Here is a 114,039-nt window from a genome sequence, read left to right as displayed (position 1 = left end):
GCGGCCGACCTTCTCGGGAAAGAGCTCGGCGTAGGTCGCTCCGAGGTAGGTGCCGTAGGAGAAACCGAGATAATTTAGGTGGGTGTCGCCGAGCACCGCGCGCAGCAGGTCTAGGTCGCGGGCGGCGCTCTGGGTGTCGACCGTACCGAGCAGCGGCCCGGTCTGCTCAGCGCAGGCCGCCGCGAACGCCTCGGAGGACGCCGCCAGTTCGGCGATCCAGGCATCCGTTCCGCGTTCTGCGGTCGTCAGTCCGTAGAGGTATTCGTCCATGTCGGCCGAGTCGTAGCAGGAGACCGCCGTGGAGCGGCCCACACCACGGGGGTCGAACCCGACGACGTCGAAGCTTGCCTGCAGGGTGGCATCGGTGGCGTAGTCGAGGGAATCCTTGATGAAATCGTAACCGGAACCGCCCGGTCCGCCCGGATTCACCAGCAACGATCCGATCCGGTCACCGGTGGCGACGTGGCGAACCAGGGCGAGTGACACGTCACCGGAAGCCGGGTCGGAGTAGTCCAGCGGGGCGGTGGCGTCGGTGCACTGCAGGCCGTCGCCGCAGTCTTCCCACTGCAGCACCTGGCTGTAGAACGGGGCGAGCTCGTTGCGTACCTGTTCGTTGGTGGGGGTGGACTGGGCGGGGCCGGCGTCCTGCGAAAAGAGGGAGGCGCATCCGCTGAGAGCGAGAGTGAGTGCCAGGGCTGCGGCCGTGGCACTGGTAGCGCGGGTCTTGCGGTTCAACGGGTTCCTCTTTCATGGCGAGCGGATGCTGCGGTTCAGGCTACCGACGGTGGCTGGGAGTCTCTGCGTTTGTTGTCACTTCGGGCGGCGGATCGCCGAGACGAGCATCGCCTCGAGGGCGAGGGCCGGAGCAACGTTGCCCTGGATGCGCTGGCGGGCCACCGCGATGGCATCCATCGTGGCGACCGTCGCTGCGGGGGCGCTGGCCGTGCTCGCGGTGCGCAGTTCGGCGAGCAGTTCGAGGTTGATCACGGCCTGGTCGCGGCCCAGCTGCACCATCATGACATCGCGATAGAGCGAAGCCAGGTCAACCAGGATACGGTCAATGCCGTCGCGGAGGCTGCGCACCGCTCGACGTTTCTGGTCGTCTTCGAGCGCCTTGATCTGGCTGCGCAGCCCCGGAGGAACGGATTGGCCGGCCTCGACCCCGAGCGAGCGCAACATGCCATCGCGCTCGGCGGCATCCAGCTCGAGCGTGATCGCCTTGGCGTCGTCACCGGCGATTGCGAGCAGCCGCGCCGCCGCGTTGACGGCCGCCGACACCGAGCGGATGCCCAGCGCGGTGCGCAGCGTCTCCTCGCGTCGCGCCCGCGCGTCGGCGTTGGTCGCCAGACGCCGGGCCATGCCGATGTGGCTCTGGGCGAGGCGGGCGCTGAGTTCGGCGATGACCGGGTCGACGCCATTGCGCCGCACGAGCAGGTCGGCAACATCGGCCACGCTCGGTACGCGCAGGCGTACGGTGCGCACCCGGGAGCGGATGGTGGGGAGCAGGTCGGCTTCGCTCGGTGCGCAGAGAATCCACACGGTGCGTTCGGGCGGCTCTTCAAGGGCTTTCAGCAGCACGTTCGAGGTGCGTTCGACCATGCGGTCGGCGTCTTCGACGACGACGACGCGATAGCGACCGACCGAGGGCGAGTATTGCGAGCGGGCGACGGCCTCCTTGACCGATTCCATCTTGATGATGACGCCCTCGGTGGTGAGCACGCTGAGGTCGGGGTGGGTTCGCGCGTCGACCTGGCGGGCGGCCGCGAGGTCTTCGGCGGGCGTGCCCGGGCTGAGCAGCGCCGCCGCAAACGCGAAGGCGAGATTCGAGCGGCCGGAGCCGGGCGGGCCGGTGATGAGCCAGGCGTGCGTCATGGAGGTGGACTCGGCGGTGGTGACGGTGCCACCGGCGTCCGCTGCCCCATGCGTTGCTGAGGAAGGTACCCGCTCGGCGGCCGCCCGGAAGATGGCGATTGCGTCGGCCTGTCCCGTTAGGTTGTCCCACACTGCCATGAGTCAAGGGTAACCCGCCCCGCCGACAGGCCGTGTCCTCGGTGCGCCTTCTCCCAACCGGGCCCGGAAGGTTAGAGGAGGGGGACCACCCGGGCGCGGATGGTGGCGGCGATCTCGGCGATGGGAGCGGCAGCATCCACTACCAGGAACCGGTCGGGCTCGGCGTCGGCCAAGTCGAGGAACGCCGCCCGCACGCGGGAATGAAAGTCGTCTTTTTCCGCCTCGAGCCGGTCGAAGACCTTATCGTCGGCATCCAGCCGGGCCCGGGCGGCCTGCGAGTCGAGGTCGAGCAGCACGGTCAGGTCGGGCAGCAGCCCCTCGGCGGCCCAGAGGGACAGGTCGCGCACCTCGGTGGCGCCGAGCACGCGCCCGGCACCCTGGTACGCGACCGAGGAATCCAGGTAGCGATCCTGCACGATCACGTCGCCGCGGGCGAGCGCGGGCCGCAGCTTGGTGCCAACGTGTTGAGCCCGGTCCGCGGCATAGAGCAGCGCCTCGGCGCGCGGGTCGACCTCACCACGATGGTGCAGCACGATCTGCCGAATCTCGACGCCGACATCCGTTCCGCCGGGCTCGCGGGTGCGCACAACCGTGCGCCCCCGCTCTTCGAGCCATTCGGTGAGCAGCTGCGCCTGGGTGGTCTTACCCGACCCGTCCCCGCCCTCGAGGGTGATGAACAGACCGGTCACGGCGCGATCGTCGTCGTGGCGGCGGAGTCAGCCGCCGAGCTGGCCGTCTTCTTCGCTGCGGGCTTCCTGACGGCGGGCTTCTTCACGGCCGCCTTCTTGACCGCTGCCTTCTTCACCGGCAGGGGCGTGCCGGCCAACGCTGCCTTGGCTGCCGCGTTCGCGGCCCGGGTCGCGGCCGCTTTTTTTGCGGTGGCCGCTTTCGCAGCGGCGGTCGGAGCCTTTTTGACGGCGGGCTTCTTAACGGCCGCCTTCTTGGCCGGCGCCTTCTTACGGGGCGCAGCCGGGCCCTTGGCCCGCTTGTCCGCGAGCAACTGCACGGCCCGATCGAAGTCGATCTCCTCGATGTCCTCCGACTTGGGAATCGTCGCGTTGGTGACCCCGTCGGTCACATAGGCACCGAATCGGCCGTCCTTGATCTTGATCGCCTTGCCGCTTTCGGGGTCGGGTGCCTCGAATTCCTTGAGGGCACTCGACGCCCGACGGGCGCCGTACTTCGGCTGCGCGTACAACTCGATCGCACCCGGCAGGTCGATGTCGAAGATCTGGTCTTCGCTCGTGAGCGACCGGGTGTCGATGCCCTTCTTCAGGTACGGGCCGAATTTACCGTTCTGGGCCAGAATCTCGGTGCCGGTCTCCGGGTCGAGGCCGACGACGCGCGGCAGGGCGAGCAGGCGCAGCGCCGTTTCGAGGTCCACGGTGGCCAGGTCCATTGACTTGAAAATGGATGCTGTGCGCGGCTTGTCCGCAGCGGCCACCTTCTTCACGGCCGGCTTGCGCTTCGGCTTGGCCAACGCTGCGGGAGAACTGGTGACCTCGCCGGTCGCGGGGTCGATCGTTTCTACCGCGGCGGACGCCACGACCGGAATGACGGGTTCAGTCGGGGCCGAGGCGAGCTCGGTGACGTACGGCCCAAACCGACCGTCTTTCGCCACGATCTCCTTGCCGTTCTCCGGGTTGACGCCGATCACGCGGTCGGTGACGACCGGGGCATCGATGAGTTCCCTGGCCTTGGCCGCGGTCAGTTCATCGGGCGCGAGTTCCGGCGGAATGTTCACGCGGCGGGGCGGGGCATCCGCTGCCGCGTCGGGGTCGTTGACCTCGAGGTAGGGGCCATACTTGCCGATGCGCAGTGTGATGTCGTCGCTGATCGCGACCGAATTGATGACGCGCGGGTCGATCTCGCCGAGGTTGTCGATGACCTGGCGCAGCCCGCGGTGCTTGTCGCTGCCGAAGTAGAAGCTGTTGAGCCAGTCCAGACGGTTGGCTTCACCGCCGGCGATGCGGTCGAGGTCGTCCTCCATCTCGGCGGTGAAGTCGTATTCAACCAGGTCGCCGAAGAACTCTTCGAGCAGGCGCACGACCGAGAAGGCGATCCAGTTGGGCACGAGCGACTGACCGCGCGGCGTGACGTAGCCGCGCTCGGTGATGGTGGAGATGATCGATGCGAAGGTTGAGGGGCGGCCGATGCCGAGCTCTTCGAGCTTCTTGACCAGGCTGGCCTCGGTGTAGCGGGCCGCCGGAGTGGTCTCGTGGCCCTTGGCTTCGAGGTCCAGCAGAGCCAGGCTCTGCCCCTCCTCGAGCGGCGGCAGCTTCGACTCGGTCGCGTCCGTTGACGCGTTGCGCTCCTCATCCTTGGACTCTTCGTAGGCGAGCATGAAACCGCGAAAGGTGATGACCGTTCCACTGGCCGAGAATTCGGCGAGCGCGCCCGACGCCGACGCGTGCTCGGACGTGCCGGTCGGACCGGCCGCGATGGTCACGGAGGCGGTCGAACCGGTGGCGTCCTTCATCTGTGAGGCGACGGTGCGCTTCCAGATCAGGTCGTAGAGCTTGAAATCATTGCCGCGCAGGCTCGACGCGAGCGAAGCCGGGGTGCGGAAGGTGTCGCCGGACGGGCGGATGGCCTCGTGAGCTTCCTGCGCATTCTTGCTCTTGCCCTTGTAGGCGCGCGGGGCATCCGGAACCGTCTCGGCGCCGTACAGCGCTGCTGCCTGCGTGCGGGCAGCGGTCAGGGCCTGCTGCCCGAGCGACGGCGAGTCGGTACGCATATAGGTGATGTAGCCGTTTTCGTAAAGCGACTGGGCCACGCTCATGGTCTGGCGGGCGGTGAAGCGCAGCTTGCGCGCCGCTTCCTGCTGCAGGGTCGACGTGGTGAAGGGTGCGGCAGGGCTGCGACGGTACGGCTTGGAGGTGACTTTGGTGACCTTGAGCTTCACGCCGGGGCTCTGCAGCGCGGTCGTCAGGGCGTGCGCGGCGGCGGCGTCGAGGGTGACGGCCTTCACGGTCGGCTTGAGCGCACCGGAATCGTCGAAGTCGCCACCGGTGGCGATGCGCTCACCGTTCAGGCGCACGAGTTTCGCGTCGAACGCCTGGTCGGTTTCTGCAGCGGATGCCGCCAGTCGCGCCAGCAGATCCCAATAGCCGGCGGAGACGAACGCGAGGCGCTCCTTCTCCCGGTCGACAACCAGGCGGGTCGCAGCGCTCTGCACGCGGCCAGCGGACAGGCCCGGGCCGACCTTGCGCCACAAGACCGGAGAGATTTCATAGCCGTAGATGCGGTCGAGGATACGCCGGGTCTCCTGCGCGTCGACGAGAGCGGTGTCGAGCTCTCGCGTGTTGTCCTTGGCGGCGAGGATGGCGTCTTTGGTGATCTCGTGGAACACCATGCGCTTGACCGGAACCTTGGGCTGCAAGACCTGCAGCAGGTGCCAGGCAATGGCCTCGCCCTCGCGGTCCTCATCAGTTGCGAGCAGGAGTTCGTTCGCATTCTTCAGGGCCCGCTTGAGTTCGCTGACAGTCTTCTTCTTGGCGTCGCTCACCACGTAGTACGGCTCAAAACCGTTGTCGACATCGACCGAGAACCGGCCGAGCGCACCCTTCTTGAGCTCGGGCGGCAGGTTTTTCGGCTCGATCAGATCGCGAATGTGACCGACCGAAGACAAAACTTCATAGCCGTCGCCGAGATACGCGGCAATCGACTTCATCTTGGTCGGTGATTCAACAATGACCAGCTTCTTAGTGCCTGGCACCAGACTCCTCTTTATACGTAGTGGCCACATGATGGGCCAAGGCACACCATACACACCGGAATGGAATGCGCGCCTATCGACAGGTTCTCCTCGGCGCGTCCCGGCGGCGCACACGGCGCTCCCAGCCATCGCCCAGTTCGCTCAGAGCATGCACGACAACAATCCCAAGCCCTTGCTGTTTGCCCGCCCAAGTGCAGAATAGACCCATGGGTACAACGACGGCCACATACACCGCGAAGTTGACGGATGGGCCCCTTCAGGGCAAGACAATCACGACAACCTTCCTCGACTCGGGCGATCCGCAACCCCGCATCGAGATTCCGGCCGACTCCGGCAAGCGCTACCTGTACGCGCGCGGCGCTGGCCTCGAGTTTGAGGGTTCCGACTCGCCCGGCCGCCCGACCGCGGTCGAGTACCGCTACCTCGAGGTTCTCCTCTCCTAGTTCGCCCCACTAGTCCATCCGATTGCTTCAGCCGGTCGGTTCATCAGCGCGCTCATCCGGACTGCTTCATTCAGCTGGTACGTCCGGCGGCGGCCCGGCCCTGGCGCTCGCGGTGATGTCGATGCCGTTCACCCGACGCCGCACCGAAACGGATGCGATCAGCCCCGTCACCGCACAGCGCGTGACGGCCGTCTCGTTCAGGGCGGCCGCGGCATCCGCTGCCGCGCAGGGGTAGCCCGCGATCGCACCGGAAGCGGTGTCGGCGGCAGCCAGAGCGGCCGCGTCGGCCGCGCTCGCGACGGATCGACCGACGGCCAGCAGCCCGAGGATCGACACGACCAGGGTGGTCAGCAGCACGGTGCCCGCGAGCACCGCGAGGGCGAGGATCGAGCCCGCTCCGCGCTCGGCAGGCGGGACCTCGGCCGTACCGGCCGTCGAGCGGTGGTCTTTCTCACTCATAAGCCGCCGGCCAGGGCGCAGGATTGCGCTTCGAGGGTTAGGACCGCGAATATTCCCGGCAACCCCTGCGCCCTGACGCGGGCACAGACGAACTCCCCGCGACGATCCGACGACAGTCTCGCCCCGGTGACCGCACTCTGCACGAGGCCGGAAGCCCGCCCCGCACTCTCACCTCGGGCGAGCGCGCGCGCTGCGCTGGCGGCCGCATCCGTCAACCGCACCTGCACGCCCACCACCTGAACGGCGCCGAGACAACAGGCCAGAACGAGCACGATCGCCGGCAAGGCGGTGGCGAATTCGGCCGTCGTGCTGCCCCGAGCAGCGCGAAGCCCGACAATATCCGGATGGCCCCACAGTTCCCGAAGCCTTCGAGGACCCCGGCTACCCGATGCTGAGAGCACGACGCACCAGATCGGTGAGCATTCCCCGCACCTCATCGCTGCGCAGAATGACAATAAGCAGCCCGGCAAATCCGACCGCGGCCATCGTGGCCACAACGTATTCCGCGGTGGCGGCTCCGGCCTCGTCGGCCAGACGCCTCAGCGCAGTGCGGCCGGTGACAGCGGATGCAGCGGGCACAGCGGGCACGGCGGGTGCAGCCATCTTTGTATACACAGACTCGTCTCCTTCGGCGTCCATCGACGCGGGTTGGGCGGCACGAGCACGATCACTCTGCTCCGGTGTGCTCGCCGGCGCCGCGGCAGTTGCTCATCTGTGGAAAACTTCAGAACGTCGTGAGGGTGGAGGACAGCACGCTGATCAGCAGCGGCACCACCCCAACGAGCATGAACGCGGGCAGCACGCACAGGCCGAGTGGCAGCATCAGCGTCACCGAGAGCGTCGCGGCCCGGCGCGCTCCAGCACTGCGGGCATCACGACGCAGCTGTTCGGCCTCGCTGCGCAGCAATTCCGCGGCGGGAACCCCCGCGCGCATCGACAGGGCGAGCACCCGCTCAATCGGATCGACATCGCTCGCGGAGGTGATGCCGTAGCGCCGTGCTGCGGCATGCACGAGCGCGCGCGAACGGTCCACCGACCCGCCGCCGGACATGGCAATCGCCATGAGCTCGAGGCGCAGCCCGGGGGTCAGCTCCGTCGGAGCCGCCCGGCCCACGAGCGCGCGGCTCCAACTCGCAGCAGCGAGCATCAACAGTGCGCCACCACCGAGGCAGACCAGCCCCGGCACAGTCGCAAACAGGGTGTGCAGGGAGTCGAACCCCATCAGACTGCCGAACAGAACGCCAATCACCGGCAGCACCATGACCAGCCGGGCCGTCGCTCGCGGTGCAGCCAGAGCCACCTCCAGGTCGCGCTGCACCTGAGCGAGGTCGCGCAGCGACGCGGCGAGCTCGCGCAGGCATCCGGCGAGCGGGGCGCCCGTCTGGGTCGCCACCTGCCACGCCGCGGCGAGTCCGAGCCACGCGCGCTCAGTCTGCCCGGGCGCTTCGCCCCTTCGCCCGGTGCGGGCCGACCGTGGCGCCCGCCGCCCGCCGCCGGACGACGGGCGCTCTCTCGCTTGGCGGCGCGCCTGGCCGGCGATCGCGTCGGCCACACTATCGCCGCGGGACGCCGCCCTGGCTGCAGCCCGCAGGATGCCCGTGGTCGTCGAATCAGTTGGGCTCGGCGGTGAGGCGCCCCTCCGCGTGGGCGTGATCGGCTCGGCCCCCGGACCCGCCGTCTTCTCCCGAACCGGCATGAGATACCCCCAGGCCGACACCGGAGAGACACCGGCCGACAGCAACACCGCGAGCCGCTGGGTGACCGCCGCGACTTCTTCGAGTGGCCGCACGGCCTCCACCGGCATCAGGCCGCCTCGATCGACAGCCGGTCTCGGCCGTTGAGGGTGAACCGACCGACCGCTTCGAGCCTTCGCTCCCCGTCGACACGCTCCAGATGCAGCACCAATCCGATCGCGCTCACCGTCTGCCGGGCTACGGCCGCGGCGCTCATCCCGGCAAGAGAACCGAGCGCTTCCAACCGGGCCGGAACATCTTCGAGCGAATTCGCGTGCAGAGTGCCGGCTCCCCCGTCGTGCCCGGTGTTGAGGGCGGCGAGCAACTCCCGAATCTCCGATCCGCGGCACTCGCCCAGCACGAGACGATCCGGCCGCATGCGCAGCGCTTCGCGCAACAGCGCCTCGAGGCCGATGCGCCCGGCTCCCTCCAAATTAGCCTGCCGGGCCTCCAACGCGACCACGTGCGGATGCCGGATGCGCAGCTCGGCCACATCTTCGATCGCGACGATGCGTTCGTGGGCCGGCGCTTCGCCGAGCAGTGCGGCGAGCAGGGTAGTCTTCCCGCTCCCGGCTGCACCGGTGATGAGAATATTCTGGCGATCCCGTACCGCTTTGAGCAGTCGGTTCAACTGCGCAGCGGATGCCTCCCCCACGCCGAACAAACCAGCATCAGCGAGCGCAGCGAGGCTCCGGTCGGCGGCGTGCGGCAGCCGAATGGAGAGCAGCGTTCCCGTACTCGACACCGGCGGCAGCACGGCATGCACGCGGATGCCGTCGGCCAGACGCACGTCGACGCACGGGCTCGCCTCGTCGATGTGCCGGCCGCCGAGCGCGATCAGCCGCACAGCCAACTCCCGCACCGCGGCCTCGCCGAACTGCCACGCGGGCGCGAACGAGAGACCGCGCCCGGCATCGATCCACAGTCCCGAGTCGCCGTTGACGAACAGGTCGGTCGTGTCGGGGTGTGCGGCGTAGCTGGCGAGGGGTCCGAGTGCGCGCACATTCATGCGCTCGTTGCCGGCTGCGGCCGGTTCAGGCCTTGACGGTTCAGGCGCGGTCGGTTCAGGCGCGGTCGGATCGACCACGCTCGCTTCAACGTGAAGCGTGGTCGCCGTGCGATGTCGAGCGGTGTTCGCGGGCGGTAGTGCAGCAGGGGGCGCACCGGTCGACGGCGGCGTGCCAGGATCTGACCGCGGCGACTCGACCGGGACGGCGTAGGAGGGAACGGCGACGAAGGGCTGGCCCATGCTTCGACGCTACGGCCAGGCGGCCACGCCTCTGCTGCCGCCGCAGAATTTGTGCAGAACCCGCCCGCCAGCAGGCCTGGGGAGGAGCCCAATTAAAAAGAAGGGGCGGCACCTATTGGGGGGAACAGGTGCCGCCTAGCACCACGCAGATTGGGGGGAACCGTACGCGGTGCTGGTCAAAACTTTCGTTCAGACGTGTTTCAGTTTACGCAGCTGCGACCAAATTGCAAGTCCAATGTCCTCATTTGGGAGGACACTCGCCTGGGGGGTAGAAAATGTCCCTGAAACGGGGGCCCATTTCTCAGTATTTCGTTTGTGTATACAGAAAATGACCCGGACCGGTAGGGTTCAGGTGAGCTGGCAATGTCCTGCATGCACGTACCGCAAAGGAGCGAATTACACATATGACGGTTAAAATTGACACCCTCCTGCACGAATCGCGTCGATTCGCGCCCACTCCCGAATTCGCCGCACAGACAGCAGCGACACCCGACCTGTACACCGACGCACAGAAAGATCCGGCCACATTTTGGGCTGATCAGGCCAGAAATCTGCTGCACTGGCACAAGCCATTCACCAAGACCCTCGACTGGACGAATCCCCCGTTCGCAAAGTGGTTCGAAGACGGCGAACTCAACGTCGCCTACAACTGCCTCGACCGCCACGTTCTGGCCGGCAACGGCGACCGCGTCGCGCTCTACTTCGAGGGGGAGCCCGGCGATTCGCGCAGCTATACCTACGCCGAACTGACCACCGAGGTCAAAAAAGCCGCCAACGTACTGCTCGGGCTCGGCGTCACGGCCGGTGACCGCGTGGCTGTCTACCTGCCGATGATTCCCGAAGCCGTCATCTCCATGCTCGCCGTGGCCCGCATCGGCGCCGTGCACTCGGTCATCTTCGGCGGGTTCAGCGCGGAGAGCCTGCGCTCACGCATCGACGACGCCAACGCCGTGCTCGTCATCACCGCCGATGGCGGCTACCGCAAGGGTAAGATCAGTGCCCTGAAGCCGGCCGTGGACGCTGCCCTGCAGAGCAACGACTCGTCGGTGAAGAACGTGCTCGTGGTCAAGCGCACCGGCCAGGACGTGCAGTGGAACGACCGCGACGTGTGGTGGTCCGACGCCATGGAAACAGCGTCTCCCGAGCACGAAGCTGAATCCTTCCCGGCCGAGAACCCGCTCTTTATTCTGTATACATCGGGCACGACCGGTGCGCCCAAGGGAATTCTGCACACCAGCGGCGGCTACCTGACGCAGAACGCGTTCACCCACCAGAACGTCTTCGACCTCAAGCCTGAAACGGATGTGTACTGGTGCACCGCCGACGTCGGCTGGATCACCGGACACAGCTACGTGGTCTACGGACCGCTCGCCAACGGTGCCACCCAGGTGCTCTACGAGGGCACTCCCGATTCCCCGCACACCGGCCGCTGGTGGGAAATCATCGAAAAGTACAAGGTCTCGATTCTGTATACAGCGCCGACCGCCATCCGCACGTTCATGAAACTCGGCCGCCAGATTCCGCAGAAGTTCGACCTGTCAAGCCTGCGCGTGCTCGGCTCGGTGGGTGAGCCCATCAACCCCGAGGCCTGGATGTGGTACCGCGAGGTCATCGGCAGCAATCTCACTCCCATCGTCGACACCTGGTGGCAGACCGAGACCGGATCAATCATGGTCTCGGCCCTCGCCGGGCTCACCGAGACGAAGCCGGGCGCCGCCCAGGTTCCGGTGCCGGGCATCACCATCGACGTGCTCGACGATGACGGCCAGCACGTTGGCCACGGCAACGGCGGACTCCTCGTGGTCACCCAGCCCTGGCCGGCCATGCTCCGCGGCATCTGGGGCGACCCCGAACGCTTCAAGGAGACCTACTGGGACAAGTTCGAGGGCACCACGGGCGCGAAGGACGGCCCGCTGTACTTCGCCGGCGACGGCGCTCGGCTCGACCACGACGGTGACATCTGGCTGCTCGGCCGCGTCGACGACGTCATGAACGTGTCGGGTCACCGCCTGTCCACCGCCGAGATCGAGTCGTCCCTCGTGGCGCACTCCCTCACGGCCGAAGCCGCCGTGGTCGGCGCCGCCGATGAGACCACCGGTCAGGCGGTCGTCGCGTTCGTGGTGATCAAGTTCAGCCAGGCTGAGATCGCCTCGCACGAGGACATCGTGGGCATTCTGCGAGCGCACGTGGCCCAGCAGATCGGTGCCATCGCCCGCCCGCGCGACATCTACATCGTCGACGAGCTGCCGAAGACCCGCTCGGGCAAGATCATGCGGCGTCTGCTGCGCGACGCGGCCGAAGGGCGCGACGTCGGCGACGTGACGACCCTCGCCGACACCATGGTGATGAACACCATCACGTCGCAGATGAAGAAGTAGCAAGCCAGATACCAGTTGAGGCCGCTCTCCGAAAGGGAGCGGCCTCAACTGTTTCTTCACGCCGGTGCGCATAACTCCTGCAATTCGTGGCCTGGCTCAGCGAGAGCCTTGATTTTCAGTGGATGCTCCGCGCGGCCGTCCCGAATTGCAGGAGTTACGAACGGGTTACGCGAAGGCGACGACGAACTCGATTTCGACCGGGGCGTCAAGCGGCAGCACGGCAACCCCGACGGCGGACCGTGCGTGACGGCCGATGTCGCCGAAGATGTCGACAAGCACGTCGGAGGCGCCGTTGACGACGGTCGGCTGGCCGGTGAACGACGGGTCGGAGGCGACGAAGCCGGTAACCTTGACCACCTGGGTGATGCGGTCGAGCGACCCGATCACGCTCTTGATCGCGGCGAGACCGTTGAGTGCGCAGGTACGGGCGTACTCCTGGGCGTCGGCGGCGGGAACGAGGCCGTGGCCATCACCGACCTTGCCGGCGGCGGGCAGTGCGCCCGACACCATCGGCAGCTGCCCGGCGGTGTAGACGAATCCGTTGCTGATCACGGCGGGCAGGTACGCCGCGACCGGCGGAACGACATTGGGCAGCTCAAGGCCCAGTTCGGCCAGGCGGGCTTCGATCTTTGACACGGTTATGCGTCTTCCTTGGCGGCGAGCGGGCGTTTCAGGTAGGCAACGAGGCCACCTTCGGGGCCGGGTACCACCTGCACGAGTTCCCACCCGTCAGTGCCCCAGTTGTTCAAAATGGCGGCCGTATTGTGGATCATCAACGGCGTTGTGAGGTATTCCCAGGCGGGCATGTGACTCCTATCGAGGCGGGCATTCAGATTTGTCGCTTACGCTCAAGTGTATGTCTGCCAAAAATCGAACCGTGAGCGGGGCTCTGGGGGGTTTCCTGGGTCTCGTCGGAATGAGTGCCGTCGCCGGCATTCTCGTGACCGCCGCCGTCGCCCCAGCCGTTGCCCTGTCGGGAATGGCCGCCACGAACACCATCAACGTGTTCGACAGCCTGCCCGAGTACCTGTCCATTGATCGTCTCTCCCAGAAGAGCAACATCTACGCGTCGACCGACGCCGCCGACCCGGTGGGCACCCGCGTACTCCTCGCCTCGTTCTACGAGCAGAACCGGGTCGACGTCGCGTCCGACGCCATCAGTCAGTTCGCCAAGGACGCCGCGATTGCCGGTGAAGACCCGCGTTTCATGGAACACGGCGGCGTCGACATCCAGTCGAGCTTCAACGGCGCTGTGCAGACCCTGGCCGGCGGTGAAACCCGCGGTGGTTCCTCGATTACCCAGCAGTACGTGAAGAACGTACTCATTCAAAAGTGCGAGGTCATGACAGACGCCGACGCAGCCGAGGCTTGCTACGCCGACGCGACCAAGCCGACGGCTGACCGTAAGCTGCGCGAGATGCGCCTCGCCATCGGCATCGAGAAGAAGTACGAAAAAGCAGACATTCTTCGCGGCTACCTCAACATCGCCGGCTACGGCGGAACGGTGTATGGCATCGAAGCCGCCGCCAACTATTACTTCAACACCACGGCGCTGGCCCTGACCCTGCCGCAGGCGGCGAGTCTCGTGGCGATCGTGAACAACCCTGTGAAGTTTCAGCTCGACCGCCCCGACAGCGAAACCAACGGTGCCGCCAATGGCTACGCCGACAATAAGTTTCGTCGCGACTATATTCTTCAGGAGATGTTGAAGTACGACAAGATCGCCCAGGCCGACTACGACGCCGCAGTGGCCGCGCCGGTCGAGCCCGTCATCACCGTGCCGAGCACCGGCTGCCAGACCGCCGGAGACAGTGCCTTCTTCTGCGACTACGTGACCAGAGTACTTAAGAACGATGTGACCTTCGGGGCGACCGAAGAGGAGCGCCTGGCCAACTTCAGCCAGGGCGGGTTCGACGTTTATACGACCCTCGACCTCGACCTCCAGGCAACCTCGGTTGCTGCACTGAACGCGAACGTTCCCAAGGTCGTTAACGATTGGAACGTCGGCGGCGTCGTGTCGAGCGTCAGGGTCGGCACCGGAGCCATTCTCGTCATGGCCCAGAACAAGGACTACAGCCAGGATCCGGACGTTCAGGCCACCGGTGCCAACTACACGAGCATCAACTACAACACCGACTTCGCCTTTGGCGGTTCGCGCGGATTCCAGCCCGGGTCAACATACAAGGTGTTCACCCTGGCCGAGTGGCTCAAGGAAGGCCACGCGCTCACCGAGCGCGTCGACTCCCGCCGCAAGTCGAACTGGGGCAACTTTCAGGACAGCTGCCTCGGCGTGCAAAACTATGACTCCGACACGCCGCCTTTCAACCCTCGAAACGACGGCGGCAGCAGCGAATCGAACCCAAACTATTCCGCCCTCCAGTCCACGACCAACTCCATCAACACCGGCTTCATCGGCATGGCCAAGAAGCTCGACCTCTGCGGAATTCGCAAGACCGCGGAGAACTTCGGCGTGCACCGCGCCGACGGCGGCGAGCTCGGCCAGAACGCCGCATCGGTGATCGGCACCAACGAAATCGCACCGCTCACGATGGCGGCGGCCTTTGCCGGCATCGCCAACAATGGCATGACATGTACCCCCGTCGCCATCTCCAAGATGATCCGCTCTGACGGTACCGAAATGCCGATTCCGAAGTCGACCTGCACCCAATCGGTCGAACCCGCGGTGGCCGCCGGCATGCAGCACGCGATGCAAACAGTTATGACCGGCGGAACGGCCCGCTTATCCAACGGCAATACCTCACCCCGGCTGCCCATGATCGGTAAGACTGGAACCACCGACTCCGCCAAAGACACCTGGATGAGTGGCGCCACGACCCAGGTCGCCACCGTCGTCGGCGTGGTCAACGTCGGCGGCTTGAACTGGAAGAATCAGCGCACCTACAGTGGCCGGCTGTTCGGCAAGGATGGCTCCACGGCGCGCCACCGCATCTGGCCGGTCGTCATGTCAGCCGCCAACGCGAAGTACGGCGGGGACGATTTCCCTGAAGCCTCGTCCAACGTGATCAATGCAGTGTCCGTTCCGGTGCCCGACGTGCGCGGCAAGTCCATGGCCGAGGCCAAGACCACTCTCGAGGCGGCCGGGTTCCTGTTCGTCGACGGCGGCGCGACCACCTCCGAAATGCCCGCCGGCACCGTGGCAAACACGGACCCGGCGGGCGGTTCGGCTTCCACTCGCGGTGCCACCATCACGGCCTTCTCAAGCGACGGTACCGGCGTTGTCATTCCCAAGGGAATCATCGGCAAGTCCGAAGCGGATGCCCGAACGGCGCTCACCGGCGCCCCCTATGGTTTCACCGTGGCCAAGACCGAAGAGCCGACCCTCGACGAGGCGCAGAACGGCAAGGTTGTCGCCGTTCAGCCGGGCGAGGGCACGGCTGGCCGCCCCGGCGACGCCGTGACCATCGTCATCGGCAAATACACGGCGCCCGCAGCAACCGATACGAAACCCAAAGAGTGACCGCGCTTCGCCGGCCCGGCGAGGGCGGCCGGCTCGTCGGCACGATGCTCGCGGCGGCGGGCGCGCTCGGCCTCGCCGCCTTTGCCTGGGGCACTCTCGTGGAGCGCACCCGGTTCACGCTGCGTGAGGTGAGCGTTCCGGTGCTCGCGCCGGACTCAGCATCCATTCGCGTGCTGCACCTGTCCGACCTGCACATGGCACCGTGGCAGAAGAACAAGCAGGAGTGGGTGCGCAGCCTCGCCGCGCTGAAACCCGACCTCGTCGTGAACACCGGCGACAACCTCGGGCACGAAGACGGCGTCAGGGGCATCGAGTATGCCCTCGCACCGTTCCGCGGTATTCCCGGCGTGTTCGTCAACGGATCCAACGACTACGTCGGACCACAACTGAAGAACCCGTTCACCTACTTCGGCGGCCCGTCCAGCCGGCGCACAATTCGCCCGGAGGAGCTCGACACCGACGCCCTCCGCCAGGTGTTCGCCGATCTGGGGTGGACCGACATCAACAATGCGGCCGAGGCGCTCGATCTGAAGGACACCCACGTGGAGTTCTTCGGTGTCGACGACCCACACATCGGGCGGGACCGGCTCGACCTGATCACGCGCGCGATCGATGACCTGCGGGCGAACGATCCGCTCGGCGACGACGTCTGGCCCGACCCGGAACAAGCCGCGGCGCCGCGCTCCACGCTTACCGTCGGCGTCGCGCATGCCCCGTATCAGCGGGTGTTGAACTCTTTCGTGAATCATGGCGCCCAGCTGATCCTGGCCGGGCACACCCACGGCGGTCAGGTCTGCGTGCCAGGTTTCGGCGCGCTTGTGACCAACTGCGATATTCCGCGCCGCCAGGTGAAAGGGTTGAGCCTCTGGAACCACGGCCTGCGCACGGCATTTCTGAACGTCTCGGCCGGCCTCGGTACTTCCATTTATGCGCCGGTACGCTTCGCCTGCCCGCCCGAAGCGACCCTGCTCACGCTGACCGCGGCCTAACTGCCCGCTCAATTCGTTGTGAGGGACGTTGAGCGCCTATACTGATTGAGGCCCACGGGCCATCGGGGTATGGCGCAGCTTGGTAGCGCGCGTCGTTCGGGACGACGAGGTCGCAGGTTCAAATCCTGTTACCCCGACAGCAGTAGCAGCACGACAATGAAACCCTCACTCAAGCCGAGTGGGGGTTTCGTTGTAGGATCTCCTGTGACTTCTACGCCCGCCACCCCCACCGCACCGCTCGTTCCGCGCCGGGCGTGGCAGGCCCTGATCGTGCTGCTCTCGGGCATGTTCATGGCGCTGCTCGATACGACCATCGTGAATGTGGCGCTGCCGAGTATTCGCACGAGTCTCGACGCCAGCGAGGCCACCCTGTCGTGGATCATCTCCGGCTACGCCCTCGCCTTCGGCCTCGCGCTCATTCCGGCGGGCCGCGTCGGCGACCGCGTCGGTCACAAATGGGTCTTTTTCACGGGACTGGCCTTGTTCACAATGGCGAGCCTGGCCTGTGGGCTCGCGCAGAACGACCTGCAGCTCATCGTGGCCCGCGTGGTTCAGGGACTGGCCGGCGGCATGTTCGTGCCGGCCGTGACCGCCGTGATCCAGCTGATGTTCCCGCCCGCGGCCCGCGGTAAGGCTTTCGCGATCATGGGATCGGTCATCGGAGTCTCCACCGCCCTCGGCCCCATCGTCGGCGGGCTCATCATCGAGGCCTTCGGCGCCGCGGACGGTTGGCGGCTGGTGTTCTGGGTGAACCTGCCGATCGGTATTCTGGCCCTCATCGCCACGGTTTTTCTCCTGCCCGCCGGTGCAGCTCTCCCCCGGAAAGCACAGATCTCCCGGGCGAACATCGACTGGCTCGGCCTCGTCCTCATCTCTGCCGGTCTGGTAGCACTGCTGGTGCCGCTCATCGAGGGCGAAGACCAGGGCTGGCCGCTGTGGACCTTCCTCACCCTCGCAGCCGGTGCGCTGCTCGTGGTGGCTTTCGGCGCCTGGGAAGTGAGTGTCGCCAAACGTGACGGCAGCCCGCTCGTGCCACCGCACCTGTTCTCCCACCCGGCCTTCACCGGTGGCGTCATTCTCGCGCTGGTCTACTTTGCCGCTTTCACCAGCATCTTCTTTACCATCTCGATTCTCTGGCAGGCCGGGTTGGGGCACAGCGCTCTCGAGTCTGGACTCGTCTCGATTCCCTTCGCCATCGGCACCATACTCGGGGCCTCCCAGAGCGACCGGCTGGCCAAACAGCTCGGGCGCTCGGTGCTCCTGGTCGGCGTGACCCTCGTGACGATCGGCCTGATCTGGATCTGGCTGGTCATGCTCTTGACCACTCCGGGCGACCTGACCAACTGGCACCTCCTGCCGCCGTTGTTCATCGCCGGCCTCGGCAGCGGACTCTTCATCGCCCCGAACGTGTCGTTCATCGTCGCGACCGTCGACCGCTCTGAGGCCGGCGGCGCGAGCGGTGTGGTGGGCGTCATGCAGCGCGTCGGCAGCGCCGTCGGTATCGCCGTGATCGGCAGCGTCTTTTTCGGCTCGCTGACGGTGACCGGCCCCGGAGCGGATGCCCTAGCTGTCGCGTTCACGCACAGCGCCACCCTGGCAATGGCGGTCAGCGCCGGGTTCGCCGTGATCGCTCTCGTGCTGGTGTTCGCGCTGCCCAAGCGCGTCGTCGGCAACGGCCCGGCCGCCGCCGACGGGTAGGCCGAGTTGACCGCGATTCGTCGACGTCGGCACGGACTGCTGCGCCGGGCCGCTCTCTGGCTCGCGCTGGCTTACGTTGTGGCCCTGAATGCGATCGCCTTCTGGCCGACGCCCGTCGATCGCGGCGTGCACGGGTCGATTTCGACGCTCGTACTCTGGCTGCACGCTCACGGTATTCCGGCGTGGCTGGACTATCCGTCCATTGAATTCACGGCGAACATCGCGCTGTTCATTCCGGTGGGCCTGCTCGTCGTCGTGCTCGCTGGAGCTCGCCGCTGGTGGCTCGGCCCGGTGGGCGGCGCGCTGGTGAGTACTGTGATCGAACTCGCCCAGCACTTTTTTCTGCCGGAGCGGTTTGCCACGGTCAACGACGTTGTCGCCAACAGCCTCGGCGCGCTGCTCGGTGCCGGCCTCGCGGTCGGGGTACTTTGGCTGGCCCTGGGACCGCGGCTGGCACCGCACGAAGCCTAGCTGCGCAAGAACCGGGTTGGACCTCTGTGATCGACTCTGCTACCTTCGGCAGAATGAAGCGTCGAGAGTTTCTCACATTGTCATCTGCTGGTGCAGCCACGCTCGGTTTTGGTGCGCTCGGCGCACCGGCCGCTTTCGCTGCCACCGCTCCGAAGCTGCCCGGAGAGGTGTCGCGCGTGTCGAACGTACTCACCCAGAAGGGTAGGAAGCTCTACGACAACATCGAGGTGGACATCGGCGGTGATCGGGCCCGCCTGTTCATTCCGCAGACGATCTCTCGCAACACCACCGCTTCGGTGGGCGCGGTGTGGTTCTACCACGCGGCCTCCAGCTCGCACAACGCCCTCAACGGCGGCTTCAAGTATCCCGGTGAACTCGTCGTCGACCAGAACACCATCGCCATCTGCATCAATGCCGGCGGCACCCAATACACCAATTCCATCGCCACCACCGCCCAGAAGAATGCCTGGACCTACCTAAACTCGCTCTACACCGTGCGCCGCAATTTTTTGCGGGCCACGTCATTCGGCGGATCCCTCGCCTGCTACACCTACGGCAAGAAACTGATCCCCTACATTCGCGGCCTGTACATGGTCAACGCCCTGTACGACAACGAGTGGCTCTACGCCTACGACACCAAGAACCAAGCCCACGTCGGCGATGCCTACGACAACAACCAAACCCTGATCAAGGGCACCAACCCGGCTCGCATCAGCGCAACGCCGTGGACCAACAGTCGGGTCAAGGTGCTCGTCTCGGACGACGCCCACCCCGACAATGTGGTCATTCCGAGCAAGAACGGACTCGCCCTGATCAATAAGATCAAGCCGGTCGCCGCCGACGCCCAGGTCATGTACCACACCCTCGCCCATGAGACACCGGGCTTCGCCCACACGGACATGATGAAGACCTTTGCGCAGTGGTCTGCATAGTGCAGTGGTCCGGGTAGGGAACCAGACGCGGGTCGACTGGGTTGATGGCGCCAAAGGCATCGCCATCCTGCTGGTCGCCCTCGCGCACGCGGTGCAGTGGACCGTGCTCAGCGGCCTGGCCCCCGAGCTGTGGAACAAGATCAACCTCGTGTTCATCGTGTTTCGCATGCCGTTGTTCTTTCTCGCCTCCGGACTGTTCGCAGCCTCGGTCGTCCGGCGCAGCTGGCCCGACCTGTGGCGCACCCGGCTGAGCCTGCTGGTCTGGGCTTTGCTGGTCTGGACGGTCATCCGCTTCGGGTATTTCTCCCTGCTACCCAACCCGGCCGGTTTCGACGAAACCAACCCGATCGATCTGCTGCTCGCCCCGGTGCGCCCCAGTAACGGCCTGTGGTTTCTCTACGCGCTCGCCCTGTTCTTCGTGGCCGCCAAGCTCATGCGTGGCCGCATCGACTGGCGGGTGCAGATCGGCGGCGCCGCCGTGCTGTCGGTGTTGTTCTTCGCCCGCGCCGACACCGGCAACATCGCCTGGAACGGCATCGGCCGCTACTTTCTGTTCTTTCTGCTCGGCTGCTATCTGCGCGAATGGATCCTCGCCTTCGTGAACCGCCCCAGCCGCTTCGGAACCCTCTGGCTGGGCCTCGGTTTCGGTGCGGCCTTCCTCGCGCTGGCCGGCGTCATTCTCACCGTGGATGCGCGGGTGCCGTTCATCACGGGAACCCTCGTGCTGGTCAGCCTGCTCGCCCTCGGCGCCGGCCTTCTCGTGGCCCGGTTCCTGGTCGGCTTTCGCGCCATGAACTGGCTGGCCTACGTCGGTCGCAACACCCTGCCGATCTACGTTGTGCACGTTCTGTTCGTCTCAGCCTTCACCAGCCTGCTGCTGCTGTACCGCGGTGAGGCCTGGCTCGACCGCCTCGGGCCGGCACTGCCCGTGCTCGTCGCCGGCGGGGCTGTCGCCGCCTCGCTGCTGCTCTGGCGCCTCGTACGCGACCTGCCGGTGCTTCGTTACGGGTTCACAGTTCCAACCTGGTTCGCCGGGCGCGCGCCGGAGGTGGCAGCGGCCGCATCGACACACCCGGCAGAGCGGATGCTGCCGCGCAACGAGTGAGCAGGTCGCGCCCCCGACAGCGCGCGCTCACGGTACTCACCGGTCTGCTGCTATTGGCCGTGGGCCTGCTGGCTGTTACGACCCGAACGGTGATGTTTCCGCGTGAAGACCCGCCCCGGCCTGCCGACGCGATTGTCGTGCTCGGTGGCCTGGGCAGCGCCGCCGTGGTGGCAAAGGCAGTCGACCTTGCCACAGCGGGCTATAGCGGGCGCATCCTCATCTCGGATGCGTTCGGCGGCGACACCCGCCCGGCGAATCTGTGCGCTCGCCCGGTGCCCGTGCCGGGCACCACGATCGAGGTTGACTGTTTCGACCCCCACCCGACCACGACCCGCGGTGAAGCCGAGGCGATTGCCGTGTTTGCGACCGCGCGAGGCTGGAATCGAGTGATCGTGGTCACCTCGAGCTACCACGTGAGCCGGGCCCGGGTACAGATCAGCCGGTGTTACGCCGGGTCGCTCGCCGTGATCGGCGCCCGACAGCCGATGGATCCGCTGAAGTGGGCCTACCAGTTCGGCTACCAGAGCGCCGGGTTCATCAAGGCCGTGGCCACGCCCGCATGTTGACCAGAAACCCCTCGGCGATCGAGTCGACCCGCTCACGGTAGGTCGCGCCGACCATGTCGGCCTCAGCCGGCCAGGCGGCGAGCGCCGCATGAAACTCGGGCCATTCCTTGATCGGCCGCGCCGGAACGCCGGCCACGATGGTGCCGTCCGGAATCGATGCGGTGACCACCGACCCAGCTCCGACGACGCACCGGTCCCCGATTCGAACGCCCGGCAGCACGGTAACGCCGGCACCGATGAAGACGTCGGAGCCCACCCGAATCGGCGCAAACCGATAACGGCGACCGCGCTCGTCCCGGTAAAGCCAGCCGGAACCGTCGTGGGTGATAAACGTCACCCCGGAGCTGATGGTCACTCGATCGCCGACCGAGATAAGCCACGGCTCGGTCGTGGCGATATCACTCAGAATGCGGCAGCCGTCACCGATGCGAACGCCCAGGGTGCGCATGGCGTACACCCGGCCTCGGGAACGACGCAGGAGCTTGTAGGTCAGGCGGGACAATTTCACCGGAGAACTTCCCTTCGTTGATGGTTCGGGCCTTCAGCGACCCGCCCAAAGTATCGGTTTTCACGCCGGTTCGGTGGCGCTGAGGAAAAGTCACGTGTTATCGTTGCGCCTGTTGCACCAACAGTGCTGCGGCCAGATCTCGTGCTCCCCTGCGCGACTCCATTCCCTGCGCGACCTCCCCCGAAGGCGGCCGATGTTCGATTTCACCACCCTGCGCCAGCGCCGCACGCCGATTATCCTCGTCGCACTCGCCGGCCTGTTCGTGATCGTGGCCAGCCTGGTGCTGCCGCGCTTCGTCACCGATCTCGGCATCATCGTCCTCCCACTGACCCTGCTGGCCTTCATCGCTGTGGTCACATTGTTTCTGGTGCCGGCCCACATTCTTCCTGCCGTTGCGCTGGCCACCTTTGCACTCATTCCGGCCCGCGTCCTTCCGCAGGACGGCCCGATCGGCGCTCTGCCGCTGACCACCATGATCATCGTTGTCTGGGCGGTGCGTCGCCTGCTGCCTGCGAAAGCGGATGCCCGCCCCGCGGCCCCGGCGGCACCGTTCCGGTCAGCCACCCGCTACTTCGCCCTGCTGTTTTTGGTCTGGACGCTGTTCACCCTCGTGCGTTCAACCGACCTGCAGGCGAGCCTCGGCTGGATGATCAGCTTCAGCGCTGCGGTGCTGCTGCCGCTGTGCATCGGCACCAGCACCCGTGAGGCCTATTGGATTCGCCGAACCTGGCTGCTGCTCGGCGCCTGCCTCGGCGCCTATGCGCTCGTCGAAGGGGTTCTGCGCTTCAACCCGCTCTGGGGCACCCTGTTCTCGATGCTCGGGCTGACCGACCACCAGCATTGGTCGGTATATCGGGCCGACGCATCGTTCGGGCATCCGCTCTTCGCCGGCTTGTTCTTTGCCGTCGCCTGCGCCCTCGCTATCGGCGTCTGGCTGCGCGAGAATTCCAAGCCGGCCCTCGTTGCCGCGGTGTTCAGCGGGCTCGGCCTCGTCGCCACCGTTTCTCGCGGCGCGATCCTCTCGGCGGCCATCGCCATCGCCTTCGCCTACGCGGTATCGCTCGTCATGCGCGGTGAGAAGCGCTGGGGCAAATTTGCTCTGCTCGCGGCCCTGATGATCGTCGCGGTGATCGCACTGTTCCAGTTCGACGCCTTCACCGCCCGCAACAGTTCGATCGAAGCCGAACTGTCGTCGCAGGCCCGCGACCTCGGCGTCTGGGTGTCACTGCAGGCCGCGAACTTCACCGGCTGGATCGGGTCGGGGCCGGGCACCTCGGGCATCACCGGGCGCCTGTTCAACGAGGTGACCATTGAGAACTCGCTGTTGCAACTGCTCATCAGCATCGGCCTGCCCGGACTCGCCCTGTTCTTGCTCATGATCGGTTCGGCCGTCGCTCACGCGCTCTCCCGGAGAATGGTCGGAGCCGCGGCGGCCCTGGTGGCCTACACGGTATGCATCGCCGGTTTCAACGCGATCGATGCCCTGCGCCCCATGCACCTGCTGCTCGGATGTCTGCTCATTCTGGCGTTGAATCCGACGCGAGCGGATGCCGCTCCCCCGCTCGACCCCCGCCAGGGCCGGGTGAAGGTACACCCCAAACGGGGGTATGCGCGGCTCTAACGTGCTCGTAGCGCGCACGCTACGCTAAACCGACAGATTCTCAACTTAGCCGGACTTCACCGGCCTGTGAGGGGTATGGGCGTGATGAATACAGGCACGACACACATCACCGTGTTGCAGTCGCTGAGCCCGCCCGACGGCACCACCCGGTACGTCAACCAGGTGGTCGAGGGCGCACCGGACGCGGTGACCATGCGTTTCTTCTCCTGGCGTACCGCGCTGCTCGGCCGCTATGACGTTTTTCACGTGCACTGGCCGGAGCTGCTCGTTCGTGCGCCGCGCCCGCTGAAGGCCCGACTGCGCCGCCTTGCGCTGTACGCGCTGCTGCTGCGCGCCCGACTGCAGCACATTCCCATCGTACGCACCATGCACAACCTGAGCCCGCACGAAGCCGGCCACGGCGCCGAGACCCGGGCCCTCGCCGCGCTCGACGCCCGCACGGCTCTCGTCATCCGCCTGAATCCGACGACGCCGGTACAACCCGAATCCCGGGCGGTCACCATCCTGCACGGCCACTATCGTGACCGTTTCAGCGGCATGCCGCGGCTCGAGTCGGTGAGCGGGCGCATCTTATATTTTGGGCTCATTCGCCCGTATAAGGGCGTCGAAACCCTGTTACAGGTGTTTCGGGCACTACCAAGCCCTGACCTGACGCTGCGCATTGTGGGTCGGCCGTCGAGCGGTCTCGGCGAGATCATCACGGCCGAGGCCGCTCAGGATGCCCGCATCAGCTCGGTGCTGCGCTTCGTCTCCGACGAGGAACTGGTGGTCGAGGTCGGGGGGGCCGAGCTGGTCGTGCTGCCGTACCGCGAAATGCACAATTCGGGCGTGCTGCTCGTGACGCTCTCCCTTGATCGACCCGTGCTGGTGCCGTCGACACCGTCGAACCAGGCTCTGGCCGCCGAGGTCGGGCCGGATTGGATCTACCTCTACGACGGCGAGCTCACGCCCGAGATTCTGCAGGGCACCCTCGAACGGATGCGCGCGGCCGGTCAACACCCGCGCCCGCGGCTCGACGGTCGGGATTGGAAAACCCTCGGCGAACAGAGCTATCGCACCTATCTGCGGGCCCTGGAGCTGGCCGGGCGGAGCATCCGTTGACCGCGACCCTGCCGCCCGACGCGCCCAAAACGCCCGGAAGTCCTGAAACGCCCGTCAAGCCCGCCTCGACAGCCGGCCTGGGTCGCACTGCAGGGCGCGGCGCGTCGACCACCCTGGTCGGTCAGCTCATTCGCATCGGCGTGCAGCTCGGCGGCATCGTCGTGCTCGGCCGCCTGCTCGACCCGAGCGACTATGGCCTGGTCGCGTCGGTCGCCGCGATCATCGGCGTCGGCGAGGTGCTGCGTAACTTCGGGTTGTCGTCGGCCGCGATTCAGGTGCGCGACCTGAGCCGGCACCAGAAAGACAACCTGTTCTGGATCAACAGCCTGATCGGGCTGGCACTCATGCTGCTCGCTGTGCTGTGCAGCCCGCTGATCGCCACCCTGTACGGCGACGAGCGACTCGTATTGCTCACCCAGGTGCTCGCCGGAACGTTTCTGCTCAACGGCCTGGCCACCCAGTTTCGGGCCGACCTCAACCGCAACTTCCACTTCAAAGCCCTCGCCGGGTCGGAGATCGGAGCCCAGGTTGGCGGCCTGACCGTTGGCGTTGTTATGGCGCTGAACGGTTTCGGCTACTGGGCCCTGGCCGGGCAGCAGATCAGCCAGGGCATCCTGACCCTTCTTATTCTGGTTTCGATTACCCGCTGGTTTCCCGGCTGGTATCACCGCCGAGCGCCGATGCGCCACCTGATGATGTTCGGATCGAACCTCGCCGGCACGCAACTGCTCGGCTACGCCAGCCGCAACACCGACTCGATCGTGATCGGTGCCACGCTCGGCGCAGGCCCGCTCGGCCTCTACAACCGGGCCTTTCAGCTGCTGCTGCTGCCACTGAACCAGATCAACGGCCCGTCCACCCGGGTGGCCCTGCCAGTGCTTGCCCGACTGCAGGACGACCCGCCCAAGTACGACCGGTTCATTCTGCTCGGGCAGACCATCATGCTGCACGCCGTCACCATCGTTCTCGCCTTCTCCTGCGCCCAGGCCCTGCCCATCATCAGCATCGCGCTCGGCAGCAACTGGCTGGGCTCCGCCCCGATCTTTCAGATTCTCGCCATTGCCGGGTTCTTCGAAGCGGCCGCCTATGCGACCTACTGGGTCTTCTTATCGAAGGGCGTCACCAAACAGAACCTGTATTTCGCCCTGTGCACCCGGCCGCTGCTCGTCGCGTTCGTGCTGCTCGGCTCGTTCTGGGGCGTCTACGGCGTCGCCGCCGGCTACTCGCTCGGCGTCGCCCTGATCTGGCCGATCGGCCTGTGGTGGATCAGCCGGGTCACCAACGCCCCGACGCGCGCCATGTTCCTGGCCGGAGTACGCGCCATTCTCGGTTACGGTTTCGCAACCGGAGTGAGCTGGGCTGCGGTGCAGTGGATCCCGATCGAGTTGCCGTTCGCGCGCATCGCGCTCGGCGGGGTCGCCCTGCTCGCGGCGATCGGCGTGGTCATGCTGATCTGGCCGATCTTTCGCCGGGATGTGCGCTCGATCACCCAGGCGCGCAGCTTTCTGCGCTCGGCTAAGTCGCCCAAGTCCGGCGGCCCGAAGGCCGACCAGCTAGCGCCAGCCCGCACCTCCACCGCGAGCCGCACGGCCAGCCGCACCTGGCTGCGCATCGTCCGTCGGCTGGATCGGGTGCTGCACGGGCTCGCCGCGGCATCCGCTCTGCCCTACCTGCGCGATCGCGCCGCGCTGAAACGCGCGACCGGCCGGCTGCTCCCGTTCGACGTGCACACCGAGCGATGGCACGTACTCGTCGCCCCGCCGGGCGAGGGCAATATCGGCGACCAGGCCATGGTCGAGGCCTTCCTCGAGAACGTGTCGGGCCCGGTGCAGGTTCTGGTGCGTCGGCCGGCCGACGTGCACATTCCGTCGCAACACGCCTGGCGGGCCCGGCTCGTGCCCATTCCGCACCTGATTTACGGCACCGCTCGGGTGCACCGGCGGGCCATGACGGCGTTGGCCCCCGTGCTCAATGGCGCCCTGTCGCTGACCGTTGTCGGCGCCGACATCATGGACGGCGCCTACAGCGTGCGCGCCTCCGCGCGGCGAGCGGACGTTGCCAGCCTCGCCCGCAGCGTCGGTGTCGGCGCGCGCATCCTCGGTTTCAGCTGGAATGGCCGCGCCAATATGGGGGTGCGACGCTCGCTCGCCCGGGCCGGCCGGCTGGGCACCCGACTGCAGTTGCGCGACCCGATCTCGAGTGCCCGCGCCCGCGCCAATCGCTTCAGCAACGTGGTCGATGTCGCCGACTGCGTGTTCGCAGCCCAGACCAGCTCCGCCCGCGCCGCCACGGAATATCTCGGGGCTACGCCGGCACCCTACGCCGTCGTGAATGCCAGCGCACTGGTCGGGCGCAGCTTCGACCAGACCACGGAGTACGCCCGCATCGTCACCGCACTGCTGCAGGCGGGGCTCCGGGTAGTGCTGCTGCCACACGTCGTGCGGTCGAGCGGCGACGACGCCGCAGCCTGCCGGGCCGTGTTCGACCGCCTGCCCGGAGCTGACGGTGTCGTTCTGGTGAATCGGCTGCTCACCCCGGGCGAGGTGCGCGGGCTGTGCGCCGGGGCCGAGATTGTACTGACCGGGCGCATGCACCTCGCCGTGCAGTCCATTTTCAACGAGGTGCCGGCGGTTACACTGTCGACCCAGGGCAAGGTCGCCGGCCTGATGCGGCTTTTCGACACACAGGAACTCTGTGTCGAGCCGGGCATCGGACTGGCCGAGCGCATGATTCCGGTCGCCCTCGGGGTGCTGGCCGATCGGCAGCGTTATCGCGACCGTCTGGCCGAACGGCTGCCCGAGGTGCAGCGTCTGGCCGCCCGCAACTTCGCCGCCCTGCCGAGCAGCACGCCGTCCCGTCCCACCGCCGCGCACCCGAGCGCCCAGGCCCCGACTCCCCACAGACAAGGTCCAGCATGACATCCTCTTCACACACCCCGCCCGACTACGCGCGCGGGCATCCTGCACTCCGGCGCATCCTGTTCGTGATTCCCTCGCTGCACGGTGGCGGGGCAGAATTCGTCGCCCGCACCTGGATGGGCTGGCTCGCCGATCAGGACTACGCGGTGGGCGTCGTGCTCACCGCCGCGGAGGTGAAGCCGGGGTACCTGCCCGACGGGGTGGAGGCCTTCTCCCTCGCCGGCCAGCGCGGGCACCTGAAGAAGGCCGCCGCCCTGCGTCGCCGCCTCCTCGACTGGCAGCCCGACGTGGCGATCTCCCTGCAGGCGCATCCGAACCTGGTACTGCTGACCGCGGCTCGACTGATGCCGGCGCGTCTGCGCCCCCGCGTGCTCGTCAGCGAGCGCAACCTGGTGTCGCTCGGACTGCCCGGATCGGATCTGGCCCACCGGGTGAAAATCTGGTTCGCCAAGCGCCTGTATCGGTGGGCGGATCACGTGATCGCCATCTCGCATCCGGTCGCCGCCGAAATGGTCGCCGCTTTCGGGGTGCGCGGCGATCGCATCACGGTCGTCGCCAACCCGGCAACGGCGAAACTGCGAGGAACGCCCCGCGGGCCGGGCACGACCACAGCTCACGCGCAGGTCGGTGGTGATGAGGCAGGCGGCGTCGACACGATTGTGGCGCGATCGGAACGCCGGCCCGGATCGGCCCGGGGCATTCAGATTGTGTTGGCCTGTCGTCTGGTGGCACAGAAGCGTCCGCTGCTCGCGATCGCGGCGGCCGCCGAGCTGGCCCGCCGCGGCGTGCCCGTTGAGGTCGTCTCGTTCGGCGGCGGTCCGCTGCTGGAGGACGTGCAGGCAGCGGCCAGGCAGGAAAACGTGGTCTTCCACCACCGCGGCTGGGTCGAGAACTGGTTCGACCATTTCGGCGATAATGCCGTGGCCCTGCTGACGTCGAGTCGGGAGGGCTTCGGCAACGTGCTGGTCGAGGCGGCCGCGGCCGGGTATCCCTCGGTCGCCGTCTCGGGGGCGCTCGGCGTAGCGGATGCGATTGTGCCCGGCATCACGGGCGAGCTCGCGCTGTCCGCGCACCCGGTTGACCTCGCCGATGCCATTCTGCGGGCCGCCGAGCTGCCGCTGGACAACATCGAACCGTGGCTGGCGCGCTTCTCCGAGGAAGCGAGCGGCGGAGACCTGGAACGGGTGCTGCTGCGGGTTGTGGAGCGCGCATGAGAATCTTCGCCTCGGCCATGGGCCAGATCGACAATGTCGGCGACACGGTACTACGGCGGGCCTTTCTGAACGCCTTGCGGGACGCCGGCGAACTGCAGGTGTTCGTCGGCGCCCGGTCGGATGCCTATCTGAGCGGGCTCGGCCTGCACGACACAGATCGGGTCTACCGCACGAGCGCCGAGTGGCGACGCGAGATTTCGCGGTCGACGCTGCGGGAGGCATCCGTTTATGCCTTCAACGCCGGGGAAATGGAGCTGCAGCGCGCCTACGCTCTGCGTTATCTGCGTCTGGCTCCGCACCTCGCACTCAACCGGCTGCGCGGCGGGCACGCCGTGCACGCCGGGTTCGGGGTGCGGCAGAAGACCGGTTGGCGCATTCCGGTGGCGGCGACGCTGCGCCTGTGCGACCTCGTGGCCTGGCGCGACGCGTACAGCCGCGCAGCAATGGGGCTCGGTCGCGTCGCACCGGACTGGGCTTTCGCCACCGGGGCAGCGGATGTCGACCTGCTCGCGTCGACGCCTGACCGCCCGCTTCTCGCCGTCTCGGTGCGTTACAACGGGCGACGTCCAGACGCAGCCTGGCTGAGCGCCCTGCGGAACCTGGCCGACACCCTCGAACTCGAGATCGTGGCCGTGGCGCAGATCGAACGGGACGGCCCACTCGCCGAAGAACTCGCCGCGTCGCTCGGCGGTACCGCGTTGGTCTGGGGTGGTCCGGACCATGCCGAGCAGGAGCTTCGACTGCGGGAGGTCTACCAACGGTCGCTGCTCGTGGTGACCGACCGGCTGCACGCCGCCGTGATCGGGCTGACCGAGGGCGCGCTGCCGCTCGTGATCGCTGACGGCGGCCCGTCGAAGGCAGCGCGCACCCTCGACGCGGTCGGCATCAAGGGCGCCACGATCGGTTGGACACTGCCAGACCCGGCGGGACTCGAGCGTCGGGCTCGCGACGTCATCAGCCGCAGAGAGCCGATTCTGCGCCACGTCGTCGAGGCGCGCGCCGCCCTGCGCGAGTTGACCGGCTGCATTCGAAAGCTCACCGCGTGACCGGGGCGCACGCGGCGGGGCGGCCGATGGTGACCGTCATCGTGCCGGCCTACAACGCCGCCGAATTTCTGGCCGGCGCGATCGATCGGCTGCTGCAGCAGACCCTGGCCACATCGGTGGGGGCCGTCGAGATCGTCGTGGTCGACGACGGGTCAACGGATGCGACGGCCACGATCGGTGCGCGGGCGGCCGCAGCACACGCATCCGTTCGCTACTTTCGACTGGAGCAGAACGGCGGGGTCGCTCGTGCCAGGGCCCGCGCGGTAGCGGAGAGTCGAGGGGAGTTTCTCTGGTTCGTCGACTGTGACGACGATTGGGCTCTGTCGGCACTCGAGAAGCTCGTGGCGGCGGCGCGGTCCACTCACGCCGACGTGGTGGTCTGCGGAGCAGAGTATGTCTACCCCGGCCAGCGGCGCCCGCTCGCGGCACCTCGTCTGAGCGTTCCGATCAGCGGGGCCGCAGCCTTCAACCTGCTGCTCGACGGCGAACTCACCGGACATCTGTGGAACAAGCTGTTCCGGCGTTCCCTTGCCGGCGAGATCGAGTTCACACCGGCCCGGGTGCACTCCGACCTGGCCATGGTCGCCCAGCTGCTCGCCGCGGCCGATCGGGTGGCTTTCATCGACGATGTGCTGTACTCCTATGTCGTGCGGGGCGGGTCGATCATCCGCTCGGGGTCGCGCCGGGCGGAGTCGCTGCTGCTGGTCGAGCAGGCCGTCACGACGGCGGCGATCACGCTCGATACCCGCATCATCGGTTCGAATTCCTACGGCTACTTTCGGCTGCGCTATGTGCTGCTGTCGGGACTGAAAGATGCCCTGACCGGTCCCTATGACGCCGAGGAACGCGCCGAGATCGTCGCTGAGCTGCGCTCTCGCCTAACCTGGCGCCTCGTGCTGCTCGCCGCCGCCCGCCGGGACTGGAAGCGCCTGGCGCTCGCCGGGACGGCCAAGCTGAGCGTGCCCCTGCACCGTCGCCTGCTGCGCCTGGCTGCTGAGCAGGGAGCTGCCTAGGCCGGGTTGGCGTCCGCTGGCCGAGTCGGAACACTCACGGCTCGGCGTCGTCTGCGCCCACGATGGTACGGAGGAACGCGACGTGGCCCGTGAAGGCCTCACGACCAGCATCGGTGAGCTGCACCCGGGTGCGCGGGCGACTGGCAACGATTCCCTTGAGAATATCGACATAGCCGGCCGCTTCGAGAATTCTCAGGTGCTTACTGAGGGTCGGGTCGCTCACCTCGAGGCTATTGCGCAGCAGCCGGAACTCGGTCGTTCCAAGCTGCTGCAGCATGGCACACACCCGCAGCCGCACGGCGCCGTGGACGATCTCGTTGAACCGGACGGCTGATTGCGGGTCAGGCACCCTGGGCGACCGACCGTGCGAAGGCCCGCTCCATCCTGGCACCCAACACGAGCTTGAGGACGAGAACGACGGCAGCGGTCACAACCAGGACCCACAGAAGGTCGAACTGCCGATGGGCGAGAATACCAGCCGCCAGGACGGGCACAATAATTGCGAACTGCACCAGCCCACCACGCCACGTGCGGGCGTCGGACCACGGCTCTGCCGTCGTGCGCGTGAAGACGCGACGTAAGAGGCCGAGCGCAATGTAGGTGAAACCGACAGCATTGGCACCAAGGTAGAAGGTCGGATCGTCGAGGGCGAAGCACATCACGAACGCAGCAAGAAGCAGTCCTTCAATCAGCTGGTACCACCACGGTGCCGTCACACGTGCGGCCACTCGGCCACGATCGGCGCCAAGCTGATCGAGCGCTCGACGGGCTTCAGCGGCGGTGACATCTGGAGTTTCCATACCGGCAACTATACACTTGCCAACCCGGCAACCATTTAGCAACTGTACGGCTTCCCGCCCGAACGACCTGCTTGACGCCGTTTGTATTGGTGCGAGCGCAGGGTTAGGTGCGCCAGGGTGTTTCGGGGCTGGGGGTGTTGGCGCGGTGGGTGTGGGCGGGTCGCCAGGTTTGGGTGGGGTCCCAGAGCAGTGGGCCGCGCACTTGGGGTCGCCCGGCGATCATTCGAATGTCCCAACCACTGGTTTCTATGGTGTGGTGATGAAACCAACAGAGAAGTGTTCCATTGTCGATGCGGGTTGGCCCGCCCTTTCCGTAAGGTACCACGTGGTGTACTTCGGTCCAGCGGGCGGGGATGGTGCAGCCGGGGATGATGCAGCCTCCGTCGCGGGCGGCGATGGCGGCGCGTTGTTTGGCGGTGAAGCAGCGGATTTTGTCGGTGAGGTAGAGCACGTCGCCGTTGGGGCCGAAGATGGCGTGTTGGGAGCCGCCGGCGCAGATGGTCTCTTTCACCCGGCGCATCGAGACCGGGGCTTCGATGCCGTCGATCCAGCCGACGCCGCGGTCGTTGTCGAGGTCGGTGGCGTTGATGTGGATCATCACCGTGGGGGCGGCTCCGCCCATCGTCGGGGTTTTCGGGTCCCGGGCGGCGGCTTCGAATACGGCGCGGAGGATGTCGGCGCGTTTCTCGCCGGCGGTGCGCCGGTCGCCGTCGTAGCGGGGGTCGCCGATGAACGGGTCGGCGCTGAACCGGTCGGTGCCGCCGTCTGCCGGATCGAGGCCGTCCAGCAAGGTCTCACCGCCACCCACGCCGCAGCCACCACCCACGCCGTTCCCGTCGACCGAGTCGAGCGAGTCGGTCGGCACGAAGATCGGGGTGCGTGACCGGGCCGATAGGTGGGTGTCGAAGAGGGTGTCCATGATGCCGCGTAGCTCCGGGGTGACGTCGGCCCGCAGCGGGTAGAGGCCGTTGCGCAGCAGCCCGAAGGTGAGCCTGCTTTTCGCCTCCACCCCCTCCTCGTTCGGGGCGGTGCCGTCGGGGTCGAGCCGGCCCTGCCATTCCAGGGCTTGCGCCCGCAGCAGGTCGGGCGCGAAGCGGATGCCCGCTCCCGGCAGCCCCGCGGTCTCGGGCGTGATCGCACCGGTCGCGGAGGCGACCAGGGCGCGTTCCACCTGGTCGAGTTCGTTCTGCATGACCGTGCCGTGCAGCGCGGTGAGCGTCGTGGCGATGATCTCGGCCGCCTCCACCCCCAGCTCGCCGGACGAGAGCCCGTCGGCGATCACCGGGTAGCGGGCCGGCACCGGCAGTCCCATCGGGGTGCGTTCCACCGTGGTCTCGCCGAGTTTGAGGCGGCGTTTGGCTTCACGGCCGCTGATGCCGGCGAGCTGGGTGATGAACTCGACCCGGTTGCGGCATCCGTTTCGATAGGCCAGCGACCCGTTCCCCAGGTCGGTCTCCGCGCGCACCCCGATGTCGGTGGTGGCCCGTAGTCTGGCCCCATCAACCTTGCGACCCAGCCCTTCCAGGGCCACCAACACCGCCATGGCTTCACCGTCATCGAAGTAGCCAAACGTCACACCCTCAAACGCCGCTGCCAGCAACGCACCGGCCTGAACGACCGCCTCAACCCGGGAACTCTCCGGCACGGGGCCGGTTGCGGCGGGCGGGGCGGTGAGGGTCATGGCGACGGTGCCTCCTTCACCTTGAATTCTACCGCGAATCGCATTCAAAGGCGAGAGAATATCAACAATATACTGACATAGCTTCAGAAGTTTCTTCTGGTAGCGAGACCGGTAGCAGCAACACATCACCCGCTCTCGCGGGACGTGCGGCGCGACGTGGGAATGAGGCGCGCGGCAGAACATTGCAACCGAACGGGGGGAATGGAAATCAGGGATGGAACGCCACGACCGCACCCCGGCCTCGGCCTCGGCGATAGGCGAGAAGGCACGCGGGACCACCGGGCAGCATCCGGGTGGCACGGGCGCAGCTGCCGTGAGAACCATCTCGCCGACCTGACCATTATCGGGACTTTCACAGGTAAGTGAAACGGATTCGACTTTGCCGCTCGATAGGCTCGAAGCCATAGTTCAATCCGAATAGTCCCTACGCTGTCGGGCTTCGAACGCTGAATACGCACCACGCACCGACCGGGCCCGCATCCGCCCCAAGCACCTGTCAGACCGACACGCTGCTGCAGAACACGCGGGATCACGACACCTGCCCGGCTCGATGAGGTCGACGAACCGACCTCGGGCGATATGCCGCCTGCACCGGTGCGACAGCTTCATCCGCTTATTCGAACCGGCCCCTGATGGTTCGAGCAGGCACAGCATTCGCGCAGCACCGCGCACCCGCTGTGCATTCGCGACCCGACTCTCCGGAGGACTCCACCGTGCCATTTTTTCACCTGCCACTCGTTCACAAGCCCAAAGCCAGCAGCCCCGCAGCCAGCACTACGCCGGCTCACCACGGCATACCCGCCCGTCATACCCTGATCGCCGTCGCCGCGATCACGGCCGTGACCCTTGCGATCCTTGCCCCGGTGATCACGCCGACCACGGAGGCGGCGTCCGCCGCTCCCGCCCGGACCGTCATCGACAGCACGTCGCCGAAGATCAACTACACCGGCACCTGGCGCAGCACGCGCAGTGCCGCCGACCGCGGCGGGTCTGTGCGCTTTCAGTTCAGCGCCGGCAGCGCGTCGATGACCTTCACCGGATCCAGCGTCGCCCTGATCACGCGCACCACGAAGAGCTCGGGCAAGAGCACCGTCTCGATCGACGGCAAGGTCGTGGCCACGCTTAACGGCTATTCCGCGACCACCGTGCACCAGAAGACCGCCTTCAGCACCACGAGTCTCTCGGACGGAACCCACACGATCAAGGTCAGTCGTACCGGCAAGAAGGATGCGCATTCAAGCGGCACCAACAGCATCATCGACGCCTTCGTCGTGAACGCCGCGACCGGCACCGCACCGGCACCGGCACCGGCACCAGTACCGGCACCGGCCCCCGCGTCGTCGCCCTCCGTGCACCGCTACGCGGACTGCCCCGCAGCAACGACGACGGTACGCACGGCCGACCAGCTCATGGCCGCCGTCGACCGCGCCGGTCCCGGCACCGTCATTCGGATGGCCCCTGGCACCTACCGCGGCCAGATCAACATGCACGCCAACGGAACCGCCGCCAATCCGATCTGGGTCTGCGGTTCGCGCGACGCGGTGATCAATGTCGGCAGCATCCAGGACGACCACGGCATCCAGATCAAGAATTCCTCGAATCTGGTCATCGCCGGCATGACCGTGACCAACAGCCTCAAGGGCATCAGCGTGATCGGCGGCACGAACGTGACGATCGCCGACACCCGCGTCGACCACATCGGCTACGAGGGCATCCACCTGCGCGCCTTCACCACCGACAGCACGGTCGTCGGCAACACTATCTCCAACACCGGAGCCCGCGACGCCTCATATGGTGAGGGAATTTACATCGGCACCTCGGAGAACAACTGGTGCGAGCAGACCACATGCGGTCCTGACCGCACCGACGGCACCCTCGTACTCGGCAACCGAATCAGCCGCACCGGGGCCCAGCCCATCGAGGTCAAGGAGGGCACCTCGGACGGCGTCATTCGTGACAACGTCATCGACGGCGCCAACGCCATGCCGCGCGCGGAGGAATGGGTCAAGGTCAAGGGAAACGACTGGACGATCGACGGCAATCAGGGCGCCAACAGCCCGCTGCACGGCTTCGCGGTCAACGGAAGTGTCGCGGGCTGGGGGCTGCGCAACACGTTCACCGACAACTCGGGCGCCGTGAACGCCGGAGGCTACGCCTTCTTCATCCACGAAAAGGGCAGCAAGGGGTCGAGCAACACCGACCTGTCGTGCTCGAACTCGGTCACGCGAGCCAGCGAGGGATTCTCCAACCTGGCCTGCACCCCCTAGCCGAAGAGTCTGAAGGGCCCCCAGCACGCTGTCCCAGCGCGCTGGGGGCCCTGTTTTGTAAACGGCGCCGGATGCACCGCCAACGTTTGATTTTCGGGGCTGACAAAATCTCAAGAGTTTCAAAACCACTCTAGGCACTTTCACAGGAATAACGGACGCCGCTGCTGCCAACCGTTCCCGCTGACACAAACTTCACGCCCTCGCTCGTGTGGCATAACCCACAATGGGCAATAACACTGGTCAGCGCCAAATCCAGAGGTCTTCTCAGTTTCCCCTCCGGGCCTGCCGCCGGGAGGCGCGACGTCTCGCGCGCTCCCCCGCGAGACGGAGGCTTCAACATCCGCTTGTTGAAAGCCCACAAACCCATTTGCACACGGGCAACGCGCAGCACTTCAGACGCTAATTGACGAAGTGAGACCGGCAGCACAACCGCCGGCTATCACGAAGATCATGTGCGTCGGGACCCGTCGGGTTCACGGACGTAACCATCCCGTCCATGAACATCCGGAAGGTCCCACCATGTTGTTCCCCCGCTTTTCCCGACGTGCCACCATTGCGGCCGTCGCAATCGCCGCGCTGGTTCCTCTCACGGCCATCCTTCCCGTCGGCGTCGCATCGGCCTCCGCCGCGACGGCGCCCGCCGGCACCACGGTGATCGACAGCACCTCCACCCAGATCAAGTACTCGGGCACCTGGCGCAGCACCGGCTCCCCCTCCGATAACGGCGGGTCCGTGCAGTTCGCCTCCGCAACGTCGAGCGCCTCACTGACCTTCACCGGGTCGACCGTGGCCTACATCGCGCGTCTCACGAACAGCTCGGGTACGAGCACCGTCTCGATCGACGGCAAGGTTGTGGCCACGGTCAACGGCTACTCGGACACGACCAAATACCAGCAGAGCCTCTTCAGCACCTCGAACCTGTCGAGCGGAACGCACACCATCACGGTCAGCCGCACCGGCCAGAAGGATGCCCGCTCCACCGGTACCAGCAGCATCATCGACGCCTTCGTCACCCTCACGCCGGCCAGCACCACCACGCCGACCCCGGCACCCGTCACCGCACCCGTCACCGCACCCGTCACTGCGGCCCCCGTCGCCACAACAGCCCCGGTCGAGGCTACGGCCGGCTCGACCACGTTCGACAGTGAGTCAGCTCAGGTCAAGTACGCCGGCACCTGGCGCACCTCCGGGTCGGCCAGCGACTCCGGCGGCGGAGTTCAGTTCACCACAACGGCCGGAAGCGCTTCATTCACCTTCCAGGGCACGAGCGTGGCCTTCATCACCCGCCTGACCAGCAGCTCCGGTACGAGCAATATCGCCATTGACGGCCAGACCGTCGCCACGGTCAACGGCTATTCGGCCACCACCGCCTACAAGCAGAAGGCATTCAGCACGACGAGCCTGTCGGCCGGCCAGCACACCATCACGGTGACCCGCACCGGCCAGAAGGATGCCCGCTCCACCGGTACCAGCAGCATCGTCGACGCGTTCATCGTGTCGGCCGTGCCGAGCACCGCGCCGAGCCCGGCACCAATCAGCACCCACCGCTACGCCGACTGCCCGGCAGCGACCGTCACCGTGACCACGGCTCGGGAGCTCATGGCCGCCGTTCAGCAGGCCAAGCCCGGAACCGTCATCAAGATGGCTCCCGGAACCTACAACGAGCAGGTCAACATGACCGCGAACGGAACCGCTGCCAACCCGATCTGGATCTGCGGCCCCCGGAACGCCGTCGTCAACCCCGGAAGCGTGCAGAACAACCACGGGATTCAGATCTCCAACTCGTCCAACCTCGTCATTGCGGGCATGACCGTGACCAACAGCCTCAAGGGCATCAGCGTCATCCGCAGCAGCAACGTCACAATCGCGGACACGCTCGTCGACAACATCGGCTACGAGGGCATTCACCTGCGTGCGTTCACCACCGACAGCAAGGTCGTCGGCAACACCATCAAGAACACCGGCAAGCGCGACCCGTTCTACGGTGAGGGCATCTACATCGGCACATCCGAGAACAACTGGTGCGCCCAGACCAGCTGCCAGCCCGACCGTACCGACCGCACCCTGCTCATGGGCAATAACATCAGCCTCACCGGCGCCCAGCCGATCGAGGTCAAGGAAGGCACCTCGGCCGGCATCATTCGCGATAACGTCATCGACGGCGCCGCAGCCATGCCGCGAGCCGAGGAATGGGTCAAGGTCAAGGGCAACGACTGGAGCATTTACAACAACACCGGCAAAAACAGCACCGTGCACGGCTTCGCGGTGAACGGGAGTGTCGCCGGCTGGGGCCTGCGCAACAGCTTCTACGGCAACACAGCTCCGGTCGGCGCCACCGGCTACGGCTTCTTCATTCACGAGCAGGGTAGCAAGGGCGCCAGCGGCACCAAGGTCTACTGCTCGAACACTGTCACGGCTGCGGGCTCGGGCTTCTCAAACCTGGCGTGCCTTTCTTAACCACCCGGTCTGATCGGCGGTCGAGCGCAGTCCTCCAGCTGCGCTCGACCAGCGGAAAGACAGCGGCCGCCGAATAGGTGGTCTCAAAGGCGGATCTGGCCAGATCCGCCTTTTTGGCGCGCCAGACGGCATCCGTTATCGCCCGCTGCAGCGCCGCCTCGAGCGAGTCGACGTCACCCGGTTCCACGATCACCCCCACGCCGTTCGCCAGCACGGCCGGCACGCCGCCGACCCGGGTCGCGACCACACAGTTGTTGCGGGCCATCGCTTCGAGAATGAACATGGGCATCGCCTCGTCGCGCGAGGGCAACACCGCGATCGACGATCGCTCCAACAATTTCATCAGCGCCTCATGACTGAGCGCTCCCACGAATTCGCCACGGGTGAGCGGCACCGCCGGCTGGTCGACGATCGGGCCGGCTATGACGAGTCGCCACAGCGGATGATCCGGCGCGAGCCGCTGCCACGCCGCCGCGAGCACGTCTACGCCCTTACGTGTGCTGACCGCACCGCCGAACACGACGAGCGGTTCGATCTCGCGCTGCACACCGTCGGCGACCGCGTTCGGCACGAGCACAACCCGCTCCCCCGGCACGAATTCGGCGGCCGCAGCGCTCGACTCGGCCGAGAGGGTGAGCACCACATCGGCCGCGCGCAGCACACGCCCGACCAAGCCGGGGCGCTTCTGGGCGAAATCGGCGAAGGAACTGCCGTGCAATTGCGCCACCGTGGCAAAGCCGCGGGCCTGGGCGAGGGCCAGCAACGCGCCCTCGCGGGCGAAGGACCCGCCCTGCGACAGGTGAGCGACCACCACGGTGCGTCCCGGGTCGGCCAGCCGCAGCACCTTCCAGCCGGCGGATGCCGCCACGGCGACGGCCCGTGCCCCGCCACTGCCGTCGCGCGAAGAAATCATGCGCAGGTCGAAGTCGGCGAAGGAATGCGCCAGATACCCGTTGACGACCTGGCTCATGCCGCCGGCGACCTCCCCGCTGCGCCCGATGTGCACCGAGAGCAGCCGTTCGATCGGCGGCGAGTGGACGGGCGGGACGGGAACCGGGGTCGACTGCGGATGGGTACCGGCAGCGGGAGTAGCCGAGGGCTTCGTGATGGCCGGCGGCCCCAGGGTGATCGGTTCGGTGTCGATCGGCTGCGTGTCACCGGGTTCGGCGAGGCTCACCGCACGCTTTCGATCGTCAGCACCTGGTCGAGCAGGCGGCGCACGGTCTGCAGTTCGTTCTGTGCCTCGGCCAGTCCGGCCAGAATGGCTGTGCGACGGCCGAGCAGGTTCTGCAGCCGTCCCGCAATCTCAGCGGCCGATAATCCGGCGCTGATAATGCTCACGTCGTGCAGTCCGGCGGCGGCGAAGTGACGGGCGATCTTGTCTGATTTGCCATCCACCAAAAGCGCGGCCGGAACCGCCCCCTCGGTGAGAGCGCCGACGAGTACGTGCAGGCGATCGCTCACGGCGATCGCCGCCCGCCGATACAGGGCGCGCAGACGCTGCTCCTGCTCGTCGTGCCCGGTGCCGTTCCAGCGCAGCGCCTGCCCGCCGAGGTCGGCGGCGAGCTGGCCGCACTTCTCGTCATCGCGCAATACCTGGGTGACGCACCAGATCTCAAGGCCGTTGTCGTCCGCGACGGTGCGCACGCCGGCCAGCCAGGCACTGTTCGGGTAGTCGAGGTCGGAGCGCATCGACACGACGAGCACGTCGCGTCTCTCCACCGGAACGTCACGCGCTTGGTTCGCCCCGGCGCCGGCGAAGGCCAGATCCGGCATGACGCGGCCCTGCCCGAGATACCCGGCCGTGGCCGCATCCCGCCACAGCGACACGTTGGACAGCGCGATCGACGGCCCCATCAGGGCACGCGGCAGCGGCGCGAAGTTTCGGCTGCCGACCCCGACCCGGGCGACGCGGCCGTGCCGGGCGCGAACCAGAGCGAGCACCGGCAGCATGGCGAGGTGTTCCTTCATGCCGACCAGGGTGAGTTGAATCTCGCCCGGCTTGAACACGTAGGAGGCCCGTCCGCGTGCCGCACTCGCAAGCGCCGCCAGGTACCAGCGGCGAAACGAACGGTACTGCACGTCATCGGGCCCGAGGCCGAGGCCCTCGGCATATCCGTCGGGGGCGTCGCCGACATAGACGTGCAGCGGGCCGCTCGCGCGGAGCCAGTCGAGCAATTGGCGACGCAGCAGAATGTCGCCGATGTTGTCGAACTGTCCGCGGGCGGGTACGAAGATGTCACGCCGCATCCGCTGCTGCAGCGCTGGTTGCCTCATCGCTCGCTGGGCAGCGGAATACGCACCCCGGTGTCGATGGCACGTCCGGCAGCGAAGCGGATGACGTCGGCCGTCAGGTCCGGCGCGTCAACGGCCCTGGCAACCCCAAGGTACTCGGCGAGCTCGGCGATCTGCATTTGGTGGTCGTCGACGTGTTCGCTACGGTGCTTGCGGCGGGTCACGATCACCGGGAAGATGCCCATTTCGAGCAGCCCCATGAACGTGCCGACGCCGGCGTGGGTGATCACGACGTCGGCGTTGAGCGCGGCGTCGATGAACTGCGCGCTCGGCATCATCTGGTGCACCTGGCCGAGGAGGTCGGTGCGGTCGGTGGTGAAGCCGAGCTGCCAGACGGTGTGCTCATCGGCCAGGCCGGTCGCAAGCACCGCATCCACGAGGGAGTCGAATCGATAGCCCTCGATGGTGCCGAGGGTAACGAACAGTCTGGGGCGCTCCGGCGCGGGCCGGATCAACGAATGGTAGGTGGACAGCACGCTCGGGTGGGTTTGCCAGCGATTGGTGGCCCACGCGGGATGCTGGGTGCGCACGCTGACCAGGTGGCTGGCGGCGAGCATCCGCCCGCTGAGCGATGGGCCCTCGACGCGGGAGACGCTCTCGATGTACAGGCTCGGTACGCCGCTGATCGCGGCCTGCGGAAGCGCGGCGACGGCGAGGCCGGCGCCGGTACTCACGGCGCCCTCAAAGGTTTCGTGCTTGAGCACGCGGCGCACGATGCCGGCCGCTCGCATCATGCCGAGGTAGTCCCTGGGGCGCACGTACGGCACGTGGATGCGCCGTTGGCCGGCCAGCAGCGAGCGGCTCTGCATGGAATCAAAGGTGACCCAAAGCGAACTGGGCGAGGCGCCGAGCCCCGGCGCCAGCCGCACCAGCTGGGCCAGGTGCCCGCCGGTGGAGGCGACGAGCAGAAGCTTCCGCTGCCGGGAGGGCGACGGATTTATCGGGTAAGACGGGTGAACGGACACTGAGACTCCCTTCGGGTAAAGCCTTGTAGAACTGATTCGAACGTGCGTCTTCGAACGTGCGCTATACGGATGGGACGGGTCAGCTACCAGGTGACGCGTTGTTGGGCTTCGGTCGGAGCCGACTCGCTGTCGGGCGAGATGGTACGGCTCGCGTCGCTCGGTCGACCGTCGACGGTTCGGGGGGCACGGGGAGCCGGACGCATCGCAGCCGCGAACCCGCCGTCACGCACGAGCGCGTCGGGGCCGCGGGTGGGAACCATGGCGAGAACGACGCCGAGGGGCGTGGTTCCGACCGCTTCGAGGGCGTCGAAGGCGGCGAGCAGTTCGGGTTCGCGCACCCGGTTCGCGCCGACGACGAGTAAGGTGCCGCCGGTCCACCGGCTGAGCACGGCGGCGTCGGTCACCGCGAGCACCGACGGGGCGTCGATGAGCACGTAGTCGTAGCTGCTGCTGAGCACGTCGAGCACGGTGCCCATGGCGGTCGATCCGAGCAGTTCGCTCGGGTTGGTGGGGATCTTTCCCGACGACAGCACGGTGAGCGGATGCTGCGTGCCCCACGATTGCAGGGATTCCTTGAGCTGCACGTCGCCGAGAAGCACCTCGGTGAGGCCGCGATCAGCGTCGAGGCCGAGGTAGTCGGCAAGCCGGGGCGTGCGCAGGTCGGCGTCGATCACGGCGACGGTCGCGCCGCTCTGGGCCAGCACGATGGCGAGGTTCACCAGGGTCGTGGTCTTGCCCTCCCCCGTTACCGAGGAAGTCACCACGAGGCTACGGCGGCTGGTATCGGCATCGGCGAATTCCAGGTTGGTACGCAGCACTCTGAACGCCTCAGCGCGGGCGCTGCTCGCGCCGTCCGGTGAGATGATCGGCGTGGCGCGGGCTTCGAGCGGAATACCGCCGAGCACCGGTACGACGGTGAGGCGCTCGATGTCGTCGCGGTTGTAGATGCGGCGGTCGAGCAGGCCGAGGATGAGCGCGGTCACCAGCCCGACCAGCAGACCGATGAGCACACCGACGGCGAGGTTGAGGTAGAGCTGGGGCAGTGCGGGGTTGTCGGGGGCGACGGCCGGGTCGAGCACTCCGACCGTGACCGGGCTCGCGCCGCCGTCGGCCGGCGTTTCCAGCTGGTTGATGACGACGTCGGTGAAGCTTTCCGAGACGGCCTGCGCGAGCTGCTGGGCGGCATCCGCTGAGGAGGCGAGGGCAGCGATCTCGATGACGGCTGAGCCGGGCTCGGTCGTGGCCGTGACGCGCTGGGCCAGGTCGACCGCGCTCTCGTCGAGGTTCAGACTCGAAATGACGGGGTCGAGCACGCGGGGGCTTGTTGCGACGTCAAGGTAGTAGGGCAGTTTCTGCACGACGAAGTTGTTGCCCTGCACCAGATCGCCGGGTGTGGACCCGTTCTGAATCTGTGCGGCCACAAACACCCGGGTGGCGGATTCGTATTGCACCGGGGTCACCAGCGCGGCTGCCGCTGCGCCGACCAGCCCGAGCAGGACGAATGCAACGATGAGAATCCATCGCTTTCGCATAATTCGAACCAGGCGTTTGAATTCCATACGTGCTTCTCCCCGCGCGATTGACGCGTCGTGCTTCGGGTGCACAACGACAGGACCCTATGTTGGCATAAAAATCCTCACTTTTGAACCGCCGATGTTGAGGATTTAATCAGTCCGTGTTGAGGATTTAACCAGATTGTCAATGAGATACTGACGAATGCTCGCTCGCGTTGCCTCGTCGAGGAGCTCCAATGCGTGTCGTTCACCGGGTTTCACGTCGAGAGTGACGGGCACGCCGACCGCCGTGAGAGCGGACGCCATGGCCTGCCCCTGCTCGACGGGAACAAGTTCTTTTTTCGACATGGCGATGTAAAACGGCGGGTCGGTCGGGTCGACGGAGTACAACGGCGATGCATCACGGGCATTCGGGCACGCTCGAAACTCGTCGCAGCCGAGGTATTGCAGAATTGAGGCGATCGCCATTTTCGACGGGTCGCCGAGCAACAGTCCCGTCTCGGTCAGGTCGACCGCCGGTGACAACGCCACGACCGCAGCGACCCGGTCGCCGCCGGTGAGGTTGCCGGTGCCGTTCGTTCCGATCGAGGAAGCGATGATCGCGCCGGCGGAGCTGCCGAACAGTCCGATGCGTTCGGGATCGATGCCGAACTTGGCGACCTGGGCCGGGTCACGCAACCATTCGAGCGCGTCGGTGACGTCATTCACCTGCGCCGGGTAGGCGAATTTCGGGGCGAGGCGGTAATCCACCGAGAAGGCGGCGAGTCCGCCGTCGGCCAGCTCGGAGCACAGCGCGGTCATACCGCCGAAGTCCTTGGTGCCGCTGTCGAAACCGCCACCGTGAATGAGGATCACCGCCGCGGTGGGTGTGTTCCCGCCCTTGGGCAGACAGGCGTTCAGCAGCAATTTCTCCCCTTTAGCGGTGCCGTATTGCAGGTCGTTCTGCAGTACGACCGAGTCGCTGTGCGCGTTCGCGGCGGGCGCGGTGGGGGTGGCGGAGCATCCGCTCAGCACCAGGCCAACAGCCAGCAGTGCAGCGGATGCCGCGAGCAGGCGGGTTGTCTTCACAGCAGGTCTCCGTTCAATGAGGCCCGATGCGAGACGATTTTGGTCTGGCGTTTGCGGAAGGGACTAACCCACAGAAAGGAGTACCGGCGTAGGAGCTTGGCGAGGTAGAGCGAGGCGACGAGCACGAGGGCAGCGAGCAAAAACGGGAGGGCATTACCGGCGCGCTGCAGCCAGAACGCTTCGGCGAACGGGGCGAGCAGCGCGAGGGCGCTGGCCACGAGAAACAGGTGCAGCAGGTAGATCTGAAAACTGTATTGGCCCAGCGTGTTCATGAAGTTCAGCCACTTCACTCGCACCAGAAGGGTGGCCAGGGCTACGCCCATCGCGACGGCGACGGCGCTTTCGAGCAGAATCAGGCCGGGCACCCGTGAGAGGTGCAGGAGCACGAGCACTGCGGCGAGGCCGACATAAACCACGACGAGCACCGCGGCATGCCAGACGCGCACCCGGGCGGCGAGGCGGTATACGGTGCGTGGAAAATAAACGGCAAGGATGAAGAAGATGAAGTTGGCGGCGACCCGGTCCCAGCCGACATTGTCGAGATCGAGCACTCCCGGCGTTGTCGACAGGATGGCCAGGGCGCCGGCGAGACCGATCTGCACTCCGACCGGCAATTTACGCAGCAGCCAGGCCAGCAAGGTGAACAGTGCCAGGGCCCAAATGAACCAATAGCTGCTGGTGGGCCAGACCGGCAGCAGCACCATATTGAGCAGGTCGGTCGGGGACCGTTCGGTGCCGCGCAGGTGCGGCACGACGAGGTAGAACACAACCCGAATGAGCGACCACAGCAGGTACAGGTAGACCAGGGTGAGCAGGCGGCGGCGCCACAGATCCGACAGGCTCCAGGTGAGCATGCGCCGGGCGGTGAGACCGGCGATGAAGAAGAACACCGGCATGGGAAAGTAGCTGAGCACGAGGCGCAGCCGCGGGGTGCTGCCGGCCAGCCCCAGGTCGTTGAGGAACAACGACGAGTGGTAGAGCACGACGAGGATGATCGCCGCGCCCTTGGCGAAGTTGATCCACTCGCGATTCTCGGGGGCCTGTATCTCTTTCACAAGCGAAATGTACACGAGAAAAACTCAAGATGGTATCTCGGACCGGCTTCTAGGGGGCATATTGCGCGAGCGTGTCGGTCTGGAAGGCCTCCTGCAAGGGGGCGAGCTCGTCGGTGGCGATGTTCACGATGGACTGCCCGTTGGCGGACGTTCCGGTTCCGTTCGTTGGCAGGGTGAAGAAGGTGAGGTCGCTGCCGTGCAGGTCACGCAATTGCAGCTCGAGGCCGGTGAGGTAGGCGAAATCGAGGCCGTCATCCACGGCGATCCACGGGGTGACCTGCTCGATTAATCTGGTCAGAGTGGCCGGATTGGTCACCGTTCGTGAACTCATGACGGTGCTCAACATGGCCTTGAAGAGTCGCTGCTGATTGCGCACCCTGGTGAAGTCGCCGTCGGCGAAGGCGTAGCGCTCCCGCGCGTAGGCGAGCGCCTCGGCTCCGGTCACGACCTGCTTGCCGACCGCGAAAGTATGACCCTTGAGCTTGGACGATGCAAACGCTACGGGGTTGTCGATTTCGACGCCGCCGACGGCATCCGTTATGGCTTGAAAACCCTCGAAATCGACCACGGCGACATGGTCGATGCGTGTCTTGATCAGGCCTTCCACTGTCTCGACGGCGAGCGGAACTCCGCCCCAGGAGAGCGCCGCGTTGATCTTGGCCTGGCCGTGGCCCGGGATCTCCAGCCAGCTGTCACGCAGGATAGACATGACCCAGACACCCTCGCGGTCGGCCGGGATGTGCACGACCATGATCACGTCGGAGCGCTGGCCGGTCAGGTCGGTGATCGACGCGTTGTGCGCGCCGCGCCTGTCGGAGCCGAGTACGAGAATATTCTGGGCTTCGGCAACCGCGCCGACGCTTGCCGGTGGGCGCACGGCGGCGGGCGGGAAGACCGTGCTGAGGGTGGCGACCTGGTCGTCGAAGGATCGGCTGAGTTTGTAGGCGCCGACCCCGCCGGCGCCGGCACCGAGAAGAACAAGGGCCAGAACGCTGCCCATGACGATGTGCCAGCCTCTGGTGCGGCGCTGGTGACGGAGTGCGTACGGCACGGTGCTGCCTCCTGCTACCGCATTCGGGAGCGGTGTGCACACCGTAGGCCCGTCACCCACTGCGCGGAATGGGCTAGCTCCCGGTCAGCCCCGGACTGGGGGTAAAAGCACTACTGGGTGTGCGCCGCCCGCCTGTCGCGGGCCATCTGGCGCATAACTCCTGCAATTTGTTGCCGGCTCCAGAAAGGCCCCCGGAATCACGCGGATGCGCCTTTTCCCACTGCGAATTTGCAGGAGTTATGCGCAGAAAAAGAGGGGGGCAGGGGTGAAGGAAGGGGAACAGCCGGGGGCAGGGTAATAAAGAGGGCGGGCGGTGGATCAGACAGTGACGTAGCGGGGGATCAGATCTTCGAGCAGGGCTGCGGTGTTCGGCCAGCCTTCGACGGCGATGCATTCCACGCCGAGCACCTTGACCGGGTAGTCGTTGCCGTTCTCGTCGAGGCGGTCGCCGACGAACAGCATGTCGTCGAGGTCGACACCGGTGAGGTCGGCGAGGCGCTTCATGCCGTAGGCCTTGTCGATACCCTGCCGGGTGATATCAACGGATGTCGATCCGCCGGAACGCACCTCGAGATCGGGCAGCAGGGCCTGCACGGCCTCGCGCAGCGTATTCTTCTTCTCGCCGCTGGAATCCCAGGCGATCTTGGCGGCGACCGGGGCGGCCTGACCGAGTGCGGAGAAGGTGATCTGTGAGCCGCGGTCTTCGAGAATCGGCCCCCACGTGTCGCTCTCCCAGAAGCCGAGGCTGCGCGCGGTCTGCTCGACCGCGGCGAGGGCCCGCGTCTTTTGGTCGTCGCTGAGGTTTTCAGCGTAGATCTGGGTCCACCCCTGGGCATCGGCTCGATAGTACTGGGTGCCGCAGGTGGGCATAAGGTGCAGGCGGGCGAGCTGTTCCGGGCCGATTTCCGGCAGGTTGTCGATGATCTGCGCCTGGAACTGACCGAACTGGCCCCCGGAGATGATGCAGACCTCGGTGACGTCGAGCAGCTTCACGAGCAGGTCGATCATGCTCGGGTCGAGCGCGGATTTGGACGGTGCGAGCGTATCGTCCAGGTCGAAGGCCACCAGGCGGGGAAGAGTAGGCATCAGGCCACTCTATCGGCGGCAAGCGTCGGGCTGCTGTGCGCGGTGGCGGGGTGGCAGGGCGGACGAGGCTGCGCGGTGGCGGCAAAGCGGGTTGGCGGCGGGTGGGGCTTGCATATCGGGGCGTCGCAGCGGCGGGAGTTGTTAGCCTGAGCGGGTGCGCACTGACTTTGATCCCCGAGACCTTCCCCGCCGCGACTTCTACCGCCTGCTCAATTCGCTCGTTGTGCCGCGACCGATCGCGTGGGTGTCGAGCCGGTCGGCGGCGGGTGTCGACAACCTGGCGCCGCATTCGTTCTTCACCGTGGCATCCGTTTCGCCGGCCATCGTGCAGTTCACCTCGGTTGGGGTGAAGGACACCGTGCGCAATATCGTCGCGACCGGGGATTTCGTGGTGAACTTCACGCCGGAATCGCTGTTTGAGGAGGTCAACGCGACCGGCACCGACTTCGCAGCGGACGAGAGCGAGTTCGACCGCGCCGGGCTCACCAGGGAGCCGAGCCTGACCGTGGCCTCGATGCGGGTGGCCGAGTCCCCCGCGGCGATCGAATGCCGCCTGCACTCGACCCTGGCGATGGGCGACTGCACGCTCGTGTTCGGCGAGGTGACGCAGGTAGCGGTGTCGTCTGCGGTGCTGGACGGGGCGCATCCGCTCATTGGCAAGCTGCGCCCGCTGTCACGCCTGGGTCTCGACGAGTGGGGAACCCTCGGCGAGGTCAAGGAGATTCAGCGCATTCGGGCGAGCGACTGGCCGCGCGAGTTTCGGCCGCGCGAGCACTGACGGCCGGCGCGATCAGCGTTCGGCCGCGCGAGCGACAGAATTCCCACGCCCGCAGATGCTGCCACTACGTGCCGGGCCCACCTTATGCAACTGGGCCCATGAAACCGCCCTAACCTGGGCCCAGTTTCCGGGCCCGGGCCCGGAAATATGACCCACCTTCTGAACGGGCGCCGCAGGACGCCTATGCAGCCGGCGGGAACAGAGCCTCGGCGAGCAACGGGCCGAGCTGGGTGCTCGCCTCGCGCACGAAGTGCTGGCCGTCGAAGAACACCGGGGTGTTGTCGATGACGGCCGGGCAGCTGCTGTCGACGCAGAGCCAGGGCACGACGTTCACGTACTGGGCGAAGTCGCCGTGCCCTTCGACCGCGGACTGCTCCGCCGCTACGACCTTTTGGTAGAGGCTCGACGGGCTGTACGCGCAATCGGCCGGGTTGCTCGTGAGGGTTTTGCACTCCGCGAACGGCGTGCTGGCCGGCGGCGGTGACAGCACCGCCACGTGCTCGGTAGACCCCTGCAGCGCAGTGATGGTGTCGGCGGTCGCGGTCTGCCATTCGGTGAGCGCTACGGCTCCTTCATTGCCGCTGGCGAGGCGCACGATGGAGCCGGCCAGGCTCGACATGATCACGAGGTCGGGCGAGAGCCGGGCGACCTCAGCGTAGACCCAGGCGTGGTGGTCGTCGCAGGTGGCGGCCGAGGCGTCGGAGGCGTTCTTGGGGGCGACCGAGATATTGACGGCCGGGCAGGAGAACATGGTGAGCGAGTGAACGTTGTAGCCGAGCGGTTCGAGGGCGGCGCGAATGGCGGGCATATAGCTGATCGCCATGGAATCCCCGAGCAGCACCGCGGTCTTCGTCGCGGCCGGGTCGCCGTAGCGGCATCCGGCGGCGTTCTTCGCGCTGACCGAGAGGCAGTTGTCGTCAATCCACTCCGGGGCGCCGGAGTTGTCGCCGAGCGCGTCGAAAGCCGGGGTGGTTTCGGGCCACGCGGTCGCGGCCAGGGCCGCGGTGATGGCTGCCTGTCGGGCGGCCAACAGGGTGGCCGGTTCAGCGGGCGTCTCGATGCCCAGGTTGGCGTCCGCGCCGAGAGCGGCCGGGCCGGCGGCCGGGCCCGACGACGCGCCGCCCTTCAGCGCTACAAAGGAGACCGACACGATGACGAGGGTGACGACGACGAGGGCGCCGATCCAGCCCTGGGCCGCGGTGAGGCCGGGGCGGTGCCGGGTGGCGGGGCGGCGCATCCGTTCTCGCTGGCGGGTCTGGGAATTCTCGAGCCAGAGTGAGTGCCGAATGGGGTCCTCGACGAAGTGAAAGGAGAACACCGAGAGGGCCAGCATGAGCCCAAACGCCAGCGGCAGGTAGACCGGCGAGTCGGTGGCGAAGACGGTGGCGAGCAGAATGGCGACCGGAAAGTGCCAGAGATAGAGGGAGTAGGAGATCTTGCCGATGTAGCGGCTCACCGGATTGGTTAGCGGAAAGAGCAGCCGCTGCTCGGGCCGACCGATGCCGGCGGCGATGACGAGGGCGCTTCCGGCGACGGGCAGCAGACCCCACGGCGCGGGGAACGGCGAGTCGCGGCTGATCAGCACGAGGCTGGCGACGATGAGGGCGAGGCCGAGCCAGGCGAGCACGGGACGCACGGCGGCCGAAAGCTTGGCGATGCCGGGTGCTGCGGCGGCGAGGAGGGCGCCGATGCCGAGCTCCCAGGCGCGAGCGCCGGTTGAGAAGTAGGCGATAGCGGGGCTCGTCGACGTTTCGAAGAAGCTCCAGGCCAGGAACGCGACGGTGATGACGCCGGTCGTGACGGCAACCATGGTCACGAGGGCGCGGGCGCTCAGTGTGCGGCGGCCGGTGAGGGCGAAGATGACGATGAGCAGGAACGGCCAGACGAAGTAAAACTGTTCCTCGACCGCGAGCGACCAGTAGTGCTGCAGCGGGGAGACGGCGTTGGTGGCTTGCAGATAGTCGGTTCCGACGAAGGCGAAGTGCCAGTTGGCGACGAACAGGGCGGAGTAGATGCCGTCCCACAGGGTGCTGAGGGCGCGCGCGCCCGGCAGCAGCAGGTAGCCGACGGCGACAGTGACGACGAGTACGAGCAACGACACCGGCAGGATGCGGCGGATGCGGCGGCGATAGAAGTCCACGAGGGAGATCCGGCCGGTGCGGGCGTGCTCCTTGAGCAGCAGGCTCGTGATGAGAAAGCCGGAGATGACGAAGAAGATGTCGACGCCGATGAATCCGCCCGACGGCCAGCCGAGCAGGTGGTCGAGAATGACGACGATCACGGCGACCGCGCGCAAGCCCTCGATGTCGCCGCGGAAGGTGCGGGTGGCGGACTTGCCCCGGGTGGGGCCGGCGGGATCGGGGGCGCGCTCGTGGCGTTCCAGGACGGACTGAACGGACATGTATAGCCTCCGACTCGGGTTTCGGAACTGGTACCTGTTCGGCCCGACATTCGGGCACGTCCTGCGATTATGACGTAATCTCAGCTATTGAGGCAAACTCGCCCACGGTTGTTTACCCAACCGTCACAACCGCGCCGGTGAGGGCGGATGCCGGTGGCTGAGTCAGCGGATCTGCGCTGCTGCGTTCTGCACCGGGGGAGTTTGACGACGAGGGCCACGGCCAGCACGGTCGACCCGGCGATCTGCGCAATTGCGACAACCTGGCCAACGTCGTGCACGCCGGCGCCGACCCAGTGGCCGAACTGCAGGGCGCTCAGGCCGAGCGGATGCCACAGCAGCGGCAGCACGGCGATCGCGAGGGTTCCGCACAGGGTCACCAAGGCGATCGGCGTGGCAGTTTCGTCGTCCCTGGCCTTGACGACCCCGCTCATGGCACCGATCGCTGAGGCGCCACAGATGCTGAATCCGGTGGCTATGAGTAGGGGCTCATGCCCGGGCAGCCCGAACCAGCGGCCGAGCCCGAGGGTGCCCGCGAAGGTGAGGAGCACGATGGCGACGGTGCTCGCGCACGGTCACCCAACCGAGCGCCATGATGTCGACCAGGCTGAGTGTGAGGCCGAGCAGCACGATCCCGAGCTGCATGAACGGTTTCGCGGTGACGGCCAGGCCGGGCGCGCAAGGGTTCCGGCGAGCATTGGCCGTGCGGCCGGGATCTGTCCGACGACGATTCCGAGCACGACGGCCGGCGTGAGCCGGGGATACCCGGTATGGCGAGGTGCACGCCCCAGGCCGCAGCGGCGGCGAGGGCCACGATGAGCACTCCCCGAAGCCCCATTGATACGAGTCTAAGTCGGGTACAGCTCGGACGGGCCCCGGCCCCGTCCGTGGGTCCCGTTAAGAGACTGTGCCCGGTTGCCGAAGGTGGGCCCGGAAAGCACTGCTCCGGGCCCCGTCCACAGGCCCCGCAGGTGGATACGAGACCCGGGCTAGGGGCGCCCGAGCCCGTGGTAGGTCCAGCCGGCGGCACGCCAGACGGCGGGGTCGAGGGCGTTGCGGCCGTCGACCACGGTCTTGGTGCGCACGAGCGCGCCGGCCCAAACTGGGTCGAGGTGCCGAAACTCCGGCCACTCGGTGACGAGCACGACGGCATCCGCTCCCCGCAGGGTGTCTTCGAGCGACGACGAATACTGCAGCTGCGGATGCCGCGCCCGCGAGTTCTCGATGGCCTGCGGGTCGGTCGCCACCACCTCGGCGCCCAGGCCGCGCAACTGCACGGCAACGTCGAGCGCCGGCGAGTCGCGCACGTCGTCGGAGTGCGGCTTGAAACTCAGGCCGAGCACCGCGACCTTGGCGTTATAAACCGAGTCGCCGAGCGCTCCCACGGTGAGGTCGACGACCCGCTGGCGGCGTCGCAGGTTGATCTTGTCGATCTCCTTGAGGAAGGCCACGGACTCACCGCGCCCCAGCTCTTCGGCGCGCGCGGTGAAGGCACGAATATCCTTCGGCAGGCATCCGCCGCCGAAACCGACGCCGGCACCCAGGAAACGGCGGCCGATGCGGCCGTCGTAGCCGATGGCATCCGCCAGCTGGGTCACGTCGGCGCCGGTGACCTCGGCGATCTCAGCCATGGCGTTGATAAAGCTGATCTTGGTGGCGAGAAACGCGTTGGCGGCGACCTTGACGAGCTCGGCGGTGGCGTAGTCGGTGATGACCAGAGGGGTGTCGGCGGCGAGGGCCGTGGCGTAGATCTGGTTGAGCAGCGCGGTGGCGTGCTCGCCTTGAGCGCCGGGCGCCACCCCGTAGACGAGACGGTCAGGGCTAATGGTGTCCTGCACGGCGAATCCCTCGCGCAAAAATTCGGGGTTCCAGGCCAGCGACGCGCCGCTGCCGGCCTCGATCAGGTCGGCGAGGCGCGCGGCGGTTCCCACCGGCACCGTGCTCTTGCCGACGACAAGGTCACCGTCGGCCAGATGCGGGATGAGCGACTCGATCGACGCATCCACGTAACGCAGGTCGGCACTGTAGCTGCCGGGCTTCTGCGGAGTACCGACGGCGATGAAGTGCACCTGCGAGCCGGCGGCATCCGCTATGTCCGTGCTGAACCGCAGGCGACCACTACTCATGGCCGAGGTCAGAACCTCGGGAAGTCCGGGTTCGAAGAAGGGGGGCTTGCCGATGGCAAGTTGGGCGATCTTGGCCGCGTCGACGTCGATTCCAACGACGTCGTGTCCCAGCTCGGCCATGGCCGACGCGTGAACGGCTCCCAGGTAGCCGCATCCAATGACAGAAATTCTCATTTATTCCTCTCGGTCATCCCAGAGCCTAGTGGGCGCGGCAGTTCGGCCCAATTCGGGCCGGTTAAGCGGATTCCCCGCTCGCGTCCCCCACTTTCCCGCCGCCCGGTTTCGGCGCCACGCGGCTTCCCGGGCCCGGGCCCGGGAAGTGGGCCCATGATCTAACGCGGGCCCGGTTTCATAGGGTGGGCCCGGCGGCTCGGCGGCACGAGGCGGCACGAGGGCTCGGTTGGGCGCCGGGCGTACGGGGCAGCGGACAATTTCACAGTCCGCCATGGTTCGGCACCGATTTGCCCGGTTTCTGGCCGATTTTCCGCACTGACGCACCAGCGGATGCCGCGCCCGCCTAGGCCGTGCGGGCCAGCAGGTAGGTGTTCAGGGCGTCGGTCAGCGCCTGATCTGCCGGAAAATCAGAGCCGTCGAGGGCGACCACGGAGACGGCCAGGCGCACGCTGGAGACGAGCCAGACGGCATCCGCTCGGCGAAGTTCGTCGACGGTGACGTCGCGGTAGTCGACGGAGGCGCCCTGCGCGCGCAGGTAGTCGAACATGCTCTGCTGCGTGGTGCCGTGTAAAATCGCGCCGCTCGGCGCGGGAGTCACGTACTCCCCCGCGATGCGCAGCACGACGCTCGAAGTTGGGCCCTCCATGACGAAGCCGTCGGTGGTGAGAAAGATGGTGTCATCGGCGCCGCGTCGGTGGGCCTCACGAATCGCCGCCATGTTCACGGCGTAGCTGAGCGTTTTCGCGCCCATCAGCAGCCAGGGCGCCTTCTCGGCGACGCCGCGCGGATAGCCACGGTCGAGGGTGATCACGCGCACGCCGTCCGCCCGCACCGCACTGAAGTCCGCCGCCGCGGCAGCGTGCAGCCAGGCGGTGGGCGCGGGGCCGTGCTCGACGCCGCGGCTGAGCACGAATTTGAGGGCGATCTCGCCGCGCTGCGGAATGCGCGATACGGCGTAGGCGATCGCAGCCCGCCACTGCTCGGCATTCGGCACCGGCAACTCGCAGATGCGCGCAGAGTTGCGCAGCCGGCTGATGTGCGGCTCAACCTCCTGCGGGTGCCCGTTGACGACGGCCAGGGTTTCAAAGATGCCGTCACCGCGCTGGGTGCTCAGCTCCCCGACGCGCAGGGCAGGCGCCGAGGAATCCATCTCGTGGAAGGTGTCGGCGAAGTCGTGCTGCAGCGAGTCGGCGGGCACGGGGTCGATCAGCAGCGTGAAGGGCAGTCTCATGCCCTGAGCCTACTGGGGCATGCGCTTCGCACGAGCGGATGCGGCCGCCCCGCCCGAATCGCCGCCCGCCCCAGCGCCGTGCGGCCGCAACCGCAGCGCGAACGGCCGAAGGGCTAGCTCTGGAAGGCGACGATCGGGTTGGTCGTGGGCTGGTCGGATCCGCCGTTGGGCTCCACGGTGACGCCGACCTGGTCGCCGGCGTGCATCGTGCCGTCGAGCACGCGCCAGGCGGTTCCGTCGCCGCTCGAGTCGAAGGTTCCGGCCGAGACCGCACCCTCGCCGTTGATGTACCACAGCTGGTAGTCCTGGTCGCTGGGCAGCACGGGCAGGTTGTCGACCAGCAGCGCGGATATTCCGAGCTTGTTCGACCAGACCAGGGTGGCTTCCTGGCCGTCGGCGGTGGTCGTCGCGGCGCGTTGCGAATCATCGGCTGCGTTGATCTGCGCGAGACTCGCGGCCTGCTGCGACTCGAACTGGTTGCCGTTGAGCGTCTGACCGAGGAAAGTTCCGCCCACGAACAGCGCTGCGGCGGCCGCCGCAGCCAGCATGAACTGTGCCGGACGCTTGAACCAGCGCGCCTGCGCCCGCTCGGTAGCCGATGAACGGCCGGCGCCAGACGAGTCAGCAGAGCGAATACCCGCGACCGGTCGGGATGCACCGGTCGGCGCGGTCCCCGTCGACGCGCCGTCCCCCGGCATCGCCGAGGGTGTCGACGGCCCGGTGGGAGCGGCCGCGACCGGGGAAACAACGGCAGCCGCGCCGGGAGCGGAGGCGGGAGCATCCGTTGTGGCAGCGGCCCGCGGAAGCGGCGGAAGCTGGGGGGTCGACGCGAGCAGCGACATGAGGTTGGTCTTGAGCGCACTGGAAGGCTGCACGGGTGCCACGGCGAGGCCGAGGGCCACCGCGGTGTCGTTCAGCTCGGCGGCTTCGATGCGCGCCCGCTCGGAGTCGGCGAGGTGCGCCTCGAAGGCTGCGGTGTCCTGGGCGTCGAGGGCGTGCAGGGCGTAGGCTCCGGCGAGGTCGGCCGGATGGGTTTCGTTGTGCTCGGTCATGATGCCACGCCCAGTTCGTCGCGCAGGCGGATGAGTCCGTCGCGGAGCCGCGTTTTCACGGTGCCCAAAGGAATGTGGAGCATGTCGGCGACCTCGCTGTGACTGAACCCGCCGTAATACGCGAGGCTCACAGCCTGACGCTGCAGCTGAGTCAATCGAGTCATCGCCCTCTCCACCCTTTCATGTTCGATTCGTACTTCAACGGATTCGGCCACGTGATCGTAGGCAACGGCCAGGTCACGGATTCCGATTTTGGTATCGCGGTCACGTCCAGCCTGCGACGACCGAATTCGGTCGACCGCTCGCCGGTGCGCCATGGTGAGGATCCAGGTGCTCGCACCACCACGCGTCGACTCATACCGCGACGCCGACTGCCAGATCTCCAGGAAGATCTCCTGGGTCACTTCTTCCGACTGGGCGTGATCGATGAGCAGACGCTTGACCAGGCCAAGCACCCGCGGGGCGATCTGGTCATACAGTTCTCCGAAGGCCGCTTGGTCGCCGTGGGCTACTCGACCGAGCAGCTCCTCCTTGGTGGCAGGGGCTGCCGGCGAAAGGTCTCCGGCGGATTCAACAGTCATGAGATCTAGCATGTCAGGTCTCGTCCCGTTCCATGACTAGGGTTCGGTGCGAAGTCGGTAACGGATTGGTCGCGCGGCCAGATTTTACGCTCAAACGGATGCCTGTTGCCGGACTTGAGCGCGCCAGCGCTTGGAATGCAGAAGGCCGGGCCGCAGAGCACCTCTCGGCGCGAGGCCGCTCGAAGCGGCGAATAATGGAACCCGGGATTACTGCGGCCCGACCAGACTCCAGTGTATTCGAGCGGGGCGGTCGGCGTCGAATGTTCGCCGTCGGCGCACTCCCGCTCTACGCGACGGCTGGACCTGCGCCAGTGCGCCGGAGCTGCGCCTCGCGCGCACCGGCGCAACTCCCGCGCGCCATGAAATCGCCGCCATTGCCATCGTCGGCCGCTCGAAAAGCCGCCCGAAAAGCCGCCCGTGAATCCGCCCGGCGGCCGGGCCACCGCGTGACTTCCGCCGTCTGAACGGGTTGGATAGAACTCCACGACAAACGGGAGACCCATGATCACGAGCAAACTTCTCCCCGACATTGATGTTCCCGACCTGCACGGCAGGCTCGCGGTCGTCACCGGTGCCAACAGCGGTCTCGGCTACGGTCTCACCGGCCGACTCGCCCGGGCCGGCGCGGAGGTCATCCTCGCCGTGCGCAACGAACAGAAGGGGGTCGAGGCCGTCAAACGCCTGCGCGAGCAGATCCCGGAGGCGACCCTGAGCATCCGTCATCTCGATCTGGCCTCCCTGTCGAGCATCGCCGGATTCGGTGAGGAACTCACGACCGAGGGGCGCCCGATCGACATTCTGCTCAACAACGCCGGCCTGATGATGCCGCCGGTGCGCGACGAGACCGAGGATGGCTGTGAGCTGCAGTTCGGCACCAACCACCTCGGGCACTTCGCCCTCACCGCCCACCTGCTGCCCCTGCTGCGCGAGGCCACCTCAAGCCGGGTCGTCAGCCTCTCCAGCCTCATCGCCCGCACCGGACGCCTCGATTTCGACGACCTGCAGAGCCTGCGCTACCGGCCGCACCGTGCCTACGCACTTTCCAAGCTGGCCACACTCATGTTCGCCCGCGAACTCAACCGGCGCAGCGTCGTCGGCGGCTGGGGCGTGCGCAGTGTCGCCGCGCATCCCGGCGCGACCGTTACGAACCTGCAGATCACCGGCCCCACCCACAAGGGAGCGTCGGCGCGGGTCTTTCTGGCCGCGAACAAGGCCTCACATCGCATCGGCTGGATGTGGCAGCAGGTCGACCAGGGAATCCTGCCCGCGCTCTACGCGGCGACGAGCCCGGCAGCGGCCGGCGGCGGCTATTACGGTCCCGGCGGGTTCGGCGAACTCACCGGCGCCCCCGCGCCGGCTCGGCTTCCGCCGCGCTCACTCAACGAAGCGGATGCCCGCCGCCTCTGGTCGATGTCCGAGCAGCTCACCGGCGTGACCTACCCGACTGCGTAACGACCCGGCACGCCGCAACGGATGCCGGCCCAGGCTCGACCCGCGGCCGTCGGCACCCCGGGCGCCCCGCATTCAGCTGTCGATGACCTTCACGAGCACCCGCGCCAACCGCCGGCGAATGATGTGGTCGTTGGCCTCGACGCGGTGCATGGTGACGTGGCGCATCCGCTCGATGATGGTCAGGCTGCCCTGCGCGATGAACGCGTCGAGCGCGCCGTAGATCACGTCGACCGGAACGGTGAGGCTCGCAATATCACTCACCACGGTCTGCGATTCGATGCAGTGTTCCATCGACTTGATGAAAGGAGTCCAGGTCTTCTCGGTCAGCTCGAAGATGCCCTTGGGCAGCAGCCGCGACAGGAAGGCGACGTTGGCCATCGTGAACTCCTTGTTGGCGCGCAGAAAATCGTAGGCGCGCAGGTAGGCGCTCACCCGCGCCTTGACCCGGGGGTCACCGATATCGCTCGGCGAGACGTAGACCGGCGGCCCCACGAGCACCATGCGCGACACCGTGCCGCGACCGCTCAGCCGGCGCCAGAACGTCGCAACAGGGCCGTGCCGTTCCATGGTGGCGTAGCGGGTACTGATCAGGCTGCCGAGCGAATGCCCGACCAGCACGAACGGCTCCCGCAGCTTCAACGAGCGGATGGTCGTGGCCAGCGCCCCGACGTGATCCTCCAGCCGGTATTCGCACCCGTCCGGCGCCGGCGACTGCCCGAACCCGAGGATGTCGACGGCGATCACCCGGTGGTTGGGGGTGAGCAGCGGGATCACCTCGTAGAAGGTGACCGACGACGAGGCGATGCCGTGCACGAGGATCACGACCGGGCCGGTTCCGGCATCCGTTGCCACGTGCAACAGCGGTGGGCGAGGCCGACGCATTCTGCGCATCCGCTTCGCCCACCAGGTCATAGGCTAATTATCGTCGCGCAGGGTGGCCTTGAAATCATTCTTGGCCTCGGTCGCGTTGCGCTCGGCTTCGGCGTGCTTGACCTCACCCTCGGCCTTCTTCACCTTGGCATCGGCCTTGGCCTCATCGGCCCGGTCTTCGATGCGGTCCTTGGCGTCGTCTACCGCCCGGCCGATCTTCTTACCGGTGGCGTCGAGTGCATCCTTGGCATCGTCTACGAATCCCATGTTGTCCTCCTGATCGTGTGTGCAGTCGGGTTGAACGGCCGACTCCACGACCATACTTCGGGGGGCAGACGTCGAGTCCTAATTGTGATCCGACTCCCAGACTGCCTCCAGTGTGCGCCGTCGGCGCGCTCATACAGTAAGGCATGAGACAAACCTGGGGTGTGATCGCGGTGCTGCTGACGGCCGTGCTGCTGGCTGGCTGCACGGCAAACAGCTCCGGCTCGGTGAGCACCGACTCGTCCGGAGGGCGCGTGTCGGACGGTGTCGTTCCGGCGGAGGGCACCCCCGACAATTCGGTCACCGGCACCACCGGCGACGTCAACACGTCCAACCGGGATGTCATCACCACCGGATCCATGTCGATCACCGCCGCCGACCCGGTCGCCGCGAGCGAATCGGCCCGTACCATCACCGAACAGGCCGGCGGCCGGGTCGACAGTCGCAGCGAAAACCCGGTCACTGACATTCAGTCGGCGAGCGCGACCCTCACCCTGCGCATTCCGTCCGACGAACTCGACCACACCATCGCCGAACTCAAGAAACTCGGCCGGGTCAATTTCGTCTCGCTCACCGCCCAGGACGTCACGCAGCAGAGCCAGGACCTTGACGCTCGCATCACCGCGCTGACCACCTCGGTCGACCGGCTTCTGGCCCTGATGGCGTCGGCCACCACGACGGCCGACCTGATCAGCATCGAAAGTGCCTTGTCGAGCCGGCAGGGCGAGCTGGAAAGCCTGCAGTCCCAGCGCGACTTCCTTTCCGACCAGATCGACTATTCCACGGTGCAGCTCGAACTGGTTTCGGAGGGCACCGTCGCCGCCGGCGGCCCTGACAACTTTTGGACCGGCATCATTGCCGGTTGGACGGCGCTCGTGACCGCGCTCGGTGGCCTGCTGATCGGCCTCGGAGTGGCCCTGCCCTGGCTGGTGGTCCTGGCGATTTTCGGGGCAATTGTGCTTTTGATCGTGCGGCTGTTCGCGCGGCGTCGTAAGGCTGCATAGGCTTGTCGGTGTGACCGAGTTCCTCCCTGCGATAGCCCTGCCCGAAACCTCTCCGGCAGCGCCCATTTCTGCACCCGCCACCGACCAAAACAAGCCGCTGCTGTCGGCGCAGCTGCTGGCCGGCATCCGCTCGAGAGCCGCGGAATACGACCGGGATAACGCGTTCTGCACCGAGGACCTGGCCGAACTCGTCGCGGCCGGTTACCTGCGCGCCCTGGTACCGACCCGGTTCGGCGGACTCGGCCGCACCCTGGCGCAGACCGTGCGTGACCAGACCCTGCTCGCCGCGCACGCACCGGCCACCGCCCTCGCCGTGAACATGCACCTGATCTGGACCGCCGTCGCCGCGAGCCTGCACGCGCAGGGCGACCACTCCCTCGATTTTCTGCTCGAGGAGGCCGGCCAAGGCGAAATCTTCGCCTTCGGCGTGAGCGAACCCGGCAACGACCTGGTGCTGTTCGGTTCTCAAACGGATGCCTGCCCGCAGCCCGATGGCGGCTACCGGTTCACCGGCACCAAGGTTTTCACCTCGCTCTCGCCCGCCTGGACCCGACTGGGCACCCTCGGCCTTGACTCGTCGAACCCGGACGCCCCGGCGATCGTCTGGGCGTTTCTCGAGAAAGCGGATGCCGGCATCCGCTCCAAAGACGACTGGAACACCCTCGGCATGCGCGCCAGCCAGAGCCAGAGCACCGTGCTCGAGCGCGCCCTGGCCCGTCCCGACCGGGTCGTGCGGCGGCTGCCGGTCGGCCCGAACGGCGACCCGCTCGTGGCCGGAATCTTTGCCAACTTTGAGATTCTGCTCAGCGCCGTGTACACCGGCATCGGAGCGCGCGCCCTCGAACTCGCCGCCCTGGGCGCGAACCGGCGCACCTCGCTGAAGAACGACGGGCGCATGCACGCGCAGGATCCCGTGGCGCGCTGGCGGGTCGGCGACCTTGTCATTGCGATGGACGGCATCTACCCGCAGATCGACGCTCTCGCCCGCGCTGTCGACGACCGGTCCTTCACCGTCGGGCCGGCCTGGTTCGCCCAGCTCTCCGGGCTCAAATATCGGGCCACGCAGAACGCCAAGTTCGTTGTCGACACCGCCGTGCAGGTTGCCGGCGGCGCCGCCTACGGCGCGACGTCCGAACTCGGGCGGCTCTACCGCGATGTGCTCGCCGGTTTCTTCCACCCCTCCGACGCGGATTCCGCGCACGCGACCGCCGCAGCATCCGTTTTGGGCCCTCTGGACGTGCAGACCTCATGAGTTTCAGCAAAACCACCGCCATCACCCTCGACCATTCCGGCTACACCCGATCTGTTCTCGACCTCACGATGCGCCTCGCCGAGGTTATCTTCACCGCCGGAGCCGGTGCCGAAGATGCGACCGCCGCCATGATCGCGCTCACCCGCGCCTACGGGCTCAAAGGCACCGACGCCAACATCACCCATACGACGATCACGCTCACGCAGGAAGACGCGGTGACGCACGAGTCGATCATCCGCAGCCGCAATGTGAAATACCGCACGCTCGACTACTCCAAGCTCACTGCTACCTCGGAGCTGATCGCGGACATCATCGAGAAACCGATCGACGTGAACGAGGCCCGCAAGATTCTGGCGACCATCGTCAGCTCTAAGCCGCAGGTGCCCCGGCAGTGGCGGCGCATCGGCTGGAGTCTGGTCGGTACGGGCGCCGCCATTCTGATCGGCGCCGGACCGACGGTGATCATCGCCGCGTTCGTGGCGACCTGGATCATCGACTGGATCACGTCGGTGCTCGATCACCGCCAGGTCCCGCTGTTCTACCAAACCGTTGTCGGCGGCGCGATCGGCCCGATCGTCGCCGCGATCGTCGGGGTGATCGACCCCACCGCGAACCCCTCCCTGGTGATCGTGGCGACCATCATCATGCTTCTCGCCGGTGTGACCACCTTCGGCGCCGTGCATGACACGCTGTCGGGGTTCTATCTCACCGGCACGGCGCGGCTGGTGGAAGCGCTGCTGATCACGGCCGGCCTGGTCAGCGGAGTGTCCGGCTCCGCGCTGTTCCTCGCCCGATTCGGCCTCATGCTCGAGATCGATGCGAACCCGATCGTGACTCTCGCCGTGCTGCCGGTGCTGCTCGTGGCCGCCGTCGTGATCGTGATCGGGTTCGCGCTCGCCGTGCAGGTTCCCTGGCGGGCCGTCTGGGTGGTCTGCGTGCTGGGCGCCCTCGCCGAATTTCTGTTCGTCGCGGGGATTGCGGGAGGTTTCGGCCTGGTCTGGGCGTCGGCGGCGAGCGCCCTCGGCGTCGGCCTGCTCGCGGCGGTTGCCGCGCGCATGGTGCGCACTCCCCCGCTCGTGATCATGGTCACGGCCCTGGTGCCGCTCGTTCCCGGGCTCACCCTGTTTCGTGGGCTGCTCAAACTCTCCGAGGGCGACATCAACGGGCTGCTCTCACTGCTGACCGCAGCAGGCATCGCGATGGCCCTCGCTGCCGGTGCGCTGCTGTCGCAGTACGTCGTGCAGATCGTCTGGGGTCCGGCCCGCCGGCTGCAGCGCCGCTTCGTGGGACCACTGATGGCCCTGCCGGTGCGGCTCGGCCGCGACTCCACCAAGCGAATTTAGAATCCGGGGTGGCTGCATCCGCTCTGAAACGGATGCCGCCGCCGGTCAGTTGGGAACGTCAGCCTCGCCCTCGTCCTCGGCCACGTCTTCCTCGACGAAGCGGTACGGGATGGGTTCCTCGGTCTCGCGACCGCGCTTGTAGGTGCGACTGATCGTTTCGGTGTCTTCGACCGCCTCGAGCACGATCACGTCCTGGTATTCGCCGTCGATGTATTCCAGCTCCACCTCGGTTCCGGCGGCGATCGGGTTCGGTCCAAAGAGTACTGCCCGGTAGGTGGCGCTATGGCTCATGACGGTGACCTTTCAACGAGGTAGGGGTTCAATGCAGCGACAGCATACGGCACACCGGCAGCCGTGCACAGGGCTCGTCGAGCCGGGTTGGCCGGGGTGACCGGTTCGGGGCGCCCGGTCGGTCGTGCAAGATGACGTTTGCGGCAAACCCGCGTATTCTCAAGGTGACGGGGCCCCACGGCTCGGCGCGAAGGAGTACACAATGGCTGACAAATCACCGAAAAAGGATGCAACCAAGAAGGTTGCCGACAAGTCCCTCAAGGAAAAGAGGGCCGACAAGAAGGCGAAGTCTGAAGAGACCGCTTCTCGGGCCCGCAAGAGCTAGGTTCCAACCAGCGCACGGGGTGCCGCCACGATCGTGGCGGCACCCTTTTTTCTCGCGCGCCACGGCGTGACCGGTGGATTCGCCACGGGTGGCGGCGCAACCGCCGGGCTGACCGCATCCGTTTCGCCGCCCGGCCGCATAGAAAGGACCAGCCATGACCCTGCCCACCGAAGACACCCGCGTGCTCTACCCGGGCGGCGCCGTCGACACCCAGGCGACCGTGCTGCATTCCATGCCGCTGGGCGACGGACGCTCGGCCGTACTGCTCGACGCGACCTGCGTGCATCCGGTCGATGCCGGCTGGCCCGACCAGGGACCCGACCTGGCGCTGCTGCACCACGGCGCTGCCTTCTGGCCGGTCGAGGACGCCATCGTGGGAGCGACCGACGGATCGGCGTTGTACATCGGCGTCGATATTCCGGTGGCCAAGGGAACGCCCGGCTGGGCCTTCGTCGTGGTGCACGTGGTCGATGCGGCCGGGCTGTCGGCCGGCGACACCGTCACCGTCGAGGTCGACGAGGGCCTGCGGGATTCCACGAGCGCCGGACACACCGGCTGCCACCTCGCCTCGCTCGCGCTCAACGCCGCCCTCGCCGACCGCTGGAAGAAAGAGGTACGCCCCGACGCGCTCGGCCGCCCCGACTTCGATGGCCTCGCCATCGACGAATCCCTGATCGGGCCGAACGCCTCCGTCGACACCTACCGGCTCGGCAAGTCCTTGCGCAAGAAGGGCTTCGCGGTCGAGGGCCTGGCCAAGGCGCTCGCCTCGATCGAAGCGACCGTCAACGCCACCCTCACCGGCTGGATCGAAACAGATGCCGGGGTGCGCGTCGACCGCGATGGCGACCGGCTGACCGACCGCCGCTACTGGGTGTGCGAGCTGCCCGGCGCGAGCGCGCGCATCCCCTGCGGCGGCACCCACGTGACATCTCTCGGCACGCTCGGTGTCGTGACGGTAACGCTGGCCCTGCACGACCAGGACGGCACCGACGTGCTGACCATGAACGCCTCCGCCTCGCGCTGAAAGGCCGCGCTGCGGGCCGCGCTGCGCCGAGGTGTGAGTCTCGCGACGTTGAATCGTTTAAACGGGCGTCACACTCACACCTCGGTCACGCGCTCTCACGGGGCAGCATCCGAGGCGGCTGCTCGGTCTGGGACGTGCCCAGCCGCAGCGCCGGTTCCATGAACGGCACCCGACCCTCGAGCCGATGTCTGTGGCTGCTCCCAGGGCAGACACCGCCACCGACACGTGTATCCGCACATCGAAACGCCAGCGACGGGCCGGGTCGCCAGCTCCCGGTGACGCGTGCTGCCCGGCATCGCAGAACGAGCAGGCTGCGCGTGCCAATCGCCATCCGTTCGGGCAATCTGCACGGTTGTGGCGCAATAGATTGCGCAATTCCGCGTACTGGCGCAGAATTCAGGGGTACCCGGTCAGAGAGGACCACCCCCATGAGCATCGTCGTCGACAACACCCCGGTCGAGAACCGCGCAGCGGATGCCCCCGCCCCCGAATTCTTCACCGGGCCGACCGCCGATTTCTTCTCCTACCAGGACCTGCTCACCCCCGAGGAACAGCAGCTTGTGGCGACTGCCCGTGAGGTGTTCGAGCGTGACGTGCGCCCGGTCGTGGCCGAGCACTGGAACAACGCCACTTTTCCGTTCGAGATCATCCCCGTGCTCACCGCCCTCAACCTCGTCGACCTGTGCGCGCGCGGTGACAACTTTCTGCTGCACGGGTTCATGACCGTCGAGCTGTCCCGTGTTGATGCTTCGATCTCTACCTTCGTCGGCGTGCACAGCGGTCTGTTCGCGGCGGCCATCGCCCAGCTCGGCACCGATGACCAGCGCGAACGGTATCTGGCCGACGCCGTCTCGCTGCGCAAGATCGGCGCCTTCGCGCTCACCGAACCGGAGCACGGCTCCGACGTCTCCCGCAACATGGAGACGACCGCCAGCCGCTCCGGCGATTCCTGGATCCTGAACGGCGTCAAACGTTGGATCGGCAGCGGAACCTTCGCCGCGAACGTACTCGTCTGGGCGCGCGACACCGCCGACGACCAGATCAAGGGCTTCATCGTCAGCTCAGCCCTGGCCGGGTTCACGGCCGAAAAGATCGAGAACAAGATCGCCCTGCGCATCGTGCAGAACGCCACCATCACCCTCGACAATGTCGTGGTCGCCGAACGCGACCGGCTGCCGGGAGCCACGAGCTTTCGCGACACCAACCGGCTGCTCACCAACTCCCGAGTCTGGGTAGGCTGGCAGACCGTCGGACTGCAATTCGCCGCCTACGACTACGCCCTGCGCTACGCCCTCGAACGCCAGCAGTTCGGCAAGCCCATCGCGTCGTTCCAGCTCGTGCAGGAGAAGCTCGTGCGCATCCTCGAGAACGCGACGTCGTCGCTGGGCACGATGGTGCGCATCGCCCAACTACAGCAGGCCGGCACGCTGCGGCCCGAGCACGCCGCCATGGCCAAGGCCTCCTCGAGCGCCCGCATGCGCGAATCCGTCGCGCTCGGCCGCTCGGTGCTCGGCGGCAACGGAATCTCCACCGACTATGGCATGGCCCGCGTCTTCGCCGACGCCGAAGCGCTTTACACCTACGAGGGTAGCTACGAGATCAACACCCTCGTCGTCGGCCGCGCCATCACCGGCATCTCCGCGTTCCAATAGCAGGTCGCGCCGAAACGGATGCCCCCCGCAGTCGCCGAGGCGTGGGTTTCGACGCGTTTCGGGCTGAAACTCACGGCTCGGCGAGATTCCGCGACGCAGGAAACGGATGCCCGGGGCCGCCTCGACAGGCGACTCCGGGCATCCGTTTTACTGGTGCGATAGTACTGGATGACGACGCGGCCGTCGATCTTGCCGTGGCGCATCTCGTCGAGCACGGTGTTGACTTCGCCGGGCGTGCGGCTGGAGACGGTGGGGTGGATCTCGCCGCGGTTGCAGAAGGCGAGGGCTTCCTCCATGTCTTGGCGGGTTCCCACGATGGAGCCGCGAATGGTCAGGCCCTTGAGCACGATATCGAAGATGGGCGCCGGAAAGTCGCCGGCCGGCAGGCCGTTGAAGACGATGGTGCCGCCGCGGCGGGTCATGCCGATGGCCTGGCCGAAGGCGGCCGGGTGCACGGCGGTGACGAGCACGCCGTGGGCGCCGCCGGTCTTGGCCTGGATGACCTCGACCGGGTTCTCGTGGAGCGCATTGATGACGATCTCGGCGCCGTGCGTGGTGGCGAGGGCGAGCTTGTCGTCGGCGACGTCGACCGCCACCACGCGAAAGCCCATGGCCTTGGCGTACTGCACGGCGATGTGGCCGAGTCCGCCGATGCCGGAGACGACGACCCACTGGCCGGCGATGGCCTCGGTCATCTTGAGCCCCTTGTAGACGGTGACGCCGGCGCACAGGATGGGCGCGATGTCGACCGGGTCGGCATCCTGGGGCAACGGAACGGCGAACCTGGCGTCGACGATCATGTACTCACCGAAGGATCCGTCGACGCTGTAGCCACCGTTGATCTGCGACTCGCACAGCGTTTCCCAGCCGGTGCGGCAGTACTGGCAGGTGCCGCAGGCGCTCCACAGCCAGGCGTTGCCAACGCGGTCGCCCACCTTGATCTCGGTGACGCCTTCGCCGATGGCGACGACGCGGCTGCCGCTCGCTGCGGGAAGCCGCGAGTCTGCGCACCGCGCTGGCCGCCCGCGGCGCCCGCTGGTAGCCATCCGCTCAGTGAGGTGTGAGTCTGGGGCAATTTTCAGCGAATTTCGCACCCAAACTCACACCTCGGCGAAGCGGATGCCGTTAGGCGCGTTCGAAGACGGCCGCGAGTCCCTGACCGCCGCCGATGCACATGGTTTCGAGGAGGTAACGGCCGCCGGTGCGCTGCAGGTGGCGGCTCGCGGTGGCGAGGATGCGGGCGCCGGTGGCGCCGACCGGGTGGCCGAGGCTGATGCCGGAACCGTTGACGTTGGTGCGGGCCCAGTCTTCCGGGGTGAAGTTCCACTCCCGGGTGACGGCGAGCACCTGCGCGGCGAACGCCTCGTTGAGCTCGATCAGATCCATGTCGGCGAGACCGAGGCCGGCCCGCTCGAGCGCGAGCTTCGTGGCGGGCACCGGGCCAAGGCCCATGCGCGAGGGTTCGACGCCGGCCCGCGCCCAGGAGACCAGCCGAACCAGCGGGGTCAGGCCGAGTTCGGCGGCGCGCTCCGGGGTGGTGACGATGCACGCGGCTGCGGCGTCGTTCTGCCCGCTGGCGTTGCCGGCGGTGACGGTGGCGGCGGCATCCGCTTTGCCCATGATCGGTTTGAGACCGGCGAGGGCCTCGAGGGTGGTTTCGCGCGGGGTTTCATCGACCGAGACCACGACGGGACCCTTGCGGCCGGGCACGGTGACCGGCACGATCTCCTCGAGAAAGCACCCGTCGGCGACGGCGGCGAGGGCACGGCGCTGGGATTCCACGGCGAGGGCGTCTTGTTCGACCCGGTCGAGGTTGTAGTCGCGGCGCAGGTTCTCAGCGGTTTCGAGCATGCCGCCCGGCACCGGATAGTTTCGTCCACCAGCGGTTTCCCGGCCGCGACCGAGGGCGTCGCGCAGCAGCACGCCGGCCGTTCCGGCCAGGCCCCAGCGGGAATCGACCGTGTACAGCGGGGCCTGACTCATGACGTCGACACCGCCGGCGATCACCAGATCACTCACCCCGGTCTGCACCTGCATCGCCGCGTCGAGGACGGCCTGCAGGCCACTGCCGCAGCGGCGGTCGACCTGCACCCCGCCGACTGTGACGGGCAACCCCGCATTGAGGGCGGCGACCCGAGCGACCGGCGCAGCCTCCGCCGAAGGGTAAGCCTGGCCGAAGATAACATCGTCGACGACGGCACCGTCGAGGCCGGTGCGGTCCATGAGCGCGGCGATAACGGTCGCGGCGAGGTCGGCCGGCGCGACCGTCTTGAACGCGCCGCCGAAGCGGCCGATCGGCGTGCGGAGCGGTTCACAAATAACGACCTGACGCAGCGCGGTCGCGGTCATGCGGTGACTCCGATAACGATCGTGGTGGTCAGGATAGCCCCGGGCAGCGCGGACAGCGTCATGCGCCGGCGCCGATCAGAGTCGTGATGGTAGTCGGCGGGCTCGGCACGAGCAGGGTCGCCTCGGTGGCGTGCTGTACCTCGTCGACGGTGACGCCGGGCGCAACCTCACGCAGCACCAGGCCCTCCGGGGTGACATCGATCACGGCCAGGTCGGTGATGATGCGCGTGACGACGGCCTTACCGGTGAGCGGCAGGTCACAGACCTTCTTGATCTTGAACTCGCCGGACTTGGTCACGTGCTCCATCACCACGATGACGGTGTCGGCGCCGTGCACGAGGTCCATCGCACCGCCCATGCCCTTGATCATCTTGCCCGGCACCGCCCAATTGGCGATGTCACCGACCACGCTCACCTGCATCGCGCCGAGCACGGCCACGTCGATGAGCCCGCCACGAATCATGCCAAAGCTCTGCGCCGAATCGAAATACGCCGCCCCGGGGTTGACAGTGACGGTCTCTTTCCCGGCGTTGATCAGCTTGGGGTCGGCTTCACCCTCCCAGGGGTAGGGGCCCACGCCGAGCACCCCATTCTCGGAGTGCAGCACCACGTGCACGCCCTCGGGCAGAAAGTTCGGGATGAGCGTCGGCAGGCCGATGCCCAAATTGACATACGAATCCGGGGCGAGTTCCTGGGCGGCGCGGGCCGCCATTTCGTTGCGGGTGAGGGCCATCAGTTCGCTCCAAATTCAGACGACGGCCGCGGCCGCGTCGTGGTCTTCTCAATCGGCAAATCTGCCGCGTCCACCGCACCCAACTGCACGATGCGGTTCACATAGATGCCGGCGAGGTGCACCTCGTCCGGGTCGATCTGGCCCGGTTCAACCAACTCGTCGACCTCGGCGATGGTGATGCGGCCGGCCATCCCGGCCACCGGGTTGAAGTTACGCGCCGATTTCTCGAACACGAGGTTGCCGTGACGGTCACCCTTCTTCGCGCGCACCAGGGCGTAGTCGGTGACGATGGCCTCTTCCAGCACGTATTCCTTCTCACTGCCGAGCGAGGAAAAGCGCCGGGTCTCCTTCGGCGGGCTCGACACCGTCACCTCGCCGTCGGGGCCGTAGCGCCACGGCAGGCCACCGTCGGCGACCATCGTGCCCACACCACTTGCCGTGAAGAACGCCGGAATTCCGGTGCCACCGGCGCGCAACCGCTCGGCCAGGGTGCCCTGCGGCGTGAGCTCGACCTCGAGTTCACCGCCAAGATACCGGCGCGCGAAGTCCTTGTTCTCACCGATATAAGACGCGATCACCCGACTGATCCGACCCTCGCGAAGCAACTCGCCCAGCCCCCACCCATCGACGCCGCAGTTGTTCGACGCGACGTGCAGGTTGCTACTGCCGAGCGCGAGCAACGCCCGAATAAGCACGATCGGCACACCGACCAGGCCGAACCCGCCAACGGCGAGCGAAGCACCATCGGGAATATCGGCGACGGCAGCCGCAGCGGAGGGATAGGTCTTGTCCATAATGCGAGGTCCTTCAGCTGGGCCGGATGGTGGAGTCGTCGGGAGTGTTCGAAGCTGCATCGAGCCCGGCGAAGGTGTGCCGGGCCACGGCGAACGCGGCATTGGCGGCGGGAACGCCCGCGTAGATGGCGGTGTGCAGAATGGCCTCGCTGATCTCGGCACGGGTCAGCCCGATTGTCAGCGCGGCCCGCACGTGCATCGCCAGCTCGCCCTCATGCCCGCCGGTGACGAGCGCGGCAATGGTGAGAAAACTGCGGGTGCGCCGGTCGAGACCCGGCCTGGTCCAGATCTCGCCCCAGGCGTAGCGGGTGATGAAGTCCTGGAACACGGCGGTCTCGGGCGTGATCGCGGCGGTTGCCGCGTCGACGTGCGTGTCGCCGAGCACCGCGCGGCGCACAACCATGCCGTCGGCGTAAGCGGATGCCGCGGTGCGCTGCGCCGACAGCGGCTCTGCCGCATCGCCCGGCTGCGAGGCCGCAGCCGCACCCACACCCGCAGCCCCGGCCCCGGCGATCCACTCGTTCAGCAGTGCGCCGACCTCAGCCGGGCGCTCCAGCGATGGCAGATGCGCGGCGCCCAGGATCACGGCCGTGGTCGCCCCAGGAATGCGCGCGGCCAGCTGGTGTAGATGCGCCGTGGGGGTCACCTCGTCGAACTCGCCGGAGACGCACAACACGGGCGTGCGAATGCTGCTGAGGGCCTCGGATTGGTCGAAGACGGCGAGCGCTTCGCAGGCGAGTGCGTACGATTCGTCGTCGATATCGAGCAGCTGGTTGAGCGCGTGGGCGCCGGCCTTGGGGTTGCGGCTGAGAAAGTCGGGCGCGAACCAGCGGGCCGCACTGCCGGCTATCAGCGAGGGGGTGCCGCTCGCGCGCACGCCGGCGGCACGGTCGGTCCAGGCGTCAAACGTGCCGATCTTCGCACCGGAGCAGAGCACGGCGAGGCTCGTGAGGCGATCGGGGTGGTTCACGGCGAGGGCGAGTCCGATGGCGCCGCCGAGCGAGATGCCGGCGTAGACAAAGGTCTCGACAGACAGCGAGTCGACCAGGCCGACCACGGCGTCGGCGACCTCTTCAATCGTGAACGCCTCAGTCGCGCGCGGGCTGAATCCGTGCCCGGGCAGGTTGAAGCAGAGCACCCGGTGGGCCTCGGCGAGCGCGGGAACGACGCTCACCCAGAGATCGGTGGTGGTGCCGAGCGAGGGCCCGAGCACGATGAGCGGCGCGTTGGGGTTGCCGTTTCGCGCCGGCTCGACGGTGCAGAGCAACACGGGCTGGCTCATGAAATCCTCACGTCGTTGGCCGAAGGGGCGTCTGCTTCGACGATATCGTCTGCCACCGACACTGCTCGCTTCGCGGCATCCGCTCGCCGGCGAAATTCACGCACGACGCGCTCGATGCCGGCCGCCGACTGGCCCGGTTCGCCCTCATAGTTGAACGTGGCCCAGATCTGAGCGCGCAGCGCGTCGCTGCAGCCCTCGGCGATAAGCACGCTCGCGAGCACGACCTGCAGCGGCCGGTTCGTCTCGTATGCCTCCTGCGAGGCGCGTTCCACGAGCGCGAAAGCGGTGGTTTTCCCGACGGATTCGGCCAGAATGGTGGTGACCCGCTCGCTGAACACGAGCCCGTCGGTGAGGTCGAGGTTGGCCCGCATGCGGTCTCGGTCGACGTCGAGGCGGGCAGCGAGCGACGCCACACCGGTCACCGCCGAGATCGTGAGCCGTTCGAGCACCCGCAGCGACTGCCATTCCGCGTGCCACGCTCCGCTCGGACGCTGGTCTTCGGCCAGCATGCTGCCATACAAAGTGGATGCGAGACCCGGCGTCTGCAACGCCGCCGCCGTGATCAGTACGGCTGAGACGGGGTTGCGCTTGTGCGGCATGGCGCTGGATCCGCCCTGGCCGGGGGCGAGGCGTTCGCTGACCTCGGCGATCTCGGTGCGGGACAGCACCGACACGTCGAGGGCGATGGTGCCGGCGACACCGGTTGCGGCGGCGAGCACGGAGGCGAGTTCGGAGATCACGACCCGGTTCGTGTGCCAGCTGAGGCGCGGCACGACCAGGCCTGCATGGTGGGCGAAGCGCTCCAGCACGACCCGCAGAACGTCGGCGGCCACCACGTCGCTGCGCCGAGCCCGGGCGATTTCGGTGAGCACGGCCAGGTTGCCGACCGCTCCGCCGAGTTGCACCGGCAGGGTGTCGGCAATACCGTCCAGTCGGGTGACGATGAGCAGCACGGCATCGAGCCAGCCGGCCGCAACGAAACCGAAGCTCGTCGGCGAAGCCTGCTGGCCGAGGGTGCGGCCGCTCATCACGGTGCCGCGATGTTCGTCGGCGAGGTCGGCGAGGGTAGTACCGAGGGCATCGAGCTGGTGGATGAGTTCGCCGGTCACCCGGCGGGCCACGATCATGGCGGCCGTGTCGAGAATGTCCTGACTGGTCGCGCCGACGTGAAGATGATCGGAGGCTCCGGCGCGCATCCTTTCGGCCGCCCGACCGAGGTGCTTCACAAACGGAATCACCGGGTTGCCGCCGCCGCGCGCCTCGGCGGCGATCGCACCGAGGTCGAACTGGCTCGCGTCGGCGAGTGCGTCGCAGACGGTGAGCATCCACTCGGGGGCCACGCCCGCATCGATGAGCGCCCGGGTGAGCGCGAGTTCGGCGTCGACCATGGCCTGCAGCCAGGCCTGATCGCTGGTCAGCTCGCATTCGCGGGTGCCGTGGCTGAGCGGGTTGAGCAGCCCGGCGTCAAAGGTGTGCTCAGGCATCGAAATCCAGGAAGACGGTCTCGTTCTCGCCCTGCACACGAATGTCGAAACGGTACGATTCGGCGCCACCGACGATTCCTTCGGAGACGCAGATGAGCGTGTCGCGGCGGTCGGCCGGCAGGCTGCTGAGCACGGCGTCGGCCTCGTGCAGCGCGGCGTCTTCGGCGAAGTAGGCGCGGGTGAACAGATGATGGGTGACTCCGCGGGCGAACACGGTCACCAGAATGTACGGTGCCGCCGTGCCGGCCGCCCCCGGCTTAAGCGTCGTGAAGGTGTAGTGCCCGGCGATCGTGGTCGCGCAGCGGCCGAATCCGGTGAAGGTGAAGCCATCGCGGTCGAGGCTGCCGAGTTCTCGCACGAGCGCGCCGCTCTCGTCGGCCTGCCAGATCTCGAGCAGGGCGTCGAGGATCGGCTCATTGGCGCCGTCGGTGACGGTGCCGTGAAAGCGGATGGCGCGGGGATGGTACCCGGGAACCAGCTCGGGCCCGCCGGCATAGGGCAGCGCGTAACCGTAGAACGGGCCGACGGTCTGTGACGGGGTCTGGAGGGCAGGTGTGGGCTCACTCATCGGCGTCTTCGCTTTCCATCCAGGTTGATTTGGGTCCGGTGAGCACGATGTCCCAGCGGTAGCCGAGCGAGAATTCGGGCACGCTCAGGCTGTGGTCGTACTGCCCGACCAGTCGGGCGCGCGCATCGGCATCCGCTATGGATTGGTAGATCGGGTCGAGCGCGAACAGAGGGTCGCCGGGAAAGTACATCTGCGTGATCAGCCGCTGCGTGAAGGCGGTGCCGAACAGCGAAAAGTGGATGTGCGCGGGTCGCCACGCGTTCATGTGGTTCTTCCACGGGTAAGGTCCGGGCTTGATCGTGGTGAACGAGTACTCGCCGTTGTCCCCGGTGATGGCGCGGCCGACCCCGGTGAAATTGGGGTCGAGCGGAGCCGGGTGCTGGTCGCGTTTGTGCACGTAGCGTCCGCCGGCGTTGGCCTGCCACAGCTCGATCAGCTGGTGTCGCACCGGGCGGCCCTCGCCGTCGAGCACGCGGCCGCTCACGGTCATGCGTTCGCCGATCGGTTCGCCGGCGTGCTGAATGGTGAGGTCGCTTTCGAGCACGTTGACGTCGGTGTGGCCGAAGGCGGGCGAGACCCGCTCAACCTCTTCCGGGTCGACGCGCACGAGCTCGTGGGTGGGGTGGCGCAGCAGGGAACTGCGGTACGGCGGGTAGTCGCGGCGCGGCTGCAGTTCGGGCGGGGCGCCGGCGGCGACGCGGGCTGCGGCATCCGTTTCGATCGCTTCGATCTCGGCGGTGATCTCATTCTGGCTGGCCGGGCCGGTGCCGCGGCGCGGTGTGGTCTGCTGGGTCATGGTCTCCTCGATCCGGGTTAGAGCTTGAGGCCGGTGTACTGCTCGGCGAGCATGCGCTGGGCGAGTAATGAATGGGTGAGGTAGTCGAGCTGGCCGAGCTGGCTGCGATAGTCGAAGGCGCCGGTCTGCAGGTCGCCGGGGCTGGTGTGCAGCATCTCGGTCATCCAGCGGGAGAACTGCTGCACCCGCCACTGCCGGGCCAGCGCGCTCTCGCTGTAACCGGCGAGGAGGGATTCGTCGTCGGCGTAGAAGGCGGTGAGGGCCGCCGCGAGCTCTGTGACGTCGGAGATGGCGGAGTTCAGGCCTTTAGCGCCGGTCGGCGGCACGATGTGGCCGGCGTCGCCGACCAAAAACAGGTTGCCGTAGGCGAGGCGCGAGGCGACGAAGCTGCGCATCGGGGTGATCGATTTGTCGGTGATCGGGCCTTCGGCCAGGCTCCAGCCGGGGGTGCCGAGGCGGGTGTGAAGGGCCTCCCAGATGCGGTCGTCTGACCAGTTCGTGATCTCGTCGGCGGGGTCAACCTGCAGGTACAGGCGGGACACCGCGGGAGAGCGCATCGAGAGCATGGCGAATCCGTCTTCGTGCAGGGCATAGACGAGCTCGTCGGAGGACGGTGCGACGTCGGCGAGGATGCCGAGCCAGGCGTAGGGGTAGCTGCGGTCGAAGAGTGTGATTTCTTCGGAGGGGATCGACGCACGGCAGATACCGTGAAAACCGTCGGCGCCCACCACGAAGTCGGCGTCGATGGTGTGCCGTTCTCCGTCGTGCACGAAGGTGACGCTCGGGTTTTTGGTCAACAGGCCGTCGACGGCCACGTCGGAGGCTTCGTAGTAGATGGTCGATCCGGCCTGTTCGTGTGCGGTGACGAGGTCTTTTACGACCTGCTGCTGGCCGTAGACGGTGACGGTGCGGCCGATCAGTTCGTTGAAGTTCACGTTGTGGCGCTCGCCGGCGTACTGCAGGTAGATGCCGTCGTGCTGCAATCCCTCGGATGCGAGTCGGTCACCGACCCCGAGACGGGTCAGCGTTTCGACCGAGCCCTGTTCCAGGACGCCGGCGCGGATGCGGCCCAGCACGTAGTCCTGCGAACGGTTTTCGACGACGATCGAGTTGATGCCGGCGCCCTGCAGGGCCCAGCTGAGGAGAAGACCGGCGGGACCGGCGCCGATAATAGCGACGCGGGTGGTTTCGTGGGGCACAGGTTCTCCTAGCGACGATGACAGGGGGTGTGGGATCAGTGTGCTGCGCCGGTCAGCTCCCCGGTGCACGTCTTCCACTCAGTGAAAGTGTTGACAATATGTCGATTCAGCTCACTGCTGAGCCCGGCGATAACCGAGCGCCCGGCTGACGCCCTGGGCGGCCACCCGAACCGCCCGCTCCTGCTCCGCATCGATGGTGTCGGTGGTGCGGGTCACGATTGAGACCGCCGCCACGACCTGGCCGGTGCGGTCGCGAATCGGGGCGGCGATCGAGCTTGAGCCGGCGGTCATCTCCTCGGACATTCGGGCGAGGCCGAGCAGGCGAATCTCGGCGAGACGCTTGCGCACCGCCTCGGGCTCGGTGACCGTTCGCGGCAGAAAGCGCTGCAGGCTGGTCGCGAGATACTGCTGCACCACGTCGGAGGGGGCATAGGCGAGCAGCACCAGGCCAACCCCGGTGGAGTGCAGTGGCAGGCGCGCTCCGACCCGGGAGATCAAGCGCACGGCGTGGTGGCCCGAGAGCTTTTCCAGGTACAGGGCATCACGGCCGTCGAGAATGGCGAGGTGCACGTGCTCGCGCGTCGTCTCGTAGAGGTCTTCAAGGTAGGGCAGGGCAATGGTGCGCAGGTTGCGGGCCGTGGGGGTCTGCACGCCGAGTTCCCAGAGCTTCATGCCGAGCGAGTACTGGCCATTCTCGTGCTTGCTCAGACCGCCCCACCCCACCCACTCGGCCACGAGCCGGTGCGTGGTCGAGAGCGGGAGGCCGGCCCGCTGAGCGATGGCCGTGAGGGTCAGTGTGAGCGAAGTCGCCCCGGCCGGAGCGGCGAAGGCGTCGAGAATGGCGAAGAGTCGAGCCGCGACGGAACGATCGTCGACGGCCGCGACGCCGGCGCTCACGCGCTTCTGTGCTGGTTTTCCGCTCATAACCGGCCACGCTACCGCGATCAGCCCAGAACTTCCACTGGATGGAAGCATGTCTTTGCATGGGAAAATGAGTGGGTAGTCTCCCAAGAACAAATCTTTCCCTGTCAACAATTGACGTTGTCACGGATAGAGGCCCCAGCGCCACAGCAGCACGACCCGCACCGACCCACAATGGAGTGACATGAAGAAATTGCACGTGATCGGACTTGCCGCGGCATCCGTTCTCGCCCTCAGCGCCTGCTCGGCCGGCACCGACACCGCTGCCCCCGCTGGCAGTGACGTGCTGACGCCCGTCACTGTGGGCGTCATCCCCATCGCCGATACCGCTCCCCTCTACCTGGGCCTCGAGCAGGGCTTCTTCGAAGATGAGGGCCTCGACCTCACCATTGAAACCGCCACCGGCGGCGCCGCGATCGTGCCCGCGGTCGTCACCGGCGACTACCAGTTCGGTTTCAGCAACCTGGTCTCGCTCATGGTCGCCAACGACAAGGGCCTGCCGTTGAAGGTCGTCAACTCGGCCGTCGCCTCGACCGGCGATGTTGAGAGCGACTTCGGCGCCGTCATCGTCAAGGGCGACTCCCCGGTCGAAACGCTCGCCGACCTCGACGGTAAGACCGTCTCGGGCAACAGCCTGAACAACATCGTCGACACGGTCATGCGGGCCTCGATCGATCGGCTCGGCGGCGACTCTTCGTCGATTTCCTTCGTGGAGATTCCCTTTCCGGATGCCAGTGCGGCCGTCGAAAACGGCCAGGTCGACGCGGCCTTCGTTGTTGAACCCTTCGTCACCGCCGCGATCGAGAGCGGCCAGCGCGTCATCTCCTACGGGTACGCCGACTTCGACCTCAACCTCGACGTCGCCGCCTACTTCTCCTCAGCAGCAACCGTTGAGGGCGACCCGGAACTCGTCACCAAGTTTCAGGCCGCAATGACCAAGTCGCTCGAATATGCCGAGGCCAACCCCGACGCCGTTCGTGCGATCATCGCGACCTACACCGCAACCCCGCCCGAGGTGCTCGCGAAGATCGTGCTGCCCAAGTTTCCGACCGAGTTCAACGTGGACGCCGTCACCGCGCTCGGCGAAGCGGCCCTCAAGTACGGCGTGGTCGAGACCGCACCCGACGTGAGCACCTTCCTGCCGTAACCGCGCCGCATCCGTTTGAATCGCACCGACCACGAGGAAGTGGCTTGCCAGTATGAGAAACCAACGTAGTGCCGCTGCCGGGCCGAAAGCGAAAGCTTTGGGCCTGGGCATCGGCGGAATCATCCTGTTCTTTCTGATCTGGGAAGCCACTCCCCGCCTCGGCCTGGTCAGCGACCGCTACCTGCCGCCGGCGAGCGAGGTGCTCGGGCGCCTCGGCCAGTACCTGACCGAGGCGGCATTCTGGAAAGACGTCGCCGACACGATGACGAGCTGGGCCCTGGGCCTGGTCATCGCCACGGTCGCTGCGATCGTCGTGGGCCTCATCATCGGCTCCAGCCGGTTTCTGCGCCGCGCCACCCACACCACCATCGAGTTTTTGCGCCCGATCCCCTCGGTCGCTCTCATTCCGCTCGCGGTGCTGATCTTCGGCACCAGCATCGAGTCAACCCTGCTGCTCGTGGTCTACGCCTCGTTCTGGCAGGTGCTGCTTCAGCTGCTGTACGGCATCGCTGATGTGGATGCCGTCGCCAACGACACCGCCAAGAGTTACGGCCTCGGGCCCCTCGCCCGGGTGCGCTACGTGATCTGGCCCACCGCCCTGCCCTACCTGATGACCGGACTGCGCTTGGCCGCAGCGGTCGCCCTGATTTTGGCGATCACCGCCGAACTCATCATCGGAACCCCCGGCCTCGGCAAGCAGATCGCGCTCACCCAGTCCGGCGGCGCCATCTCCTCGATGTACGCCCTCGTGCTCGCCACCGGCATGATCGGCGTGCTCATCAACCTCGGTGCCCGAATCATTGAAAAACGGGTGCTCTCCTGGCATCCCTCCGTGAGAGGAGAGGTCGTCCTGTGAGCCCCCTCAAACGCATCGCTTATTTCTTCGGCCTGCCCATTCTGCTCATCGCGCTCTGGTACGCGCTCTCGTTCGGCTCCACGAACTTCTTCGTGCCCAAACCCATCGAACTCGCCCAGACCCTGTGGACCACCTGGATCGGTGAGCGCTTCGTCGACGACGTACTGCCGAGCCTCGGCCGTCTCGCGGTGGGCCTGTTCTTCGCGATAGGCCTCGGCATCGTGCTCGGGCTGCTCATCGGCTCCACCCGCTGGCTGCGCAACCTGCTCGAACCCCTGCTCGAATTCTTTCGCGCCATCCCGCCGCCGGTGCTCGTGCCGCTGCTCATGCTGCTCATCGGCGTCAACGACAGTATGAAGGTGGCCGTCATCATCTCCGGTGCCATCTGGCCGGTGCTGCTCAACACCGTCGAGGGTGTGCGCGCCGTCGACTCGGTGCTCAGTGACAGCTGCCGCAGCTACGGCATCCGCGGCTTCGCCCGCATCCGCTACTTCGTTCTTCCCGCAGTGACACCGCAGATCATGGCCGGTGTGCGTCAGTCGCTGTCGATCGGCCTGATTCTCATGGTGATCAGCGAGATGTTCGCCTCCTCCTCGGGCCTCGGCTTCACCATCGTGCAGTTCCAACGCAACTTCGCCATCCCCGAAATGTGGAGCGGCATCGTCGTGCTCGGCCTGATCGGCCTGGGGCTGGCCATCATCTTCCAATTCGTCGAACGACGGGTACTGCACTGGTACCACGGTCTGAAGGAAATCACTCATGACAGTTAGCGAGACCACCATGAACCAGCCCGTACAGCCCCTCCAGCCAATCCAGGCCGTGCCGATGCTCTCGGTGCGCGGCCTGCAGAAGATTTACAAGGTGCCCGGCGGGGAGGTCGAGGCCGTGCGCGACCTCACCTTCGACCTCGCCGAGGGCGAACTGGTCTGCCTCGTCGGACCCTCCGGCTCGGGAAAGACCACTCTGCTCAAATGCATTTCCGGGCTGATGGAACAGACCAGCGGCACCGTCGAGCTGAACGGCAGCAAGGTCACCGGCCCGCCCAAATCTATGGCCGTCGTCTTTCAGGAATACGGCCGCAGCCTCTTTCCCTGGATGACCGTGCGCGCCAACGTGGAACTACCGCTGAAGAACCAAAAGGTTCCCAAAGCCGAACGCGCCGCGCTCGTCGACGCCGCCCTCAAATCGGTCGGACTCGACCATGTGCCCAAGAGCTACCCCTGGCAGCTGTCCGGCGGCATGCAGCAGCGTGTTGCGATCGCCCGCGCCGTCGCCTACCGCCCGCAGGTGCTGCTCATGGATGAGCCCTTCGCGGCCGTCGACGCGCAGACTCGCGCCGACCTCGAAGACCTCATCCGCACCATCTGGAAGCAGCTCGGCGTGACGATTCTGTTCGTCACCCACGACATCGACGAGTCCGTGTACCTCGGCGAACGCGTCATCGTGCTGTCGAGTTCACCGACCGTCGTGCAGGAAGACCTCAAAATCGACCTGCCGGCCGAGCGCGACCAGCTCAACACTCGCGCCCTCCCCCGTTTCATGGAGCTGCGCTCGCACGTGTACGCCGAGATCCAGCGCGCCAAGCTCGGCCCGGTCACCGAACAGATCACCGCGCAGCGCAAGGCTTCGCTCAAGTAGCCCAGACCACCACGCGGATGCCCCGGCGAAGCTCGCCGGGGCATCCGTTCGTTGTGAACGCTAGGAGACGGCGATCGTGACGATCGCCGGGCCGCCGCGCGCGGAATCCGCTTGCAGGCCGGTGGGCGACGTGACGGCGCGGGAGACGCAGCAGCACATCTTGGCGGCGGCGTGCTGCTGGCGTTCGCTGTAGAACACGTCGCGGTGGTCGATGGCGCCCTGAAGCGCGAGCACCTTGACCTCACACAGGCCGCACTCCCCCTTGCGGCAGTCGAACATCATCTCGACGCCGGCATCTTCGAGGGCTTCGAGCATCGAGCGGCCCGCCGGCACGCGCGCTTCCACGCCGAGGCGCGGCACCCGAACGATGAACTCCTCCGGGTTGTACCAGCCGCTGTTGCCGAAGGTCTCGAACCCGCAGGTTCGGGTCGTTGAGCTTGCGTTCACGCCAGGCGCGACGCACGGCATCCATCAGGCGGATCGGCCCGCACATGTAGAGTTCGGCGAGCGGGTCGACGCTGCCGACCAGCTCAGCCACCGACAATTCGGTGCCCTCATCGTCGATGTGCACCCGCAGGTTGTCGCCGTGCAGCGCGAGCAGCTCGGGCAGGAAAGCCATGCGCTCGCGGCTGCGCGCCGCGTAGACGAGCGTGTAGTTCGCCCCGAGGTTTTTCAGCACCCGCGCCATATTGACGATCGCCGTCACGCCGATGCCGCCGGCCAGCAGCACGTAGCGGGGCGCGCCGATGCGCAGCGGAAAATTCTGCAGCGGCTGGGTGATCTCGAGCGTGTCGCCCGGCCGCACAGAGTGCATGAAGATCGAGCCGCCGCGGGACAGCGGCACCTGCAGCACGCTGATCGCCAGCCGGGAGCCGTCTTCGGTGGAGTCGACGACGGAATACGAGCGCTTGTGCCGTTCGCCGGCGATCGTGACGAACAGGTCGAGGTGCGACCCGGGTTCGGCTCGTTTCGGCAGTGACGGTGCGAGCACGATGCGCTGGATATTGCTGGCGACGGCCACGGTCTCGATGACCGTCGCCTGCTGCCAGACCTCAATGTTGGTTGCTGCCATGATCGGGCCCGCCTAGTCGGTGACGCGAACACGGCCGGCGCGGCCGGCGGAGACCGTGCGGCCTTCGGCCTCGAGCATCCGCTCAATGAGGCGCCGCACCCACAGACCACCGGCGTCGATGTTGAGGTTGTAGAACTCGTAGTCGGGGTTGGCGTCTATGGCGGTCTGCTGGGCCAGGAGCATGTCCTCGTCTTCCTTGAACACGCCGGAGACTCCGGCGCGCAGCTGCGAGGTGATCAGCTGGCTTTCCAGACGGTAGTTGCGCATGAATGCCCAGAAGTAGTGGGCACTGCGTGCCGTTTCGGGGGTGATCGTGTTCATGACGTAGCCGTTGACGCCCTGGCTGCGGTCGCCTTCCGGCGCTCCGGTGCCGGCCTTAGCCACTCCGACATCGATGTTGATGGTGGAGGGCGCTTCAAAGTGGATGATTTGCCACCGGTCGACCTTGCCGGTGAAACCAGGAAACTTGTCCCGCATGTTCTTCAGCCAGAACGGCGGGGCGTCGATGCCCCGCATCCAACGCGAGACCGTGACGGTGGTGTCGTCGTGGGTGACCTCGAAGTCGGATTCGCTCAGCTCGGCCTGGCCGATGCTCGATCCGTGCACGAATTCTTCGTGAGTCAGGTCCATCAGGTTGTCGAGCACGAGCTGGTAGTTGCAGGTGACTGGAATGGTCAGGCCGTCACCCGCCCACTCGGGGTGGTCCATCTGGTGCATGTCGGGGATGGTGTCGGGGTTGGCGAGCGTGGCATCGCCGAGCCAGACCCAGAGAAAGCGGTGGCGTTCGACGACCGGGTAGGACGGCACCGTCGCGCTCGGGTTGATGGTCTCCTGGGCGGGCATCGAGACGCAGCGGCCAGCTGAGTTGTAAACGATGCCGTGGTACGGGCACTGGATCTCGTCTTTGGCGAGCACCTTGCCCTGAGAGAGTGGGGCGAGGCGGTGCCAGCAGGCGTCGGCGAGCGCGACGGGCCGGCCGTCTTCGGTGCGGTAAATTGCGAGCGGCTTGTCGGCGACCTTGCGGGAGATCAGCTTGCGGGTGACCTCGTGGTCCCAGGCGGCAACGTACCAGGCGTTCAGGGGGTAGTTGAGCACCTTGTTGGTGGTCGAACTCTTGGTCTGGATAATCGTCATTGAGAACCTCCGGTCAGCTAACTATCCCCATAGATAGTTCGCGCTGGTCCAGACTATCTATGCTGGTAGTCACTCACAAGGCCGAGAGGAGAACCTGATGAGCCTCCGACACGCCCTGCTGGCGCTGCTCACCGTGACACCGATGACCGGCTACGACCTGTCCAAAGCGTTTCAGGCATCCGTTTCGCATGTCTGGCATGCCCCCGACTCGCAGATTTACCCGGAACTGCGCCGCATGGAGGCCGACGGGCTGCTCGTCGGCACCGAAGTCCCCTGGGGGCCGCGCGGCAAGAAGCGCGAGTACCACGTGACCGCGGCCGGCCTGACTGCCTTTCGCGCCTGGATGAACGAGCCGCTCAGCTACACCCGGGAGCGCGACCCGGCGCACCTCAGGGCCGCCTACCTCGAGTGGGCCGAGCCCGACGCGGCGCGCGCGCAGCTGCGCGCGCATCGGGCGAACTACGCGGAGCGGCGGGACGAATGGCTCGAGAAGGTGCGCGAGATCGACACCGGAACGAGCGCCATGCTCGAAAAACGCCTCGCCCACGCGCCGGCAAGCGAGCACGCCGCCATCCGCGCCTACAAGCGCTACACCTACGAAGGGCTGATTGCGCGGGCCGAGCACGAGATCGAGTGGGCTGAGCGGGGGCTCGCGCTCGTTGACCAGCTCAACGGCGGCGACCCCACCAGAACGGATGCCGCGGCGCCGGCCTGACCGGCGCTCACGTCACCGCGTGGGCACGGCGCAGGTCGGCCTTGCGGATCTTGCCGCTCGCGGTACGCGGCATCTCGGCGACGATCACGACACGTTTAGGAATTTTGTAGCGGGCGAGCCGGTCGCCCAGGTGCGCCTGGATGTCGTCAGTCTCGAGGGTGAAGCCATCGCGCACGGTGACGACAGCGCAGGGCACCTCGCCCCACTTCTCGTCGGGTACCCCGATCACGGCGACGCTCGAGACCGCTTCGAGTTCGGCGATGGCCAGCTCGATCTCGGCCGGGTAGATGTTCTCGCCGCCGGAGATGATCATGTCCTTCAGCCGGTCGGAGATGAACAGGTAGCCGTGTTCGTCGGTGTAGCCCATGTCGCCGGAGCGAAACCAGACGTTTCCGGCGTAGCTGTCGGCGGTGGCCTCTGCCCGGTTCCAGTACTCACGGATGACGTTGGGGCCGGAGATCTGAATCTCGCCGACCTCGCCGTCGGGTACTTCGGTGCCGGTCTCGTCGACGATGCGCACGTCGGTGAAGAAGTGCGGCAGCCCGGCCGACCCGGCCTTCTCGCGGGATTTGTGCGGGGCGAGACTTGTGGCGCCGGGCGCGGTCTCGGTGAGGCCGTACCCGCCGGAGAAGGACAGCCCGCGCTTCTCGTAGGCCTCGAGCACCCGCACCGGCACCGCCGAACCACCGCAGGTGAGCTTTTGCAGCGAGCTGATGTCGGTCGACTCCCAGTTCGGGTGCTCGCACAGAAGCTGGTAGGTCGTGGGCACGCCGCTGATCACGGTGGCGTGATGCTGTTCGATCAGGTGCAGGGTGCGGCCCGGCTCGAACCGGGGCTCGAGCACGACGGATCCGCCCTTGAGCAGCGTCGGCAGCACCCCCATGCCGAGCGAGGCGACGTGGAACATCGGCGCGATCATGAGGGCGACGTCGCTGCTGACGAAGTCGTAGTCGACGAGCACGTTGAAACTGTTCCAGGTCATATTGCCGTGGGTGAGCAGGGCCCCCTTGGGCTGGCCGGTCGTGCCGGAGGTGTACAGAATGAGGGCGGGGTCGTCGAGGCTGACGTTCTCGTCGCGGTGCGTGGCGGGGGCGCCGAGAATCACCTCGTCGAGGTTTTCCACGAGCAGACCGGTCGGGCCGGTGTCAGCGGTGGGCACCGCGGCATCCGCTACCCGAATGCGCTGCACGACCTGTGTGCCGGCCGATCCGCGCACGGCCAGGTCGGTCAGGCTTGCCGCGTGCACGAGGATTCGGCTGCCGGAATCGGTGAGGGCGAAGGCGATCTCGGGGGCGGCCAAGCGGGTGTTGAGCGGCACGAAGATGGCACCGAGCACCCCGCAGGCGAAGAGCGTCTCAAGAAACGCCGGATGATTCTCGCCCAGATAGGCCACCCGATCACCCGAACGGATGCCGCGCGCATCGAAGGCGTTCGCCAAGCGGTCAACCCGCTCGGCGAACTCGCCGTAGCTGAGGCGATCGTCGCCGCTGATCAGCGCCGTCTGGTCGGCCGACTTGATGCGTCGGCGGTGGATCCAGGAACCGAGACCTTGGTTATGCATCGTTGCATGTACCTTTCACACGTCTCCGCAGGCAGAGACACTGACACGGGGTGGGTCAGGGGTGTGCTCACCGTACTACCGAGCACACCCCTGAATGGCTAGCTTGCGATCATGGCAGAGACGTTGGGCGCCTTCGTCACAATCTCATACTTCTGCATGAGGTCGCCGAGGTCGGCGAGCACGTCGGCGGGCACGTCACCGTTGAAGGTCTCCATCTTCATGTTCTCGGCGACTCCCGTGTCCATTCCCATGAAGGCGGGCAGGGTGGCGCGCACGTCGTCGAGGTTGGCCTCGGCGGCGGCGAGGGTCTCGTCGACGGCCTCCCGGAACTTCGCGAGGGTGTCAGCGTTGGCGGTGGCGTACTTGGCACTCGTGAAGGTGACCATGGTGGGCAGGCCGGGGAGGGCTTGCTGGTTCGGGTAGCCGATGAGTTTGAAGTCGCTGCTGGCCAGCGCCTTGCTCAGGAACGGCTCGGGCAGCCAGATGGCGTCGGTGTTGCCGGCGGCGAGCTGGGCCTCCATGTCGGGAAACGGCATCTCGTTGAAGTTGATCAGCGACGAGTCTGCGCCGTCGATCTCGGCGCTCTCCTTAATGGTGAGGTCGCCCTGGGTGCTGACCGCGTTGACCGAGACGGTCTGGTCTTCGAGGTCGGCGAAGCTGTCGATGCCCGAGTCGGTGCGCACGACGACACCGTTGATGTCGTCGCCCTCGGCCTTGGAGTTGCTGTACCCGGTGACGATCTGCATCTCGAGGCCCTTGTCGACGGCGACCATGACCGAGAGCGGGTTGCCGATGGCGAAGTCCATGCTGCCGGCGTACACGGCCGGCAGCATCGCGGCGCCGCCCTGGCCGGTCTGCAGCTGCACGTCGAGGCCGTGCTTTTCAAAGATGCCCTCATCGATGCCGTACTGCATCGCCACGGAGGGGGCGATGGCGAGCACGCCCACCGTCACGGTGGTCAGCTCGCCCGTGGCGGTGTCTGCCGTCGTGTCGGCGGCGGGGGCCTCAGCGGCGCAGCCGGAGAGGGCCAGGGCGACGATGGCCAGGCCGGCCAGGCCGGAGACGGTGCGAACGCGGGTCAGGTTGCTGTGAAACATGGTTCCTCTTCCTTGAGGGTTGGGTGTTGCGCAGAACAGCGGGGGTACGGTCATACGTAAAAGCGGTACAGCGAGTGCGCGACGACGGCTGGTTTGGTGCCGCCCTCGATCTCGATGGTCTGGTCGACGCCGAGCTGCACGCCGCCGGCGATCTCGATGACCGTCGCGATGGTGGCGTGCATGCGGATCTTCGAGCCGACGGTGACGGGTGCCGGAAAGCGCACCTTGTCGAGGCCATAGTTGACCTTGGTGGTCACGTCGGTCACGTCGAGCAGTTCGGTCCAGAACGGGATCGCGAGCGACAGGGTGAGAAAGCCGTGCGCAACGGTCGTGCCGAACGGGCCGTCCTTGGCCTTGACAGGGTCAACGTGCAGCCACTGGTGGTCGTCAGTGGCGTCGGCAAAGGTGTCGATCTGGGTCTGGTCGACCTCGATGTAGTCGGTGTAGCCGAGGTCGGTGCCGGCCAGGCCGGGCAGTTGCGCGAAGGTGGTGACGATGGTGCTCATGATGCTCCTTGTGGATAGATAGGTTGGTTAGATGAACGCGCTGTGCCCGGTGACAGCACGGCCGACGATGAGGCTGTTGATCTCGTGAGTACCCTCGTAGGAGTACACGGCTTCGGCATCGGCATGAAAGCGGGCGACATCGGTGTCGAGGGTGATGCCGTTGCCGCCGACGACCTCGCGGGCCAACGCGACCGTGTGGCGCATCCGCTCGCAGCAGAACATCTTCGCGAGGGCCGAGTTCTCCTCGGTGAACAGCCCGGCCTCCTGCTGCTGGGTGAGCCGCACGACCATGCCGAGCGACGCGGTGACGTTGCCGAGCATGGTGGCAAGCTTCTGCTGGGTGAGCGCAAAAGCGGCGATCGGCTTGCCGAACTGCTCGCGGGTCTTCACATAGCGCAGGGCGGCTTCGTAGGCGCCGGCCTGCAGGCCGGTTGCGATCCAGGCCACGTCGGAGCGCATCGACCGCAGCAGGGCGGCGACGTCCTTGAACGAGTTGATGCGCTGCAGCCGGTCTGCCTCGGCCACCTGCACGTCAATGAGGTCGATGTCGGCGTTCTGCATGATGCGCAGGCTGGTCTTGCGGTGGATCTTGCGCAGGCCGACGCCGGGGGCATCCGTCGGTACCAGAAAGGCCTTCACCTGCCCGTCGGCCTCGTCGCGGGCGAAGACGGCGAGCACGTCGGCGCTCGAGGCGCCGCCGATCCAGCGCTTCTGCCCGTTGAGCACCCAGCTGTCGCCGGTGCGACGGGCGGTCGTGGCGAGCCCGCCGGCGATGTCGGAGCCGTGCTCGGGTTCGGTCAGCGCGAACACCCCGGTGTAGTCGAAGCTTTGGATTTTCGCATCGAGCGCGGCCACCTGTTCCGGGCTGCCGCCCAGGTTGACCGTGGTGCGAAATAGTCCGGACTGCGCGTTGTAGAACGTGGCGACGGATGCGTCGGTGCGGGCCAGTTCGAAATTGCGAAAGCCACCGTAGAGCGCGCTGGTGCCCTGGTTCATCAGGTTTAGGTCGACGAGTTTCGGCACGATCTCGAATGGAAACTCGCCCGCCTCCCAATGGTCGGCGAGAAGCGGCTGCACGTCGGTGTCGAGCACCGCGCGCAGTCGGGCAAGCACCTCGAGTTCGCTGTCGGTGAGCTGCGTGGAGTAGCCGAACTGGTCGCTCGGATAGAAGGCGGTCATGCCGTGAGTCCGAGCAGGCGCACCGCGTTGTCCTTGAGAATTTTCGGCCGCACGCTGTCTTTGAGGTTCAGGTCGGCGAAGTCCTTGAGCCAGCGGTCGGGGCTGATCAGTGGAAAGTCACTGCCGAACAGCACCTTGTCTTGGAGAAAGGAGTTGGCCTGGCGCACGAGGTTCTCGGGGAAGTACTTGGGTGACCAGCCCGAGAGGTCGATGTAGACGTTCTCTTTGTGGGTGGCCACGGCGAGGGCTTCGTCCTGCCACGGCACGCTCGGGTGCGCCATGATGATCGACAGTTCGGGAAAGTCGGCGGCGACGTTGTCGAGCAGCATGGGGTTGGACAGCCCGAGTTTGAGGCCGAAGCCGCCGGGCAGGCCCGAGCCGATCCCGGTCTGCCCGGTGTGGAACAGGGCGGGCAGGCCGAGGTTTTGCAGCGCCGCCCAGAGCGGGTAGAACTGCTCGTCGCTCGGGTTGAAGTTCTGCACGGTGGGGTGGAATTTGAAGCCGCGCACTCCGAAATCATGGGCCAGGCGACGGGCCTGGGTGACGGCATCCGCTCCCCGGGTGGGGTCGACCGAGCCGAACGGAATGAGTACGTCATTGTTGCGCGCGGCGCCGATCGCTATCTCTTCACTGCTGTTCGGCGGGTGATTCAGGTTGCGGGAGGCATCGACGGTGAACACGACCGCGGCCATGCTGCGTGCACGGTACAGGTCGGCGATTTCGTCGAGGCCGGGGCGCGGGGCATCCGTTTTGAAATATTTGCTCGCGGCGTCGACGAGCGGCTGCGGCAGGGCGTTGCGCCCGTCGTCGCCGACCTCGATGTGCACGTGCGTGTCGATGGCCGTGAGCGCCGCAACGTTCAGGCCGAGTTCGTAGACCATTTACTTGGCGACGGGCTGAAGTTCGGCGGGCAGCTCGGGCAGCTTCTCGCCGACGCTCTGCAGTTTGTCGCCGAACAGGGAGGAAAAGTCTTCGCTGAGGGACTCGACGGTCCAACCGCCGGTTTCGAACGCGGTCGCGACGACCTCAGGGTGCGACCACAGCTGCACCCGGTCGCCGCCGGAACCGACGACCTGCCCGGTGATGCCGGCCGCAGCGTCGGAGGCGAGAAACCCGACGACGCCGGCGACGTCCTGCGGGGTGCCATAGCCAAGCACCCGGCGGGCGAAGGGCGGCATGGTCTCGCCGCGCGCGGCAGCATCGTTGAAGGCCTTGAAGAAGGGAACCGTGTCAGTCATCGCGGTCGCCGCGACGGGAACGACAGCGTTGACGGTGACGTTGGCGCGGGCCAATTCCATCGACCAGGTGCGCACCATGCCCACGATGCCGGCCTTCGCTGCGGCATAGTTGGTCTGGCCGAAGTTGCCGCGCTGGCCGGTGGGCGAGCCGATGCAGATGATGCGGCCGCCCTCGCCCTGCTCGCGAAAGCGGATGGCCGCCTCACGCACGCAGGTGAACGTGCCGCGCAGGTGCACGTTGATGACGGTGTCGAAGTCGTCGTCGGTCATCTTCCAGACCACGGTGTCGCGCAGCACGCCGGCGTTGGTGACGAGAATGTCGAGACGGCCGAAACTTTCGACGGCCTGGGCGACGAGCTGCTGCGCGGTGGCGGTCGACCCCACCGGGGCGACGACGGCAACGGCCTGGCCGCCCTCAGTGACGATGCTCGCGACGGCGTCATCAGCGATCAGCTGGTCGACATCGTTGATCACAACGGATGCTCCCTGCCGCGCCAATTCCTGCGCGTAGGCCAGTCCGAGGCCGCGGCCACTGCCGGTGACGATGGCGACCTTGCCGGTCAACGTCTTGCTGGTCAACGTCATGGTGACTCCTCATTCGCTGTGGCATCAGTGCCACGGGTTGCCGTGCGGTAAAACTAATGAAAACCTATACCGTTGAAAATGTCAACTAATTTGGTAGGGTTTATTCTATGGAAATGACAGAGTCTGTTCCGGTCGTGAAAGTGCCCGTAGTTCCGCGTGCTGTTGGCACTGACGCAATGCCGCTCGCGGGGATAATCGGTGAGCCTGCCGGCGGATCCACCGCCCCAACGACGGGAACAGACGCGGTCGATCTGACCACCGACCGCCTGCGCGACCCGGACCGCCTGCGCGATACCGATCTGGCCAATGAGATCGAGTTCATGACCGCGCGGGCCCGCTCCGTCGGCTCCGGCCGGGCGAACACCATGCTCGCCGAGCTCGATCTGCGGGTGCGCTCGTATTCAGTGCTGTCGCTGGCTTGCAGCGGCCAGAACCCGTCTCAGCGCGAGCTCGCCGGATTTCTCAGCCTCGATCCGAGCCAGATCGTGGCTCTGGTCGACCATTTGGAGAATCTCGGCGCGGTCACCCGCGAGCAGGATCCCCGGGATCGCCGCTCCAAGGTGATCGTGGCGACCACGGCGGGCCTGCTGCTCTATCGGCAGGCGCGCGCCGTCATTCAGGCGGCGGAAGATCGCTCCTTGCAGGGGCTCAGCCCCGCCGAACGCGAGCAGCTGCGCTCCCTGCTGCGCCGCATCGCCTTCGAGCCCGCCCCCTGACGACTGCCCGCTTGCTCGCCTTAGTCCCGCCTGCGCGCGTAACTCCTGCAATTTGTGCGATCGTCATAAATGTTTCGCGGAATCACGCGGAAGTTCCCGGCAGGCTCCAGAAATAGCAGGAGTTATGCGCCGGGAGGGGAGGCACACCTGCCCGATGCGCTCCTCCCATAGCAATTCGACCCACGACAAGCCATGATGAACCGGCTGAGAGCCCACATCGACAGGAGACGGACATGTCCAACACGTGCATTGGAACCGGCACCAAGGACGACCCGTGGGTGCTGTGCACCCCGCCGGGATCGTCGGAGTACCTCATGTATCGCGATGAGGCAGCCAGTCCCCCGGCGCTCATCTGCAAGGTGGGGTCGACCACGCTGTCCTACCGGCTGAGCTCTGTAAAAGATCTGCACGCCATGCTCAAAGAGAACGGCGACTGGGTGGAGTTGGGCGCTGCCGACGAGAAGAAGGAGGCCAAACCCGACACCGTCGAGGCTTGGGGCCGCTCAGAGATCAACCCGGTCGGGGGCTGGTACGGCCTCAAGAAAGGCTTCCGCGGACGCTTCGGCATGTATGTTCCACCATTGCTCGAAGCTCTCGGCCTGGCCGAAGTGGAACACAACCCGCGCAACAACCGAATGCGCGCACTTTAGCCAGAATTTTGCATCGCTACAAGAAATGTCATCTGTATGCGTATCGCGACAATCGTTGACGGACTCGAATCAACTCGGTAATTCCACCCCGAGATCTTTCGTGATGCTCAGGTCGAAAGCCTTCTCGAGGTAAATGCCGCCTTAATTCGAGCCCGGCTGTCTCTGGCCGCTCGTGCTCCCATCTGGCTCTTTGGCGCATTCTTTGTATGGCTCGGAGCCTGCAGCGCACGGGTCTGGTTGGGCTTTCTGGCCGGTCAAATCTGGCGGTGGCCGACCGTGGCACCGTTCCTCACTGCGCCGGTTGCCTTCATTTGGTTCTGGGTGGCCACACGTCTGGTCTGGGCTCTGGAACGGTTCGAAATCGTGCCGAATTGGTTGAGCATGTTGAGCCGCGCCTTCCCAAAGTTCGCTGCTCGAAGCAAGTCAAACCCGAGCACAGCGATTCCCAACGAAACGTAGCAGTTCCGTTGGTCCAGGTAGGGTACGCGAGAGCTGATTCAAACCTAAGAGACTTCTCACGCGGGCCTTGCCTGGGTCTCACCCGTGCGGCCCACACTGGGGCACGGCTTGTGGATCGGGAGGCATCATGAACGTGCGCAACAGCTGGGCTCGGGCGCTGGTCTGGATCGTGGGCGCGGGCGTCGGAGCCGTTGTGCTCGTGGCCATCGCTTCGACGCTCGCTGGATCGCTCGCTATCGCGGAGCAGCCGGGGCGACCCATCGGGGTGCCGGCCGTGTCGGTGCAGCAGCCGGGCGGGGCATCCACTGCGACGGCGACGCCCACGCCGAGCCCTGAACCGACCGGCACGGCGCCGAGCACGAGCCCCGAAGTCGTTCCCGCCCCGGACCCCGTCATCGTGGACGATCACGGCGGCGACACCCCCGGTCACGACGACGACACGGGCGCGGACGATTCCGGCGGCTCCGGGTCGAGCGGCGGGTCCGGAAGTTCGGGCAGCGGCGGCTGAAGCCCATGAGAGTGCTCTCATGCACTTCTCCTGCCGGTCTTATCGGCGTGCGGTTGATTGATCCTGTGGCGATAGACGCCACGGAATCCATCCGCCGCTCGCTCGGCGCCAACGAAAGGGCACCCCATGTTTCAGCTGACGAAGAAGCGCACCCTCACCCTCGCAACCCTCGGCCTCGCCGGCTTGATGTCGGTCGGCGTGATTGCCGCCCAGGCGAACCCCGGCCCGACCCTCCTGGCCCCGACCAGCATCTCCAGCAGCACCCCGGCTGCCACCAATCTGCCCAACACTCCCGACGACAGCGACGGCCGCGTCGGCTCCGGCCATGGCATCGACGACCAGGCCGATGACTCCATGAGCAACGATGTGAACGACGCCCCCGACGACAGCGACGGCCGCATCGGTTCCGGCCAGGGTGCCGACGATGTGAACGACGCCCCCGATGACAGCGACGGCCGTGTCGACAGCAACTCCGGCCCCGGGAACGCGGTCACGATCGACGACTCCAGCACCTCCGGCCGCGGAAGCAACTCCGGTCACGACGACTCGGACACCAGCAACTCGGGCAGCGACACGTCGAGCGACGACAACTCGGGCAGCGATGACAGCGGCCACGATGGCAGCGACGACTCCGGCCACGGCAGCGCTCACGAGTAGCCAGGCCGCCGCCACGAAGGGGCTATCGACTCAGCTGAGTCGGTAGCCCATTCCGCGTACCGTCTCGATGCGGTCAGCACCGAATTTGGCGCGCAGATAGCCCACGTAGACGTCGACCACGTTCGACCCGGGATCGAAATCGTAGCCCCAGACCCGGCTGAGCAGCTGTTCGCGGCTCAGAACCTGGTCGGGGTGGCGCAGAAATTCCTCGGCGAGCGCGAATTCTCGGGCCGAGAGGTCGACCTGCCGGCTCCCCACCGTGGCCCGGCGGGTGCGCAGGTCGAGTTGCAGCCCGTCGACGCTGAGCACGGTGTTCGTCGCCCGGGGGGCCTCCACCATACGCAGTCGCACCCGCGCCAACAGCTCGTCGAATCGAAACGGCTTCGACATGTAGTCGTTGGCGCCGCCCTCGAGGCTCGCGAGGGTGTCGTCGGCCGAGTCCCTGGCCGTCAGCACAATCACGGGTAGTTCCGACCCGTCGGCCCGCAGCTGCCGCAGCACCTCGTAGCCGTCGATCCCAGGCAGCCCGATGTTCAGGATCAGCAGATCGAACCCGCCGGTTATCGCGTAGTCGAGGGCATCCGCTCCGGTACCCACCACGACGGTGGCGAAGCCGGCGGCGACGAGCCCCTTCTCCACGAAACTGGCGATGCGGTCTTCATCTTCGGCGATCAGAATGCGGCTCACGAGCGGATGTCCTTCGGGTCGGGGGACGCAGTCGCATCGATGGGAAGGTCGATCGTGAAGGTCGCGCCGCCGCCGGGAGTCGTGCTGACCACGGCCACTCCATGGTGCCCGGCGGCAATGGCCGCCACGATCGCCAGGCCGAGGCCGGAGCCGGCCGGCCCGCGTCCGCGGGTTCCGCGCTGAAACCGATCGAAGACGCGCGGCAGCAGATCGTCACTGATACCCGGCCCGTGATCGCTCACCCAGAGCTGCAGCCGGGGCCGGCCGGCGACATCCGTGGTGAGGGCACTACCCAGCTCGATCACTCCGGTCGGGGCCCCGTGGCTGACCGCGTTGGCCGCGAGTTGCAGCAACGCCTGGGTGAGTTTGTCGGCGTCCACGGGCACGACCACGTCGGCCGTCGCCGAGATGACCCAGCGGTGCGCCGACAGCGCCGCCGCTTTCAGCCGCACCCGCTCCACGAGCGCGGGAATGTCGGTGGGGCCGCGGTTCGCGAGGGCTGACCGTTCCACCTGGGCGAGCGCCGAGATATCCCGCACAAGCCCGCCCATCCGGTCGAGTTCATCGATCGCGAGATCGCGGGTGGCCACCACATCGGCCGTGCTGGCGGGGTTCATCAGCTCAAGATGCCCGCGCACGATGGTGATGGGCGTTTTCAACTCGTGTCCGACATCGTCGAGCAGCCGGCGCTGCCCGGTGAGCGCGCCCTGCAGGCGATCGAGCATATCGTTCACGGTCGACGTCAACGCCGAGACGTCGTCGTGACCGACAACCGGGATGCGTTCGCTCACATCCGACGCGGTGATGCGCGCGGCGGCCTCGCGCAGCGCGCGAATGGGGCGCAATAGTCGACCGGCCACGACCCAGCCGACCAGCCCGACGACGATCAGGGTCACCAGCCCCACGAGCAGATAGGTGCGGGAGGCGTCGGAAACGGACTTCAGTTCGGCGTTGAGGTCGAAGGCGGCAATGAACGTGCCCTGCGCCGGGTCGCCGTCGACGGAAACCGGCACGAAAACGTAGCGCAGCAGCCGGCCCGAGGCTGTGCCAGTGCCGAGCACGACGTCGTCCGCGGCCGTTTCGGCCTCGCTGCGCTGCACGAGCGCGTCATCAACCAGCCGAAAGTCGACCGCGCGCGGTTCCAATGCCGCCACACCGTCGATGACGGCCAGCGTGCTCTCATTGGTTGCCGGGCGTACCCCGGCGATGACGGCGCGCAACACGCCGCGCAGGTCGGTGGCTGGGGAGTCGGCGGCCACGATGCGCACGTCGTCGACGGTGTCGGTGAGCACCGAATCGATCTCGCTCAGCGTGCGTTCACGCTGCACCGCGTAGGCGGTCGTTCCCGCAATGGCCAGCCCGGCCGCCGTCACGAGCAGGATCGCGGCCAGGATGCGCACGCGCACCGACAGCACCGGGCTTCGCCGCCACGCGCGCGCACCGATCGGGTCCGACATGCACCCAGTATGGCGGGTGCCGCCGACAGGCTCGAACACTCGCGCAAGCGGATGCCGCGGCGCGGCCCCGCCGGGCCGGGCCTGGCCGCGCCGCGGCATCCGCTTTAGCGGGTGGGGGCCAGCTCCGAGACCGTGAATGCGGCCTCTGTAGTGTCCTCAACATCTTGCAGGCTCACGCCGGGGGCGCGCTGGCGCAGCACCAAGCCGGTCGGCGTCACGTCGAAAACGGCAATGTCGCTGATGATGCGGTCGACGACCCGCACCCCGGTCAGCGGCAGGGTGCACTCGGTGACGATCTTCGGGGTGCCGTCCTTGGCCACGTGCTCGGTGAGCACGACCACGCGCGGGGTGCCCGCGACGAGGTCCATAGCGCCGCCCATGCCCTTGACCATTTTGCCGGGGATGGTCCAGTTGGCGAGGTCGCCGAGGCCGGAGACCTGCATGGCACCGAGAATGGCGACCTTCACGTGACCACCGCGGATCATCCCGAACGAGGTCGCAGAATCGAAGATCGATCCCCCCGGCAGCACGGTGACGGTCTGTTTGCCGGCGTTGATCAGGTCGGCGTCTTCCTCGCCCTCCCACGGGAACGGTCCCATGCCCAGCAGCCCGTTCTCGCTCTGCAGGGTCACTCGAATATCCTCCGGCAAGTTGTTGGCAACGAGCGTCGGAATGCCAATGCCGAGGTTCACGTAGTCGCCGTCGTGCAGTTCCTGCGCCGCGATCGCGGCCATTTCGTCTCTGGTCCAAGCCATGGTGAGTCTCCTTAAGCTCTGGCCAGCACGGGCCGGCTGCGCACGGTGCGCTGTTCGATGTCCTTGACCCGGGCCGAGGCCTGGATCAGGCGCTGCACGTAGACCCCCGGGGTGATCACGTGATTTGGATCGATATCCCCGGGTTCGACGATCACCTCGGCCTCGGCGATCGTTATGCGCCCGGCGGTCGCCACGACCGGGTTGAAGTTGCGGGCGGTGAAGCGGTATTCGAGATTGCCAAGGGTGTCAGCCCGCCAGGCTTTGACCAGCGCGACGTCGGCGACGATGCCGCGCTCCTGCAGGTACGTTTCGCCGTCGAAGTCGGCGAGCGGTTTGCCGTCGGCGATCAGCGTGCCGACGCCGGTCTTGGTGTAAAAAGCGGGAATGCCGGCGCCGCCGGCGCGCAGTCGCTCGGCGAGGGTGCCCTGAGGGCTGAACTCGACCTCGAGCACGCCGGCCAGAAACTGCTCGGCGAACAGCTTGTTCTCGCCGACGTACGAGGCGATGACCTTGCGCACCTGCCCGGCTTCGAGCAGCACACCCAGGCCCTTGCCGTCGACGCCCATATTGTTGGACACGACAGTGAGATCTTTCACACCGGATGCCCGCACCGCGTCAATGAGATCGGCCGGAATTCCGCTGAGCCCGAATCCGCCGACCGCGAGCACCATCCCGTCGTGCAGAACATCGTGCAGCGCCTCTCTCGCGCTGGTCTGTACCTTGGGCATGTTATCTCCTCGCTGAGTGTAAGCCTGTCCATCTTGTGGACTTCGGCTCGTTACGTCATCGTATTCAGCCCGTCAGAGCCCTGTCAATTGCCACTTTCTTGTGATTCCACCTCATGAACACTAGGCTGCAAATCATCCACAATATGGACAGAAGGCAAGAAAACGGATGATCGTTCAGCCACCGCGGGGAGCCGTAAGTCACGCAGCAGCCAGCCGGTGCCGCTGACCCAGCACGTGCAGGGCGCCCAGGTCGTCGCCCGCATCGCCCTGCTGCTGCGCCTCGTGGGGCGCAACCCGGCCGGCACACCGCTCGCCGAGATCGTGCGGGACTCCGGCCTGACCCGGCCCACCGTGCACCGGCTGCTCAGCTCACTCGCCGCCGAGGGCCTGCTCGACCACGATGCCGTGCGCCGCACCTGGCACTACGGTCCCGAGGTGTTCGTCATGGGAACCGTCGCCGCCGCCCGCTACCCGATCGAGGAGCTCGCCCGGCCGAGCCTCGTGCGCCTCGCCGAGGAGACCGGCGAAAGTGCGTTCCTCTCCATCCGCCGCGGCGCCGAAACCGTGTGCCTGCTCCGTGAAGAGGGCAGCTTCCCCATCCGCTCCTTCGTGCTGCACGAGGGGGTGCGATTTCCGCTGGGGGTCGCATCCGCTGGACTGGCCATTCTGGCCTACCTGCCCGACACCGAAGTGGATGCCCTGCTCGGCGACACCGTGTCGGCCGACACCGATGCGGACGCATTCGCGGCGCGCTGGGGTCCTCAGCACTCCCCTGCCAGCATCCGCGCCAATCTCGAGCGCACCCGGGAAACCGGTTATGCCGTGAACCCCGGGCTCATTCTGGAGGGCAGCTGGGGCATGGGGGCGGCGATCTTCGACCGCAGCGGCCGCCCCGGCTGGGCGCTCTCGCTCACCGGCATCGAACCGCGGTTCAAGCCGGAGCGGCAGAAGGTGCTCGGCCAGTTGCTGCTCGACGAGGCCAGTCGCATCACCCAGACGCTGCAGCGCCCCCCGATCAACTAGCCTCGGCCGCGAGGAGCCCGGAAACGAGAAAAGTCCCGGCCGAGGCCGGGACTTTTCTTCCAGTGCGAGTGGAGCTTAGGAGATTCGAACTCCTGACCTTCTCATTGCGAACGAGACGCGCTACCAACTGCGCCAAAGCCCCAAACTGCCTTTGAAGAATATCACGGCACGGCCGCCAGTTTCGACGCTTCGCGCCCGAGGCCCGAATTAGACGGCGCGACGACGTCGCAGCACGGCGTCGAGGTCGGTCATGCCTGGGCTGGTCTCCCCGACGATGCCCATCGACGCGAATCGGTTCGGAGCTACTGCCGCTGCTGCGGGGCGCGCGATCGGCGTGACCGCCCGATTGGCGTCCTCGGCGAGCGCGGCGGCCCGACGAGCGACCTCCGCCTCGGCGGCGGCCTTGCGCAGCTGGTTGGCCGCTTCGACCGAGGCCATCGCCGTCTGCGCAATGGATCCGCGCGAAAGGTGCAGCGCGCGCGGCACCGGCTGCGGCGTCCAGGTTGCCGGCGCGACGGGAGTCGCTTCCAAGTGCACGGGCTCGAAGGGCTGCCCCATGAGCACGGGCAGCTCCACCGGGGCATCCACCCGAACGATCCGGGCCGACCGGGCGACCGTGGCCAGTCGTCCGAGAATTCCGAAGGCGGCGACCATGACGACCCCGCCGCCGACCAGCGCGGTGAACGAGCCGGCGAGGGCGGGAGCGATCCCGGCGACGACCAGAACGAAACCGGCCAGCAGGATCAGCGAGACCAGGCCGCGGAAACGGCGCAGACGGCGCAGCTTGGTCATCGGCGATTCCGGTACGCGCGGCGCGGCTGCCGCGGCCACCGCTGCGGCAGCGCGACGCACCGACGTGGCGGCATCCGCTACCGCCTGCGCTTCAGCCCGGGCATCCTGTTCGACCCGGGCCAGAACACGCTGCTGCTCGGCCACGGTGCGGGCGGTCGCCTCGAGACGCACCTGCTGCGGAACCTCGGCGGTTTCCGCCAGAATGCGCAGTGTCTGCTGCAATCGAACCGCATTTCTTTCGGTCGCCTGATACTGCTTGCGGCGCGACCAGGTGGGCATCAGATAGGCAACCCAGAGCACAGCGGCCACCGCCACCATGACCCCGCCACCCAATGCCTCACTACTCATGTTGACAACGGTAAGAGGCGCTGGTGCATCCACGGCTGATTACTCTCGGTGTGTCACCCAAGTTAATACGCTGATTCCGCCCCCGAACAGGGAATAACGCCTTGGTCATCGGGTGATGACACGCACCGGATGCGCCGCCGACTCCAGATCTGCCGCGGTGACGCTCGCGGCATCCGCTGGGACCAGGCCCTCGTGCCAGCGGCGCAGGACGCCCTGAGTGAGTTCCTCAGCCACGAGGCCGAAGCAGAAGTGGTCGCGCCAGTCACCGTTGATATGGATGTAGCGGCGGCGCAGTCCCTCGTAGCGAAAACCGAGCTTTTCGACGACGCGCAGGCTCGCCTTGTTCTCGGGGCGGATGCAGATCTCCATGCGATGCAAGCCGAGCTGGTAGAAGCAGTAGTCGGTCGCGAGCGCCACGGCCGTCGGCGTGACCGACAGGCCCGCGAACCTTTCGCTCACCCAATACCCGATAGTGGCCGACGACAGTGACCCCCAGGTGATCGACGACACGTTCAGCTGGCCGGCCAGCTCACCGTCCTGTTCCACGATGAATGGCAGGCCGTTGCCCGAACGCGAATGGGTCAACAGGCTACGGATGCTCGCGCGGGTATCGAACGACATCGGCGCGTAGGGGTTGGTCGCCTCCCATTTGCGCAACCACGAGCGGTTCGCCAGCAGTTCGCCCTCGAGCGCGCGCGAATCGCGCAGTCGGATGGGACGCAGGGTGACTGCCCCCTCGCGGAGGGTCGGAATTGCGATCGGCACGGTTCGCCTGTCTGTCGTGGTCTGAAAAGCCCGGTGGGGCTGGGCTGCGTTGTGGACTGGTGCGGCGCTAGTCGAGTGTGGCGACGAATTCGTGCAGCCACGGTTTGAGGTCGGCACCGAGATCGTCACGATCGACGGCGAGCTGGACGATGGCCTTGATATAGTCGAGCCGGTCGCCGGTGTCGTAGCGACGCCCCCGAAAGATGAGGCCGAACACGCCGCCGGTGGACTCCGGGTTTACAGCCATCTCCTGCAGTGCATCGGTCAGCTGAATCTCGTTGCCCTTGCCGGGCGCCGTGTGTTCCAGAATATCGAAAACTTCAGGCCGCAACACGTAGCGACCGATGATGGCAAGATTGGATGGGGCGTCTTCGGTGCTGGGCTTCTCGACCAGGCCGGTGATGCGCACGACGTCAGGGTCGTCGGTGGCTTCGACCGCGGCCGCGCCGTACATGTGAATCTGTGCGGGATCGACCTCGAGCAGCGCCACGATGCTGGCGCCGCGCTTGACCTGCTCCTCGAGCATGCGGGTCAGCAGGGGGTCGCGGGCGTCGATGATGTCGTCACCGAGCAGCACCGCGAACGGCTCGTTGCCCACGTGCATGCGCGCGCGCAGCACAGCGTGACCGAGCCCGCGCGGGTCGCCCTGGCGCACATAGTGGATGTCGGCGAGCTCGTTGGATTCGCGTACCTTGGCGAGCCGGGTCTGGTCGCCCTTGCGTTCCAGCATCGCCTCGAGCTCGGTCATGCGGTCGAAGTGGTTCTCCAGGGCGTTCTTGTTGCGCCCGGTAACCATCAGGACATCGCTGAGGCCGGCCGCGACGGCTTCCTCGACGACGTACTGAATGGCCGGCTTGTCAACGACGGGGAGCATCTCCTTCGGCATGGCCTTGGTCGCTGGGAGGAAGCGTGTTCCGAGTCCAGCTGCGGGAATGACGGCTTTAGTTATCGGGGTACCCATGGGCACTAGGTTAGTGGCAAGTAGGATGCCTTATATGGACTCCGACATAGCTCATCGAAAGCGTGCGCTGAGAGCGGAATTACGCGAACGCCGCCAGAACCTGACCTCGTCGGAACGCGAATCGGCCACAGCGGGCTTCACGCAAAACCTGCAAAGCCTTGTTCTTGACCTGTCAGCGCGGTCGATCTCCTGCTACCTGTCGGCCCGCAACGAACCCGATACCCGACCCTTTCTCAACTGGGCTACGGCAGAGGGCATCCGTATTCTGTTTCCTATTTCGCGCGAGGACGGCCTGCTCGATTGGACCGTCGGCACGGGAGATGAGGAATTCACCGGGATCTCCGGCATGCCGGAAGCGGTGGGAACACTACTCGGGCCCATCGCCATCAACGACGTCGACCTCATCATTGTTCCGGCGGCGGCCGTCGACGAATCAGGCCTGCGCATGGGCTGGGGTCGCGGCTACTTCGACAAGACCCTCGGCTCGATGGAAAAATGCCCGCCGGTGTACGCCGTCGTCTACGACAGCGAATTCCTCGAGGAAGTTCCGCGCGAGGTGCACGACCAGCCGGTCAACGGCCTAGTCACGCCGACCCGAATCATCGCTTTCTGACCGTTTTCACTGCCGGCGACCCCGGTTCTGAACCTGCGGAGGCCTGAGCGCGCCTAACCTTAGTCTTGGCAGGCGTTTGCCTGTCGGCTCAACCAGCTGGAGATGCAGTGCCTACCTACTCTTATCGTTGCACCGAGTGCGACACCGCCTTCGACATCCAGCAGGCCTTCACCGACCATTCGCTCACGGTGTGCCCCACCTGCCAGGGAAAGCTGCGCAAGGTCTTCTCGTCGATCGGCGTGACCTTCAGCGGCTCCGGTTTCTACAGCAACGACTCCAAGTCGGAGTCGAAGCGTTCCAACCCCAACCTCGACCGTAAGGCGAGCGAAAAGCCTGCCGACAAGACCACCTCGGCGGCGAGCAAACCCGCCGAGAAGAAGTCCGAGAGCACCCCCGCCAAGAAGGAGACCTCGTCCTCCTCGTCTTCGGTTCCGGCCGCAAAGGCGTCTTAGACGCATGGCGCTGACCAAGACGGTCTCTCAAGTCATTCGATTGGAGCACCCTGTGATCAACGGTTTCAAAGAATTCATCATGCGCGGCAACGTCATCGACCTCGCCGTCGCTGTCGTCATCGGCACGGCGTTCACCGCGCTGGTCACCGCCATCGTCACGAGCATCTTCAACCCGCTCATCGCCGCTATCTTCAGCGCCGATTCGCTGGCTGGCGCCCTGCGCGTGCCCCTGCCCGGTGATGGCTACATCGCGTTCGGAGTGGTCATCGGCGCGCTGATCAACTTTCTGCTGATCGCGGCCGTCGTCTATTTCGTGATCGTGCTGCCGCTGAACAAACTTAAGGAAGCCCAGGATCGTCGCCGCTCCGCTGGCGTCTCCTCCGCCGTGGTGCCCGATCCCACGACCGAACTCGATCTGCTCACCGAGATCCGGGACCTGCTCGCCAAGTCTGCCACTGCCGAGCAGGGTCCCAAGCACTAGCAACTACCAGTGCGGCGGGCGATCCTGCCGCAGTTGGGCGTCGTTCGCGCTCGGCGCGCTGCCGGTGTGGGCCACTCCGCCGTCTTCGCGCAGCACCGGCGGGTGCGGATTCGGATCGGTATCCGGTGCCGGCAGCAGCCTGGCGCGCCGCGCCCTACCCGCAGCTTTCACGATCGGCTGACGCTCCGTACCGAGGCGCGGTGTGTCGTCGGCGCTCACGCTCCGGGTCGTTTCGGGGCGATCGTGGGAGCGTCACCGCTGGCGAAGGCGCGGGGGGCGGCATGCGCTTGGGGAACGCCGGCGATCGCGGCCACGCGTGCCGCGACGGCGTCGGGGTTGCTGAACAGTTCGAAGCTGTGCACGCGCAGGTAGTGCCAGCCCAAACGGCGCAGCACTTCGGGCCGCAGTCGCAGCGACTCGCGCAGGCTCGCACGATTGATGACGGCATCCGTTTCGACGACGATGGCGCGGGTGCCGTAGGAGGCGGCGAGGGCGAGCTTGCCGCGGTGGCCGAGGCGCACGGTGAGGCCGAGCTTTTCGAGGCGACCACCAAGGTCGACCAGCATTGCCTCGCTCGCGTCGGGAACCTGCACTTCGTCACGGCGAGCTTCGGTCTCGCTGAGCACCTGCGAGAGCGCGAGGATGCCGTGACGCTGGCGGTCCTCGTCGATGTCGGCTGGACGAAAGCAGGAGACGATGTCGAGGGCACGTCGGGCCCGGGTCATGCCGATCGCGAGCAGGCGTTCGCCGCCCGGCTCGCCGAGTGAACCGAAGTTCGACAGCAGGCGTCCGTGCGGGGTGCGGCCGTAGCCGATCGAGAAGATGACCCGGTCGCGGCTCTGCGCCACGGCCTGCTCGAGGGTGAGCACGGTGAACGGTTCGCTGCGGTCTTTCAGGATGAAGTCCGAGAGGTCTGTGCGCTTGGCGAACGCGACGAGCACGGCCTGCTGCACGCGCACGGCGTGCCGGGTGCTCGCGGTGATCACCATGAGCGATTCCCGCGGGCGTTTGGAGGCGTGGTCGAGCACGAGGTCGACGACCTTGACGACCTCAGCGTCAACGCTCTCGATGGCACCGCTGTCGGCGTCGGGCATGCCGCGACCGCCGGCCACATAGTTGATGGTGAGGCTGCCATGGCCAAGAAAGCTTCCGGCCCAGGGCAGGGAGTCGATGCGTCCGCCGTAGAAACGATGATTGACGAGTTCGGCGAGGTCTTCGCCGCCGGCCCGGTAGCTGCGGGTGAGCGTGAGCGTGGGCAGCAGCTCGCCCAGTCGGGCCAGAGCGGAGTCAGCGTGCAGGGCATCGACCGACACATCGGGCGCAACCGCGGCCTCCCCTGAGGCGGCGATTCCGGTTTCGAACGCTGACGGGGTCTGGGTGACCGGATCGCCGAACGCCACGATCTGACGGCCGCGACGAATCGCGCCGACGTTTTCGGCGAGGGTGGTCGCGCCGGCGTCGACGAGCAGCACGGTGTCGAAGGTGATCTGGTCGCTGATCCCGGCGATTTCGTAGGGCGAAGCGAGCCAGACCGGCGCGAGCACACGGCCCAGGTGCGGGGCAACCTCGTTGAGCCGGGCCGGGGTGGCCCGGTCGGCCCGCAGCAGGCGGCGCAGCTGGTCGGCTTCCTCGGGAAAATCTACGACACCGATCTTCCAGGTTTCAGCGAGCAGCCAGGCCAGCAGCTTGCCGCTAGCGGATGCGTGCGCCTCGTCAACGAGTTTGAAATCGGCCTCGAGGCGGTCCAGTACCTGGGTGTTGGCGCCCAGCAGGGCCCGGTCGCTCGCGAGCATGATTTCGAGCACAGACTGCCACCAGGCGAGTTCGAGCTCGGCGGCGACGTTCTCCTCCGACACGTGGCGCTGGGACAGGTCGGTCATGAGCGGGTCGAGGTTGTGCTCGCGCAGCGTCGCCAGCAGCGCGGTGCGCTCGTGCAGGTTGGCGAGCACCTCGCTCTCGGCGGCGAGGCCGGAGATCATCGAGGCGAGCTCGCCGATCTGGCGCCCAGCCAGCACGCGCGGCGTTCCGGTGGTGCCGAGCGGGATGTCGAGCAGGCCGAGGTCTTCCGAGACGCGCTGGAAGGCGACGTGCACATCGTTGATGCCGACCGGCACCTCGGGAGTAACGCCGGCGGCCGCGTAGCGCTGCCAGAGCGTGCGCTGGCTCTGAATGCGGCGCAGGCTCTCGTTCATGTCGGTGACGCGCACGCCGGGGCGCTGATATTCCTCGGCGAGCTTCCGCAGCCTCCGGCGACTGGCCGAGCTCATCTCGGACGATTCGCGGCGCGACGAGGTGGCAGCGATCAGCTCGGTGAGTGACCGGTCGTAGACGCCGGGCTGGAATTTGTCGAGGGTTTCGCGAATGTCCAGCAGCAGACGCAGGTAGATGCCGAGTTCATTGATCGTCTCGAACGGGCGCAGCCGGGTCTGGCCGATCAGGCCGTTGGCGCGTTCGAGCAGCCTCGGCAGTTCGATCTGGTTGATGCGTTTGGCGAGCTGGTGCGAGTTGGAGGCATCCGCTGTGGAGGTGAACGATGCGCCATACCAGGGCGAGTCGCCGGGGCCGTAGCGGAATTCGCCGAGAATGGCGGCCTTGATCAGGGTGTTGGCGGCGGCCGAACGGGAATGAGCGAGCAGTTCGAGGGCGTGCCGGTCGAGGCGGGCGGTCGTCGACGGCGGCTCGGGCAGCTGGGCGAGCCGGGCGAGTTCGCCCAGCGCGTCGAGCACCGAGACTCCGAGCGCCGAGTCGCGGCGGGTGAGCGCAGACCGGTAGTCGAGCAGCACCTTGCGCAGCCGCACGAGGGCGTCGTCGACGTCGCCGACCCGCGGCTGGGCCGCTTTCTCGTTGCGGGTGATCGACTGGATCAGGTCGCGGCGCAGGGTGCGCGGGGTCACGGCGATGCCGGGCAGGCCCACCTGCACGAGCCGGCCGTGGATGCCGTCCAGGCTTGATCGGCGGGCGCTCACCACGAGCACCCGCTTGTGCTGGGCGACGAGCGAGCCGATCGCGTTGACGATGGTCTGGGTGCCGCCGGTTCCGGGCAGCGTCTTCACGACGAGGGAGTTGCCTGCCGCGATCTGCGCGACGACGTTCTCCTGTTCGGGGTCAGCATCGCCGAGCAGCGTGTCGGTGGCCGGTGGGCGGGCGTCCTGCCCGATCGGAACCACGGGGTTGTAGGCGGTCTCGATGTTGCGCTTGGCGGTCATGTTGCCGGCGACGGCGTCCAGCACCGGGTGGTCGAGGTTCGACGCGTCGGCGGCGAGCGCCGGGCCGCAGGAGGCGAACGACGAGACGACGAGGCGGGGAACGACGTTGAACCACGGCAGGTGCGAGGTCAGGCCACGCAGGCGGTCGATAACCGGCTGCGGCTTGAACGCGCCGTTGGTGACGGCGAGCGCCACGAAGGCATCGGCGTCGAGCACGATCTGAAACTGGTCTTTCAGGGCGCGGGCAAGTTCCGGGTTGAGGAACGGCTGGCCCTTGAGCTTGAGTTCGTAGTCGCGGCCGTAGCGACGGATCGCGAGGGGGCGCAGCAGCACCGGGGCGCTGTAGTCAACGTCTTGATAGCGCCACTCGGCGAGGCCGATGGCGAGGTTGACCGATTCGATGCCGCGCATGGAGCGCAGTTCGATGCCCTTCTGGGTGATCTCGTTCGCCGCCAGGCGGGCGTTGCGCAGAGCGAGTTCGTCGCGAATGAGGTTGGACAGCAACGTGGTCTTGCCGATGATGAACTGCGGCAGGCCGCCGGGATGGGTGGCGCTGAGCTCGATGCGGGTGCGGGCTTCGTCGGTGAAGTGCAGCAGCGGGGAGCGACCGCCGAGCGCGACGAGTTCGTCGCGCCAGCGCTGCCAGACCGGCTCGGCGATGTTGCCGGCGGTAAACGTCGGGTCGCCCAGACTGAGGTTGTGGGGACTGGTCACGTTTTGCGGGTCGACGGGAGTGACGTCCAGGTACTTGGAAAGCACGTCGTCGTCGTCTTGTTTTCTATCGAGGTGCCACACAGGGATACCCTAATTGGCAAACCACCGGTTTCCGCTGAGGCGGTCGGGGTTTCGCGCGTTTGCGCTCCAATCTCGCGGTTCACAGCCAGTCCCTTCGTTTGAACACCACGTACAGGCTGACACCCATCGCGATCATCAGGCTGAGGGCAAAGGGGTAGCCCAGGGTCCAGTGCAGCTCGGGCATGTGGTCAAAATTCATGCCGTAAATGGTGCCGACCAGCGTCGGAGCGAACAGAATGGCGGCCCAGCTTGAGATCTTCTTGACCTCTTCACTCTGCGCCAGGCTGGTCTCCGACAGGTGCCGCATCTCGTCGTTCTGCCGCTGGCCGACCAGGGTGCTGTGCACGGTGAGGGCGTTCTGCAGCAGCTGCCGAAACGCGTCGCCTCGCTCCACGACCCGCAGGGTGTGGTCGAGCACGTCACGCAGGTGCCGGTGCAGTTCCAGATCCACGTTGTACTTGTCGAAGCCGCGCTGCATGGCCTCGAACATGTTCACGAGCGGCTGCGTAGCCCGCTGAAACTCGATCACCTCGCGCGACAGGGCGTAGATGCGACGGGAGACCTCCGGGTCGCCGTCGAACAACTGGTCTTCGATTTCGTCGATGTCGTTCTCCAGGCCGGCGACGACCGGTCCGTACTCGTCGACGACCTGGTCGAGAATCGCGTACAGCACGGCTTCCGGGCCGAGGGCGAGCAGGTGCGGCGTCTGTTCCATGCGCTCCCGCACCAGCGCGAGGTTAGGCGATTCTGCATGGCGAATGGTCACGACGAAATCCGGACCGACGAACACGTGGAGCTCACCGAACTCGACGCGTTCCTCGTCGTCCATATAACGGGCCGGGCGCAGCACCACAAACAGAATGTCGCCGTACCGCTCGATTTTCGACCTCTGGTGACCCGCCAGCGCGTCTTCCACGGCCAAATGGTGCAGGCTGAATTCGGTGGCGACCGCCCGCACTTCCTCCTCGCTCGGCCGGTACAGGCCGATCCAGCCGAAGCCCTTCTTCTGTTTCATCACTTCGAAGGTCTCGTCGAGGCTCGGCGGCGTCGCCACCCGGTGCCCGTCTACATAGACCGCGTTGTCCACCAGCGCCATGGCTCTCCTTACTCGATATTCCAGTGTGTCACCCGCGCGGGGTGCCCGGTAACGTTCAAGGGTGATGCAAACGGATGTCTTCCTCGGTCTGGCACCGCGAGCGCCGCTCCCCCAGAGCGACCGCCTACGGCTCGCCGCCGCGGTCGCCCGGGCCTGCGCCGTTGACCTCGCCACGATCACCATCGAACAACGCTGTGAACGATGCGGCGGCCCGCACGGCCGACCCCGGGTGCTGACGCCGCCGGGCACCTTCGTGAGCCTGAGCCGCGCCGGCCCAATAGCGGTCGTGGCGGTGTCGCTGGTCGGGCCGATCGGCGTCGACATTGAGACGGTCAGCGCGGTCAGCCGCGCCGGGTTCGACGACGTCGCGTTCAACGACGCCGAACGCGCAACCCTGGCGTCGTTGCCCGCCGCCAACCGCGACCACGCCCGCGCGATCCATTGGACAGCGAAGGAAGCGCTGCTCAAACTCTCGGGTGAGGGGTTGACGGTGGATCCGCGGGAGCTGACCGTGGGGTTCGACTCGGGTGCGACAGGCTCCGGAGCCGGGGTTGGGACTGAAGCCGGAGCCGACGCCGGAGTGGGGACTGGGGGCGGAGCCGAAACAAGGGTTGGGGGCGGAGCCGGGGTTGGGGCCGGAGCATCCGTTCTGCTGGGCTGGCCGGGTGCGACCCTCGATCTCGGCCAGGTGTACATGGCGAACTTCGATGCGGGCCCCGGCCTGGTCGGCACGGTGGCCGTACTCAGCTCGACGGCGCCCACGGTCAAGCTGCGCCGCGAACCGTGAAGCCGGGCCATCCGTTTCACGCCGCGCGGGAGGTGCGCCGCTGCGTGTGAGGTGTCAAGTCCCGGGTTTTGTGGAGGCCAGAGGCTATCCCAAGTCGCCAACTCCCGCGTAGCGCATCTCGGCACCCCAGAGCGCCCCGGGCGCAGCGCACCTCTCGTGCTGAGCGCTCAGAGGCTCGGCAGCGCGCTCTGCTGCACCCAGCGGGCGACGAAACCACCGATTGCGCGGCTGCCGGTGTGTTCGGCGAAGAACTGCACGAAGTCGTCGGTCGACACGTGCCCGTGCCGCCGGGCAGCGGTGTAGGCGCGCAAGGCAGCGAAAAACGCCTCGTCACCGAGCGAGCGGCGGATAGCGTGCAGGGCGAGCGCACCGCGCTTGTAGACCCGGTCGTCGAAGAGGTCGTGCGGGCCGGGGTCGCCGACCACGATGTCACGGGGCAGCGCCTGGATCTTGCCCCGGTGCAGGGCGGCGAGCTGGTCGACGGTGCGCCCGCCGCGCTGCTCCTCCCATAGCCATTCGGCGTAGCAGGCGAAGCCCTCCTGCAGCCAGATATCCTGCCACCGGGCCACGGTGAGGCTGTTGCCGTACCACTGATGGGCCAGTTCGTGGGCGATCAGCCGGTCTTCGCCGTGGTTGCCGTCCACGTGGTTGCTGCCGAACACAGCGAGGCCGTGCGCCTCGAGCGGAATCTCCAGCTCGTCGTCGGTGACCACGACCGAGTACGAGGGGAACGGATACGGCCCGAACCGGTCGGCGAAAAACGTGATCATCTCGGTCAGGCGGGCGAAGTCGGTGCCGACGCGGGTCGCCAGCCGGGCCGGAAAGTACAGGCTGTGGGCCACGGGAACGGCGGCCAGGTCGCGGCGGCGGTAGCGACCGATCAGCACGGTGGCGAGGTAGGTCGCCATCGGCTCGCGCACGTCGAAGGTCCAACTGGTGCGGCCCGACCGGCTCGATCGGTTCGACAACACCCCGTTCGACACCACGGTGTACCCCGATTCGCAGGCGATCGTGATGCGGTAGCTGGCTTTGTTGCTGGGGTGATCGTTACACGGAAACCACGAGGCCGCACCGCACGGCTGCCCGGAGACGAGCACGCCGTCGTCGAGTTCTTCCCAGCCGACGTCGCCCCAGGCACTATGCACCGGATGCGGCGCCCCGCGATAGCGCACCACCACCTTGAACGTCGCCCCGGCTTCCACCGGAATGCCGAGCGAAATCACGAGTTTGCGGGCGTTGTGGGTGACCTTGCTGGGGCGCGCGCCGTTCACCGTCACCTTCTCCATGCTCAGCCCGGCGAAATCAAGGCTGAACCGGTCGAGACGCATCAAGGCCCGCGCGGTGATGGTCGCGGTCGCGTTCAACCGGTTGGTGGCCACCCGATAGTCCAGGCTCAGGTCGTAGTGTTCGGCGAGGTAGCCACCGTTTCCACCGGTGGGAATGTAGGGGTCGCCGGCGCTGGCCGAACCGAAGGTCGTCTGCACAGTCTGGGCCATTGCTTTACTATTCCACGCCTAGCGGGTCCACGGCGGCTGGTGCCACGGCGTGATCGGGTTACCCGACCAGAGCGACCCGGTCGGTACCCGTTCGCCGCGCATCACAAGCGAGCCCGGGCCGACGGTCGCTCCCGCATCGATCGACGCCGCCGGCAGAATGACGCCGTTCGGCCCGAGCGTCGCTCCCTCGGCGAGCTCGACCGCGTCGAGCTGCATGATGCGATCGTGAAACAGGTGCGTTTGCACCACGCAGCCGCGGTTCACCGTGCTGCCTGCGCCGAGCCGCACCAGGTCGGCTTCGGGCAGCCAGTACGTTTCGCACCAGACGCCCTTTCCCACCCTGGCGCCGAGGGTGCGCAGCCAGACGGCGAGCGCCGGCGTGCCCGATGCTTTCTCGGCGAACCAGGGGCGGGCTACCATTTCGACGAAACTGTCCGAGACCTCGTTGCGCCAGATGAACGACGACCAGAGCGGATGCTCCGACGCGTCGATGCGCCCGACCAGCGTCCACTTGACCACCGTCGTGACCCCGGCAGCGACCGCGCCGGCAGCGAGCATGACCACGCCCGACAGCGCGATCGCTGCGCCGAGGCCGAGCTGCAACCAGAGCAGGTCAAGCACCGCGAGCACGAGCAGCGCGATCCAGGCGGTGGTGAAGCCGGCCACGATGCGCAGCAGCTCCCACAACGACCGCGCTACTTTCAGACGCACGGGAGGGTGGAACGTGCGGGAGTCGTCGGCATCCGTTTCTTTGCGGCGCAGTCGCGCGGGCGGGTTGCCGAGCCAGCTCGACCCGCGCTTCGCTTTGCGCGGCGTCGACGAGAGCACCGCGACGAGACCGTTGCGGGGAACGGTGCGGCCGGGTCCGGCCATGCCGCTGTTGCCGAGAAAAGCCCGGCGGCCCACCTTGGCCGGGCCGATGTGCATCCAGCCGCCGCCGAGTTCGTAGCAGGCGACCATGGTGTCATCGGCAAGAAACGCGGCGGGCGCGATAGTGGTGAGCGAGGGCAGCAGCAGCACGGTCGACGCCTCCACGTCGGCACCGACCTTGGCGCCGAGCAACCGCAGCCAGGTGGGCGTGAGCAGGCTCGCGTACACCGGAAACAGCACCGTGCGTGCGCCGTCGAGAATGCGTTCGGTCATCCACACCTGCCAGCCGATGCGGCTGCGCACCGGGTAGAAGCCCTCGCGCAGACCCACGCTGAGGGCGCGCACGAAAGCGATCACGAGCAAGGCGTAAGCGAGCCCGCCGGCGATCACGGCGACCGGCATGATCAGGGCGGCGCGCAACACGGCGACCCCGAGGCTGTCGGCATCGCCGACGACCGCGCCGACGATCACCGCGCCGAGCACGAGGGCGATCGTGGGGATGGCCGTCATCGCGACCGAGCCAGCGGCGAAAGCGCCGAGCCAGCGGCTGGCCCGTGCAGGCCGTTCGGCCGGCCATGGGCGACGGGCTGAACCCACCCGGCGCGCCGGGGAACCGGCCCACCGCTCCCCCGCCGGCACGCGCGAGGAGACAGCGGCACCGGGTTCAACCTCAGCGCCGTTGCCCACGTGGGTGCCGCCGAGCAGGGTGCTGCGGGAGCCGATACGGGCATCCGCTCCAACGTGCAGGTGACCGATGCGCAGCACATCACCGTCGATCCAGTGACCGGCCAGGTCGACCTCCGGTTCGATCGAAGCCTGGGCGCCGATGGTGAGCAGGCCGGTCACCGGCGGCAGCGAGTGCAGGTCGACGTCGGGGCCGATCTGGGCGCCGAGGGCTCTGGCGTAGTAGCTGATCCAGGGCGCGCCGGCCAGGCTCGCGGCGTCGACGAGCAGCGCGATCTGCTCGGCCAGCCACAACCGCAGGTGCACGGATCCGCCGCGCGGGTAGTTTCCGGGAAGCACGTCGTGCAGCAGCAGCCGGGCCGCGATCACGGCGATGAGCATCTTGCCGGGCGGCGTCACGAACAGGGCAAACCCAAGCGCTACCCACCACCACGACAGCGTCGGGGCGAAGCTCGCGCCGGCCAGGCTCAGCAGGTTGTTGGCAATGGCGAGATACACCAGCCAGCGCGCGCCGCTCAGCACGTGCAGCGGAATGCCGAGCACGGTCTGTGCGAACTGGCTGCGAGCCGGGGTCGGCAGCACCTGTCGCACCACGGGCGGTGTGACGGGGGTGCGGGCGTCGAGTTCCTCGGCGAGCGACCCGATGCGCGGGTGGTCGTAGAGGTCGGCGACGGTCGTTTCCGGGTGGCGGGCGCGCACGGCCGACACGAACTGCGCCGCTGAGAGCGAGCCGCCGCCCTGGGCGAAGAAGTCGTCGTCGGGCCCGGTGACCGGCACCCCCAAAATGGATGCCCACGCCTCGGCCAGCCACGCCGCCGTCGGTGACAGCGGCGCGGCGTCGTCGCCTGCACCGGGCGCTGACGCGGGAAGCGGCCACGGCAGCGCCGCCCGGTCGACTTTGCCAGAGGTTCGAGTCGGCAGGGCGTCGACGATGGCGAGCAACGGAACGAGCGCGGCCGGCAGCTCCTCGCGCAGCCGGGCGATCGCGGCCTTCCGGTCGAATGGCGCGGTGGTGAGGGCAATGTAGCCGACCAGAATCTGGTTGCCGGCCGAGGTAGTCTGCACCACGGCGGCGCCGCCGGCCACCCCGGGAAGGGTGTTGAGAGCGGCATCCACTTCACCGAGCTCGATGCGTCGGCCGCCGAGCTTCACCTGGTCGTCGGCGCGGCCGGCGAAGACCAGGCCGGCCCGGTCGAACCGCACGAGGTCGCCGCTGCGGTAGGCCCGGTCCCAGCCGAGCTGCGGATGCGGCGCATATTTTTCGGCGTCCTTGGCGGCATCGAGGTAGCGGGCCAGGCCGACGCCGCCGATGATAAGCTCGCCGGTCGCTCCCTCGGCGACCCGCTCGCCGGCCGTGTCGACGACGGCGAGGTCCCAGCCGTCCAGCGGCAGGCCGATACGCATCTCGCCGACGCCGTCGACGAGGGCGCCGCAGGCCACCACGGTGGCTTCGGTCGGTCCGTAGGTGTTCCATACTTCGCGGCCGCGAGTCGCGATGCGGGCGACCAGTTCTGGCGGGCAGGCCTCGCCGCCGAAGATCAGCAGGCGCACCGCTTCAAGCGATTCTTGCGGCCACAGGGCGGCGAGGGTCGGCACGGTCGAGACCACGGTGATGCCGTGCGCGATCAGCCAGGGGCCGAGATCGGCGCCGCTGCGCACGAGGGAACGCGGGGCCGGCACGAGGCAGGCTCCGTTGCGCCAGGCCAGCCACATCTCTTCACAGCTCGCATCGAAGGCCACCGACAGGCCGGCGAGCACCCGGTCGCCGGTGCCGATCGGTTCGGCGCGCAGAAACAGGCCGGCCTCGGCGTCGACGAACGCGGCCGCTGAGCGGTGGGTTACGGCGACGCCCTTAGGGACGCCGGTCGATCCGGAGGTGAAGATGACCCAGGCGTCGTCGTCGGGGGTCGGAATGTTGCCGTGCGGAAAGACGAGCGCCGGGTCGTCGTATTGTTCGATGCTGCGCGAGCGCACAGACTGCACGTCGAGCCCGTCACGCAGTGCGAAAATGCCGTTCTCGCCGATAATGCCGACCACGTGTGCCTCGGAGAAGACCAGCCGGGCGCGTTCCTCCGGGTCGTCGGCGTCAACCGGAACGTAGGCGGCCCCGACGAACACGGTGGCCAGAATCGATACGTACAGGTCGCGAGTGCCAGACGGAATGCGAATGCCCACGGTATCGCCGCGGCGCACGCCAGCCAGGCTCAGTGCGGTCGCCTGCGCCTGCACGCGCCGCAGCAGGCCGCGGTAGCTGATCGTGCCGACCGCATCTTCCAAGGCCAAGGCATCCGGATGCTGCGCCGCGGTTGCCGCAAGGATGTCGGCCAGGGTGCGGGCCGGCCTGGCCAGGTGGCCCGCCGCGAGTACAGCCTGGGCGCCCACTGGACTGTGTTGGTGCTCGCTCACACGACTCCTCGTTCAGGTCGTGGCCGCCTGACACGCCGCGAAAGGACCAGTCTAGAACTCTCGGGTTACATGCTGGTGAACACCGCCGCCGGGCGTAACATCTGCGTGAGGAATCTTCCTGAAACGCGTTCCTGCCTCCGCTGCTCTGATCGTGCTGCTGTGCGCGGGCGTGTTCGCTGCGGTCACATTGGCCGCAGCGGTAAAAGTTCGTCGTAGTCCGCCGTTTGTTCGGCATAGGCGAGGATCCAGGGTACGGCGCTCCGGCTGCCCTGCGGATAGAGGGGGCAACGCTCCCAGAGGCCAAGGAAAACTTCGAGCAGCAGCCGTTCAGCCTGCGGGCCGTTCGTGGCCCGCGTCAGGATGACCGCGTAAACCGGTACGGCCATCATGTCGTAGAGCTGTGCAAACGCCGTTCGATTGCCGCGGGCGGAACATTGCAGAAGGGTTTCAACGGCGGCTGTCCAAGCGTTGATTTCGCTGGTCCTGACGCCGATTTCGGTGTTTACTTCGACGTCCGCGGGGCGGTCTGCTCGGGTTGGTTGACTACGTGCGCGCATCGCGAACCCCCAAGTTGAGTCGTGTGCAGTCAGCGTCCGGGACGGCACCTCCAGATTAGTTGATTTCTTCTCATTTCACTATCGTCACGACGGCACTGGCACGTCTGCGGCTTGCGCCGTCGTTCTCAAGACCAGCCGATCACGCAGCGACCGACCTGGTCCACGAATCTGCAGTCCCGGTCGACGATAGGCTGTCTGTGCGCCCTCAGGGGGAAATGAACGGAGCGCTGAACTGTGAAGCACGTATCGAACGCCACGTGGGAGCGCTTGAAACAAGAGTCCGCCCTGCACCTCTACGGTGAGCTGCACCACCTTACGCACGAGTCCACCGCGGCTGTCTCCGATCCGGAGACCGCTCCAATCGCGGTGCAGTTGCCCGGGGATTCTTGAGCCCTCGCCGGGCGCACGGTATCCCTGGTGGCTGCACTGAACCGACAAGCATGATTCCGACGTGCCTGGTGCCCCTGGAGGGATTCGAACTCCAATAATCGACCGGTCAGCGTCGCCGATGTGGTCAAAACCCGCGTGATTTCAACGTTTTTGGGTCACAGTGAGGCGTCGAGATTCACCCAGATTTTTTTCAAGTGTGGGCAAAATGTGGGCACGCAGGGGTGTCGGAGCCGCATTGATTCCTTGGTGTACAAAAGTGTTTGCAGCTAAAGTTACGTGTGTACATTTCAATACACGTAGAAGGGCGTTGGGATGCATTCGATTGACAGCCTGCCTGCGGCCGCCTTCAGCACCGCCATGGCCACCGATGCGGGGGTGGGGGCACGAGACCTGCGTCGGCTCAGCGAGAACGGAACGATCGACCGAATTGCCCGAGGGCTTTACCGCCGTGCCGATCTGCCGCCAGCCAACTTGGACCTAATTGAGATCGTGACCCGCAGGCCCGACGCAACAATGTGCCTGTCGAGTGCCTTGGCGCACCACGGCCTCGTTGACGTTATCCCCGCCCGAATCGATATTGCCCTTCCGCGTGGTGCTCGAATTCCCCGCACTGATACTCCGGTTTCCTGGCATCATTTCGAGGTCGCAACGTTCGCGCTCGAGCGCACCGAGCTGGCCATCGACGGTTCCGACGCGACGATTGGCCTGTATTCGCCGGAACGTTCCATCGTCGATGCCTATCGATTGCGCGGGTCCGAGGGGTACGAGATCGCTCCGGAAGCGCTGAAGAACTGGCTGCGCCGACGTGGGTCTCACCCGACCGCACTACTGGACATCGCCCGGCAGCTGCCCCGAGCGAGCGGTCCGTTGCGTCACGCCCTGGAGTTGCTCTCGTGAGTCAGGCGTCGCAACTCTATGCCGCGCTCTCACGGTATGCCCGAGCTTCGGGCCGGGCAGTCTCAGAGACGGTCACCCTCTACGCCATGGAGGCTTTCCTGAGCCGACTCGCTCAGACAATCTATAAGGATGACTTCGTTCTGAAGGGCGGCGTGCTCCTGGCTGCGTATCGCCTTCGACGTCCGACGAGCGACATCGATATGGAAGCAGTCAACTTTCAGGTGGATGCCTCCCATTTGCTCGCTGTCGTGGAGGCTGTTGCGGCCGTCACCGTCGACGATGCTCTGGCAATTGACGCGGCACGCACCGAGGTGCGCGCCATCCGCGAGGGCGACGACTACTCCGGGCTCCGAGTCAAGATATTTGCACACGTCTACACGAGCGCGCTGTCGTTCCATCTGGACATCAGCACCGGCGACCCGATCTGGCTGGCCCCACGTTCGGTGGCTGTCCCGCGCATCCTCGGTGGCGAATTTGAGATGCTCGGCTATCCGCTGGTGATGGTTGTTGCAGAAAAGGCGGTCACGATGCTGACCCGTGGAACGACAAGCACTCGATGGCGCGACATCGTCGACCTGCGAAATTTCTCGCTGACCCACGACTTCAGCGCGAGTGAGCTCCGCGGTGCGGCTCAGCGCGTGGCCGATTTCCGCCAAGTGCCGCTGACCTCAGTCTCGGTCGCCACGACAGGCTGGCCAGTGGTCGCTCAAACAAAATGGGCAGCCTGGCGTCGCAAGCTCGCCCTCACCGACATCTGCCTCGAATCATTCGACAACCAACTGGCCGACGTGATCCACTTCATAGATCCGGTTTTCACCGGCACCGTGGGCGACGTTGACACGTGGGATTCGTCAACTCAGCGCTGGGCCACACCTTGAATCCAAATCCGCAAGGGGAACGGCGGATTCAACCGGTCGTCGCAACGATGGGTATTTCTGGCTCTGACAGTAGTCGTTGCATGGCTTGAGTGGGTGTGATGCCGCCGAGTGTTTTGCGGGGTCGATTGTTGAGTTCGGTAGCGACTTCGAGTAGCCGCTCGGGCGAATGAACGGATAAGTCGGTGCCTTTGGGGAAATATTGGCGCAGCAGCCCGTTGGTGTTCTCGTTGGTGCCTCGCTGCCACGGCGAATGCGGATCACAGAAGTAGATAGCCATCTTTGTGGCCAGCGTGATCTGCCGGTGCTGGGCCAGCTCGGTTCCCTGATCCCACGTCAACGTCTTAGCCAAGCGTTCTGGCAGAGTC

Annotated in this window: 105 protein-coding genes, 2 tRNA genes and 1 pseudogene (1 of these 108 only partly in view); 42 read left to right on the top strand and 66 right to left on the bottom strand. The window is 66.7% G+C overall.

Going from position 1 to position 114,039, the window contains the following annotated elements; all coding sequences use genetic code 11:
- From BMW72_RS09335 to topA, 4 genes are all read right to left on the bottom strand, one after another.
- Positions 1 to 735 carry the start of an alpha/beta hydrolase gene (locus tag BMW72_RS09335; protein WP_092109859.1) on the bottom strand. 798 nt of this gene lie to the left of the window's left edge, so the window shows 735 of its 1,533 coding nt (coding positions 1-735); it begins with the start codon at positions 733 to 735; its stop codon lies beyond the left edge, outside the window.
- Between the two features lie 75 nt (positions 736 to 810).
- Positions 811 to 2,010 carry a DNA polymerase III subunit delta' gene (locus tag BMW72_RS09330; protein WP_092109858.1) on the bottom strand — a complete coding sequence of 400 codons (1,200 nt, stop codon included), beginning with the start codon at positions 2,008 to 2,010 and terminating at the stop codon, positions 811 to 813.
- Positions 2,011 to 2,081: 71 nt separating this feature from the next.
- Complete coding sequence (gene tmk / locus BMW72_RS09325; protein WP_092109856.1) at positions 2,082 to 2,699, bottom strand: dTMP kinase; 618 nt, start codon at positions 2,697 to 2,699, stop codon at positions 2,082 to 2,084.
- Positions 2,696 to 5,728, bottom strand: a complete 3,033-nt coding sequence (topA, locus tag BMW72_RS09320; RefSeq protein ID WP_092109854.1) for a type I DNA topoisomerase — start codon at positions 5,726 to 5,728, stop codon at positions 2,696 to 2,698. Before topA ends, tmk begins: the two co-directional genes overlap by 4 nt.
- Positions 5,729 to 5,934: 206 nt before the next feature.
- Here topA and BMW72_RS09315 point away from each other — a divergent pair, with 206 nt between their 5' ends.
- Positions 5,935 to 6,171 carry a hypothetical protein gene (locus BMW72_RS09315; protein WP_092109853.1) on the top strand — a complete coding sequence of 79 codons (237 nt, stop codon included), beginning with the start codon at positions 5,935 to 5,937 and terminating at the stop codon, positions 6,169 to 6,171.
- 66 nt (positions 6,172 to 6,237) lie between these two features.
- On the opposite strand, the gene BMW72_RS09310 is transcribed toward BMW72_RS09315, so the two are convergent.
- From BMW72_RS09310 to BMW72_RS09290, 5 genes are all read right to left on the bottom strand, one after another.
- The gene (locus BMW72_RS09310) at positions 6,238 to 6,630 is read right to left on the bottom strand and encodes an Rv3654c family TadE-like protein (protein ID WP_092109851.1); all 393 of its coding nucleotides are present in this window, start codon (positions 6,628 to 6,630) and stop codon (positions 6,238 to 6,240) included.
- Positions 6,627 to 6,968: a TadE family type IV pilus minor pilin gene (locus BMW72_RS09305; protein ID WP_092109979.1), complete on the bottom strand. Its 342-nt coding sequence runs from the start codon at positions 6,966 to 6,968 to the stop codon at positions 6,627 to 6,629. The genes BMW72_RS09310 and BMW72_RS09305 overlap by 4 nt, the downstream gene beginning before the upstream one ends.
- A gap of 43 nt (positions 6,969 to 7,011) precedes the next feature.
- Entirely contained in the window at positions 7,012 to 7,245 is a 234-nt protein-coding gene (locus tag BMW72_RS09300) for a DUF4244 domain-containing protein (RefSeq protein WP_241983795.1), read from the bottom strand.
- A gap of 109 nt (positions 7,246 to 7,354) precedes the next feature.
- Positions 7,355 to 8,434: a type II secretion system F family protein gene (locus BMW72_RS09295; RefSeq protein WP_092109847.1), complete on the bottom strand. Its 1,080-nt coding sequence runs from the start codon at positions 8,432 to 8,434 to the stop codon at positions 7,355 to 7,357.
- Complete coding sequence (locus tag BMW72_RS09290; protein WP_092109845.1) at positions 8,434 to 9,612, bottom strand: TadA family conjugal transfer-associated ATPase; 1,179 nt, start codon at positions 9,610 to 9,612, stop codon at positions 8,434 to 8,436. The genes BMW72_RS09295 and BMW72_RS09290 overlap by 1 nt, the downstream gene beginning before the upstream one ends.
- A gap of 404 nt (positions 9,613 to 10,016) precedes the next feature.
- Between BMW72_RS09290 and acs the strand changes: the two genes are divergently transcribed.
- Complete coding sequence (gene acs / locus BMW72_RS09285) at positions 10,017 to 11,990, top strand: acetate--CoA ligase (protein ID WP_092109843.1); 1,974 nt, start codon at positions 10,017 to 10,019, stop codon at positions 11,988 to 11,990.
- Positions 11,991 to 12,155: 165 nt separating this feature from the next.
- Here the strand turns inward: acs and BMW72_RS09280 are convergent, their stop codons facing one another.
- Entirely contained in the window at positions 12,156 to 12,626 is a 471-nt protein-coding gene (locus tag BMW72_RS09280) for a RidA family protein (protein WP_092109841.1), read from the bottom strand.
- Positions 12,627 to 12,628: 2 nt separating this feature from the next.
- Positions 12,629 to 12,796, bottom strand: a complete 168-nt coding sequence (gene sp36 / locus BMW72_RS18725) for a Sp36 family protein (protein ID WP_166787660.1) — start codon at positions 12,794 to 12,796, stop codon at positions 12,629 to 12,631.
- A 71-nt stretch (positions 12,797 to 12,867) separates the two neighbouring features.
- Between sp36 and BMW72_RS09275 the strand changes: the two genes are divergently transcribed.
- From BMW72_RS09275 to BMW72_RS09240, 8 genes are all read left to right on the top strand, one after another.
- Positions 12,868 to 15,468, top strand: a complete 2,601-nt coding sequence (locus BMW72_RS09275) for a transglycosylase domain-containing protein (protein ID WP_241983794.1) — start codon at positions 12,868 to 12,870, stop codon at positions 15,466 to 15,468.
- A 44-nt stretch (positions 15,469 to 15,512) separates the two neighbouring features.
- Entirely contained in the window at positions 15,513 to 16,457 is a 945-nt protein-coding gene (locus tag BMW72_RS09270) for a metallophosphoesterase (protein WP_092109978.1), read from the top strand.
- Between the two features lie 63 nt (positions 16,458 to 16,520).
- A tRNA-Pro gene (locus BMW72_RS09265) sits at positions 16,521 to 16,594 on the top strand.
- Positions 16,595 to 16,661: 67 nt separating this feature from the next.
- Positions 16,662 to 18,155: a DHA2 family efflux MFS transporter permease subunit gene (locus tag BMW72_RS09260; RefSeq protein WP_166787659.1), complete on the top strand. Its 1,494-nt coding sequence runs from the start codon at positions 16,662 to 16,664 to the stop codon at positions 18,153 to 18,155.
- Positions 18,156 to 18,161: 6 nt separating this feature from the next.
- Positions 18,162 to 18,626, top strand: a complete 465-nt coding sequence (locus tag BMW72_RS09255; RefSeq protein ID WP_092109835.1) for a VanZ family protein — start codon at positions 18,162 to 18,164, stop codon at positions 18,624 to 18,626.
- Between the two features lie 53 nt (positions 18,627 to 18,679).
- On the top strand, positions 18,680 to 19,558 hold the full coding sequence (locus BMW72_RS09250) for a hypothetical protein (protein ID WP_139175909.1): 879 nt from the start codon (positions 18,680 to 18,682) through the stop codon (positions 19,556 to 19,558).
- 4 nt (positions 19,559 to 19,562) lie between these two features.
- Positions 19,563 to 20,663, top strand: coding sequence for an acyltransferase family protein (locus BMW72_RS09245; RefSeq protein WP_166787658.1), 1,101 nt, complete (start codon positions 19,563 to 19,565; stop codon positions 20,661 to 20,663).
- The gene (locus BMW72_RS09240) at positions 20,660 to 21,229 is read left to right on the top strand and encodes a YdcF family protein (protein ID WP_092109829.1); all 570 of its coding nucleotides are present in this window, start codon (positions 20,660 to 20,662) and stop codon (positions 21,227 to 21,229) included. Before BMW72_RS09245 ends, BMW72_RS09240 begins: the two co-directional genes overlap by 4 nt.
- Here BMW72_RS09240 and BMW72_RS19510 read toward each other — a convergent pair.
- Positions 21,201 to 21,737 (bottom strand): acyltransferase, encoded by a 537-nt coding sequence (locus BMW72_RS19510; RefSeq protein ID WP_092109827.1) that lies wholly within the window; start codon positions 21,735 to 21,737, stop codon positions 21,201 to 21,203. The two genes, BMW72_RS09240 and BMW72_RS19510, sit on opposite strands and share 29 nt — an antisense overlap.
- A 193-nt stretch (positions 21,738 to 21,930) precedes the next feature.
- On the opposite strand from BMW72_RS19510, the gene BMW72_RS09230 reads away from it, so the two are divergent.
- The 6 genes from BMW72_RS09230 (at position 21,931) to BMW72_RS09205 (ending at position 30,650) form a co-directional block, all read left to right on the top strand.
- Complete coding sequence (locus BMW72_RS09230) at positions 21,931 to 23,358, top strand: O-antigen ligase family protein (RefSeq protein ID WP_092109825.1); 1,428 nt, start codon at positions 21,931 to 21,933, stop codon at positions 23,356 to 23,358.
- Positions 23,359 to 23,442: 84 nt separating this feature from the next.
- Positions 23,443 to 24,459 (top strand): glycosyltransferase family protein, encoded by a 1,017-nt coding sequence (locus BMW72_RS09225; protein ID WP_092109977.1) that lies wholly within the window; start codon positions 23,443 to 23,445, stop codon positions 24,457 to 24,459.
- Positions 24,456 to 27,377 carry an oligosaccharide flippase family protein gene (locus BMW72_RS09220; protein ID WP_092109823.1) on the top strand — a complete coding sequence of 974 codons (2,922 nt, stop codon included), beginning with the start codon at positions 24,456 to 24,458 and terminating at the stop codon, positions 27,375 to 27,377. The genes BMW72_RS09225 and BMW72_RS09220 overlap by 4 nt, the downstream gene beginning before the upstream one ends.
- On the top strand, positions 27,374 to 28,591 hold the full coding sequence (locus BMW72_RS09215; RefSeq protein ID WP_092109821.1) for a glycosyltransferase: 1,218 nt from the start codon (positions 27,374 to 27,376) through the stop codon (positions 28,589 to 28,591). Before BMW72_RS09220 ends, BMW72_RS09215 begins: the two co-directional genes overlap by 4 nt.
- Complete coding sequence (locus tag BMW72_RS09210; RefSeq protein ID WP_092109819.1) at positions 28,588 to 29,637, top strand: polysaccharide pyruvyl transferase family protein; 1,050 nt, start codon at positions 28,588 to 28,590, stop codon at positions 29,635 to 29,637. The genes BMW72_RS09215 and BMW72_RS09210 overlap by 4 nt, the downstream gene beginning before the upstream one ends.
- Positions 29,634 to 30,650 (top strand): glycosyltransferase family 2 protein, encoded by a 1,017-nt coding sequence (locus tag BMW72_RS09205; RefSeq protein WP_092109817.1) that lies wholly within the window; start codon positions 29,634 to 29,636, stop codon positions 30,648 to 30,650. Before BMW72_RS09210 ends, BMW72_RS09205 begins: the two co-directional genes overlap by 4 nt.
- Positions 30,651 to 30,684: 34 nt before the next feature.
- Here BMW72_RS09205 and BMW72_RS09200 read toward each other — a convergent pair whose 3' ends face one another.
- The 3 genes from BMW72_RS09200 to BMW72_RS09190 form a co-directional block, all read right to left on the bottom strand.
- Positions 30,685 to 30,999 carry a transcriptional regulator gene (locus BMW72_RS09200; protein ID WP_241983793.1) on the bottom strand — a complete coding sequence of 105 codons (315 nt, stop codon included), beginning with the start codon at positions 30,997 to 30,999 and terminating at the stop codon, positions 30,685 to 30,687.
- Positions 30,992 to 31,450, bottom strand: coding sequence for a hypothetical protein (locus BMW72_RS09195; protein WP_092109815.1), 459 nt, complete (start codon positions 31,448 to 31,450; stop codon positions 30,992 to 30,994). Before BMW72_RS09195 ends, BMW72_RS09200 begins: the two co-directional genes overlap by 8 nt.
- Before the next feature lie 103 nt (positions 31,451 to 31,553).
- On the bottom strand, positions 31,554 to 33,131 hold the full coding sequence (locus BMW72_RS09190) for an HNH endonuclease signature motif containing protein (protein ID WP_166787657.1): 1,578 nt from the start codon (positions 33,129 to 33,131) through the stop codon (positions 31,554 to 31,556).
- Positions 33,132 to 33,844: 713 nt separating this feature from the next.
- On the opposite strand from BMW72_RS09190, the gene BMW72_RS09185 reads away from it, so the two are divergent.
- Complete coding sequence (locus BMW72_RS09185; RefSeq protein ID WP_166787656.1) at positions 33,845 to 35,398, top strand: right-handed parallel beta-helix repeat-containing protein; 1,554 nt, start codon at positions 33,845 to 33,847, stop codon at positions 35,396 to 35,398.
- Between the two features lie 519 nt (positions 35,399 to 35,917).
- Positions 35,918 to 37,855: a right-handed parallel beta-helix repeat-containing protein gene (locus BMW72_RS09180; protein WP_134450311.1), complete on the top strand. Its 1,938-nt coding sequence runs from the start codon at positions 35,918 to 35,920 to the stop codon at positions 37,853 to 37,855.
- On the opposite strand, the gene BMW72_RS09175 is transcribed toward BMW72_RS09180, so the two are convergent.
- From BMW72_RS09175 to BMW72_RS09140, 8 genes are all read right to left on the bottom strand, one after another.
- Entirely contained in the window at positions 37,809 to 39,032 is a 1,224-nt protein-coding gene (locus BMW72_RS09175) for a glycosyltransferase family 4 protein (protein ID WP_092109807.1), read from the bottom strand. The two genes, BMW72_RS09180 and BMW72_RS09175, sit on opposite strands and share 47 nt — an antisense overlap.
- Positions 39,029 to 40,132, bottom strand: a complete 1,104-nt coding sequence (locus BMW72_RS09170) for a polysaccharide pyruvyl transferase family protein (RefSeq protein ID WP_134360548.1) — start codon at positions 40,130 to 40,132, stop codon at positions 39,029 to 39,031. Before BMW72_RS09170 ends, BMW72_RS09175 begins: the two co-directional genes overlap by 4 nt.
- On the bottom strand, positions 40,129 to 41,115 hold the full coding sequence (locus BMW72_RS09165; RefSeq protein WP_198416310.1) for a glycosyltransferase: 987 nt from the start codon (positions 41,113 to 41,115) through the stop codon (positions 40,129 to 40,131). Before BMW72_RS09165 ends, BMW72_RS09170 begins: the two co-directional genes overlap by 4 nt.
- 83 nt (positions 41,116 to 41,198) lie before the next feature.
- Positions 41,199 to 42,674: a tyrosine-protein kinase domain-containing protein gene (locus BMW72_RS09160; RefSeq protein ID WP_092109804.1), complete on the bottom strand. Its 1,476-nt coding sequence runs from the start codon at positions 42,672 to 42,674 to the stop codon at positions 41,199 to 41,201.
- 105 nt (positions 42,675 to 42,779) lie between these two features.
- Positions 42,780 to 43,697, bottom strand: a complete 918-nt coding sequence (locus BMW72_RS09155) for an alpha/beta hydrolase (protein ID WP_166787654.1) — start codon at positions 43,695 to 43,697, stop codon at positions 42,780 to 42,782.
- Positions 43,694 to 44,752 (bottom strand): acyltransferase family protein, encoded by a 1,059-nt coding sequence (locus BMW72_RS09150; RefSeq protein WP_166787653.1) that lies wholly within the window; start codon positions 44,750 to 44,752, stop codon positions 43,694 to 43,696. Before BMW72_RS09150 ends, BMW72_RS09155 begins: the two co-directional genes overlap by 4 nt.
- Positions 44,753 to 44,801: 49 nt before the next feature.
- Positions 44,802 to 45,803 (bottom strand): LCP family protein, encoded by a 1,002-nt coding sequence (locus BMW72_RS09145; RefSeq protein WP_134450310.1) that lies wholly within the window; start codon positions 45,801 to 45,803, stop codon positions 44,802 to 44,804.
- 318 nt (positions 45,804 to 46,121) lie between these two features.
- On the bottom strand, positions 46,122 to 46,889 hold the full coding sequence (locus tag BMW72_RS09140) for an HAD-IIB family hydrolase (protein WP_092109796.1): 768 nt from the start codon (positions 46,887 to 46,889) through the stop codon (positions 46,122 to 46,124).
- A gap of 154 nt (positions 46,890 to 47,043) precedes the next feature.
- Here BMW72_RS09140 and BMW72_RS09135 point away from each other — a divergent pair, with 154 nt between their 5' ends.
- Positions 47,044 to 47,667, top strand: a complete 624-nt coding sequence (locus BMW72_RS09135; protein ID WP_092109794.1) for a flavin reductase family protein — start codon at positions 47,044 to 47,046, stop codon at positions 47,665 to 47,667.
- A 181-nt stretch (positions 47,668 to 47,848) separates the two neighbouring features.
- On the opposite strand, the gene BMW72_RS09130 is transcribed toward BMW72_RS09135, so the two are convergent.
- From BMW72_RS09130 to BMW72_RS09105, 6 genes are all read right to left on the bottom strand, one after another.
- Positions 47,849 to 50,068: an acyltransferase family protein gene (locus BMW72_RS09130; RefSeq protein WP_092109791.1), complete on the bottom strand. Its 2,220-nt coding sequence runs from the start codon at positions 50,066 to 50,068 to the stop codon at positions 47,849 to 47,851.
- An 80-nt stretch (positions 50,069 to 50,148) separates the two neighbouring features.
- A complete protein-coding gene (locus tag BMW72_RS19250; protein ID WP_241983792.1) occupies positions 50,149 to 50,616 on the bottom strand; it encodes a YeiH family protein in 468 nt (155 codons plus the stop codon).
- Between the two features lie 438 nt (positions 50,617 to 51,054).
- The gene (locus tag BMW72_RS09120) at positions 51,055 to 52,365 is read right to left on the bottom strand and encodes a UDP-glucose dehydrogenase family protein (RefSeq protein ID WP_092109788.1); all 1,311 of its coding nucleotides are present in this window, start codon (positions 52,363 to 52,365) and stop codon (positions 51,055 to 51,057) included.
- 343 nt (positions 52,366 to 52,708) lie between these two features.
- Positions 52,709 to 53,596 carry an aminodeoxychorismate lyase gene (locus tag BMW72_RS09115; protein WP_092109785.1) on the bottom strand — a complete coding sequence of 296 codons (888 nt, stop codon included), beginning with the start codon at positions 53,594 to 53,596 and terminating at the stop codon, positions 52,709 to 52,711.
- Between the two features lie 113 nt (positions 53,597 to 53,709).
- Positions 53,710 to 54,648, bottom strand: a complete 939-nt coding sequence (locus tag BMW72_RS09110) for an anti-sigma factor (protein ID WP_092109783.1) — start codon at positions 54,646 to 54,648, stop codon at positions 53,710 to 53,712.
- Entirely contained in the window at positions 54,645 to 55,229 is a 585-nt protein-coding gene (locus BMW72_RS09105; RefSeq protein WP_241983791.1) for a sigma-70 family RNA polymerase sigma factor, read from the bottom strand. The genes BMW72_RS09110 and BMW72_RS09105 overlap by 4 nt, the downstream gene beginning before the upstream one ends.
- A 501-nt stretch (positions 55,230 to 55,730) precedes the next feature.
- Between BMW72_RS09105 and BMW72_RS09100 the strand changes: the two genes are divergently transcribed.
- Positions 55,731 to 56,681 (top strand): SDR family oxidoreductase, encoded by a 951-nt coding sequence (locus tag BMW72_RS09100; RefSeq protein ID WP_092109779.1) that lies wholly within the window; start codon positions 55,731 to 55,733, stop codon positions 56,679 to 56,681.
- A 72-nt stretch (positions 56,682 to 56,753) separates the two neighbouring features.
- Here the strand turns inward: BMW72_RS09100 and BMW72_RS09095 are convergent, their stop codons facing one another.
- Together BMW72_RS09095 and BMW72_RS09090 are read right to left on the bottom strand one after the other, a co-directional pair.
- Entirely contained in the window at positions 56,754 to 57,593 is an 840-nt protein-coding gene (locus tag BMW72_RS09095) for an alpha/beta fold hydrolase (RefSeq protein WP_092109777.1), read from the bottom strand.
- Positions 57,594 to 57,596: 3 nt separating this feature from the next.
- Positions 57,597 to 57,818 carry a hypothetical protein gene (locus tag BMW72_RS09090; RefSeq protein WP_092109971.1) on the bottom strand — a complete coding sequence of 74 codons (222 nt, stop codon included), beginning with the start codon at positions 57,816 to 57,818 and terminating at the stop codon, positions 57,597 to 57,599.
- Between the two features lie 143 nt (positions 57,819 to 57,961).
- Between BMW72_RS09090 and BMW72_RS09085 the strand changes: the two genes are divergently transcribed.
- The 3 genes from BMW72_RS09085 to BMW72_RS09075 all read left to right on the top strand — a co-directional run bounded on the left by BMW72_RS09085 (position 57,962) and on the right by BMW72_RS09075 (position 61,414).
- Positions 57,962 to 58,819: a DUF4349 domain-containing protein gene (locus tag BMW72_RS09085; protein ID WP_092109775.1), complete on the top strand. Its 858-nt coding sequence runs from the start codon at positions 57,962 to 57,964 to the stop codon at positions 58,817 to 58,819.
- Between the two features lie 64 nt (positions 58,820 to 58,883).
- Complete coding sequence (locus tag BMW72_RS09080; RefSeq protein ID WP_092109969.1) at positions 58,884 to 60,071, top strand: acyl-CoA dehydrogenase family protein; 1,188 nt, start codon at positions 58,884 to 58,886, stop codon at positions 60,069 to 60,071.
- Positions 60,068 to 61,414: a threonine/serine exporter family protein gene (locus BMW72_RS09075; protein WP_092109773.1), complete on the top strand. Its 1,347-nt coding sequence runs from the start codon at positions 60,068 to 60,070 to the stop codon at positions 61,412 to 61,414. Before BMW72_RS09080 ends, BMW72_RS09075 begins: the two co-directional genes overlap by 4 nt.
- Before the next feature lie 45 nt (positions 61,415 to 61,459).
- On the opposite strand, the gene BMW72_RS09070 is transcribed toward BMW72_RS09075, so the two are convergent.
- Positions 61,460 to 61,705, bottom strand: coding sequence for a hypothetical protein (locus BMW72_RS09070; RefSeq protein ID WP_092109771.1), 246 nt, complete (start codon positions 61,703 to 61,705; stop codon positions 61,460 to 61,462).
- Positions 61,706 to 61,907: 202 nt separating this feature from the next.
- On the opposite strand from BMW72_RS09070, the gene BMW72_RS19505 reads away from it, so the two are divergent.
- The 3 genes from BMW72_RS19505 (at position 61,908) to BMW72_RS09060 (ending at position 64,706) form a co-directional block, all read left to right on the top strand.
- Positions 61,908 to 62,030, top strand: coding sequence for a hypothetical protein (locus tag BMW72_RS19505; RefSeq protein ID WP_255408738.1), 123 nt, complete (start codon positions 61,908 to 61,910; stop codon positions 62,028 to 62,030).
- 154 nt (positions 62,031 to 62,184) lie between these two features.
- Positions 62,185 to 63,054 (top strand): hypothetical protein, encoded by an 870-nt coding sequence (locus BMW72_RS09065; RefSeq protein WP_092109769.1) that lies wholly within the window; start codon positions 62,185 to 62,187, stop codon positions 63,052 to 63,054.
- Between the two features lie 428 nt (positions 63,055 to 63,482).
- Complete coding sequence (locus BMW72_RS09060) at positions 63,483 to 64,706, top strand: acyl-CoA dehydrogenase family protein (RefSeq protein WP_092109767.1); 1,224 nt, start codon at positions 63,483 to 63,485, stop codon at positions 64,704 to 64,706.
- Between the two features lie 161 nt (positions 64,707 to 64,867).
- On the opposite strand, the pseudogene BMW72_RS09055 reads toward BMW72_RS09060, so the two are convergent.
- From BMW72_RS09055 to BMW72_RS09010, 10 genes and pseudogenes are all read right to left on the bottom strand, one after another.
- A pseudogene (locus tag BMW72_RS09055) lies at positions 64,868 to 65,683 on the bottom strand (zinc-dependent alcohol dehydrogenase); the annotation flags it as partial.
- A 148-nt stretch (positions 65,684 to 65,831) separates the two neighbouring features.
- A complete protein-coding gene (locus BMW72_RS09050) occupies positions 65,832 to 67,055 on the bottom strand; it encodes an acetyl-CoA C-acetyltransferase (protein ID WP_174721708.1) in 1,224 nt (407 codons plus the stop codon).
- Between the two features lie 58 nt (positions 67,056 to 67,113).
- Positions 67,114 to 67,788 (bottom strand): 3-oxoacid CoA-transferase subunit B, encoded by a 675-nt coding sequence (locus BMW72_RS09045; protein WP_092109763.1) that lies wholly within the window; start codon positions 67,786 to 67,788, stop codon positions 67,114 to 67,116.
- Positions 67,788 to 68,582: a CoA transferase subunit A gene (locus tag BMW72_RS09040; RefSeq protein ID WP_092109761.1), complete on the bottom strand. Its 795-nt coding sequence runs from the start codon at positions 68,580 to 68,582 to the stop codon at positions 67,788 to 67,790. Before BMW72_RS09040 ends, BMW72_RS09045 begins: the two co-directional genes overlap by 1 nt.
- 13 nt (positions 68,583 to 68,595) lie before the next feature.
- Positions 68,596 to 69,864: a bifunctional 3-oxoadipate enol-lactonase/4-carboxymuconolactone decarboxylase PcaDC gene (pcaDC, locus tag BMW72_RS19575; RefSeq protein WP_092109760.1), complete on the bottom strand. Its 1,269-nt coding sequence runs from the start codon at positions 69,862 to 69,864 to the stop codon at positions 68,596 to 68,598.
- On the bottom strand, positions 69,861 to 71,348 hold the full coding sequence (locus BMW72_RS09030; protein ID WP_092109748.1) for a lyase family protein: 1,488 nt from the start codon (positions 71,346 to 71,348) through the stop codon (positions 69,861 to 69,863). The genes pcaDC and BMW72_RS09030 overlap by 4 nt, the downstream gene beginning before the upstream one ends.
- Positions 71,341 to 71,916: a protocatechuate 3,4-dioxygenase subunit alpha gene (gene pcaG, locus BMW72_RS09025; protein ID WP_092109746.1), complete on the bottom strand. Its 576-nt coding sequence runs from the start codon at positions 71,914 to 71,916 to the stop codon at positions 71,341 to 71,343. The genes BMW72_RS09030 and pcaG overlap by 8 nt, the downstream gene beginning before the upstream one ends.
- Entirely contained in the window at positions 71,909 to 72,712 is an 804-nt protein-coding gene (pcaH, locus tag BMW72_RS09020) for a protocatechuate 3,4-dioxygenase subunit beta (protein ID WP_092109744.1), read from the bottom strand. Before pcaH ends, pcaG begins: the two co-directional genes overlap by 8 nt.
- 17 nt (positions 72,713 to 72,729) lie before the next feature.
- Positions 72,730 to 73,911, bottom strand: coding sequence for a 4-hydroxybenzoate 3-monooxygenase (locus BMW72_RS09015; protein WP_092109743.1), 1,182 nt, complete (start codon positions 73,909 to 73,911; stop codon positions 72,730 to 72,732).
- Positions 73,912 to 74,022: 111 nt separating this feature from the next.
- A complete protein-coding gene (locus tag BMW72_RS09010; RefSeq protein ID WP_092109742.1) occupies positions 74,023 to 74,835 on the bottom strand; it encodes an IclR family transcriptional regulator in 813 nt (270 codons plus the stop codon).
- A 181-nt stretch (positions 74,836 to 75,016) separates the two neighbouring features.
- Between BMW72_RS09010 and BMW72_RS09005 the strand changes: the two genes are divergently transcribed.
- Genes BMW72_RS09005 through BMW72_RS08990 form a run of 4 tightly spaced genes read left to right on the top strand, consistent with a single transcriptional unit; the run spans position 75,017 to position 78,473 of the window.
- Positions 75,017 to 75,979: an ABC transporter substrate-binding protein gene (locus BMW72_RS09005; protein WP_092109740.1), complete on the top strand. Its 963-nt coding sequence runs from the start codon at positions 75,017 to 75,019 to the stop codon at positions 75,977 to 75,979.
- A gap of 52 nt (positions 75,980 to 76,031) precedes the next feature.
- Positions 76,032 to 76,835, top strand: coding sequence for an ABC transporter permease (locus BMW72_RS09000; RefSeq protein ID WP_092109738.1), 804 nt, complete (start codon positions 76,032 to 76,034; stop codon positions 76,833 to 76,835).
- Positions 76,832 to 77,605 (top strand): ABC transporter permease, encoded by a 774-nt coding sequence (locus tag BMW72_RS08995; protein ID WP_092109736.1) that lies wholly within the window; start codon positions 76,832 to 76,834, stop codon positions 77,603 to 77,605. Before BMW72_RS09000 ends, BMW72_RS08995 begins: the two co-directional genes overlap by 4 nt.
- Positions 77,606 to 77,660: 55 nt before the next feature.
- Entirely contained in the window at positions 77,661 to 78,473 is an 813-nt protein-coding gene (locus tag BMW72_RS08990) for an ABC transporter ATP-binding protein (protein WP_092109965.1), read from the top strand.
- A gap of 60 nt (positions 78,474 to 78,533) precedes the next feature.
- Here BMW72_RS08990 and BMW72_RS19570 read toward each other — a convergent pair whose 3' ends face one another.
- From BMW72_RS19570 to BMW72_RS08980, 3 genes are read right to left on the bottom strand one after another with little or no spacing between them, the layout of a single operon-like run.
- On the bottom strand, positions 78,534 to 78,788 hold the full coding sequence (locus BMW72_RS19570; protein ID WP_338419431.1) for a 2Fe-2S iron-sulfur cluster-binding protein: 255 nt from the start codon (positions 78,786 to 78,788) through the stop codon (positions 78,534 to 78,536).
- Entirely contained in the window at positions 78,715 to 79,545 is an 831-nt protein-coding gene (locus BMW72_RS08985; RefSeq protein WP_338419430.1) for a ferredoxin reductase, read from the bottom strand. Before BMW72_RS08985 ends, BMW72_RS19570 begins: the two co-directional genes overlap by 74 nt.
- A 12-nt stretch (positions 79,546 to 79,557) precedes the next feature.
- Positions 79,558 to 80,679: an aromatic ring-hydroxylating dioxygenase subunit alpha gene (locus tag BMW72_RS08980; RefSeq protein WP_092109734.1), complete on the bottom strand. Its 1,122-nt coding sequence runs from the start codon at positions 80,677 to 80,679 to the stop codon at positions 79,558 to 79,560.
- A gap of 97 nt (positions 80,680 to 80,776) precedes the next feature.
- Between BMW72_RS08980 and BMW72_RS08975 the strand changes: the two genes are divergently transcribed.
- Complete coding sequence (locus tag BMW72_RS08975; RefSeq protein ID WP_092109732.1) at positions 80,777 to 81,394, top strand: PadR family transcriptional regulator; 618 nt, start codon at positions 80,777 to 80,779, stop codon at positions 81,392 to 81,394.
- A gap of 7 nt (positions 81,395 to 81,401) precedes the next feature.
- Here BMW72_RS08975 and BMW72_RS08970 read toward each other — a convergent pair whose 3' ends face one another.
- The 6 genes from BMW72_RS08970 to BMW72_RS08945 form a co-directional block, all read right to left on the bottom strand.
- Positions 81,402 to 82,955, bottom strand: a complete 1,554-nt coding sequence (locus tag BMW72_RS08970) for an acyl-CoA synthetase (protein WP_092109730.1) — start codon at positions 82,953 to 82,955, stop codon at positions 81,402 to 81,404.
- 98 nt (positions 82,956 to 83,053) lie between these two features.
- The gene (locus BMW72_RS08965; RefSeq protein ID WP_092109728.1) at positions 83,054 to 84,052 is read right to left on the bottom strand and encodes an ABC transporter substrate-binding protein; all 999 of its coding nucleotides are present in this window, start codon (positions 84,050 to 84,052) and stop codon (positions 83,054 to 83,056) included.
- A 50-nt stretch (positions 84,053 to 84,102) separates the two neighbouring features.
- Positions 84,103 to 84,558 (bottom strand): MaoC family dehydratase, encoded by a 456-nt coding sequence (locus BMW72_RS08960; RefSeq protein WP_092109726.1) that lies wholly within the window; start codon positions 84,556 to 84,558, stop codon positions 84,103 to 84,105.
- A 27-nt stretch (positions 84,559 to 84,585) separates the two neighbouring features.
- Positions 84,586 to 85,737, bottom strand: coding sequence for an acyl-CoA dehydrogenase family protein (locus BMW72_RS08955; RefSeq protein ID WP_092109724.1), 1,152 nt, complete (start codon positions 85,735 to 85,737; stop codon positions 84,586 to 84,588).
- Positions 85,734 to 86,618 carry an amidohydrolase family protein gene (locus BMW72_RS08950; RefSeq protein ID WP_092109722.1) on the bottom strand — a complete coding sequence of 295 codons (885 nt, stop codon included), beginning with the start codon at positions 86,616 to 86,618 and terminating at the stop codon, positions 85,734 to 85,736. Before BMW72_RS08950 ends, BMW72_RS08955 begins: the two co-directional genes overlap by 4 nt.
- Positions 86,619 to 87,560 (bottom strand): SDR family NAD(P)-dependent oxidoreductase, encoded by a 942-nt coding sequence (locus BMW72_RS08945; RefSeq protein WP_092109720.1) that lies wholly within the window; start codon positions 87,558 to 87,560, stop codon positions 86,619 to 86,621.
- Positions 87,561 to 87,673: 113 nt separating this feature from the next.
- On the opposite strand from BMW72_RS08945, the gene BMW72_RS08940 reads away from it, so the two are divergent.
- The 4 genes from BMW72_RS08940 to BMW72_RS08920 all read left to right on the top strand — a co-directional run bounded on the left by BMW72_RS08940 (position 87,674) and on the right by BMW72_RS08920 (position 90,550).
- Positions 87,674 to 88,276, top strand: coding sequence for a MarR family winged helix-turn-helix transcriptional regulator (locus BMW72_RS08940; RefSeq protein WP_241983790.1), 603 nt, complete (start codon positions 87,674 to 87,676; stop codon positions 88,274 to 88,276).
- Positions 88,277 to 88,509: 233 nt separating this feature from the next.
- Positions 88,510 to 88,926 (top strand): DUF6855 family protein, encoded by a 417-nt coding sequence (locus tag BMW72_RS08935; protein ID WP_174843157.1) that lies wholly within the window; start codon positions 88,510 to 88,512, stop codon positions 88,924 to 88,926.
- Between the two features lie 586 nt (positions 88,927 to 89,512).
- Positions 89,513 to 89,893, top strand: coding sequence for a hypothetical protein (locus BMW72_RS08925; protein WP_092109715.1), 381 nt, complete (start codon positions 89,513 to 89,515; stop codon positions 89,891 to 89,893).
- A gap of 126 nt (positions 89,894 to 90,019) precedes the next feature.
- Entirely contained in the window at positions 90,020 to 90,550 is a 531-nt protein-coding gene (locus BMW72_RS08920; RefSeq protein WP_092109713.1) for a hypothetical protein, read from the top strand.
- 30 nt (positions 90,551 to 90,580) lie between these two features.
- Here BMW72_RS08920 and BMW72_RS08915 read toward each other — a convergent pair whose 3' ends face one another.
- From BMW72_RS08915 to BMW72_RS08900, 4 genes are all read right to left on the bottom strand, one after another.
- Positions 90,581 to 91,237, bottom strand: a complete 657-nt coding sequence (locus tag BMW72_RS08915) for a response regulator transcription factor (protein WP_092109710.1) — start codon at positions 91,235 to 91,237, stop codon at positions 90,581 to 90,583.
- On the bottom strand, positions 91,234 to 92,694 hold the full coding sequence (locus BMW72_RS08910; RefSeq protein ID WP_167361062.1) for a sensor histidine kinase: 1,461 nt from the start codon (positions 92,692 to 92,694) through the stop codon (positions 91,234 to 91,236). The genes BMW72_RS08915 and BMW72_RS08910 overlap by 4 nt, the downstream gene beginning before the upstream one ends.
- 104 nt (positions 92,695 to 92,798) lie before the next feature.
- Positions 92,799 to 93,449: a CoA transferase subunit B gene (locus BMW72_RS08905; RefSeq protein ID WP_092109705.1), complete on the bottom strand. Its 651-nt coding sequence runs from the start codon at positions 93,447 to 93,449 to the stop codon at positions 92,799 to 92,801.
- 11 nt (positions 93,450 to 93,460) lie between these two features.
- A complete protein-coding gene (locus BMW72_RS08900; RefSeq protein ID WP_092109702.1) occupies positions 93,461 to 94,177 on the bottom strand; it encodes a CoA transferase subunit A in 717 nt (238 codons plus the stop codon).
- Between the two features lie 222 nt (positions 94,178 to 94,399).
- On the opposite strand from BMW72_RS08900, the gene BMW72_RS08895 reads away from it, so the two are divergent.
- Positions 94,400 to 95,200 (top strand): IclR family transcriptional regulator, encoded by an 801-nt coding sequence (locus tag BMW72_RS08895; protein ID WP_422386295.1) that lies wholly within the window; start codon positions 94,400 to 94,402, stop codon positions 95,198 to 95,200.
- A gap of 69 nt (positions 95,201 to 95,269) precedes the next feature.
- Here the strand turns inward: BMW72_RS08895 and BMW72_RS08890 are convergent.
- The 4 genes from BMW72_RS08890 to galU form a co-directional block, all read right to left on the bottom strand.
- Positions 95,270 to 95,342: transfer RNA gene (locus tag BMW72_RS08890), tRNA-Ala, on the bottom strand.
- 65 nt (positions 95,343 to 95,407) lie between these two features.
- The gene (locus tag BMW72_RS08885; protein ID WP_092109694.1) at positions 95,408 to 96,340 is read right to left on the bottom strand and encodes a hypothetical protein; all 933 of its coding nucleotides are present in this window, start codon (positions 96,338 to 96,340) and stop codon (positions 95,408 to 95,410) included.
- A 105-nt stretch (positions 96,341 to 96,445) separates the two neighbouring features.
- Positions 96,446 to 97,105: a GNAT family N-acetyltransferase gene (locus tag BMW72_RS08880; protein WP_092109690.1), complete on the bottom strand. Its 660-nt coding sequence runs from the start codon at positions 97,103 to 97,105 to the stop codon at positions 96,446 to 96,448.
- Between the two features lie 67 nt (positions 97,106 to 97,172).
- Positions 97,173 to 98,066, bottom strand: coding sequence for a UTP--glucose-1-phosphate uridylyltransferase GalU (galU, locus tag BMW72_RS08875; RefSeq protein WP_092109686.1), 894 nt, complete (start codon positions 98,064 to 98,066; stop codon positions 97,173 to 97,175).
- 34 nt (positions 98,067 to 98,100) lie between these two features.
- On the opposite strand from galU, the gene BMW72_RS08870 reads away from it, so the two are divergent.
- From BMW72_RS08870 to mscL, 3 genes are all read left to right on the top strand, one after another.
- On the top strand, positions 98,101 to 98,679 hold the full coding sequence (locus tag BMW72_RS08870) for a 5-formyltetrahydrofolate cyclo-ligase (protein WP_092109683.1): 579 nt from the start codon (positions 98,101 to 98,103) through the stop codon (positions 98,677 to 98,679).
- Between the two features lie 107 nt (positions 98,680 to 98,786).
- Entirely contained in the window at positions 98,787 to 99,131 is a 345-nt protein-coding gene (locus BMW72_RS08865; protein ID WP_092109680.1) for an FmdB family zinc ribbon protein, read from the top strand.
- Positions 99,132 to 99,135: 4 nt separating this feature from the next.
- Positions 99,136 to 99,612 (top strand): large conductance mechanosensitive channel protein MscL, encoded by a 477-nt coding sequence (mscL, locus tag BMW72_RS08860; protein WP_241983789.1) that lies wholly within the window; start codon positions 99,136 to 99,138, stop codon positions 99,610 to 99,612.
- A 3-nt stretch (positions 99,613 to 99,615) separates the two neighbouring features.
- On the opposite strand, the gene BMW72_RS08855 is transcribed toward mscL, so the two are convergent.
- The 3 genes from BMW72_RS08855 to BMW72_RS08845 form a co-directional block, all read right to left on the bottom strand.
- Positions 99,616 to 99,831, bottom strand: coding sequence for a hypothetical protein (locus BMW72_RS08855; RefSeq protein WP_092109675.1), 216 nt, complete (start codon positions 99,829 to 99,831; stop codon positions 99,616 to 99,618).
- Complete coding sequence (locus BMW72_RS08850; protein ID WP_241983788.1) at positions 99,828 to 103,613, bottom strand: AAA family ATPase; 3,786 nt, start codon at positions 103,611 to 103,613, stop codon at positions 99,828 to 99,830. Before BMW72_RS08850 ends, BMW72_RS08855 begins: the two co-directional genes overlap by 4 nt.
- 79 nt (positions 103,614 to 103,692) lie before the next feature.
- A complete protein-coding gene (locus tag BMW72_RS08845; protein ID WP_092109672.1) occupies positions 103,693 to 104,709 on the bottom strand; it encodes a magnesium and cobalt transport protein CorA in 1,017 nt (338 codons plus the stop codon).
- 64 nt (positions 104,710 to 104,773) lie between these two features.
- On the opposite strand from BMW72_RS08845, the gene BMW72_RS08840 reads away from it, so the two are divergent.
- Positions 104,774 to 105,496, top strand: a complete 723-nt coding sequence (locus BMW72_RS08840) for a 4'-phosphopantetheinyl transferase family protein (RefSeq protein ID WP_092109669.1) — start codon at positions 104,774 to 104,776, stop codon at positions 105,494 to 105,496.
- Between the two features lie 167 nt (positions 105,497 to 105,663).
- On the opposite strand, the gene BMW72_RS08835 is transcribed toward BMW72_RS08840, so the two are convergent.
- The 3 genes from BMW72_RS08835 to BMW72_RS18410 form a co-directional block, all read right to left on the bottom strand.
- Positions 105,664 to 106,992, bottom strand: coding sequence for a M1 family metallopeptidase (locus tag BMW72_RS08835; protein ID WP_092109666.1), 1,329 nt, complete (start codon positions 106,990 to 106,992; stop codon positions 105,664 to 105,666).
- An 18-nt stretch (positions 106,993 to 107,010) separates the two neighbouring features.
- The gene (locus tag BMW72_RS08830) at positions 107,011 to 110,952 is read right to left on the bottom strand and encodes a Pls/PosA family non-ribosomal peptide synthetase (RefSeq protein ID WP_092109663.1); all 3,942 of its coding nucleotides are present in this window, start codon (positions 110,950 to 110,952) and stop codon (positions 107,011 to 107,013) included.
- Between the two features lie 182 nt (positions 110,953 to 111,134).
- The gene (locus BMW72_RS18410; protein ID WP_134360422.1) at positions 111,135 to 111,509 is read right to left on the bottom strand and encodes a sigma-70 family RNA polymerase sigma factor; all 375 of its coding nucleotides are present in this window, start codon (positions 111,507 to 111,509) and stop codon (positions 111,135 to 111,137) included.
- A 702-nt stretch (positions 111,510 to 112,211) separates the two neighbouring features.
- Between BMW72_RS18410 and BMW72_RS08820 the strand changes: the two genes are divergently transcribed.
- Positions 112,212 to 112,796 carry a type IV toxin-antitoxin system AbiEi family antitoxin domain-containing protein gene (locus BMW72_RS08820; protein WP_134360423.1) on the top strand — a complete coding sequence of 195 codons (585 nt, stop codon included), beginning with the start codon at positions 112,212 to 112,214 and terminating at the stop codon, positions 112,794 to 112,796.
- Positions 112,793 to 113,674, top strand: coding sequence for a nucleotidyl transferase AbiEii/AbiGii toxin family protein (locus tag BMW72_RS08815; RefSeq protein ID WP_092109658.1), 882 nt, complete (start codon positions 112,793 to 112,795; stop codon positions 113,672 to 113,674). The genes BMW72_RS08820 and BMW72_RS08815 overlap by 4 nt, the downstream gene beginning before the upstream one ends.
- A gap of 28 nt (positions 113,675 to 113,702) precedes the next feature.
- On the opposite strand, the gene BMW72_RS08810 is transcribed toward BMW72_RS08815, so the two are convergent.
- A partial coding sequence (locus BMW72_RS08810) for an IS30 family transposase (RefSeq protein WP_139175908.1) occupies positions 113,703 to 114,039 on the bottom strand: 337 nt, incomplete at its 5' end.

This window comes from Cryobacterium luteum, assembly GCF_900110125.1.
Taxonomy (GTDB): Bacteria; Actinomycetota; Actinomycetes; order Actinomycetales; family Microbacteriaceae; genus Cryobacterium; species Cryobacterium luteum.
The sequence above is the reverse complement of the archived record's forward strand: the minus strand, read 5'-3'. Positions and strand labels throughout refer to the sequence as shown.

What these genes read in the sequence shown, in the direction of transcription:
- BMW72_RS09330 (WP_092109858.1), bottom strand. Translation starts at nt 2,010, where the DNA reads ATGGCAGTGTGGGACAACCTAACGGGACAGGCCGACGCAATCGCCATC.
- BMW72_RS09315 (WP_092109853.1), top strand. Translation starts at nt 5,935, where the DNA reads ATGGGTACAACGACGGCCACATACACCGCGAAGTTGACGGATGGGCCC.
- BMW72_RS09310 (WP_092109851.1), bottom strand. Translation starts at nt 6,630, where the DNA reads ATGAGTGAGAAAGACCACCGCTCGACGGCCGGTACGGCCGAGGTCCCG.
- BMW72_RS09295 (WP_092109847.1), bottom strand. Translation starts at nt 8,434, where the DNA reads ATGCCGGTGGAGGCCGTGCGGCCACTCGAAGAAGTCGCGGCGGTCACC.
- BMW72_RS09290 (WP_092109845.1), bottom strand. Translation starts at nt 9,612, where the DNA reads ATGGGCCAGCCCTTCGTCGCCGTTCCCTCCTACGCCGTCCCGGTCGAG.
- acs (WP_092109843.1), top strand. Translation starts at nt 10,017, where the DNA reads ATGACGGTTAAAATTGACACCCTCCTGCACGAATCGCGTCGATTCGCG.
- sp36 (WP_166787660.1), bottom strand. Translation starts at nt 12,796, where the DNA reads ATGCCCGCCTGGGAATACCTCACAACGCCGTTGATGATCCACAATACG.
- BMW72_RS09270 (WP_092109978.1), top strand. Translation starts at nt 15,513, where the DNA reads ATGCTCGCGGCGGCGGGCGCGCTCGGCCTCGCCGCCTTTGCCTGGGGC.
- BMW72_RS09250 (WP_139175909.1), top strand. Translation starts at nt 18,680, where the DNA reads ATGAAGCGTCGAGAGTTTCTCACATTGTCATCTGCTGGTGCAGCCACG.
- BMW72_RS09230 (WP_092109825.1), top strand. Translation starts at nt 21,931, where the DNA reads ATGTTCGATTTCACCACCCTGCGCCAGCGCCGCACGCCGATTATCCTC.
- BMW72_RS09225 (WP_092109977.1), top strand. Translation starts at nt 23,443, where the DNA reads ATGAATACAGGCACGACACACATCACCGTGTTGCAGTCGCTGAGCCCG.
- BMW72_RS09215 (WP_092109821.1), top strand. Translation starts at nt 27,374, where the DNA reads ATGACATCCTCTTCACACACCCCGCCCGACTACGCGCGCGGGCATCCT.
- BMW72_RS09210 (WP_092109819.1), top strand. Translation starts at nt 28,588, where the DNA reads ATGAGAATCTTCGCCTCGGCCATGGGCCAGATCGACAATGTCGGCGAC.
- BMW72_RS09195 (WP_092109815.1), bottom strand. Translation starts at nt 31,450, where the DNA reads ATGGAAACTCCAGATGTCACCGCCGCTGAAGCCCGTCGAGCGCTCGAT.
- BMW72_RS09190 (WP_166787657.1), bottom strand. Translation starts at nt 33,131, where the DNA reads ATGACCCTCACCGCCCCGCCCGCCGCAACCGGCCCCGTGCCGGAGAGT.
- BMW72_RS09180 (WP_134450311.1), top strand. Translation starts at nt 35,918, where the DNA reads ATGTTGTTCCCCCGCTTTTCCCGACGTGCCACCATTGCGGCCGTCGCA.
- BMW72_RS09170 (WP_134360548.1), bottom strand. Translation starts at nt 40,132, where the DNA reads ATGAGGCAACCAGCGCTGCAGCAGCGGATGCGGCGTGACATCTTCGTA.
- BMW72_RS09160 (WP_092109804.1), bottom strand. Translation starts at nt 42,674, where the DNA reads ATGGAATTCAAACGCCTGGTTCGAATTATGCGAAAGCGATGGATTCTC.
- BMW72_RS09140 (WP_092109796.1), bottom strand. Translation starts at nt 46,889, where the DNA reads ATGCCTACTCTTCCCCGCCTGGTGGCCTTCGACCTGGACGATACGCTC.
- BMW72_RS09130 (WP_092109791.1), bottom strand. Translation starts at nt 50,068, where the DNA reads ATGTCCGTTCAGTCCGTCCTGGAACGCCACGAGCGCGCCCCCGATCCC.
- BMW72_RS09120 (WP_092109788.1), bottom strand. Translation starts at nt 52,365, where the DNA reads ATGAGAATTTCTGTCATTGGATGCGGCTACCTGGGAGCCGTTCACGCG.
- BMW72_RS09115 (WP_092109785.1), bottom strand. Translation starts at nt 53,596, where the DNA reads ATGAGACTGCCCTTCACGCTGCTGATCGACCCCGTGCCCGCCGACTCG.
- BMW72_RS09110 (WP_092109783.1), bottom strand. Translation starts at nt 54,648, where the DNA reads ATGACCGAGCACAACGAAACCCATCCGGCCGACCTCGCCGGAGCCTAC.
- BMW72_RS09105 (WP_241983791.1), bottom strand. Translation starts at nt 55,229, where the DNA reads ATGACTGTTGAATCCGCCGGAGACCTTTCGCCGGCAGCCCCTGCCACC.
- BMW72_RS09100 (WP_092109779.1), top strand. Translation starts at nt 55,731, where the DNA reads ATGATCACGAGCAAACTTCTCCCCGACATTGATGTTCCCGACCTGCAC.
- BMW72_RS09095 (WP_092109777.1), bottom strand. Translation starts at nt 57,593, where the DNA reads ATGACCTGGTGGGCGAAGCGGATGCGCAGAATGCGTCGGCCTCGCCCA.
- BMW72_RS09090 (WP_092109971.1), bottom strand. Translation starts at nt 57,818, where the DNA reads ATGGGATTCGTAGACGATGCCAAGGATGCACTCGACGCCACCGGTAAG.
- BMW72_RS09085 (WP_092109775.1), top strand. Translation starts at nt 57,962, where the DNA reads ATGAGACAAACCTGGGGTGTGATCGCGGTGCTGCTGACGGCCGTGCTG.
- BMW72_RS09075 (WP_092109773.1), top strand. Translation starts at nt 60,068, where the DNA reads ATGAGTTTCAGCAAAACCACCGCCATCACCCTCGACCATTCCGGCTAC.
- BMW72_RS09070 (WP_092109771.1), bottom strand. Translation starts at nt 61,705, where the DNA reads ATGAGCCATAGCGCCACCTACCGGGCAGTACTCTTTGGACCGAACCCG.
- BMW72_RS19505 (WP_255408738.1), top strand. Translation starts at nt 61,908, where the DNA reads ATGGCTGACAAATCACCGAAAAAGGATGCAACCAAGAAGGTTGCCGAC.
- BMW72_RS09065 (WP_092109769.1), top strand. Translation starts at nt 62,185, where the DNA reads ATGACCCTGCCCACCGAAGACACCCGCGTGCTCTACCCGGGCGGCGCC.
- BMW72_RS09060 (WP_092109767.1), top strand. Translation starts at nt 63,483, where the DNA reads ATGAGCATCGTCGTCGACAACACCCCGGTCGAGAACCGCGCAGCGGAT.
- BMW72_RS09050 (WP_174721708.1), bottom strand. Translation starts at nt 67,055, where the DNA reads ATGACCGCGACCGCGCTGCGTCAGGTCGTTATTTGTGAACCGCTCCGC.
- BMW72_RS09045 (WP_092109763.1), bottom strand. Translation starts at nt 67,788, where the DNA reads ATGGCCCTCACCCGCAACGAAATGGCGGCCCGCGCCGCCCAGGAACTC.
- BMW72_RS09040 (WP_092109761.1), bottom strand. Translation starts at nt 68,582, where the DNA reads ATGGACAAGACCTATCCCTCCGCTGCGGCTGCCGTCGCCGATATTCCC.
- pcaDC (WP_092109760.1), bottom strand. Translation starts at nt 69,864, where the DNA reads ATGAGCCAGCCCGTGTTGCTCTGCACCGTCGAGCCGGCGCGAAACGGC.
- BMW72_RS09030 (WP_092109748.1), bottom strand. Translation starts at nt 71,348, where the DNA reads ATGCCTGAGCACACCTTTGACGCCGGGCTGCTCAACCCGCTCAGCCAC.
- pcaG (WP_092109746.1), bottom strand. Translation starts at nt 71,916, where the DNA reads ATGAGTGAGCCCACACCTGCCCTCCAGACCCCGTCACAGACCGTCGGC.
- pcaH (WP_092109744.1), bottom strand. Translation starts at nt 72,712, where the DNA reads ATGACCCAGCAGACCACACCGCGCCGCGGCACCGGCCCGGCCAGCCAG.
- BMW72_RS09010 (WP_092109742.1), bottom strand. Translation starts at nt 74,835, where the DNA reads ATGAGCGGAAAACCAGCACAGAAGCGCGTGAGCGCCGGCGTCGCGGCC.
- BMW72_RS09005 (WP_092109740.1), top strand. Translation starts at nt 75,017, where the DNA reads ATGAAGAAATTGCACGTGATCGGACTTGCCGCGGCATCCGTTCTCGCC.
- BMW72_RS09000 (WP_092109738.1), top strand. Translation starts at nt 76,032, where the DNA reads ATGAGAAACCAACGTAGTGCCGCTGCCGGGCCGAAAGCGAAAGCTTTG.
- BMW72_RS08990 (WP_092109965.1), top strand. Translation starts at nt 77,661, where the DNA reads ATGCTCTCGGTGCGCGGCCTGCAGAAGATTTACAAGGTGCCCGGCGGG.
- BMW72_RS19570 (WP_338419431.1), bottom strand. Translation starts at nt 78,788, where the DNA reads ATGCTCGAAGCCCTCGAAGATGCCGGCGTCGAGATGATGTTCGACTGC.
- BMW72_RS08985 (WP_338419430.1), bottom strand. Translation starts at nt 79,545, where the DNA reads ATGGCAGCAACCAACATTGAGGTCTGGCAGCAGGCGACGGTCATCGAG.
- BMW72_RS08980 (WP_092109734.1), bottom strand. Translation starts at nt 80,679, where the DNA reads ATGACGATTATCCAGACCAAGAGTTCGACCACCAACAAGGTGCTCAAC.
- BMW72_RS08975 (WP_092109732.1), top strand. Translation starts at nt 80,777, where the DNA reads ATGAGCCTCCGACACGCCCTGCTGGCGCTGCTCACCGTGACACCGATG.
- BMW72_RS08970 (WP_092109730.1), bottom strand. Translation starts at nt 82,955, where the DNA reads ATGCATAACCAAGGTCTCGGTTCCTGGATCCACCGCCGACGCATCAAG.
- BMW72_RS08965 (WP_092109728.1), bottom strand. Translation starts at nt 84,052, where the DNA reads ATGTTTCACAGCAACCTGACCCGCGTTCGCACCGTCTCCGGCCTGGCC.
- BMW72_RS08960 (WP_092109726.1), bottom strand. Translation starts at nt 84,558, where the DNA reads ATGAGCACCATCGTCACCACCTTCGCGCAACTGCCCGGCCTGGCCGGC.
- BMW72_RS08955 (WP_092109724.1), bottom strand. Translation starts at nt 85,737, where the DNA reads ATGACCGCCTTCTATCCGAGCGACCAGTTCGGCTACTCCACGCAGCTC.
- BMW72_RS08950 (WP_092109722.1), bottom strand. Translation starts at nt 86,618, where the DNA reads ATGGTCTACGAACTCGGCCTGAACGTTGCGGCGCTCACGGCCATCGAC.
- BMW72_RS08945 (WP_092109720.1), bottom strand. Translation starts at nt 87,560, where the DNA reads ATGACGTTGACCAGCAAGACGTTGACCGGCAAGGTCGCCATCGTCACC.
- BMW72_RS08940 (WP_241983790.1), top strand. Translation starts at nt 87,674, where the DNA reads ATGACAGAGTCTGTTCCGGTCGTGAAAGTGCCCGTAGTTCCGCGTGCT.
- BMW72_RS08935 (WP_174843157.1), top strand. Translation starts at nt 88,510, where the DNA reads ATGTCCAACACGTGCATTGGAACCGGCACCAAGGACGACCCGTGGGTG.
- BMW72_RS08925 (WP_092109715.1), top strand. Translation starts at nt 89,513, where the DNA reads ATGAACGTGCGCAACAGCTGGGCTCGGGCGCTGGTCTGGATCGTGGGC.
- BMW72_RS08920 (WP_092109713.1), top strand. Translation starts at nt 90,020, where the DNA reads ATGTTTCAGCTGACGAAGAAGCGCACCCTCACCCTCGCAACCCTCGGC.
- BMW72_RS08910 (WP_167361062.1), bottom strand. Translation starts at nt 92,694, where the DNA reads ATGTCGGACCCGATCGGTGCGCGCGCGTGGCGGCGAAGCCCGGTGCTG.
- BMW72_RS08905 (WP_092109705.1), bottom strand. Translation starts at nt 93,449, where the DNA reads ATGGCTTGGACCAGAGACGAAATGGCCGCGATCGCGGCGCAGGAACTG.
- BMW72_RS08900 (WP_092109702.1), bottom strand. Translation starts at nt 94,177, where the DNA reads ATGCCCAAGGTACAGACCAGCGCGAGAGAGGCGCTGCACGATGTTCTG.
- BMW72_RS08885 (WP_092109694.1), bottom strand. Translation starts at nt 96,340, where the DNA reads ATGAGTAGTGAGGCATTGGGTGGCGGGGTCATGGTGGCGGTGGCCGCT.
- galU (WP_092109686.1), bottom strand. Translation starts at nt 98,066, where the DNA reads ATGGGTACCCCGATAACTAAAGCCGTCATTCCCGCAGCTGGACTCGGA.
- BMW72_RS08870 (WP_092109683.1), top strand. Translation starts at nt 98,101, where the DNA reads ATGGACTCCGACATAGCTCATCGAAAGCGTGCGCTGAGAGCGGAATTA.
- mscL (WP_241983789.1), top strand. Translation starts at nt 99,136, where the DNA reads ATGGCGCTGACCAAGACGGTCTCTCAAGTCATTCGATTGGAGCACCCT.
- BMW72_RS08845 (WP_092109672.1), bottom strand. Translation starts at nt 104,709, where the DNA reads ATGGCGCTGGTGGACAACGCGGTCTATGTAGACGGGCACCGGGTGGCG.
- BMW72_RS08840 (WP_092109669.1), top strand. Translation starts at nt 104,774, where the DNA reads ATGCAAACGGATGTCTTCCTCGGTCTGGCACCGCGAGCGCCGCTCCCC.
- BMW72_RS08835 (WP_092109666.1), bottom strand. Translation starts at nt 106,992, where the DNA reads ATGGCCCAGACTGTGCAGACGACCTTCGGTTCGGCCAGCGCCGGCGAC.
- BMW72_RS18410 (WP_134360422.1), bottom strand. Translation starts at nt 111,509, where the DNA reads ATGCGCGCACGTAGTCAACCAACCCGAGCAGACCGCCCCGCGGACGTC.
- BMW72_RS08820 (WP_134360423.1), top strand. Translation starts at nt 112,212, where the DNA reads ATGCATTCGATTGACAGCCTGCCTGCGGCCGCCTTCAGCACCGCCATG.